Source organism: Burkholderia sp. HI2500 (assembly GCF_002223055.1).
Lineage (GTDB): Bacteria > Pseudomonadota > Gammaproteobacteria > Burkholderiales > Burkholderiaceae > Burkholderia.
On sequence record NZ_NKFL01000007.1, the window covers coordinates 169,767 to 283,733 of the forward strand.

The 113,967-nt window shown below is 66.4% G+C and carries 102 protein-coding genes and 1 pseudogene (2 of these 103 running past the window's edge); 65 read left to right on the plus strand and 38 right to left on the minus strand.

Annotated elements, in window-relative coordinates:
- A protein-coding gene (locus CFB45_RS33090) for an IlvD/Edd family dehydratase (RefSeq protein ID WP_089429355.1) crosses the window boundary here: on the minus strand, nt 1–87 show its 5' end (the start). 1,695 nt of this gene lie to the left of the window's left edge; 87 of the gene's 1,782 nt are visible here — the first part of the coding sequence; it begins with the start codon at nt 85–87; its stop codon lies beyond the left edge, outside the window.
- A gap of 383 nt (nt 88–470) precedes the next feature.
- On the opposite strand from CFB45_RS33090, the gene CFB45_RS33095 reads away from it, so the two are divergent.
- From CFB45_RS33095 to CFB45_RS33135, 9 genes are all read left to right on the plus strand, one after another.
- Entirely contained in the window at nt 471–1,097 is a 627-nt protein-coding gene (locus CFB45_RS33095) for a GrpB family protein (RefSeq protein WP_089429356.1), read from the plus strand.
- 345 nt (nt 1,098–1,442) lie between these two features.
- Nucleotides 1,443–2,693, plus strand: a complete 1,251-nt coding sequence (locus tag CFB45_RS33100; RefSeq protein WP_089429357.1) for a DUF1835 domain-containing protein — start codon at nt 1,443–1,445, stop codon at nt 2,691–2,693.
- Nucleotides 2,694–3,011: 318 nt separating this feature from the next.
- Nucleotides 3,012–3,335: an ArsR/SmtB family transcription factor gene (locus CFB45_RS33105; RefSeq protein WP_089429358.1), complete on the plus strand. Its 324-nt coding sequence runs from the start codon at nt 3,012–3,014 to the stop codon at nt 3,333–3,335.
- On the plus strand, nt 3,332–3,760 hold the full coding sequence (locus tag CFB45_RS33110; RefSeq protein ID WP_089429359.1) for an SRPBCC family protein: 429 nt from the start codon (nt 3,332–3,334) through the stop codon (nt 3,758–3,760). The genes CFB45_RS33105 and CFB45_RS33110 overlap by 4 nt, the downstream gene beginning before the upstream one ends.
- 127 nt (nt 3,761–3,887) lie before the next feature.
- Complete coding sequence (locus CFB45_RS33115; protein ID WP_089429360.1) at nt 3,888–4,472, plus strand: flavodoxin family protein; 585 nt, start codon at nt 3,888–3,890, stop codon at nt 4,470–4,472.
- 268 nt (nt 4,473–4,740) lie between these two features.
- Nucleotides 4,741–5,178: an acetyltransferase gene (locus CFB45_RS33120; protein ID WP_089430089.1), complete on the plus strand. Its 438-nt coding sequence runs from the start codon at nt 4,741–4,743 to the stop codon at nt 5,176–5,178.
- 40 nt (nt 5,179–5,218) lie between these two features.
- Nucleotides 5,219–6,331, plus strand: a complete 1,113-nt coding sequence (asd, locus tag CFB45_RS33125) for an aspartate-semialdehyde dehydrogenase (protein WP_217481516.1) — start codon at nt 5,219–5,221, stop codon at nt 6,329–6,331.
- Between the two features lie 154 nt (nt 6,332–6,485).
- Nucleotides 6,486–6,980 (plus strand): DUF2938 family protein, encoded by a 495-nt coding sequence (locus CFB45_RS33130; RefSeq protein ID WP_089429362.1) that lies wholly within the window; start codon nt 6,486–6,488, stop codon nt 6,978–6,980.
- Nucleotides 6,981–7,119: 139 nt separating this feature from the next.
- Nucleotides 7,120–7,449: a hypothetical protein gene (locus CFB45_RS33135; RefSeq protein WP_089429363.1), complete on the plus strand. Its 330-nt coding sequence runs from the start codon at nt 7,120–7,122 to the stop codon at nt 7,447–7,449.
- 85 nt (nt 7,450–7,534) lie between these two features.
- Here the strand turns inward: CFB45_RS33135 and CFB45_RS33140 are convergent, their stop codons facing one another.
- Entirely contained in the window at nt 7,535–8,458 is a 924-nt protein-coding gene (locus tag CFB45_RS33140) for a LysR family transcriptional regulator (protein ID WP_089429364.1), read from the minus strand.
- A 131-nt stretch (nt 8,459–8,589) separates the two neighbouring features.
- Here CFB45_RS33140 and CFB45_RS33145 point away from each other — a divergent pair, with 131 nt between their 5' ends.
- Nucleotides 8,590–9,555, plus strand: coding sequence for a DMT family transporter (locus tag CFB45_RS33145; protein WP_089429365.1), 966 nt, complete (start codon nt 8,590–8,592; stop codon nt 9,553–9,555).
- A gap of 227 nt (nt 9,556–9,782) precedes the next feature.
- On the opposite strand, the gene CFB45_RS33150 is transcribed toward CFB45_RS33145, so the two are convergent.
- From CFB45_RS33150 to CFB45_RS33170, 5 genes are all read right to left on the minus strand, one after another.
- Complete coding sequence (locus CFB45_RS33150) at nt 9,783–11,255, minus strand: NAD-dependent succinate-semialdehyde dehydrogenase (protein ID WP_089429366.1); 1,473 nt, start codon at nt 11,253–11,255, stop codon at nt 9,783–9,785.
- Nucleotides 11,256–11,364: 109 nt separating this feature from the next.
- The gene (locus tag CFB45_RS33155) at nt 11,365–11,856 is read right to left on the minus strand and encodes an Lrp/AsnC family transcriptional regulator (protein ID WP_006749694.1); all 492 of its coding nucleotides are present in this window, start codon (nt 11,854–11,856) and stop codon (nt 11,365–11,367) included.
- 91 nt (nt 11,857–11,947) lie between these two features.
- On the minus strand, nt 11,948–13,348 hold the full coding sequence (locus tag CFB45_RS33160) for an aspartate aminotransferase family protein (protein WP_089429367.1): 1,401 nt from the start codon (nt 13,346–13,348) through the stop codon (nt 11,948–11,950).
- Nucleotides 13,349–13,509: 161 nt separating this feature from the next.
- Nucleotides 13,510–14,436 (minus strand): 2-hydroxyacid dehydrogenase, encoded by a 927-nt coding sequence (locus CFB45_RS33165; RefSeq protein ID WP_089429368.1) that lies wholly within the window; start codon nt 14,434–14,436, stop codon nt 13,510–13,512.
- 12 nt (nt 14,437–14,448) lie between these two features.
- Complete coding sequence (locus tag CFB45_RS33170) at nt 14,449–15,309, minus strand: GNAT family N-acetyltransferase (RefSeq protein WP_089429369.1); 861 nt, start codon at nt 15,307–15,309, stop codon at nt 14,449–14,451.
- Between the two features lie 471 nt (nt 15,310–15,780).
- Here CFB45_RS33170 and CFB45_RS33180 point away from each other — a divergent pair, with 471 nt between their 5' ends.
- The 13 genes from CFB45_RS33180 to CFB45_RS33240 all read left to right on the plus strand — a co-directional run bounded on the left by CFB45_RS33180 (nt 15,781) and on the right by CFB45_RS33240 (nt 31,709).
- Entirely contained in the window at nt 15,781–16,449 is a 669-nt protein-coding gene (locus CFB45_RS33180) for a haloacid dehalogenase type II (protein WP_089429371.1), read from the plus strand.
- Nucleotides 16,450–16,998: 549 nt separating this feature from the next.
- Nucleotides 16,999–18,582, plus strand: a complete 1,584-nt coding sequence (locus tag CFB45_RS33185) for an ABC transporter substrate-binding protein (protein WP_089429372.1) — start codon at nt 16,999–17,001, stop codon at nt 18,580–18,582.
- Between the two features lie 79 nt (nt 18,583–18,661).
- Complete coding sequence (locus tag CFB45_RS33190; RefSeq protein ID WP_089429373.1) at nt 18,662–19,615, plus strand: ABC transporter permease; 954 nt, start codon at nt 18,662–18,664, stop codon at nt 19,613–19,615.
- A 30-nt stretch (nt 19,616–19,645) separates the two neighbouring features.
- Nucleotides 19,646–20,602, plus strand: a complete 957-nt coding sequence (locus tag CFB45_RS33195) for an ABC transporter permease (RefSeq protein ID WP_089429374.1) — start codon at nt 19,646–19,648, stop codon at nt 20,600–20,602.
- The gene (locus CFB45_RS33200) at nt 20,602–22,491 is read left to right on the plus strand and encodes an ABC transporter ATP-binding protein (protein ID WP_089429375.1); all 1,890 of its coding nucleotides are present in this window, start codon (nt 20,602–20,604) and stop codon (nt 22,489–22,491) included. The genes CFB45_RS33195 and CFB45_RS33200 overlap by 1 nt, the downstream gene beginning before the upstream one ends.
- A 200-nt stretch (nt 22,492–22,691) precedes the next feature.
- Nucleotides 22,692–23,969, plus strand: coding sequence for an NAD(P)/FAD-dependent oxidoreductase (locus CFB45_RS33205; RefSeq protein ID WP_089430090.1), 1,278 nt, complete (start codon nt 22,692–22,694; stop codon nt 23,967–23,969).
- 23 nt (nt 23,970–23,992) lie between these two features.
- Nucleotides 23,993–24,433 (plus strand): helix-turn-helix domain-containing protein, encoded by a 441-nt coding sequence (locus CFB45_RS33210; RefSeq protein WP_089429376.1) that lies wholly within the window; start codon nt 23,993–23,995, stop codon nt 24,431–24,433.
- A 120-nt stretch (nt 24,434–24,553) separates the two neighbouring features.
- Nucleotides 24,554–25,288, plus strand: coding sequence for a cupin domain-containing protein (locus tag CFB45_RS33215; RefSeq protein ID WP_089429377.1), 735 nt, complete (start codon nt 24,554–24,556; stop codon nt 25,286–25,288).
- A gap of 2 nt (nt 25,289–25,290) precedes the next feature.
- A complete protein-coding gene (locus tag CFB45_RS33220) occupies nt 25,291–26,616 on the plus strand; it encodes an NAD(P)/FAD-dependent oxidoreductase (protein ID WP_089429378.1) in 1,326 nt (441 codons plus the stop codon).
- Between the two features lie 133 nt (nt 26,617–26,749).
- Entirely contained in the window at nt 26,750–28,027 is a 1,278-nt protein-coding gene (locus CFB45_RS33225) for an NAD(P)/FAD-dependent oxidoreductase (protein ID WP_089429379.1), read from the plus strand.
- On the plus strand, nt 28,024–29,481 hold the full coding sequence (locus CFB45_RS33230; RefSeq protein ID WP_089429380.1) for an aldehyde dehydrogenase family protein: 1,458 nt from the start codon (nt 28,024–28,026) through the stop codon (nt 29,479–29,481). The genes CFB45_RS33225 and CFB45_RS33230 overlap by 4 nt, the downstream gene beginning before the upstream one ends.
- 74 nt (nt 29,482–29,555) lie before the next feature.
- Nucleotides 29,556–30,743 carry a M20 aminoacylase family protein gene (locus CFB45_RS33235; RefSeq protein ID WP_089430091.1) on the plus strand — a complete coding sequence of 396 codons (1,188 nt, stop codon included), beginning with the start codon at nt 29,556–29,558 and terminating at the stop codon, nt 30,741–30,743.
- 81 nt (nt 30,744–30,824) lie between these two features.
- On the plus strand, nt 30,825–31,709 hold the full coding sequence (locus tag CFB45_RS33240; protein WP_256978462.1) for a GNAT family N-acetyltransferase: 885 nt from the start codon (nt 30,825–30,827) through the stop codon (nt 31,707–31,709).
- Nucleotides 31,710–31,767: 58 nt separating this feature from the next.
- Here CFB45_RS33240 and CFB45_RS33245 read toward each other — a convergent pair whose 3' ends face one another.
- The 5 genes from CFB45_RS33245 to pdxR all read right to left on the minus strand — a co-directional run bounded on the left by CFB45_RS33245 (nt 31,768) and on the right by pdxR (nt 36,335).
- Entirely contained in the window at nt 31,768–32,172 is a 405-nt protein-coding gene (locus CFB45_RS33245; RefSeq protein WP_089429382.1) for a cupin domain-containing protein, read from the minus strand.
- A 4-nt stretch (nt 32,173–32,176) separates the two neighbouring features.
- Nucleotides 32,177–32,656: a carboxymuconolactone decarboxylase family protein gene (locus CFB45_RS33250; RefSeq protein WP_046546535.1), complete on the minus strand. Its 480-nt coding sequence runs from the start codon at nt 32,654–32,656 to the stop codon at nt 32,177–32,179.
- A gap of 199 nt (nt 32,657–32,855) precedes the next feature.
- Nucleotides 32,856–33,857, minus strand: coding sequence for a bestrophin family protein (locus CFB45_RS33255; RefSeq protein WP_089429383.1), 1,002 nt, complete (start codon nt 33,855–33,857; stop codon nt 32,856–32,858).
- Nucleotides 33,858–33,964: 107 nt separating this feature from the next.
- Nucleotides 33,965–34,465, minus strand: coding sequence for an Ohr family peroxiredoxin (locus CFB45_RS33260; RefSeq protein ID WP_089429384.1), 501 nt, complete (start codon nt 34,463–34,465; stop codon nt 33,965–33,967).
- 304 nt (nt 34,466–34,769) lie between these two features.
- Nucleotides 34,770–36,335, minus strand: coding sequence for a MocR-like pyridoxine biosynthesis transcription factor PdxR (gene pdxR / locus CFB45_RS33265; protein WP_089429385.1), 1,566 nt, complete (start codon nt 36,333–36,335; stop codon nt 34,770–34,772).
- Between the two features lie 205 nt (nt 36,336–36,540).
- Here pdxR and CFB45_RS33270 point away from each other — a divergent pair, with 205 nt between their 5' ends.
- From CFB45_RS33270 to CFB45_RS33290, 4 genes are all read left to right on the plus strand, one after another.
- Nucleotides 36,541–37,284, plus strand: a complete 744-nt coding sequence (locus tag CFB45_RS33270; protein ID WP_089429386.1) for an SDR family oxidoreductase — start codon at nt 36,541–36,543, stop codon at nt 37,282–37,284.
- A gap of 80 nt (nt 37,285–37,364) precedes the next feature.
- A complete protein-coding gene (locus CFB45_RS33275) occupies nt 37,365–38,402 on the plus strand; it encodes a LysR family transcriptional regulator (protein WP_089429387.1) in 1,038 nt (345 codons plus the stop codon).
- 477 nt (nt 38,403–38,879) lie between these two features.
- Nucleotides 38,880–39,590, plus strand: coding sequence for a lytic polysaccharide monooxygenase (locus CFB45_RS33280; RefSeq protein WP_256978463.1), 711 nt, complete (start codon nt 38,880–38,882; stop codon nt 39,588–39,590).
- A gap of 480 nt (nt 39,591–40,070) precedes the next feature.
- Nucleotides 40,071–41,249 carry a chitinase gene (locus CFB45_RS33290; RefSeq protein ID WP_256978464.1) on the plus strand — a complete coding sequence of 393 codons (1,179 nt, stop codon included), beginning with the start codon at nt 40,071–40,073 and terminating at the stop codon, nt 41,247–41,249.
- Between the two features lie 156 nt (nt 41,250–41,405).
- Here the strand turns inward: CFB45_RS33290 and CFB45_RS33295 are convergent, their stop codons facing one another.
- Nucleotides 41,406–42,407 carry a fatty acid desaturase family protein gene (locus CFB45_RS33295; protein WP_089429389.1) on the minus strand — a complete coding sequence of 334 codons (1,002 nt, stop codon included), beginning with the start codon at nt 42,405–42,407 and terminating at the stop codon, nt 41,406–41,408.
- A gap of 55 nt (nt 42,408–42,462) precedes the next feature.
- Entirely contained in the window at nt 42,463–43,266 is an 804-nt protein-coding gene (locus tag CFB45_RS33300) for a hypothetical protein (RefSeq protein ID WP_256978465.1), read from the minus strand.
- Nucleotides 43,267–44,195: 929 nt separating this feature from the next.
- On the opposite strand from CFB45_RS33300, the gene CFB45_RS33305 reads away from it, so the two are divergent.
- The 7 genes from CFB45_RS33305 (at nt 44,196) to CFB45_RS33335 (ending at nt 48,647) form a co-directional block, all read left to right on the plus strand.
- Nucleotides 44,196–45,077 carry an endo alpha-1,4 polygalactosaminidase gene (locus CFB45_RS33305; RefSeq protein WP_089429391.1) on the plus strand — a complete coding sequence of 294 codons (882 nt, stop codon included), beginning with the start codon at nt 44,196–44,198 and terminating at the stop codon, nt 45,075–45,077.
- Nucleotides 45,078–45,405: 328 nt separating this feature from the next.
- On the plus strand, nt 45,406–45,879 hold the full coding sequence (locus tag CFB45_RS33310) for a hypothetical protein (protein ID WP_089429392.1): 474 nt from the start codon (nt 45,406–45,408) through the stop codon (nt 45,877–45,879).
- Between the two features lie 143 nt (nt 45,880–46,022).
- Nucleotides 46,023–46,493 (plus strand): universal stress protein, encoded by a 471-nt coding sequence (locus tag CFB45_RS33315; protein WP_089429393.1) that lies wholly within the window; start codon nt 46,023–46,025, stop codon nt 46,491–46,493.
- Between the two features lie 65 nt (nt 46,494–46,558).
- A complete protein-coding gene (locus CFB45_RS33320; protein ID WP_089429394.1) occupies nt 46,559–46,834 on the plus strand; it encodes a DUF1488 domain-containing protein in 276 nt (91 codons plus the stop codon).
- Between the two features lie 180 nt (nt 46,835–47,014).
- The gene (locus CFB45_RS33325) at nt 47,015–47,449 is read left to right on the plus strand and encodes an Hsp20/alpha crystallin family protein (RefSeq protein WP_089429395.1); all 435 of its coding nucleotides are present in this window, start codon (nt 47,015–47,017) and stop codon (nt 47,447–47,449) included.
- A gap of 257 nt (nt 47,450–47,706) precedes the next feature.
- Nucleotides 47,707–48,357: a BON domain-containing protein gene (locus tag CFB45_RS33330; protein ID WP_039353456.1), complete on the plus strand. Its 651-nt coding sequence runs from the start codon at nt 47,707–47,709 to the stop codon at nt 48,355–48,357.
- A gap of 50 nt (nt 48,358–48,407) precedes the next feature.
- Nucleotides 48,408–48,647, plus strand: coding sequence for a hypothetical protein (locus tag CFB45_RS33335; protein WP_089429396.1), 240 nt, complete (start codon nt 48,408–48,410; stop codon nt 48,645–48,647).
- A gap of 98 nt (nt 48,648–48,745) precedes the next feature.
- Here CFB45_RS33335 and CFB45_RS33340 read toward each other — a convergent pair whose 3' ends face one another.
- From CFB45_RS33340 to CFB45_RS33355, 4 genes are read right to left on the minus strand one after another with little or no spacing between them, the layout of a single operon-like run.
- Nucleotides 48,746–50,512: a SulP family inorganic anion transporter gene (locus CFB45_RS33340; RefSeq protein WP_089429397.1), complete on the minus strand. Its 1,767-nt coding sequence runs from the start codon at nt 50,510–50,512 to the stop codon at nt 48,746–48,748.
- Nucleotides 50,509–51,543: an LOG family protein gene (locus CFB45_RS33345; RefSeq protein ID WP_089429398.1), complete on the minus strand. Its 1,035-nt coding sequence runs from the start codon at nt 51,541–51,543 to the stop codon at nt 50,509–50,511. Before CFB45_RS33345 ends, CFB45_RS33340 begins: the two co-directional genes overlap by 4 nt.
- Nucleotides 51,544–51,565: 22 nt before the next feature.
- The gene (locus CFB45_RS33350) at nt 51,566–51,901 is read right to left on the minus strand and encodes a c-type cytochrome (protein WP_089429399.1); all 336 of its coding nucleotides are present in this window, start codon (nt 51,899–51,901) and stop codon (nt 51,566–51,568) included.
- A 51-nt stretch (nt 51,902–51,952) separates the two neighbouring features.
- Nucleotides 51,953–52,954 (minus strand): Acg family FMN-binding oxidoreductase, encoded by a 1,002-nt coding sequence (locus CFB45_RS33355; RefSeq protein ID WP_089429400.1) that lies wholly within the window; start codon nt 52,952–52,954, stop codon nt 51,953–51,955.
- Nucleotides 52,955–53,128: 174 nt separating this feature from the next.
- Between CFB45_RS33355 and CFB45_RS33360 the strand changes: the two genes are divergently transcribed.
- Entirely contained in the window at nt 53,129–54,118 is a 990-nt protein-coding gene (locus CFB45_RS33360) for a zinc-dependent alcohol dehydrogenase family protein (protein WP_089429401.1), read from the plus strand.
- A 23-nt stretch (nt 54,119–54,141) separates the two neighbouring features.
- Here CFB45_RS33360 and fnr read toward each other — a convergent pair whose 3' ends face one another.
- The 3 genes from fnr to CFB45_RS33375 all read right to left on the minus strand — a co-directional run bounded on the left by fnr (nt 54,142) and on the right by CFB45_RS33375 (nt 57,895).
- Entirely contained in the window at nt 54,142–54,915 is a 774-nt protein-coding gene (gene fnr, locus CFB45_RS33365) for a fumarate/nitrate reduction transcriptional regulator Fnr (RefSeq protein ID WP_089429402.1), read from the minus strand.
- 341 nt (nt 54,916–55,256) lie between these two features.
- Nucleotides 55,257–55,904 (minus strand): response regulator, encoded by a 648-nt coding sequence (locus tag CFB45_RS33370; RefSeq protein ID WP_089429403.1) that lies wholly within the window; start codon nt 55,902–55,904, stop codon nt 55,257–55,259.
- Entirely contained in the window at nt 55,901–57,895 is a 1,995-nt protein-coding gene (locus tag CFB45_RS33375) for a PAS domain S-box protein (protein WP_089429404.1), read from the minus strand. Before CFB45_RS33375 ends, CFB45_RS33370 begins: the two co-directional genes overlap by 4 nt.
- A 248-nt stretch (nt 57,896–58,143) precedes the next feature.
- Between CFB45_RS33375 and CFB45_RS33380 the strand changes: the two genes are divergently transcribed.
- Nucleotides 58,144–58,614 (plus strand): universal stress protein, encoded by a 471-nt coding sequence (locus CFB45_RS33380; protein ID WP_089429405.1) that lies wholly within the window; start codon nt 58,144–58,146, stop codon nt 58,612–58,614.
- Between the two features lie 48 nt (nt 58,615–58,662).
- Here CFB45_RS33380 and CFB45_RS33385 read toward each other — a convergent pair whose 3' ends face one another.
- The 4 genes from CFB45_RS33385 to CFB45_RS33400 form a co-directional block, all read right to left on the minus strand.
- Nucleotides 58,663–59,496 carry a universal stress protein gene (locus CFB45_RS33385; RefSeq protein ID WP_089429406.1) on the minus strand — a complete coding sequence of 278 codons (834 nt, stop codon included), beginning with the start codon at nt 59,494–59,496 and terminating at the stop codon, nt 58,663–58,665.
- Complete coding sequence (locus CFB45_RS33390) at nt 59,493–59,996, minus strand: universal stress protein (protein WP_089429407.1); 504 nt, start codon at nt 59,994–59,996, stop codon at nt 59,493–59,495. Before CFB45_RS33390 ends, CFB45_RS33385 begins: the two co-directional genes overlap by 4 nt.
- Before the next feature lie 69 nt (nt 59,997–60,065).
- Entirely contained in the window at nt 60,066–61,265 is a 1,200-nt protein-coding gene (locus CFB45_RS33395; RefSeq protein ID WP_089429408.1) for an acetate/propionate family kinase, read from the minus strand.
- Between the two features lie 8 nt (nt 61,266–61,273).
- Nucleotides 61,274–62,113, minus strand: coding sequence for a universal stress protein (locus CFB45_RS33400; RefSeq protein ID WP_089429409.1), 840 nt, complete (start codon nt 62,111–62,113; stop codon nt 61,274–61,276).
- Between the two features lie 153 nt (nt 62,114–62,266).
- Here CFB45_RS33400 and CFB45_RS33405 point away from each other — a divergent pair, with 153 nt between their 5' ends.
- From CFB45_RS33405 to CFB45_RS33425, 5 genes and pseudogenes are all read left to right on the plus strand, one after another.
- Nucleotides 62,267–62,803, plus strand: coding sequence for a hypothetical protein (locus CFB45_RS33405; protein WP_047852880.1), 537 nt, complete (start codon nt 62,267–62,269; stop codon nt 62,801–62,803).
- Complete coding sequence (locus tag CFB45_RS33410; RefSeq protein WP_089430094.1) at nt 62,793–63,539, plus strand: beta-ketoacyl-ACP reductase; 747 nt, start codon at nt 62,793–62,795, stop codon at nt 63,537–63,539. Before CFB45_RS33405 ends, CFB45_RS33410 begins: the two co-directional genes overlap by 11 nt.
- Nucleotides 63,536–63,820: pseudogene (locus CFB45_RS33415) on the plus strand (poly-beta-hydroxybutyrate polymerase N-terminal domain-containing protein); the annotation flags it as partial. The gene CFB45_RS33410 and the pseudogene CFB45_RS33415, both read left to right, overlap by 4 nt.
- Nucleotides 63,821–63,936: 116 nt before the next feature.
- Nucleotides 63,937–64,929, plus strand: coding sequence for a bifunctional enoyl-CoA hydratase/phosphate acetyltransferase (locus CFB45_RS33420; protein ID WP_089429410.1), 993 nt, complete (start codon nt 63,937–63,939; stop codon nt 64,927–64,929).
- A 41-nt stretch (nt 64,930–64,970) separates the two neighbouring features.
- Complete coding sequence (locus tag CFB45_RS33425) at nt 64,971–66,011, plus strand: zinc-dependent alcohol dehydrogenase family protein (RefSeq protein ID WP_089429411.1); 1,041 nt, start codon at nt 64,971–64,973, stop codon at nt 66,009–66,011.
- A gap of 71 nt (nt 66,012–66,082) precedes the next feature.
- Here CFB45_RS33425 and CFB45_RS33430 read toward each other — a convergent pair whose 3' ends face one another.
- On the minus strand, nt 66,083–67,486 hold the full coding sequence (locus CFB45_RS33430; protein WP_089429412.1) for an MBL fold metallo-hydrolase RNA specificity domain-containing protein: 1,404 nt from the start codon (nt 67,484–67,486) through the stop codon (nt 66,083–66,085).
- Between the two features lie 520 nt (nt 67,487–68,006).
- Here CFB45_RS33430 and CFB45_RS33435 point away from each other — a divergent pair.
- Both CFB45_RS33435 and ftsH read left to right on the plus strand, forming a co-directional pair.
- Entirely contained in the window at nt 68,007–68,654 is a 648-nt protein-coding gene (locus CFB45_RS33435; protein WP_089429413.1) for a BON domain-containing protein, read from the plus strand.
- Nucleotides 68,655–68,697: 43 nt separating this feature from the next.
- Nucleotides 68,698–70,611: an ATP-dependent zinc metalloprotease FtsH gene (ftsH, locus tag CFB45_RS33440; RefSeq protein WP_089429414.1), complete on the plus strand. Its 1,914-nt coding sequence runs from the start codon at nt 68,698–68,700 to the stop codon at nt 70,609–70,611.
- A 30-nt stretch (nt 70,612–70,641) separates the two neighbouring features.
- Here the strand turns inward: ftsH and CFB45_RS33445 are convergent, their stop codons facing one another.
- On the minus strand, nt 70,642–72,435 hold the full coding sequence (locus CFB45_RS33445; protein WP_089429415.1) for an adenosylcobalamin-dependent ribonucleoside-diphosphate reductase: 1,794 nt from the start codon (nt 72,433–72,435) through the stop codon (nt 70,642–70,644).
- 251 nt (nt 72,436–72,686) lie between these two features.
- On the opposite strand from CFB45_RS33445, the gene CFB45_RS33450 reads away from it, so the two are divergent.
- Genes CFB45_RS33450 through CFB45_RS39850 form a run of 3 tightly spaced genes read left to right on the plus strand, consistent with a single transcriptional unit; the run spans nt 72,687 to nt 74,805 of the window.
- Nucleotides 72,687–73,649 carry a 1-phosphofructokinase family hexose kinase gene (locus CFB45_RS33450; protein WP_089429416.1) on the plus strand — a complete coding sequence of 321 codons (963 nt, stop codon included), beginning with the start codon at nt 72,687–72,689 and terminating at the stop codon, nt 73,647–73,649.
- Nucleotides 73,646–74,440: a polysaccharide deacetylase family protein gene (locus tag CFB45_RS33455; protein ID WP_089429417.1), complete on the plus strand. Its 795-nt coding sequence runs from the start codon at nt 73,646–73,648 to the stop codon at nt 74,438–74,440. The genes CFB45_RS33450 and CFB45_RS33455 overlap by 4 nt, the downstream gene beginning before the upstream one ends.
- Nucleotides 74,437–74,805: a hypothetical protein gene (locus CFB45_RS39850; protein WP_256976992.1), complete on the plus strand. Its 369-nt coding sequence runs from the start codon at nt 74,437–74,439 to the stop codon at nt 74,803–74,805. The genes CFB45_RS33455 and CFB45_RS39850 overlap by 4 nt, the downstream gene beginning before the upstream one ends.
- Here CFB45_RS39850 and CFB45_RS33465 read toward each other — a convergent pair.
- Nucleotides 74,802–75,314 carry a lecithin retinol acyltransferase family protein gene (locus tag CFB45_RS33465; RefSeq protein WP_047852861.1) on the minus strand — a complete coding sequence of 171 codons (513 nt, stop codon included), beginning with the start codon at nt 75,312–75,314 and terminating at the stop codon, nt 74,802–74,804. The genes CFB45_RS39850 and CFB45_RS33465 overlap by 4 nt on opposite strands.
- A 446-nt stretch (nt 75,315–75,760) precedes the next feature.
- Here CFB45_RS33465 and CFB45_RS33470 point away from each other — a divergent pair, with 446 nt between their 5' ends.
- From CFB45_RS33470 to hutC, 9 genes are all read left to right on the plus strand, one after another.
- Nucleotides 75,761–76,237 carry a hypothetical protein gene (locus tag CFB45_RS33470; protein WP_089430095.1) on the plus strand — a complete coding sequence of 159 codons (477 nt, stop codon included), beginning with the start codon at nt 75,761–75,763 and terminating at the stop codon, nt 76,235–76,237.
- Nucleotides 76,238–76,465: 228 nt separating this feature from the next.
- Nucleotides 76,466–77,683 (plus strand): putative glycoside hydrolase, encoded by a 1,218-nt coding sequence (locus CFB45_RS33475; protein WP_089429418.1) that lies wholly within the window; start codon nt 76,466–76,468, stop codon nt 77,681–77,683.
- Nucleotides 77,684–77,933: 250 nt separating this feature from the next.
- Nucleotides 77,934–79,067: a TIGR03364 family FAD-dependent oxidoreductase gene (locus CFB45_RS33480; protein WP_256978466.1), complete on the plus strand. Its 1,134-nt coding sequence runs from the start codon at nt 77,934–77,936 to the stop codon at nt 79,065–79,067.
- A gap of 357 nt (nt 79,068–79,424) precedes the next feature.
- Complete coding sequence (locus CFB45_RS33485) at nt 79,425–80,285, plus strand: transporter substrate-binding domain-containing protein (protein WP_039353370.1); 861 nt, start codon at nt 79,425–79,427, stop codon at nt 80,283–80,285.
- A gap of 92 nt (nt 80,286–80,377) precedes the next feature.
- Entirely contained in the window at nt 80,378–81,100 is a 723-nt protein-coding gene (locus CFB45_RS33490; protein WP_039353368.1) for an ABC transporter permease, read from the plus strand.
- A 10-nt stretch (nt 81,101–81,110) separates the two neighbouring features.
- Complete coding sequence (locus CFB45_RS33495; RefSeq protein WP_089429420.1) at nt 81,111–81,857, plus strand: ABC transporter permease; 747 nt, start codon at nt 81,111–81,113, stop codon at nt 81,855–81,857.
- A gap of 27 nt (nt 81,858–81,884) precedes the next feature.
- On the plus strand, nt 81,885–82,676 hold the full coding sequence (locus CFB45_RS33500; RefSeq protein WP_039353363.1) for an ABC transporter ATP-binding protein: 792 nt from the start codon (nt 81,885–81,887) through the stop codon (nt 82,674–82,676).
- A gap of 7 nt (nt 82,677–82,683) precedes the next feature.
- On the plus strand, nt 82,684–84,177 hold the full coding sequence (locus tag CFB45_RS33505; protein ID WP_089429421.1) for an HAL/PAL/TAL family ammonia-lyase: 1,494 nt from the start codon (nt 82,684–82,686) through the stop codon (nt 84,175–84,177).
- Between the two features lie 56 nt (nt 84,178–84,233).
- Nucleotides 84,234–84,989 carry a histidine utilization repressor gene (gene hutC, locus CFB45_RS33510; RefSeq protein ID WP_089429422.1) on the plus strand — a complete coding sequence of 252 codons (756 nt, stop codon included), beginning with the start codon at nt 84,234–84,236 and terminating at the stop codon, nt 84,987–84,989.
- 332 nt (nt 84,990–85,321) lie between these two features.
- Here hutC and CFB45_RS33515 read toward each other — a convergent pair whose 3' ends face one another.
- The 3 genes from CFB45_RS33515 to CFB45_RS33525 are packed head-to-tail and all read right to left on the minus strand — an operon-like array spanning nt 85,322 to nt 88,660.
- The gene (locus tag CFB45_RS33515; protein WP_089429423.1) at nt 85,322–86,521 is read right to left on the minus strand and encodes a hypothetical protein; all 1,200 of its coding nucleotides are present in this window, start codon (nt 86,519–86,521) and stop codon (nt 85,322–85,324) included.
- A gap of 29 nt (nt 86,522–86,550) precedes the next feature.
- A complete protein-coding gene (locus CFB45_RS33520) occupies nt 86,551–87,234 on the minus strand; it encodes a hypothetical protein (RefSeq protein WP_241025969.1) in 684 nt (227 codons plus the stop codon).
- Nucleotides 87,235–87,253: 19 nt separating this feature from the next.
- Nucleotides 87,254–88,660: a zinc ribbon domain-containing protein gene (locus CFB45_RS33525; RefSeq protein WP_089429425.1), complete on the minus strand. Its 1,407-nt coding sequence runs from the start codon at nt 88,658–88,660 to the stop codon at nt 87,254–87,256.
- Nucleotides 88,661–89,786: 1,126 nt separating this feature from the next.
- Here CFB45_RS33525 and CFB45_RS33530 point away from each other — a divergent pair.
- The 8 genes from CFB45_RS33530 to CFB45_RS33565 all read left to right on the plus strand — a co-directional run bounded on the left by CFB45_RS33530 (nt 89,787) and on the right by CFB45_RS33565 (nt 100,905).
- Nucleotides 89,787–91,280 (plus strand): NAD-dependent succinate-semialdehyde dehydrogenase, encoded by a 1,494-nt coding sequence (locus tag CFB45_RS33530; protein ID WP_089430096.1) that lies wholly within the window; start codon nt 89,787–89,789, stop codon nt 91,278–91,280.
- Between the two features lie 29 nt (nt 91,281–91,309).
- On the plus strand, nt 91,310–92,476 hold the full coding sequence (locus CFB45_RS33535) for an iron-containing alcohol dehydrogenase (protein ID WP_089429426.1): 1,167 nt from the start codon (nt 91,310–91,312) through the stop codon (nt 92,474–92,476).
- A gap of 52 nt (nt 92,477–92,528) precedes the next feature.
- A complete protein-coding gene (locus tag CFB45_RS33540) occupies nt 92,529–93,992 on the plus strand; it encodes a flavin-containing monooxygenase (protein WP_089429427.1) in 1,464 nt (487 codons plus the stop codon).
- A gap of 12 nt (nt 93,993–94,004) precedes the next feature.
- Nucleotides 94,005–94,988, plus strand: coding sequence for an alpha/beta hydrolase (locus CFB45_RS33545; protein ID WP_089429428.1), 984 nt, complete (start codon nt 94,005–94,007; stop codon nt 94,986–94,988).
- Between the two features lie 339 nt (nt 94,989–95,327).
- The gene (locus tag CFB45_RS33550) at nt 95,328–96,818 is read left to right on the plus strand and encodes a flavin-containing monooxygenase (RefSeq protein WP_089429429.1); all 1,491 of its coding nucleotides are present in this window, start codon (nt 95,328–95,330) and stop codon (nt 96,816–96,818) included.
- Nucleotides 96,819–96,850: 32 nt separating this feature from the next.
- Nucleotides 96,851–97,801: an alpha/beta hydrolase gene (locus tag CFB45_RS33555; RefSeq protein ID WP_089429430.1), complete on the plus strand. Its 951-nt coding sequence runs from the start codon at nt 96,851–96,853 to the stop codon at nt 97,799–97,801.
- 222 nt (nt 97,802–98,023) lie between these two features.
- Entirely contained in the window at nt 98,024–99,652 is a 1,629-nt protein-coding gene (locus tag CFB45_RS33560; RefSeq protein WP_089429431.1) for a GMC family oxidoreductase, read from the plus strand.
- Between the two features lie 563 nt (nt 99,653–100,215).
- Complete coding sequence (locus CFB45_RS33565) at nt 100,216–100,905, plus strand: response regulator transcription factor (protein WP_089429432.1); 690 nt, start codon at nt 100,216–100,218, stop codon at nt 100,903–100,905.
- Nucleotides 100,906–101,099: 194 nt separating this feature from the next.
- On the opposite strand, the gene CFB45_RS33570 is transcribed toward CFB45_RS33565, so the two are convergent.
- From CFB45_RS33570 to CFB45_RS33590, 5 genes are all read right to left on the minus strand, one after another.
- Entirely contained in the window at nt 101,100–102,074 is a 975-nt protein-coding gene (locus tag CFB45_RS33570) for a WD40/YVTN/BNR-like repeat-containing protein (protein ID WP_089429433.1), read from the minus strand.
- 16 nt (nt 102,075–102,090) lie between these two features.
- Entirely contained in the window at nt 102,091–104,490 is a 2,400-nt protein-coding gene (locus tag CFB45_RS33575; RefSeq protein WP_089429434.1) for an efflux RND transporter permease subunit, read from the minus strand.
- A gap of 7 nt (nt 104,491–104,497) precedes the next feature.
- Entirely contained in the window at nt 104,498–106,204 is a 1,707-nt protein-coding gene (locus CFB45_RS33580; RefSeq protein WP_089429435.1) for a DUF1302 domain-containing protein, read from the minus strand.
- A 16-nt stretch (nt 106,205–106,220) separates the two neighbouring features.
- On the minus strand, nt 106,221–107,540 hold the full coding sequence (locus CFB45_RS33585; protein WP_089430097.1) for a DUF1329 domain-containing protein: 1,320 nt from the start codon (nt 107,538–107,540) through the stop codon (nt 106,221–106,223).
- A gap of 400 nt (nt 107,541–107,940) precedes the next feature.
- Complete coding sequence (locus CFB45_RS33590; RefSeq protein WP_256978467.1) at nt 107,941–108,894, minus strand: aminotransferase class IV; 954 nt, start codon at nt 108,892–108,894, stop codon at nt 107,941–107,943.
- A 594-nt stretch (nt 108,895–109,488) separates the two neighbouring features.
- Between CFB45_RS33590 and CFB45_RS33595 the strand changes: the two genes are divergently transcribed.
- Complete coding sequence (locus CFB45_RS33595) at nt 109,489–110,949, plus strand: aldehyde dehydrogenase family protein (RefSeq protein WP_089430098.1); 1,461 nt, start codon at nt 109,489–109,491, stop codon at nt 110,947–110,949.
- 141 nt (nt 110,950–111,090) lie between these two features.
- Here CFB45_RS33595 and CFB45_RS33600 read toward each other — a convergent pair whose 3' ends face one another.
- Nucleotides 111,091–111,690, minus strand: a complete 600-nt coding sequence (locus CFB45_RS33600) for a TetR/AcrR family transcriptional regulator (protein WP_089429437.1) — start codon at nt 111,688–111,690, stop codon at nt 111,091–111,093.
- Nucleotides 111,691–112,270: 580 nt separating this feature from the next.
- On the minus strand, nt 112,271–112,900 hold the full coding sequence (locus tag CFB45_RS33605) for a TetR/AcrR family transcriptional regulator (RefSeq protein ID WP_089429438.1): 630 nt from the start codon (nt 112,898–112,900) through the stop codon (nt 112,271–112,273).
- 779 nt (nt 112,901–113,679) lie between these two features.
- On the opposite strand from CFB45_RS33605, the gene CFB45_RS33610 reads away from it, so the two are divergent.
- Nucleotides 113,680–113,967, plus strand: partial view of an NAD(P)-dependent oxidoreductase gene (locus CFB45_RS33610; protein ID WP_256978468.1) — the start only. The gene runs 570 nt beyond the window's last position; the window shows 288 of its 858 coding nt (coding positions 1–288); its start codon is at nt 113,680–113,682; its stop codon lies beyond the right edge, outside the window.

The following is a 113,967-nucleotide window of genomic DNA, read 5'->3' on the forward strand; positions in this document are numbered from 1 at the left end:
GCGCTCGACATAGAGCGCGGTCATGTCGGCATGCGCGGGATCGTCGAACCATTCCTGGCTGCGCAGGCGGCGAGGGGGCTGTGACATGGCGGGCTGTCTCCGAAGGGGCCTCGTTCATTGTTGCGCACCGGATTGGTACCGGTAACATCGAGCGGATGTTAGCACGGGGTTTTTGCAGCCTAAATGCCAATATGGTTGCAGAGTGGCGGAAATGCTTGCTGGAGCATTTCATGTTCTTTCCCTGCGGCGTTCGCCATAAAATTAGCCATCAATGATCTGGCTGGGGCGATGTTCAATATTTCACAAAAGATCTAATTGGGTTTTATCCGGTAATTGTGTTTTTTATGCTTTATGTGCAGCGTTTGTCCTCTGGGTATATCGAAAATTGTGCGGTTTTGTGTGCGGAGGGATTGTCCGGGGGTGAGTGATGCGACAATAGCCAATTCGGAAAACTGAAGAGGGTGATCGATATGGTAGGCAGCAATAGTTCGCGGCTGTTATCGGATGAGATAACTGTATTTGAGACCGGCGACCCGAATGAGAATCCGTGGGTTTGGGGCGTACCAAAGATCGAGTCGATCGAGGTAGTACCATATGATTCGAAGTGGCCGGAATTATTTCTTGCGCTGAAAGCTGACATTGAAACCGCTCTGGCGGGAAATTTTTTGAACATCGAGCATGTTGGTTCCACTGCCGTACCTGGGCTCGCCGCGAAACCAGTCATCGACATCGATTTGATAGTCGAGAATCCGCACGCGGAAGCGTTGTATGTGCCCGTGCTGGAGGCGATGGGTTATACGCTCACGGTTCGTGAACTGTCGTGGTATCAGCATCGGATGCTTCGTCTGGATTCGCCGCGCGTGAATCTGCATGTGTTTGGCCCGAATTGCCCGGAGCATGTTCGTCACATTCTCTTTCGGGACTGGCTTTGCTCACACCCTGAAGATCGACAGCACTACGCACTGACGAAAGCGCTGGCGAAAAATCGCGTTGATAATGTTCAATCTTACAACGAAAAAAAGCGTGATACCGTTGAGGAAATTTACCGAAGAATATTCGAGTTTCACGGGTTGCCGAAGTCTGATTCGACTGATTGAAATGGTATGGAGGTGAAGTTAATTGGAGGGGCTCTGATATTTGCCGGCCTCGCAACAACCTGGCAGTACCCGCGCTACAGTTTTTCTTTTCTTTTTCATCGGCCGATCAATCGCATGCCTCGCCAACGAAGTCGCCGAGCGTCCCTCGGGGCAGCTCCCCGGTCGATTCGCGCGACATCGATCGGGCGACGATGCGGCAACTTGTTTGTGCTTGTGATACAGTCAGCAGCGGCGTATCACCGCGCCTCCATTCCGCGGAAAGGGTTCACACCCAGGTCGACCGTCTCACCGCATATTCATGCGACTCCCAGCCGACAAGCGGATACGGCTGCCTTTGGAGATCGTATGCCTCAAGATCCTCGCGCCACGGCGCAAAACGGTCACATCGACCTCGTTCGGCAGCGCAAGCGTGCCAAGCAACTTCTCAAGCAGCTCCAGGCGGGAATTCCGGTTGGCGGACCAGGCGAAAATTTGCGTCGTGCGGCTTCCCCCGTGCTTGCTGACGCTCAATGGCTGATCGCTCGCGAACTGGGATTTGCCAGCTGGCCGAAACTCAAGTCTCATGCGGATGCCATCGAGTTCGCCGCACGGCATCCGGAATTTGCCGCCAATGACACGGCTGATACCCAGCACTGGCGTTGTGGCAACGACATCGCGCATGGTCTGGGCGTGGCCGGGTTTCGGGGGGAATTCCACGTGTTCGCCGATCCGTACTGCATGGGACCCGTTCCCAGGTTGGAGCCGGAAGCATTCATCGACACGCGTTGCGAATTCATCAGCCAGTGTTTCGGCATCCCGCTGGCGACGGTTCGACGGCGCGCGCTAACCGAGTATGGCGCGTTGTCGCAGCTGTCCCGGGCCAGGCACGCCGTACTGTGGTGCGAAGCGGATGCTTACGATCAGCTTTTCCTGATAGCTGTGCTTGCCAACATGACGGGACGGCCGCAATCGCTGGAGTTGGTCGAGGTCGACAGCGTGCCGGGCGTCGATCGATTCGTCGGCATGGGGCAATTGGCGCCGCAGGTGCTTGCGTGGCTTTGGCCACGCCGTCGTGAGCTGACTGACGACGTGTTCTCGCTCGCTCGCGAGGCTTGGGACGCCTATCGCGATGCGACTCCACTTGCCTGGGCCGCGCTTTGCAAAGAGGCGAGTCCCAGCCTTCCGCTGTTGGCCCCGGCACTGAAACGCCAGTTGCAGGAATTGCCATCGGTACGTGATGGCCTCGGTCTGACGGAAAGACTCGCCTTGGAGATCATTCGCGACGGTGACGGGCTTGCGTTGTCGCAGGTGTTCGCCGAGTTGAACCTGTGTCGCGATCCGCTGCCGTTCCTCGGTGACGCAATGTTCCATGCGATGATGCGCCCGCTGGCAGAAGGCGACCGTCCGCTGATCAAGATCCATGACGACCATCCCGAGCGCGAAAGGTGCATCGTTGGCCTGACGCCGCTTGGCGAGCAGGTGCTGCAAGCAAACGCGAATTGGCAGGATCATTGCGACGTACCGCGATGGGTAGGCGGCACACAGATACTGCCGCGCACCACCCACTGGGCCCTGGATGACGATTGCACACCGGTGCAACGCCGTCGATTCAGCTAACGACGGTCGGTCCGGCCGCCTGCAATCAATCGAATGATCGGTGAACTTGGCGTCAGTGGATGTCTATACGCTTTGAGTGCGATCGCTGGGCTTCCGTGCATCACAACGAGTGCATCGCACCGACCGCAACGGCGCGTTCAGCGCCGTTCGCGTCGCCCCGGAACGGCCATTCACTGTCGCATGCCGATCCCGGCATCGGGATCAACGCTCGAGAACATTGCCACTACGCCCCGATTGCCCGCTCAAACATCGGGCGGCAGGGTTGAAAATCTATAACTCTACGGTTATCATTGAGATTCATAACTTTTGAGCTATGCATTGGACCCTACTGCCAACGACCTGTTCGCCGCGTTGGGCGAACCGACCCGCCGGGCAATCTTTCAACGGCTTTCGCATGAAGGCGAGCAGACCGTCGGACGATTGACCGCGCATGCGGGCGTATCGCAGCCCGCCGTGTCCAAGCATCTGGCCGTCTTGCGACAGGCCGGGCTGGTGGAAGGGCGCCCGGAAGGACGAGAAACCTATTACCGTGCCCGACCGGAGGGACTCGCGCCCTTGGTCGACTGGATCGGTGTCTACGGCGTCTTCTGGCGGGATCGAATCGACGCGTTGTCGGACTTGCTGGACCGGATAGACACATGACGGCATCGCGAGAATCGCACAGCCTGGTCGTGGAGCGGAATCTTCGGCATCCGCCCGACAAGGTGTGGCGCGCGCTCACGCAATCGTGGTTGATCGAGGAGTGGCTGATGGCCAACGACTTTGTGCCTGAGGTCGGTCACCGCTTTACGCTGCGCGCGCAGCCGTTGCCCGGATGGTCGGGTATCACGAATTGCCAGGTCATCGCGGTGGAGCCGGAACGGCTGCTCAGCTATCGCTGGGGCGATGGCACGGAATCCGCGAGCGGTCTGAAGACGATCGTCACCTGGACCTTGACGCCACATGAGGGCGGCACCTTGCTGCACATGGAGCAGTCGGGTTTTCCGTCTCCGACGGCACTCAGCTACGTGCGCCTCGGCGCGGCCTGGCCGCGCTTTCTGGACAAACTGGATCAGCTCATCGGCTAGTTCCGGCGACTGAACATCAACGCTCTGTTTTCTTCCCGATGGGGCCTGCCTGCTGGCCGGCCCCAGGGGTAATGCTTGCCCGTCGCGAGCCATCGGCTTCGGCCGTACGTCCAAAGGAATAGCAGGTATGTCGACTGTCCGAATCGCAATCATCTATCACAGCATGTATGGCCACACTGCCAGGCAGGCTGATGCGGTGCGCGCCGGTGTAGAACGCATTCACGGCGCGGAAGCGCTTCTCTTGACCACCGAGGAGGCGTCTTCTCGCTGGGACGATCTGGCATTGGCTGACGGCATCATCTTCGGCTCGCCCACCTATATGGCCAGCGTGTCTGCAGCATTCAAGACTTTTCAGGAGGCGACCTCGAATGCGGTCCTGGCCAAAGGCGCATGGAAAGACAAGGTCGCCGCAGGGTTTACAAACTCGGGCGCTCACGCCGGCGACAAGCTTGCCACCCTGATCCAGATTGCGCTGTTTGCCGCCCAGCACGGCATGCACTGGGTCAACCTTGCACTGCCGCCCGCGAACAATTCGACGACCGGCTCGGATCAGGACTTGAACCGTCTCGGATTCTGGCTCGGTGCAGGGGCGCAATCCAACGTCGATCAGGCGGCCGATATCGCGCCACCGGAAGCGGATCTGGCGACGGCAAGCCATCTGGGGCAACGCGTGGCAGAGGTCGCCATGCAGCTGATGCGTGGGCGGGCTTGAAGGTTGTCACGTAACGGCAAGTGGTCGCGAGGACGGTCGCGGGCTACGCGATGGCGGGATCGTCGCGTTGAGCGCTGCCGTCTCCCGAACCGGCCGGTTTCGCCCCATCGTTGCGGTTGGCGTGTACGGGCGGGTTTCAGCCAATGAGTCATCCGAAATATTCATCGGGGCCTGCCACGGGCGGCCGGTCAAGGTGGCCGTGGGTTGATCGAGAGTGGAAACCTGCGTCGTACGGGTTTTGAATTATTCAACGACTGCGAATATGAAAATGAGTGAGATCAGGGTCTCTCGGCCCGAAGACGGTGCGCGCGCAGTGGAAATCTGGCGGCGTGCAGTTGATGCGACACATGATTTTTTGTCACCGGAGGATCGCCGCGCGATTGACGAGATGGTATGCGGCTTTTTGCCTCAAGTGCCGCTTTGGCTCGCCGTCGATGCCAATGATTATCCGTTGGCCTTTATGTTCATCGAACACGGGCACATGCAGGCGTTATTCGTTGATCCGGCGTGTCGAGGGACTGGCATTGGCGCGGCGCTGGTTCGCCACGGCTTGACGCTTCACCCGAACATGACGACTGACGTTAATGAACAGAACGGTCAGGCAATCGGGTTTTATGAAAACCTGGGCTTCCGGCGCATTGGCCGTTCCCCCGTCGACGATCAAGGCAGGCCGTACCCGCTGATTCATCTTGAATACCAAGGTTGAACAGGATCGACATGATTTCAATGAAGCAGGAGAAGCAATGATGAAGGTCGGATTGGTGGGATGGCGCGGCATGGTCGGTTCGATGCTGCTGAAGCGGATGCGCGACGAGGGCGATTTTTCCAGAATATCGCCGACGTATTTCAGCACGTCCGCTGCAGGGCGCACGTATCGTGACCCGCTTGGCGTCGAGCACGCTCTGCTCGACGCGAACTCGGTCGAAAGACTGGGCGAGATGGATATCGTCATCACCTGTCAGGGAGGCGACTATACGAAGGCGGTTTATCCGTTACTGCGCGCGTCGGGCTGGAGCGGCTTCTGGATCGATGCGGCGTCCGCGAAGCGGATGGATGACGACTCGATCATCGTGCTGGACCCGGTCAACCGTGAGCAGATCGAGGCCGGCATCGCCGCGGGCGTGCGCAACTATATCGGCGGCAACTGCTCGATCACGCTCTCGCTCATCGGCCTGACCGGACTGTTTCGCGCCGGACTCGTCGAATGGATGAGCATGATGACGTACCAGGCGGCGTCGGGCGCCGGCGCACAGCATGTGAAGGAACTGCTCGGCCAGATGTCGGCCGTCGCCAGACGGGTCGACGACCATCTTGCCGCACCCGCCACGCCCGTGCTCGATGTGCTGGCGAAAGCACAGGCAGCATCGCGCGCCAGCGATTACCCGATCGAAGCGTTCGGCGCGCCGCTCGCGGGCAGCATCATTCCGTGGATCGACAGCGACCTCGGCAATGGCATGAGCCGCGAGGAATGGAAGGGCGAAGTCGAGACGAACAAGATTCTCGGGCTGCCGCCGGGCACGATTAGAGTTGACGGACTCTGCGTTCGCGTCGCTGCGCTGCAGAGCCACTCGGCCGCGATCACGCTGAAGCTGAAGGAGAACGTCGAACTCGATCGTCTCGAAAGGTTGATTCGCGGGGCACACGAGTGGGTCGATTTTGTGCCGAACACCCGGGAGGAAACGATCCATCGATTATCGCCCGCCGCCGTCAGCGGATCGCTGAAGATCGGTGTGGGCAGACTGCGTCGCCTCAACGTCGAGCCGCGGATGTACAGCGTGTTGACCACGGGCGATCAATTGCTCTGGGGGGCGGCTGAACCGCTGCGACGCGTGCTGAACATGATTCTGAACGCGCAGTAGGCGTCGAGCGAGCAGGGCGTTTCAGCGATGGCGGAGCGACGTGAACTGCCATCGTTCGATCCTTCGATGATGGCTTCGTCCTGATACGTGGAACGCCTCACCCGATGCAGGTGGCGTCGACACGCCTCGTGTCTAGAATCCTGAGAGAAAAAACATGAGTGACATCATCATCGCAGGCGTCTTTATCGGTCTGATTGCCACGGCGCTGTCGGATTTGTGGGCCATATTCCTCGAAAAGGCGTTCAAGCTGCCGAACTACGGCTTTGATGTCGTGGGCCGCTGGATTGGGCACATGGCACGCGGACAATTCTTCCACAAGCCGATTTTCGCGTCGCCTCCGATTCCGGGCGAAAAAGCGATCGGCTGGATCGCACATTACGCATTGGGCGCTGCGTTTGGCTTCTTGCCGATCCTGCTTGGTGGCGGCACGGACTGGATTGCCAATCCGACGTGGGCAGTTGCAATCGCTGCAGGTCTTCTGACGCTCGCGGTGCCGTTCTTCATCGTCGTTCCTGCGTTCGGCATGGGTGTCCTGTGCTCGCGGACGCCGGATCCCTGGGCGGCACGTCGCCAGGGCGTGATCTCGCACCTGTACTACGGCATTGCGCTCTACATCGGCGCAATCTTCTTTTCGGCGGTGATGCGCTAAGGAAGGTCGAGGGTGAAGGCAGCAATCATGCCGGCATGTACTTTTCGGCCGCTTCCACGAATCGATCACGAGTCTTGAGATGAGTGTTGCTCAATAGACCCGCCAGCTTCTTTGGGGTGTTTATCCGGTAACAATTGCAATGATGCAGAACGTTGTGAAAGTCGAAGTCGCCAACGAAGTGTTCCGTATCGGCCGGACAAAAAACGACGAAGGAATGCTGGTCAAGAAATTCTTCGTGGTTGCCGAGTTGGGAAGCGGGGAGTTGTACGTCCACTTACCCGGTTTCCAAGGCTGGGAGATTCAGGTTCGTCCTGAAGCAGACGATGTCATTCTGTTCGATACTGGCGAGCTCGCACAGGAACGTGCTGAACGCGTGTGTCAGTACGTGAAAGACGATTTGGCAACCGGAAAGCCGCTGAATATGGATGTGTGGCAATTTCTCCGGATGGTGCACGACAGGAAACCCTAGGCGCCGCTGCATGACGTGCTTTACGTGAAAACAAGGCAGGGCCAGCGTTGCTCGCTGACATGCTTGGGGTTTTCGGCGTGCGGACTCAGTCGAGTGGGCAACCGGACTGCTCGACGAGCCAGTCAATTAACGCTCGAACTTTCGGCGGAAGGAGCCGATTCGGCGGATACAGGAGCCAGACTGGCCCGCTGTAGGCGCGCGGCTCGAATAGCCATTCGGGCAGGATGTGTACCAGCGTGCCGGCGCGGAGATCGTCCCCTATCGCAAACTCCGGCAGGCTTGCCACGCCCCAATCGTCCAGTGCAGCCTCACGCCGTGCACTCACATCATTCGCGATATAGCGTCCTTTGACATCGACGGTCTCTACTTGGTTACCTTGCCGGAACGTCCACCGATTGTCGTCCGGTGCATCGCCGAGAAATAGACAATCATGCTGCGCAAGATCGTCTGGAACGACGGGCATACCTCGTGCACGCAGATAGCCGGGAGAGGCGCACGGCATCCACCGTACCGTGCCGAGTTGTCTTGCGACAAGGCCTTGTGGCGGTTTCGGGGTTGGCCGCACGACGAGATCGACATGATCACGAATCGGATCCAGATCGCGGTCGTCAAATATGACCTTGACCTCTACTTCCGGGTAGGCGCGCAAGAATCCTGGAATCTTCGGGTGAATCAGGCTCTTCGCTAGCGAAATCGGCGCGCCGATGCTGACTCGGCCGCGTGGCTGCGCTGTCAGCTGGCTTGCCGCGTCGACGGCTCCGGACGCTGCCTCCATCATGTCCCTGCAGTAACGATAGATTTGCATGCCGGACTCCGTCAGCCGGATGCGTCGGGTCGAGCGTTCGAACAATCTCACGCCCAGCGCTCGTTCAAGCCGCTGCACTTGACGGCTGACTGTCGAAGGTGTCGTGCCAAGCGGCCGCGCGGCTGCCGAGAAGTTACCGGCCTCGACCACCTGGGCGAAGGCAGCGAGATCCGGCAACAACGGGAGAAGTTCGGTCGGTGTCATGGGGGTAGCAAAGGTAGGCGGGATGTCCGTTCAATTTATGCGCGAGACGCACAAAACTTGTTCGCTTCGACCGGATTATCACTGTCGGTGCACTGCCGGACAATGCGGATCTTTCGTGTGGGAGATTCGTCATGCGCTTCCGGTTCAATATATCTGCCGATCTGTTGTTGCTTGTCGTGGCTTTTATCTGGGGCACCAGCTATGCCGTGGTGAAAAGCGCATTGGTCGTCTACCCGGTGTTAGCTCTTTTGGCGTTGCGCTTCGGCATCACGTTCGTGCTGCTGTCGCCATCCCTGTGGTCGATACGCGGGTTGTCGCTTTCTCAGTGGGGCAGGATCGTCGGTGCCGGGTGCGTATTGCTCGGGATTTTCTTGGCCGAGACGTTCGGTGTGGGGATGACGACCGCCTCGAACGCTGCGTTTCTGATCAGCCTGTGCGTGGTGATGACGCCGCTGGTTGAATGGGCATGGCTCAGACGCATGCCGCGCGGTATCGAGTGGGCGGCAACCGGACTTTCCGTTCTGGGCGCCTTTCTGCTCGGAGGAGGGCGATTCCATTTCACACCGGGTGATGCGCTGGTGGTACTTGCCGCGCTGTTACGCGCGATCAACGTGTGCGCAACGAAACGCGTCATGCAGAATCAGGCCGTGTCTCCACTGGCAATGACGGCCGTGCAATCCGGCGTCGTGTCGCTTGGCTGCGCCATGCTCGCCGTGAGCGTCGCGAGGTCGCAATGGCAGCCCTTGCCTGCATTCGCCGGAAATGAAACTTTTTGGATGATCGTCGTTTACCTGGTCGTCGGCTGCACGTTGTTTGCGTTCTTTGTGCAGAACTACGCGGTCAGTCGCAGCACCCCGACACGCGTCGCGCTATTGATGGGCAGCGAGCCGGTTTTTGGTGCCGTGTTCGCATGTGCATGGCTTGGAGAACGTGTATCCGTGCTCGCATCGATCGGCGGCGGGCTGATCGTCCTCGCATCGTTGCTGGCATCGATTCACGGAAAGGATCGGCGCAACCGGGATGCCATTTCGGAAGTTGAGGAGTCGAAAACGGCTGGCCACCTGACGTACGAACGTCGAGAACGCCAAGCGCTGTGAAGCGTCAAGCGGTTGTTTCTCGACGCAGGGCGTCTCCCCATCCGCGTAGTGAGCCCGATATCAGTCAGTGGGCAGCCGATCCGCAGCGCTCGCCCGGATCGGTTTCGCAAACGATGCGGTGTTCAGGAATGGAACGCATGATATGGACCGATCGGTTCCTGTTTCAACGTGCGCTTTCCGGCCGGGCAGCGCAATGCCGTCGTCGCGGACGGCGCGCGTCCGCCGGCTCAGTCCAGCCCGCCCTGGCACAGATACTTGATCGACAGGTAATCGTCGAGCCCATAGCGTGAACCTTCGCGGCCATAGCCCGATTCCTTCACGCCGCCGAACGGCGCGGCCTCGCTTGCGAGCGCGCCTTCGTTGATCCCGACGATGCCCGTTTCGAGCCGTGCCGACACGCGCGCGATGCGCCGCACGTCCTGCGTGTAGAAATACGCGGCGAGCCCGAACGGCGTGTCGTTCGCGGCGTCGACGGCTTCGTCCTCGGTATCGAAGCGAAACAGTGCGGCGATCGGGCCGAAGGTTTCCTCGCAGGTCAGCTGCATGTCGGCGGTGGCGTCGGCGAGCACCGTCGGCGCGTAATAGTTTGCGCCGAGCTCGGTCAGGCGCTTGCCGCCCGCCAGCACGCGCGCGCCGCGTTCAACGGCATCGCCGACGTGACGCGCGATCTTGTCCACCGCGCGCGCGTTGATCATCGGGCCGATCTGCGCGGCCGGGTCGGTCGCCGGCGCGACCTTCAACGCGGCGACGCGCGCGGCGAGCTTCTGCGCGAACGCATCGTAAACGCCGGCCTGCACGTACACGCGATTCGGCGAGACGCACGTCTGCCCGCCGTTGCGGAACTTCGCCGCCATCAGCCCGTCGACCGCGGCATCGAGCTCGGCGTCGTCGAACACGATGAACGGCGCATTGCCGCCCAACTCGAGCGAAAGCTTCTTCAGCGTCGCGGCCGAATCGCGCGCGAGCAGCTTGCCGACGGCCGTCGAGCCGGTGAACGTGATCTTGCGCACGCGGCTGTCGGCGAGCCAGTCGGCGGCCGCGTCGATGCCGCGCTCGCGCGACGCCGTGATCAGGTTCAGCACGCCCGCCGGCACGCCCGCTTCCTGCGCGAGGAACGCGAGCGCGAGCGCGGTGAGCGGCGTGTCCTCCGCCGGCTTCGCGACGACCGTGCAGCCGGCCGCGAGCGCCGGTGCGATCTTGCGCGCGATCATCGCGAGCGGGAAGTTCCACGGCGTGATCGCCGCGACGACACCGATCGGCTCCTTCACCGCACTCAGCCGCTTGCCGCGCTGCTGCTGCGGAATGATGTCGCCGTACGTGCGCGTCGCTTCCTCGGCGAACCACAGCACGTACGACGCGCCGTACGCGACCTCGCCGCGCGCTTCCGCGAGCGGCTTGCCCTGTTCGCGCGACATCAGCTTCGCGAGATCGTCGGTATGCGCGACGATCGCCGCGTGCCATGCTCGCAGGATCGCCGCGCGGTCGCGAGCGGGCGTCGCGCGCCAGGCGGGCAGTGCGCGTACCGCCGCGTCGGTCGCTGCGCGTGCGTCTGCGGCGCCGCTGTCGGGTGCGTGGGCAACGGTGTCGAGCGTGGCCGGATCGGTGACGGTGAAGCGGCGGCCGTCGAGCGCATCGCGCCAGGCGCCGTCGATCAGGTTGGCGGTGCGAACGAGTTCGGTTCGGGACAGCGTAAGCGGCATGACAGGTCCTTGGATGAAGCGGTTCGGCGGCGACGGCGGCGCGGCAGGCGCGCGACTGTCCCGTACGGACAGCGAAGCTGCCGTATTCGCGGGTGCCGCGCGCGGTGCGTCAGTGACGTTCGCCGAACAGCGATTCGAGCGGGTAGTGCCGTTTGACGAACGGCGACTTGATGATCACGTAACTGAAATACTTCTCGATGCCGATGTTCTGCTCGAGCAGCCCTTCGACGATCGTCTGGTAATGGCTCACGCTGCGCGTGATGAACTTCAGCAGATAGTCGTAGCCGCCGCTCGCGAGGTGGCATTCGACGATCTCGTCGACGTTGCGGATCGCCGCGACGAAGCGGTCGAAATCCTCGCGTCGATGGTCGGCCAGCGTGACTTCGGTGAACACGACCTGCACGTCGCCGAGTTTCTCGAGCTGGATGTGCGCGCCGTAGCCGCCGATGTAGCCGGCCTTCTCGAGCCGCTTCACGCGGATCAGGCAGGGACTGGGCGACAGCCCGACCGCATCGGCCAGCTCGACGTTGGTCATGCGGCCGCGCTTCTGCAACTGGGAGAGGATGCGCAGGTCGATGCGATCCAGCTTGCTGTCCGTCATGTTCACGTGCGTCGGGAGTCGGAAAAATGGAATGTCCGGTTACTTTAGAGTCGAAAGATATCCGCCACAAGCCCGGCTTTCCCTCGGCCCGTCAGGCCGGCTGTGCGTGCGCGGCATCGAGCGCGCGTTGTACGCCCGAATCGGCCAGCACGTCGTCGAGCGTGTTGCGCACGCGTTCGAACAGCAGGTCGAACTCGCCCGCGGTGAAGCTCAGCGCCGGCGCGAAGCCGAGCACGCCGTCGCCGAACGCGCGGAACACCACGCCATTCGCGTACGCGGCGGCCGCGATCTTGTCCGGCACGTTCAGCACCGGGTCGAAGCGCGTCTTGTGCGCCTTGTCGGCGACCAGTTCGAGCGCGCCGAGCAGGCCGACCGAACGCGCGTCGCCGACGAGCGGATGCGCGCGCAGCGCGTCGAGGCCCGCGGCAAAGCGGGGCGCCATCGCCTGGCCGTTCGCGAGCAGCCCGCCTTCGTGATAGAGCTTCAGCACCTCGAGGCCGATCGCCGCGCTGACCGGATGCGCGGAATACGTATGGCCGTGGCCGACCACCGGCGAATCGGCGCGGTCGCCCGCGATCCCTTCGTAGATTTCGTCGGACATCAGCACCGCGCCCATCGGCGCATAGCCGGCCGTCAGGCCCTTCGCGACGGTCATCAGGTCCGGATCGACCTGTTCGGCCTCGCAGGCGAACAGCGGGCCCGTGCGGCCGAAGCCGGTGATCACCTCGTCGGCGACGAACAGGATGCCGAGGCGCCGGCACGCATCGCGCATCGCCTTCAGCCAGCCGGCCGGCGGCACGATCACGCCGCCGGAGCCTTGCACCGGCTCGCAGAAGAACGCGGCGACGTTGTCCGCGCCGAGTTCGGCGACCTTCGCTTCGAGCGCGGCGACCGACGCGGCGATCAGCGCCTGCGGATCGTCGCCGAGCGGATGGCGGTACGGGTAGGGCGACGGAATGTGGTGCTGATCGGCCCGCGGCAGGTCGAAATGGCGATGGAACGCCGGCAGCGCGGTGAGGCCGGCGCCGATCGACGACGAGCCGTGATAGCCGCGCTCCAGCGCGATCATGTGCTTTTTCGACGGGCGGCCGGTCGCGTTGAAATAGTGCGTGATGAAACGGATCGCGGAATCGACCGCGTCCGAGCCGCCGAGCGTGAAGTACACGCGGTTCAGCGACGGCGGCGCGAGCGCGGCGAGCCGTTCGGCGAGTTCGATTGCCGGCTGCGAGCCGAAATGGAAATAACCGGTCGCATAAGGCAGCTTCGCCAACTGGTCGGCGGCGGCCTTCACGATGCTGTCGCGGCCGTAGCCGACGTTCACGCACCACAGGCCCGAGAACGCGTCGAGCAGCGTGTGGCCCGCGGCGTCGCGCAGGAACACGCCGTCCGCGGATTCGAGCACGGTGACGCCGCGCGCCTCGTGCGCACGGTAATTGACGACGGGGTGGATCAGGTGTTGACGATCGGCTTCGATCAGCGCGGCTTGTTTCATGGGAAGGCGGGACTCTCGTCAGGTGTCAGCGGTGAGTTCATGCTAACGGGCGAGAAATCCGGATGCGTCTTCAATTTGCGGCCCGAAACGTATGCGCGCGGCGTTTGTGCGGGGCGCTTCGGCATTTTCTGCTGCGCGCCCCGTGCGGCCGGACATGGACGTCAGTAGCCGCGCGCGCGATCGACGACGCCGATCATCGGCTGGCCCGCGCGATGGCGCGCGAGGTTCGCGAGCACCGCGTCGACCGCGGTGTCGGGCCGCGTCGCGCTGGCGATGTGCGGCGTGATGCGGATGCGCGGATGGTTCCAGAACGGATGGCCGGCCGGCAGCGGTTCGGGATCCGTCACGTCGAGGATCGCGCTGTCGAGGCGGCCGCTCGCGAGCGCCGCGAGCAGCGCGGCTTCATCGAGCTGCGGGCCGCGCCCGACTTGCACGAGCGACGCGCCGGCCGGCAGCGCATCGAACACGCGTGCGCCGAGCAGTCCGCGCGTGCTGTCGGTCAGCGGCAGCAGGCAGATCAGGATGTCGGTGCGCGCCAGGAACGCGTCGAGCGCCGCGTCGCCCGCGTAGCAGTCGATGCCGTCGAGCGTGCGCGGCGTGCGGCTCCAGCCGGCGCACGGGAAACCGAAGCGCCGCAGCGTGTCGAGCACGGTCTGGCCGAGCGTGCCGAGCCCGAGCACGCCGACGCGCCGCGACGCGGCCGCGCGCACCGGTTTCTCGTGCCACACCTGCTCGCGCTGCTGCGCGGCATAGTCGAACAGGTCGCGATGGATCGTCAGCACGGCCTGCGTCACATACTCGACCATCCCTTCGACGATACCGGGCTCGATCATCCGCACGACCGGAATGTGTGCGGGCACGCGCGACAGGTCGAACTGGTCGATGCCGGCGCCGACCGAGAACACGACTTCGAGATTCGGCAACAGCGCGACCGGATCGTCCGGCGGCTGCCAGGCGGCGAGATAGCGGACGGCCGCGGCGTCGCCGAGGTCCGGCCAGATCCGGAACGGCAGATCGGGCGCCTGTTGCGCGAAGCGTGCCGCCCACTGCGCGCCGCGCACCGGGTCGGCCTTGTAGAGAAAGCTCATCGTGTGTCCCGTTCAGCCGAGCGCCTGGCTCACGATCGCGAACGCGCGCAGCGCCGGGTCGCGCGCGGGCGTCGTGCCGCGCGCCATCGCGACGACGGTATCGACGCGCGGCAGCCCGAGCCCGTCCAGCCAGTCGGACAGCCCGCTGTCGCTCGGCAGGTCGACCCGCACGAACATCCCTTCGTTCAGCGCGAGCCAGTGACTGATCAGCGCCTGCGCGCGCAGCGCATCCGGCGCGATCACCGGGCCGATCACGTGGCCCGGGCCGAAGCGGCGGAACAGCGCGAAGCCGAGCAGTTCGCCGTCGCGATCGAGCGCGATGCCGTTCGCGACGTCGAGCAGCGCGTCGGTGACCGCGCCGCGTTCGTAGCCGGCCGCGCGCGACGCGAGCGCGGCGAGGCGCGGCCCGTCGTTGGTGCCGAGCGGGCGCAGGCGCTCGCCGGGCGGCAGCGAGATCAGCGGCGGCCGGAACGCCGCGCCCTGATGCTGGTTGATCGTATCGATCGGCGCGAAGCCGAACGCCGCGTACAGCGGCTCGCGTCCCGGCATCGCATGCAGAAACACGGTGCGGGTGCCGAAGCCGTCGAGCGCGCGGGCAAGGAGCTCGCGCTCGATCCCGCCGCCCGCGCGCTCGGGCGACACGATCACCATGCCGAGCGCCGCGTGCGATTCGCCGAGGCGCCAGCCCAGCGCGGTCCCCACGACGCCGGTCTCGTCTTCGGCCACGATGCCGCCGCCGAGCTGGAGCACGAAGCGCCAGTCCTCGAGCCGGTGCGGCCATTTGACCGCCTCCGACAGCCGATGGGCGGCCGGCAGGTCGGTGTCGGCGAACGGGCGATAGGTGAGCGTGCGGGAAGGGTTGAGGTCGGACACGCCGGACTCCGGATGGGTGGAAATGACGCATTCACTCTGCCAGCGCGGGTGCGGCGCGGATAGGACGATTCGCCTGTTTTCCGCCGCTGACGGGCGCGCCCGCGAGATCGATGCAAACCCGTTCGATCGACGCGGACGAACGCGCGGATCGTGCCGGCGCGGCCGGTCAATCCCGCCACTCGTGCTGTGCGAACGCCACTACGATTCATGCACGGCGGCGCTGCCGCCTGCCGGCGGGCCGCACGGTAGGCGAGCCCGCTGCGGCAGCACGGCGGCCACCGGCCGGCCCCGCCCAGCCGCGCCGCGCCCGATCGCACCGCAGATCGTGCTGCATGCGCCGGGCAACTTGCGGCGATTGTGCGTTTTGAGCGGCGCCGAACGATGCGCGCACGACTTTTTGCCCTGATTCAATTTCGTTAAACCCAGCCCATCCCCGGCCCTGCCGGGGCTTCACACCGACAGGACCTGACCATGATCCAGTTTGAACCGAAGTACATCACCTTCGACTGCTACGGCACGCTGACCCATTTCCGGATGGCCGAGACGGCGCGCGAAATCTATGCGGACCGCCTGTCGCCGGCCACGATGGAGGCCTTCGTGCGCGCGTTCGCCGCCTATCGGCTCGACGAGGTGCTGGGCGCATGGAAGCCGTACCGTGACGTCGTCGTCAACTCGGTCCGTCGCACCTGCGCGCGGCTCGGCGTGACGTTCGACGAAGCCGAGGCCGAGCTGTTCTATCACGCGGTGCCGACCTGGGGCCCGCACCCGGACGTGCCGGCCGGGCTGTCGCGGCTGGCGTCGAAGTACAAGCTGGTGATCCTGTCGAATGCGATGGACGACCAGATCATGAGCAACGTCGACAAGCTCGGCGCGCCGTTCCATGCGGTGTTCACCGCGCAGCAGGCGCAGTCGTACAAGCCGCGCATGCAGGGCTTCGAGTACATGTTCGACAAGCTCGGCTGCAAGCCGGAGGACGTGCTGCACGTGTCGTCGAGTCTGCGCTACGACCTGATGACGGCCGAGGATCTCGGGATCAGGCACAAGGCGTTCGTGAACCGCGGCCACGAGCCGGGCACGCCGTTCTACAACTATTACGAAGTGTCGGATATTGGCCAGCTCGCGACGCAGCTTGGGCTGTAAGCAGTACGTCGGCTGCGCGGCGTGCGTCGCGCGGCCTGCTGCCGGGCGGCCGCGCGACGGGAAAACCCGCCCATGCGGCCGGCGCCGCAGCGGCGCACACGGGTGCGCGCCTTGCACCGCGCCGTCGGGCTCCACGTTTCGACGCATCGAGGCCGCGACCAATCCTCTGAACTTTCACAGGCACCTGCCGCGCGCGGTGGGCCGCCGCGCATCGGCACGCAGCCGGTATGGGGCGACATCAGTCGACATCAGCCGACATCGACCCGCACGCGCCGGCTGCGCCGATGCACCGCATGCGTGCGGGATGCGCGTCGGATCGGCGCGGCGAAACCGGCCGGAGTGCACGCAGCAAATCATGCTGCGCAGGCCACCCAAAACGGTCGATTCGTATCGTGAGGGCGGCCCGAATCGGGACAACCGGCATTTTGGCGATGCTTAAATGAATTGCATGTGAACGACGCCGCGCCCGCCACCAGCACGCGGGTGCGGCGGGATTGAACAACCACGCTGGACCCAAGACCCCACTTTCCACAGTCAGGAGCAGTTCGGATGAGCGACGATATCGACAATGGCGGCAAGGGCGGCTTCACGCGCCGCGACATGATGAAGGTCATGGCGGCGAGCGGCATGATGGCCGCCGGCGCCGGCGGACTGCTGATGACCCCCGGCGCCGCGTTCGCCGCGCCCGCGCCGAAGCGCGGCGGCAAGATCCGGGTCGCGAACGAAGCCGGCTCGACGGCCGATACGCTCGACCCCGCCAAGGGCTCGACGGGCGCGGACTATACCCGCTTCTTCATGTTCTACAGCGGCCTCACGCAGCTCGATGCGAGCCTGACGCCGCAGATGAACCTCGCCGAATCGCTGCAGACGACCGATGCGAAGACCTGGATCATCAAGCTGCGCAAGGGCGTCACGTTCCACGACGGCAAGCCGGTCGGCCCGGCCGACGTGGTGTTTTCGCTGATGCGCCACAAGAACCCGGCCACCGCGTCGAAGGTCAAGACGCTTGCCGAACAGTTCACGGATGCGAAGGCGAGCGGCCCCGACGAAGTCACGTTGACGCTCGCCAGCGCGAACGCCGATCTGCCGGTGATCCTCGCGACGCCGCAGCTCGTGATCGTCAAGGACGGCACGACCGACTTCTCGACCGGCATCGGCTGCGGCCCGTACAAGCTGAAGTCGTTCAAGCCGGGCGTGTCGACCGTCGGCGTGCGCAACGACAGCTACTTCAAGCCGGGCAAGCCGTATCTCGACGAGATCGAGCTGATCGGCATCAGCGACAGCGCCGCGCGCCTGAACGCGCTGCTGTCGGGCGACGTGCACCTGATCAACGCGATCGATCCGCGCTCGACGCAGCGGGTCTCGTCGACGCCGGGCTACGCGCTGAAGGAGACCAAGTCGGGCCTCTATACCGACCTGATCATGCGCAGCGACAACCCGATCGTCTCGAGTCCCGATTTCGTCGAAGGGATGAAGTACCTGTTCGATCGCGAGCAGCTCCGCACCGCGGTGTTCCGCGGCTACTCGGTGATCGGCAACGACCAGCCGATTCCGCCGGGGCACCGCTACTTCAACGCGTCGCTGCCGCAGCGGCCGCACGATCCGGACAAGGCGAAGTTCCTGCTGCAGAAGGCCGGTGCGCTGGGCGCCACGCTGCCGCCGATCTATGCGACGTCCGACGCGAACGGGTCGATCGAAATGGCCGTGCTGCTGCAGCAGGCCGGCCAGAAGATCGGGCTGAACCTGCAGGTCAACCGCGCGTCGCCCGACGGCTACTGGTCGAACCACTGGATGAAGCACCCGCTCACGTTCGGCAACATCAACCCGCGCTCGAGCGCCGACGTGCTGTTCACGCAGTTCTTCAAGTCGGATGCGCCGTGGAACGAGTCGGGCTGGAAGAACGCGAAGTTCGACCAGTTGTTGCTCGCCGCGCGCTCGGAAACCGACGACGCGAAGCGCAAGCAGATGTACGGCGACATGCAGGTGATCGTCGCGCAGCAGGGCCGGGTCGGCATTCCGGCGTTCATCAGCTTCCTCGACGGCTACGACAAGCGGCTCGCGGGCCTCGGCTCGATCCCCACCGGGCCGATGATGGGCTTCACGTTCGCCGAGAACGTGTGGTGGAACGCATGACGTTGTGGCTGGCCGCCGTCGCGCGGCCGGTGCGGGCCACCGCGCCGGCCACGCGCGGGCTTTTCAGGAGTGCTTCTCCATGAACCGAATTCTCATCGGGCTGATCGGCCGGCGCATCGCGGTCACCGCGCTGACGCTGCTGATCGTGTCCGCGATCATCTTCACGATCACGAACCTGCTGCCGGGCGACGCCGCGCAGGCCGCGCTCGGCCAGTCGGCGACGCCGGAGACGGTCGCCGCGCTGCGCCAGCAGTTCGGTCTCGACATGCCGGCGCACGTGCGTTACGTGCACTGGCTCACCGGCCTGTTGCACGGCGATTTCGGCCGGTCGCTGTCCGGCGACATGCCGGTGTCGGAGCTGATCGGCGGGCGCCTGCCGAAGTCGCTCACGCTGGCGGCGATCACGACCGCCGTGTCGGTGCCGATCGCGCTGCTGCTCGGGATCCTCGCGGCCGTCAAGCGCGAGTCGGTGATCGACCGCGTGATCAGCCTCGGCACGCTGTCGCTCGTCGCGACGCCGGAATTCCTGATCGCGACGGTCGCCGTGCTCGTGTTCGCGGTGAAGCTGCGCTGGCTGTCCGCGCTGTCGTACAGCGGCCCGATCGAAAGCCTGCACGATTTCCTGCGTGCGTACGCGATGCCGGTGCTGACGCTGTGCGCGGTCGTGATCGCGCAGATGGCACGCATGACGCGCGCCGCGGTGATCGAGCAATTGAGTGCGTCGTATGTCGAGATGGCCGTGCTCAAGGGCGCGAGCCCCGCACGCGTCGTGCTGCGCCATGCGTTGCCGAACGCGATCGGCCCGATCGCCAATGCGATCGCGCTGAGCCTGTCGTATCTGCTCGGCGGCGTGATCGTCGTCGAGACGATCTTCAACTATCCGGGCCTCGCGAGCCTGATGGTCGACGCCGTCAGCAACCGCGATTTCCCGTTGGTCCAGGCGTGCACGCTGATCTTCTGCGTCGCTTACCTGACGCTCGTGCTGTTCGCCGACCTGTGCTCGATCGTGTCGAACCCGCGATTGCGCACCTGAGTGTTTCGTCTTCCTTCCGAGATGCCGCCCATGCAACCGATCGAACCCGTACAACGCAGCAGCGCGCTGCCGCCCTCCGGCGACCCGCCCGTGGGGCGGGGCAGCGTGCCGCCTGCCGCGCCTGCGCCCGACCAGCCGCGCAAGCGCCGCGCCGTGCGCATCGCCTTGACCGCCGGCGGCCGCGTCGGCCTGTCGATGGCCGGCCTGATGCTGTTCGTCGCGGTGTTCGCGCCGCTGATCGCGCCGCATGACGTCGGCACGATCGTCACGCCGGACGTGTTCGCGCCGTTCAGCGCGAAGCTGCCGTTCGGCTCCGACTTTCTCGGCCGCGACATGCTGAGCCGGATCCTGTACGGCACGCGGCTGACCGTGCTGCTCGCGCTCGCCGCGGTGCTGCTCGCCGCGGTGACCGGCACGACGCTCGGGCTGCTCGCGACCGTGTCGGGCCGCGCGGTGGACGAGACGATGAGCCGGCTGCTGGACGCGCTCACGTCGATTCCGTCGAAGATGTTCGCGCTGATGTTCGTCGCCGCGTTCGGCTCGTCGCTGCCGCTGCTGGTGCTCACCGCCGCGGTCAGCTACATGCCGGGCTCGTACCGGATCGCGCGTGCGCTGGCGGTCAACATCAGCACGCTCGAATTCGTGCAGGTGGCGAAGGCGCGCGGGGAAAGCGCGCTGTACATCGCGTGCGTCGAGATGCTGCCGAACATGATCCACCCGATGCTGGCCGACACCGGGCTGCGCTTCACGTTCGTCGTGCTGCTGCTGAGCGGCCTGAGCTTTCTCGGGCTCGGCGTGCAGCCGCCGTATGCGGACCTCGGCTCGCTCGTGCGCGAGAACATCGCGAGCCTCGGCGACGGCTCGGCCGTCGCGATCATGCCCGCGGTCGCGATCGCGATCCTGACGGTGGGCGTCAACCTGTTGATCGACGGCTTGCCGCATCGCGGCCGCCGCAAGGGCGCGGCCGGCGCCGCCGGAGGACACTGATGCGACACGAATCGAACCCGCTCGTCGAGGTGCGCGGGCTGCGCGTGGTCGGCGGCCGGCCGGGCGGCGAGGAAACGACGATCGTCCACGGCGTCGACTTCGAGATCGGGCGCGGCGAGGTGCTCGCGCTGATCGGCGAATCGGGCTCCGGCAAGACGACGATCGCGCTGTCGCTGATGGGCCATGCGCGCGCCGGATGCCGGATCGCCGGCGGCTCGGTGAAGCTCGACGGCACCGACGTGTGCACGCTTTCCGCGGAGGCGCTGACCGCGCTGCGCGGCCGCAAGGTCGCGTATATCGCGCAGAGCGCGGCCGCCGCGTTCAACCCGTCGCGCACGATTCTCGACCAGGTGATCGAGAGCGCGCTGATCCACAAGACGCTGACGAAGCGCGACGCGCAGGCGAAGGCGGTCGAGCTGTTCCGCGCGCTCGCACTGCCGGAGCCGGAGACGATCGGCAAGCGCTATCCGCACCAGGTGTCGGGCGGTCAACTGCAGCGGCTGATGGCCGCGATGGCGCTGATCACCGATCCGGAGCTGGTGATCCTCGACGAGCCGACCACCGCGCTCGACGTGACCACGCAGATCGACGTGCTGCAGGCGTTCAAGAACGTGATCCGGCGCTACGGGATGAGTGCGGTGTACGTGTCGCACGACCTGGCCGTGGTCGCGCAGATGGCCGATCGCATCGTCGTGCTGAGCGACGGCGTGATCCGCGAGGCGGGCGACACCGAACAGATCCTGCATGCGCCCGCGCACCCGTACACGCAGAGCCTGATCGCGGCGGTCACGCCGAACGATGCCGAACGCGACGCGCAGGCGCTAGCACAGGAGCCGGCCGCGCCGGCGCCGCTGCTCGAGGTGCGCGGCGCGATCGCCGGCTACGGCGGCCGTACCGCGAAAGGCTGGCCCGCGAAGGTGATCCTGCACGAAGTCGACCTGCGCATCGGGCGCGGGCAGACGGTCGGCGTGATCGGCGAATCGGGCTCCGGCAAGACGACGCTCGCGAAGGTGATCGCGGGCCTCGTGCCGGCGACCGGCGGCGCGATCCTGCTCGACGGCGAGCCGCTCGCGCGCGATATCGTCAAACGGACGAAGGAGCAGCACCGCCGCGTGCAGATCGTGTTCCAGAACGCCGATACCGCGCTCAATCCGGTGCATACCGTCGAGCGCACGCTCGCGCGGCCGCTTGCGTTCTATCACGGGATCAAGGGCGCGCGTGCACGCCAGCGTGTCGCGGAGCTGCTCGAACTCGTGCGGTTGCCGCCGGCGGTCGCCTCGCGGCGTACCGGCGAGCTGTCGGGCGGGCAGAAGCAGCGCGTGAACCTTGCGCGCGCGCTCGCGGCCGAGCCCGACCTGATCCTGTGCGACGAGGTCACGTCGGCGCTCGACACCGTGGTCGGCGCCGCGATCATCGAGCTGCTGCGCGACCTGCAGGCGAAGCTCGGCGTGTCGTACGTGTTCATCACGCACGACATCGCGAAGGTGCGCGCGATCAGCGACGACATCGTCGTGCTGTATGCAGGCCGCCGCGTGGAGACGGGCAGCCGCGACGCGCTGTGCGCGCCGCCTTATCACCCGTATTCGCATCTGCTCGTGTCGTCCGCGCCGGAGCTGCGCGCGGGCTGGCTCGACGATGCGACCGAGCGTTGCCATCGGCCGCTGGTGCCGATCGGCGAGCGCGAGAACGAGGCCGAGCTGTGTCCGTTCCTGTCGCGCTGTGCGATGCGCGTGGACGGCGTGTGCAACCGCACGGCCCCGTCGTTGCGCACGCTCGGCAACGGCGCGCAGGTGCTGTGCCATCGCAGCGAGGAGGATCTCGCGCGCTTCCAGGCGGAGCCGGAGCCGGTGCCGGCAGGCGGCACGACGGTGCAGCCGGTCCGGCTGTAGTGCGCGCCGTCGTTCGTTCATCGCCCCCGCCCGCGCCGGCGCTCGACGTTGCGCATAGTGTGCTGCGGCAGGCGGGAAAAACGGCAAATGACGCGTGTGGCGCGCGCGAATACGCGGCAACTGCGCTTTTTGATGCTGATTAAATGATTCTCATTGGACGGTCGCCGATCGTCGTCGCCGGAATACGCGAGAAGAATTCGATGAAACTGGAATCGTACTGGCTGGACACCCGTCCCGCGTTTCGCGCCGGCAGCGAAGGGCCGGTCGAAGGGCGTGCGGACGTGGTCGTGATCGGCGGCGGCTTCACCGGCTTGTCGGCGGCACTCGCGCTCGCGCAGCGCGGCGTGTCGGTGGTCGTGCTCGAAGCCGCGCAGGTCGCCGGCGAAGCGTCCGGCCGTAACGGCGGCCAGTGCAATACCGGTGTCGCGCAGGATTATGCGTCGCTGGCCGCGCGCATCGGCGTCGAGCAGGCGAAAGCGTTCTACCGCGCTTACGCAAGCGCGGTGAAGAGCGTCGAGACGATCGTCGCCGACCACGCGATCGACTGCGATTTCCGGCGAGCCGGCAAGCTGAAGCTCGCCGCGAAGCCGCAGCATTTCGCGGGGCTCGAAAAGACCTTCAACGCATTGCGGCGCGACGTCGATCCGGACATCGAACTGATCGAGCCGTCACGCATCCGCGACGAAGTCGGCTCCGACGGTTTCTACGGCGGGCTCCTGCAGCGCAACGGCGCGCAGATGCACATGGGCAAGTTCGGCGTCGGGCTCGCGCAAGCGGCCGTGCGTGCCGGCGCCCGCGTGTACGAGCACGCGGCCGTCACGCAGCTCGACCGGCTGGACGGCGAGCGCCACCGGATCACCAGCGCCCGCGGCACGATCGTCGCCGACCGCGTGCTGGTCGCGACCGGCGCATCGCAGCACGGGCCGTTCGCGTGGTTCCGGCGACGCATCGCGCCGGTCGGCAGCTTCATCGTCGTGACCGAGCCGCTGCCCGACGCGCAGTTGAACCGGCTGTTTCCGCATCGACGCGCATACGTCACGTCGCGCCAGATCGGCAACTACTTCCGCGTGACGCCCGACAACCGGCTGCTGTTCGGCGGCCGCGCGCGCTTCGCGATGTCGAGCCCGCGCTCCGATGCAAAAAGCGGCGACGTCCTGCGTGCGGGCATGGCCGGCTATTTCCCGGAACTGGCGAACGTGCGGCTCGACTACTGCTGGGGCGGGCTCGTCGACATCACCGCCGACCGGCTGCCGCGCGCGGGCCAGCACGACGGCCTCTATTACTCGATGGGCTACAGCGGCCACGGCGTGCAGATGTCGGTGCACATGGGCCGCGTGATGGCCGACGTGCTGTATGGCGCGGCCGCGTCGAACCCGTGGCGCGAGCTCGAATGGCCGGCGATACCGGGCCATTTCGGGCACGCGTGGTTCTTGCCGCTCGTCGGCGCGTATTACCGGATGCAGGATTTCCTGCATTGAAGCGAGCGCCGGGAGAATTCGATATGACAGTGCAATTCATTGGCTCGGTTGGCTCGCCGCGTGGCGCGCAGCCCGTGTCGCCCGCGATCGGCGACGTGCTGCGCACGATCGATGCATCGTTCGCGCAGCCGCTGAACCTCGATACGCTCGCGGCGGTGGCCGGGCTGAGCGTGTCGCGTTTCACCGCGCGTTTTCGCAGCGAAACCGGGCTGTCGCCGCACCGGTATCTGTGTCTCGTACGGATACGGCGGGCGCAGGACCTGTTGCGCGCCGGTCTCGCGCCGTCGGTCGTCGCGACCGACGTCGGCTTCTTCGATCAGAGCCATCTGTGCCGGCATTTCCGGCGCGTGCTCGGGATCACGCCGCGCGATTACGTGGTCGCCCGAACGGGCGGCGCGCCAGTGCGAACGCCATCGACGCGCGTGCGCGCCGAACGCCGCGAAGCGTCGTGTCACGCGGCGTAAGCGCACGCATGGACGACATGCCCCGCTGAGGATGTCCGGCGCAAGCGCCGGCGAACGACGATTTCCGATATCGCGTGACCGCTTTCGAACGAATCCGTCACGCACTGCACAGGAGCAGAAATGACCGCAGTTTTCGTGTTGCACCGCGCCGACGGCGCACCGTCTTCCACCGCATTCCGCAAGCAGGCGTTCGGCGCGAGCGATCCGTTCGCGTCGCATCGCGAGATGGCGTGGGAAGGCCCCGACGCGATGGCCGCAGGGCGGATCGTTTTCGTCGGCGAACTGGACGTGGCGAGCTTTCCGCACATCGAAACCCTGGCCGTCATCCAGGGCGAGCTGACGCTCGAAGCGGCCGGGGCCGCGCCGCTGGTGGTCGGCCCGGGCCAAGGCGCCGTCATCGGCGCCGGCACCGCACTGCGCATCGTCGCGCAATCGCCGGTACTGCTGACGTTCTGCGCGGCAGCGTGCGCGCAACCGACGAAACGCGGCGTCTTCGAGCTGCGCGCCGACGCCGACTTCAAGCCGTCCGCCACGCTGCCGGCCGAGGCGCTGCTCGGCCCCGCGCCGCAATGCCGCAGCGACAACGTGTTCACCGACGACGGCGCCGGGTACTGCGCGGGCACCTGGGATTCGACGCCATATCACCGGATCGTCCGGCCGCATCGCGCGAACGAGTTCATGTTCCTGCTGGACGGCGGCGTCCGGTTCGCGGCGCCCGACGGCAGCGTGCAGTCGCTCGGTACCGGCGACGCGCTGTTCGTGCCGCGCGGCGCGTCGATCGGGTGGGAAAGCAGCGAACGCGTGGCGAAGTTCTACGTGATGCAGAACGTCAAACCTTCCACCGAACGAGACTGAGCATGTCCCCTCCGCTGCGCCATATCGAAACCTTGTCCACGCCGCCGGCCGCGGCCGATGTCGTCGTGATCGGCGGCGGCATCATCGGCGTGTTCACTGCCTACTACCTGGCCCGCCGCGGCATCTCGGTCGCGCTCGTCGAGAAGGGGCGCATCGGCGCCGAACAGTCGAGCCGCAACTGGGGCTGGTGCCGCCAGCAGAACCGCGATGCGCGCGAGTTGCCGATGGCGAGCAAGAGCATCGACCTGTGGGAACGCTTCGCGGCCGAATCCGGCGAAGACACCGGCTTTCATCGCTGCGGGCTGCTGTATCTCAGCAATGACGAGGCCGAGCTGTCCCGCTGGGCGAGCTGGGGCGAATTCGCGAAGACCGCCGGCGTGACCACCTACATGCTCGACAGCAAGCAGGCCGCCGAGCGCGGACGGGCAACCGGGCGGCAGTGGAAGGGCGGCGTGTTCTCGCCGACCGACGGCACGGCCGATCCGGGCAAGGCCGCGCCGGCCGTGGCCGCCGCGCTGATGAAGCTGGGCGGCAGCGTCCATCAGCACTGCGCGGCGCGCGGCATCGAACTCGAGGGCGGCCGGGTTGCCGGTGTCGTCACCGAGGCCGGCGTCATCAAGACCCGCACGGTCGTGATGGCCGGCGGCGCCTGGGCGTCGTCGTTCTGCCGTCAGCTCGGCATCCGGTTTCCGCAGGCGTCGATCCGTCAGTCGATCCTGAGCGTGTCGCCCGTCGACACGCCGCTGCCCGATGCGATGTACACGTCCGGCGTGTCCGTCACGCGCCGCAGCGATGGACGCTACGCATTGGCGATCAGCGGTCGCGCGCGGGTGGACCTGACGCCGCAGTTCCTGCGCTTCGCGCCGCAATTCGTGCCGATGTTCGCGAAGCGCTGGCGCAACCTGCTGCCGGGCGGCTTCGAAGGCGTGCGCGGCGGCCATGAAACGCTGAAGCGCTGGCGCCTCGACGCGCCGACGCCGATGGAGGCCGTGCGCATTCTGGATCCGAAGCCCGACATGCCGACCGTCACTGAAACGTACCGCCGCGCGGCCGAACTGTTGCCCGAGCTGCGCGAAGCGAAGATCACGCACGCGTGGGCCGGGTTCGTCGACAGCACGCCTGACGGCGTGCCGGGCATCGGCGAAGTGCCGGGCGTGCCGGGGCTGATCCTCGCGGCGGGTTTTTCCGGGCACGGCTTCGGGATCGGGCCGGGCGCCGGGCACCTGATCGCCGATCTGGCGTCCGGTGCGCAACCGTTCGTGGACCCGGCGCCGTACCGGCCCGGCCGGTTCAGCGAGTCCGCGTGGGGCAAGGTCGCGGATTTCTGATGCAACGCCGTCACGTGGATGAGAGGCCGCCTGTTTCCGACGCGCATCGAGCCGGACCGCCCGCGAGCGGCCGGAGCGGTGCGGTGAGCGTTCGCCGGCCCGGCAGTGCGGTGCGACAGCTTGGGAGTGCCTGATGCGTTTCAGTTCGTACTGGCTCGATACGTCGGAGCCATTCGTGAGCCACTCGCCCGAGTTTCCCGACGGCGGTTGCGACGTCGTGGTGGTCGGCGGCGGGATCACGGGATCGGCCGCCGCGCTGGCGCTGGCCAAGAAGGGCGCGCGCGTGATCGTCTGCGAGGCGGGCACCGTCGGGCAGGCGGCATCGGGTCGCAACGGCGGCATGTGCAACAACGGCTTCGCGCAGGATTACGCGTCGTTGTCGCAGCGCATCGGCACGGAACTGGCGAACCGGCTCTATCTGGCGTTCGACGCGGGCGTCGACACGGTCGAGCGGCTCGTCAACGAAGAGTCGATCGATTGCAATTTCGCCCGCACCGGCAAGCTGAAGCTCGCGGCGAAGCCCGAGCATTACGACAAGCTCGCGCGCAGCCACGCATTGCTCGCGGCGAGCGTGGACCCCGACACGCGCCTCGTGACGAAGGCCGAGCTGCGCGACGAGATCGGCTCGGATCGTTATCACGGCGGGCTGCTGTTCGGCAAGAGTGCGGGCATGCATGTCGGCCGTTATGTGCGCGGCCTCGCGCGCGCCGCCCAGGCGCGCGGCGCGCACATCGTCGAGCAGGCGCCGGTGCTGGGCCTGAAGCGGCAAGCGGGCGGCGCGTATGCGGTGCAAACACCGCGCGGCGAGATCCGTGCGCGTCAGGTGCTGCTCGCAAGCGGCATTTCGCACGTCGGGCCGTTCGGCTGGATTCGCCGCAGGGTCGTGCCGGTGGGCGCCTTCATCATCGTCACCGAGCCGTTGCCGCGCGAGTGGCTCGACCGCTTGCTGCCGACGCGCCGGATGGCCACCGACACGAAGAACTTCGTCAACTTCTTCCGTACGACGCCCGACGGCCGTCTGCTGTTCGGCGGGCGCGCGCGGTTCGCCACGTCGAACCCGCGCTCGGACGAAAAGAGCGGGGCGATCCTGCGGCATCAACTCGCCGCCGTGTTTCCCGAGCTGGCCCGCGTGCGCATCGACTATTGCTGGGGCGGGATGGTCGACATGACGGCCAACCGGCTGCCGCGCGCGGGCGAGCGGGACGGCGTTTACTACTCGATGGGCTATAGCGGCCACGGCACCCACATGGCCACGCTGATGGGCACGTTGATGGCCGAGATCATGGACGGACGCGCCGACCTCAACCCGTGGCAAGGTTTCGACTGGCCCGCGATTCCGGGGCATTTCGGCAAACCGTGGTTCCTGCCGTTCGTCGGCGCCTGGTATCGACTCAAGGACACTCTCCAATGAATTCCCCTGTTGTTCACCTGATGCAAGCCGGCAGGCTCGATCGCTTCTTCATCGACGGCGACTGGGTCGTGCCCGATGGCAGTGACCGGTTCGCGGTCGTCAGCCCGTCCACCGAAGACACGCTGGGCGAGATCCCGCTCGGCAGCGCACGCGACGCCGACCGCGCGGTGCAGGCTGCGCGCCGCGCGTTCGAGCGCTGGTCCGCGACGTCACCGCGGGAACGCGCCGCGTTGCTCGACCGTGTGCATGCGCTGATGCTGGAGCGTGCCGAACTGTTCGCCACGGCGCTCGCGCTGGAAATGGGCGCGCCGATCGGCTACGCCCGCGGCGCGCACGTGCCGCTCGCCGCCGAACATATCCGCGTCGCACGCGACAACCTGGCGAACTACGCGTTCGTCAGGCAACGCGGCACGACCGCGGTCGTGCGCGAGCCGATCGGCGTATGCGCGCTGATCACGCCGTGGAACTGGCCGATCTACCAGATCACCGCGAAGGTCGGGCCGGCGCTCGCGGCAGGCTGCACGGTGGTGCTGAAGCCGAGCGAGCTGTCGCCGCTCAGCGCGTTGCTGTTCGCGGAAGTGATCGCAGATGCGGGCGTGCCTGCCGGCGTATTCAATCTCGTGAGCGGCAGCGGCGACACGGTCGGCGCCGCGCTGTCGTCGCACCCGGAGGTCGACATGGTGTCGATCACCGGATCGACGCGTGCCGGCGTGCTGGTCGCGCAGGCGGCGGCGACGACCGTCAAGCGGGTCGCGCAGGAGCTGGGCGGCAAATCGCCGAATATCGTGTTGCCGGATGCGGACCTGTCGCGTGCGATCGCGCCGGGCGTGGCCGCCGCGTTCCGCAACATGGGGCAGTCGTGCAGTGCGCCAACTCGCATGATCGTGCCGCGCGCCGCGCTCGGCGCGGTCGAGGAACTGGCCGTCGCGGCGGCGCGCACGCTGGTCGTCGGGGATCCGTTCGCCGAGGCCACGACGCACGGGCCGCTGGCCAACCGTGCGCAGTTCGGGCGGGTCGCGCAGATGATCGACGCGGGCATCGACGAACGCGCGAAGCTGATCGCCGGCGGCCCCGGCCGGCCTGCGGGGCTCGAGCGCGGCTTTTACGCGCAGCCGACGATTTTCTCCGACGTGCGCACCGACATGACGATCGCGCAGCAGGAGATCTTCGGCCCGGTACTCGCGATCCTGCCTTACGACACCGTGGAAGAAGCGATCGCGATCGCGAACGACACGGTCTACGGGCTCGGCGCGCACGTGCAGGGCACCGACAAGGAACACGTACGCGCGGTGGCTGCCCGCATCCGGGCGGGGCAGGTGCATCTGAACTACCCGGCATGGGACCCTCAGGCGCCGTTCGGCGGGTACAAGCAGTCGGGCAACGGCCGCGAGTACGGAATCGAAGGGATGGAGGAGTATATGGAGATCAAGTCGATCGTCGGCTTTTACGACTGACCCGGCCGCCGCGCGCGATCGCGCCGGCGGTACAGTTGGAAGCCCGCTACTTTTCGAAGGTGCCGAAATTGGAATTGGATAACCCCGTCATTCCCGACCCGTTGCTGGAAGCGCATCACGCGCACTGGGCGAAGCTGCGCCGCGATCTGCATGCGCATCCCGAATTGCGATTCGAAGAACACCGGACGGCCGATGTCGTCGCGAGCGAGCTCGAAGCGCTCGGCTATGAGGTATCACGCGGGCTGGGCGGCACGGGCGTCGTCGCGAGCCTGCCCGGCGCGGATCCTGCACGCGGGATCGTGCTGCGCGCCGATCTGGACGCGTTGCCGATCCACGAAGCCAACGACTTCGCGCATGCGTCGTGCACGCACGGGATCATGCACGCGTGCGGCCATGACGGCCATACCGTGATGTTGCTCGGCGCCGCACGCGTGCTGAAGGAACTGCCGCAGTTGCCCGGCAGCGTCCATTTCGTGTTTCAGCCGGGCGAAGAGGGCGGCGCGGGCGCGCGCAGGATGATCGACGACGGGCTGTTCGAGCAATACCCGACGGAAGCGGTATTCGGTATGCACAACTGGCCCGGGCTGCCGGCCGGGCATTTCGGGTTGCGCACCGGGCCGATCATGGCGGCCGGCTCGCGCTTCAGAATCACGGTGACGGGCAAGGGCGCGCACGCGGCGCAGCCGCACCTGGGCATCGATCCCGTGCCGCTCGCATGCTCCATGGTGCTGCAATGTCAGACCATCGCCGCGCGGCACAAGGATCCGGTGGATCCCGCAGTCATCTCCGTCTGCATGTTCCATGCGGGCACCACGGACAACGTGATTCCGGACACTGCCGAGCTGCGCGGCACGATCCGCACGTTGTCGTCGGCGTTGCAGCAGAAGCTGCAGCGCGACGTGCGGCTCGCGTGCGAGGCGCTGGCGAGTGCCTATGGCGCGCAGGTCGACGTGGAGTTTTTCCAGTATTACCCGGCGACGGTCAACACGCCGGCCGAGACGGCGCTGTGCGAAGCGGTGATTCGCGACACGTTCGGCGACGCGCGCGTCGACCGCGACGTGCCGCCGAACATGACGTCCGAGGACTTCGGTTTCATGCTGGAGGAGCGGCCGGGCGCTTACGTGCTGATCGGCAACGCGCAGGACGGCGCGAGCGCACCGGCGCTGCACCACCCGAAATACGACTTCAACGACGAGATCATTCCGGCCGGCGTCCGCTATTGGGTCGCGTTGGCACAGCATTACTTCACGCGATCGCGATGATGCGCGACGCCGGCATTGAAGTCGGGCCGTGGCGCGCGACGACACTTTTATAAGAATTGCTTGATGAAACAGGAAAACGATATGAAGGATTCCGACACGATGCCGGCGGTTCGCTACCGGCGCTTCACCGCCGCGGACGTCCCCGCGGCCCATGCGCTTACCGTCGCGCTTCGCTGGCCGTTCAGGGCGGAAGACTGGCAGTTTTCCGCGGAGACGTCGACCGCGTTCGCGGCCGAGGAAAACGGCGTGGTGATCGGCACGGCGATGTGCTGGAAGTACGGTGCCGATCGCGCCGCGATCGGGCATGTCATCGTGTCCGACGCGCATCAGGGGCGAGGCATCGGCCGCAAGCTGATGGAGCTGCTCATCGACGAATTGGGGCCGCGCGTCACGTTCCTGCATGCGACGCCGGCCGGTCGGCCGCTGTACGAGAAGCTGGGTTTCAACGTGTGCGGCTCGCTGGGCCAGTATCAGGGGAACGTGGTGCGGCCGGCCGACGTGGTTCTGCCAGAAGGCGTGCGGCTGCGCGCCGGAACACCGGCCGACTGGCCGCGCCTCGTCGAGCTGGACGCGCGCGCGTCCGGCCTCCAACGCGATGCGTTGATGGCCGCGCTGTTCCAGCGCGGTGAAAGCGTCGTGCTCGAACGCGATGGCGAGGTGGTCGGGTTTTCGGTGCTGCGGCGCTTCGGGCGCGGCGACGTGATCGGCCCGGTGGCCGCACCGCGCGCAAGCGACGATGCGTATGCGAAGGCGCTCGTCAGCCATTGGCTGACGCAACGGGAAGGTGAGTTCGTCCGCATCGACGTACCGGACGGGACCAGTCTGCCGGACTGGCTGGCCGAACAAGGTCTGGCGCGGGTCGATACGTGTTCGAAGATGGTGCGCAACGCGCCGGCCGCAGCGCACGAAAGGCCGGCCGATCCGGCCTTCGGACAGTACGCGCTCGTCAGCCAGGCGATGTTGTAGCCCGCGGGATTGCCTCGCGCGCCCGGCCCGGCGTTGCCGGGCCCAGGCGGCGATCGCTTTACTTCACCGGGGTGAGAACCGGCGCGCCCTTGTTCTTGAGCAGCATCACGACGAATTTCGCCGGCTTCGTGCTGCTGGCGTTTCGTCCGACCGTGTGCACGTCGTCCGGTCCTTCATGGTACGTGTCGCCGGCATGGAGCGTGACCGTTTTCCCGCCGTTCAGGCCCATCACGATGCTGCCGTCGAGCACGTAGACGAAGGCGTGAGCATCGTGGCGATGCACGGGATCGACGGCCCCGGGCGGATAGTCCACGACGATCATTTCCACTTCCTTGCCCGGATACTCGGGCAACGGTTCCGTGGTCAGTTGCGTCACCGTGGCGTGCGGGGCGGCGGCGGCCGGCTGAACGGGGGCCAGGAGCGACAGCGCGAGCGGTGCAAGCGCGAGCATGAGGCGTTTCATGTCGTTACTCCAGGTTGGCCTTGTCGAGCCCGAACATCTTGTCGAACGAGCCGGGCACGACGCGGAAGGCGACGTTCAGCCGGTTCCAGCAGTTGATGGCGCCCACGAGGAAGGTGAGATCCGACAGTTCCTTCTCGGAATAGTGGCCCCGCACGCGTTCGTAGAGCTCGTCGGGCACGCCGTGCGACGGGATCTGCGTCAGCGCTTCGGTCCAGGCGAGCGCGGCGCGCTCGCGCGGCGAGAACAGCGTCGACTCGCGCCAGATCGCGACGTGATGCAGGCGCAGTTCGCGCTCGCCGTGGATCTTTGCCATCTTGGTGTGCATGTCGACGCAGAACGCGCAGCCGTTGAGCTGCGACGCGCGAATCTCGACGAGCTCGCGGATCGGCGTCTCGATCGTCGTCTTCTGAAACAGCCCGTCGAGTTCGACGAGCTTCTTGGTCAGCTCCGGCGATTGCTGGAAGTAGTTGATACGTTGCGTCATGATCGGTTCTCCTGAAATGTGGAATCGCGACTGCCGGCCCTGCATGTGGCGCCCCACGCACGGCCTGCCTGACAGCATCGTAATCGCGGGCCCCGCGGGCCAGTAGTGCCCGGCAGGTGCGCATTCTGTTGCCGCTTCGGCACCAATCCATGTCGGGGGCGCGGTCGATCTCAACCGCAGCGGGAACGCGCACGGTTCGCTACAGCGCGATGATCGTGTCGCCGCACGGCGCGCCTGCGTGTTCCCCGAGCATCGCCCTGAGATCGCGCTCGATCGTGCCGCACAGCGTCGAAATGGGCACGTCGTTCGCGCCGCCTTCGAACGGGTTCTCGGTGCTCTCGCCGACCTGGTCGAGCGAGGTGTACATCCACGACACCGCGACACTGCACGGCACCACCAGCCAGACCATGTAGCCGTGCATGAAACCGCTCACGCCGTCGTTCAGCCGGTTGAACTCGTTCAGCAAACCGAACGGCAAAGACAGGCAGAAGAAGCGGACGAACAGCGAGCTGACGGTCGCGTACTGGCGCGGATACGGGAAATTCTTGAAACGCTCCGCGCGCGACTGGAGGTCGGTGAAATCCCCGATCGTCTTGTGCAGGTCCATGTAGAAGCTCGTATCGAGGCGGCCGGCCGTGTGCAGCATCGCGAGCGTGCGGCGTTGCAGGCTCAGCACGAACGTCGCGATGGAAGCGGACGCGCACGCCTGTGCCGCTTCGGACGGTGACAGGTACGCCGGGAGCAGTTCCCGGATGTCCTGTTCCCACTCCGGCACGCGATAGAACCGGCGGTACTCCGCGTTGTAGCGCTTGTTCGTGCTTTCCCAGACGCGCGGGCGGCGCAAGTCGTAGCGCAGCGCGGTGAGCCACGCAAGGTGGCGATGGACGAGGGTTCGCGCGATCTCTTCGTCGCCGACGAAGTCCTGCACGACCTGCCCCCAGCGACGGCTTTTGCTCAGGATGCCGATCCAGATGTCCAGCGCGTCTGCGGCGCGGTTGTACGTCTGGACATTCTTGAAGCCGACGATGAACGACGTCGCGGTGCCGAGCAGCGCCACGATCGTCAGCGGGAGCGACAGCCATCTGACCGAAAAGAACGTGTACAGGACGACCGGGAAGGTCCCGAAAGCGAGGAGCTCGTAAACTTTCCAGCGCGTCCAGATCAGGAATTCCGCAAGCTTGTAGGATTTTCCGAGATGCATGTCTTTGGCCTCATCGAGGACTAGGCGTGTCGCGAAACGCGCAGCGGGGCGGCCACGCACGAGGCGACGGCGGCGAAGGTCGCCGCCGCCGCACGACGCACGTCGGGTCAGTCGACGACGGTCACGAGATTGACGGCGCCTTGCCTGGCCATCTTGGCGTACGGGCACAGGCGCTCCGCGGCGCGCACCCGCTCTTCGGCGACGCTGCGCTCGACGCCGGGCATCCGGACGCGAACCTCGAAGATCAACGCATGACCGCCGTCCATCGGATCACGGCCGAACGCAACCCGGACCTCCACGACGGTCTCAGTTGGCGCCGCGCCCGCGCGTTGCTCGAGCAGGTTCAGGGCGCCGTGAAAGCACGCGGCGTAGCCGGCGGCGAGCAGCTGTTCGGGATTGGTGCCGCCGCCCGGGCCGCCGAGTTCGGCGGGCAGGCGCAGCTCGAGGGCAAGGCTGCCGTCGTCGGAGCGAACGACGCCCGACGCGCGGCCGTGTCCCGTCTCGCCGCCGGTCACGGTGACGCTCGTCGTATAGAGCGGCTGAAACGCCTGGCCTCGATACCGGTCGAGGAGGGAAAGCGGAGGGGCCTGGAGCTTCTTGTCGTCCATGATGCGTGCTCGAGTTCAGCGCCGCTTCGATTCCCGGTCAGTCGTGTGTCGAAGCGTGGGGCGAACGGGGCGGCGCGGCCCCGGGCAGATAGCGTGCGCCAGGCACGCGTGGCGCGAACGATCGCACGACTCCTGTGCGGCGATCTTCCGGTGCGGTGCGATCCCTGGCGGGTCTCCGGGAAAAGACGCCTCCATGCTAGAGGAGCACGATCGGCCACGGTATGGCCGTCCCGGGCGATTCAATGTTTCCCTTCGGGCACCAATCGGGATCGTGACGCGACGCCAGGCCGTTGCGCGCCGCGCGTCAGCGGTCCAGGCAGGCGCGCAGCGTTCGTGCGTGACGCTGCGCTTCGTCCGCGTCGACGATGTTCGCGAACCCGATGACGAGGCCGCGCGGCGTTTGCCGCGTGTGGCTGTTCGTATACCAGATCGACAGCGGCAGGACCGCCAGGCCGGCGACGCGCGCGCGGGCAGCGACGGCGACGTCGTCGACCGGTCCGTCGGGCCCGTCGGTGAACTGCACCGCGAACTGGATGCCGCCCGCCGGCAATTCGACGATCATCCGCTCGCCGAACGCCTGCCGCAGCGCGTGCACGATCAGCATGCGGCGCTCGCCGTACAGCGCGCGCATCCGCTTCAGGTGCCGCGCGAAGTGCCCCTGCTCGATGAAGTCGGCGAGGGCCGCCTGCAGCAGGGGCGGCGAACCGGCATTCATGCTGCATGCCACGCGCTCGACCCGCTCCACCGCGCGCTCGGGCACGACCGCGTAGGCGAGCCGCAGGCCGGGATACATCGCCTTGCTGAAGGTGCTGCAATAGATCACGTGATCGCGTCGGTCAAGGCTCTTCAGCGCCGGCAGCGGGCGGCCGAGATAACGAAACTCGCTGTCGTAGTCGTCCTCGACGATCCACCCCGACGTCCTGGCGGCCCAGTCCAGCAGCGCGATGCGGCGGGACAGCGACAGCGTATGCCCGAGCGGGCTCTGATGCGACGGCGTCACCAGCGCGAAGCGGGCCTGCGGGTCCAGTTGCATGCCGCGCGCGACGTCGATCCCTTCGTCGTCCACCGGCACGGGGACGAGCTGCACGCCGGTCTCGGACAGGAAGCCGCGGGCGAGCAGATAGCCGGGATCCTCGAACCACACGCGGTCGTTCGCCCGTGCGAGGCTGCGCAGCATCAGTTCCAGCGTGGCGCGGTAGCCGCCGGTGACGAAGACCTGGTCCGGCACGCAGGTCACGCCGCGCGACAGCGTCAGATAGGTGGCGATGTGTTCGCGCAGCGGCCGGTAGCCGGCGGGATTCGGATAGCCGAGCAGCGCGCGTTCGCCGCTGCGTGCGCGCAGCGACACGAGCCGGTGCCAGACCTTGCGCGGAAACGCATCGAGCGCCGGGAGCCCGGGTTGCAGCGGGCTCGGCTCGCCGCTCAGCGCGACGGCGATCGGCTGCGGGCGCCGCGGCGGCTGGAGGTCGGCGGGCGGGGTCGAAGGGGCTGACCGGGCCAAAGGGGGCGAAGGGGCCGGCGTCGACGCCCGCGGCGGGGCCGCCGGTTCGCCGGGCCGGTTCGGCGGGGTACCGGTGCGCGGCGGCGACGCGCGGGTCAGCGAGATCGGCAAGGACGGCGAGACGAACGTGCCTGCCGCGCCGCGCATCTGCAGATAGCCCTCGTCGACCAGGATCGTATAGGCCTGTTCGACGGTGCCGCGCGCCGTGTTCAATTGCGTCGCCAGGCCGCGCAGCGCGGGTACGCGGTCGCCAGGGCGCAGGTGGCCGGCGGCGATCGCGGCCCGGAACCGCTCGCAAATCTGCAGATAGAGCGGCAACTGGTGCTGCCGGTCGATTTCAATGGTCAGCGGAAGAGTGGGCTCAGACATCACGGCCTCTCGGGTAACGCACGCAGGGACAGGATCGGATCCAGCTTGGACTAGTCCGATCGCCGATTCTTGGCACTGATGGATAGGACATGATTCTTCCACAATTGCGTCACGCGATGCGACGGACATGACCGCCACCTCCGGATCCGGCACCCGTCACGCCCGGTCGCATTGCCGTCAAATTAAATCGTCAGGAGATTGTGCGATGAAAATCGTTGTCATCGGTGGTTCGGGCCTGATCGGCTCGCGTGTCGTCACGCTGCTCGCCGAAGCGGGTCATCAGGCGCTGGCCGCCTCGCCGAGCACCGGCGTCAATACCGTCACGGGAGAGGGCCTGGCCGAAGCATTGACGGATGCGGATGTCGTGGTGGACGTCGCGAATGCGCCGTCGTGGGAGCCGCAGGCGGTACTGGACTTCTTCCGCACGGCGGCACGCAATCTCGGCAAGGCCGAAGTGGCCGCGGGCGTGCGCCATCACGTCGCGCTGTCGATCGTCGGCTGCGACCGGATGCCGGAGAACGGCTATTTCCTGGCCAAGGTCGCGCAGGAGCAGGCGATCGAAGCGGCGGGCGTGCCGTACACGATCGTGCGCGCGACGCAATTCATGGAATTCATCGGCGGCATCGCGGACTTCAGCACGCAAGACGGCACGGTCCGCATCGGCGACGGCCTGTTCCAGCCGATCGCCGCGGAAGACGTGTCGGCGCTCGTCGCGCAGATCGCGCTTGGCGGGCCGCAGAACGGCACGGTCGAGATCGCGGGCCCGGATCGCGCGCCGTTCGCGGAGATCGTCGCGCGCTACCTGAAATCGGTCGGCGATCCGCGCGCGGTGGTGACCGACCGCGAAGCCCGCTACTACGGCGGCCGCGTCGAGGAAACCTCGCTGGTGCCGCTCGGGAAGGCGCGACTCGGCCGCATCGGCCTCGACGCGTGGCTGGCGCGAGGCTGATTCGCGTTCGCACATGTGACGGTTCGCAGGCGCCCGCGGATCGCGGGCAATCGGGATGATTGGCATGGGGGCAGCGGAAAATGAATCATTCGGAACCATCGGAGTACGGCGTGCGGCGCGACCTGGCCGGTCGCGCCAATGCCCTGTCGGCGAGCTTTGGCGCGAGCTATGCGGGCATCCTGGCATTCGTTGCCGTGGCGAGCGAGGGCAGCTTCACCAAGGCCGCCGAACGGCTCGGCGTCGGGCGGCCGGCCGTGAGCCGGAACGTCCAGAAGCTCGAGGCGCAACTGAGCACGCGGTTGTTCCAGCGAACCACGCGCACGACCGAACTGACGTGCGAGGGCCGGCGCTTCTACGAGAACTGCCATCAGGGCGTGGCGCAGATCGTGGAAGCCATGAACGACATGCTCGAGTTGCGGCAGGGGCCGCCGCGCGGCCTCATTCGCATCAGCTCGGCCGTGGGCTTCGGCAGGAAGATCGTGGCGCCGCTGCTGGCCAAATTCACGGACGCGTACCCGGACATCGACATCGACCTGCTGCTCGACGACCGGCCGATCGACCTGGTGTCCGAGCGGATCGACGTGTCGTTCCGCAACGGGCGCATCGAGGATTCCAGCATCATCGCGCGCCAATTGATTCCGATGCAGATGGCACTCTGTGCGGCGCCGTCGTACGTGGCGACGCACGGGCTCCCGCAGAGCCTGGAAGATCTCGACCGGCACGCGTGCATCAATTTCAGGTTCGCGAGCGGACGCCTGTTCGAATGGGAGTTCAATGTCGACGGCCGTCCGCGGAAGTACCTGCCGACCTCGCGCCTCACGTTCAACGACGCGGACCTGGTATTGCGCGCGGTGCTGAACGGAGCGGGCATCGCACAGTTGGCGGGCTACCAGATCCGCGACCATCTCGCATCGAAGGCGCTCGTCGTCGCGCTGGCGAAGCATGTGCCGGAAGATCGCGGCCACTACATCTGCTATCTGAGCCGGCAACACCTGCCGACGCGCATCCGCATCTTCGTCGATTTCATGACCGAGCAGATTCGCGCGCTCGACCTGAACTGCATGACGCAGTTCAACCGGGATCTCACGGTTGCTTCGTCGCCGGGATTGGCGGCTTGAAGAATAAAGGGCTTGGGGGAAGCGTGCGGTCCGGCGGCTTGCATGGACATCTTCCACCGGCCACGATTTTTTCATCGATCGAAGCAACGACGAACCACGCAGGGCAAGTCGAGTGCGCAAAGCCGCCTGCCGAATGATCGATAAAGTGTTTTAATGAATTGGCGGTTTATTCAATGTCGCGCAATTAAAGCCGAGACAAAACAGGCTGAAATTAAAAACGAATCGGGCGTTTGATTAAAATTAAAAAACTATCAATGCGGGACGTTTATTTTTCAGGTTTTTGCGGATAAGGTTCGGTTCGGTGAAAGTGATTTGTCAGAAAACGCGGCGATTCATCATCGCGTGCCGCGGTTTCATCGGGTTGCCGCTTTTGCCGATCAGTGTGCGCGACGCCGTGTCGACAGGAACCCCTGCCGGGGATCCTGCGGCAGGCCCGACACGCGCATATCCGTTCCGACATCGACGTCATGAGGGCTCATGAACAAGATCATCCGCAGATACGTTGCTTCCGTGGTGCCATGCGCGTTGACCGGCGTGGCACTGCTGGTCGCGGCGGCCGGTGCTCACGCGCACGGCCGTTTGACCGAACCGCCTTCGCGTATCGTGCTGTGCACGCAAGGGCAGAATCCGAACTGTCACGTCGACGCGTGGCACGCGAACGCGATGGAGAACGGCAAGTTCTTCCCCGCGACGCAAAGCGGCCTGTCCGATCCGTTCGCGCCGGCCGACGCGAAGAATGCCGCACCGCCGCTGGACGGCGAAATCGCCGGCGCCAGCACCAATGGCCCGCTGCCGGTGCTGAACGAGCAGTCGCCGAGCCGCTGGCAGAAGATCCCGCTGCGGCCGGGCGCGTTGCAGAATTTCAAATGGGAATTCAGCGCCGTGCACAAGACGCGTCGCTGGAACTACTTCATTACACGCGCCGACTGGAACCCGTCGGAAAAGCTGACGCGCGCGCAGTTCGAGCCCACGCCGTTCTGCACGATCCAGAATCCCGGCCAGCCTTACTGGGACCCGAACGCGAACCTGGTGCCCCAGCAGCCGACCATTCACCAATGCCGGTTGCCGGTGCGTAGCGGTTACCACGTCATCCTGGCGGTCTGGGAAGTCGCGGATACGGCGATGGCGTTCTATCAGGTCGTCGATGCGACGTTCACCAACGGCGATACGACTCGCAGCCCGTTCTGATACGGCTGCGACATGGCGCGCCCGGCGATGGCCGGGGCGTCATGAATGGAAGAACGCCGCTCAGGAGCGCGGATGCGCTCGCCGACCGACCGGGCAGTGTTCAGCCCGGCTTGCCGAAGCAGCCCCATCATTGCCTCTCCGCCCACCCGCGCGACGCCGTCTTACGGCCGGATCGCATCGCCTGAATTTCGTCGATTTGAACAATCAGTCGGATGGCTGCGAGCTATCCGTTTGAATTATCGAATCGCGACAATTGCAATATGGCGATGCGATCACGTGAATATTTCGGGTTTCGATATTGATGGAAATAATCGATTCCAGGGTTGATGCCTGATAATTATGTAGTATAACAAATCGAAGTGCCGGCGCTGGATTGAAGGATCACTACATCGGCCGTCGAATTGTTTTCCGTCGTTGAGATAAAGACGGAATCAATATCGGAATTTTTCTTCAAGTGGCAATTTGTAAGGTTGATTTCTTTTGAATTCGACCTGGGCGGAGCTTTGTCAATCGAAAGGGGAAATCATGAGCCAGACCGGAATCGAGGGCATGAAAATGAAGCGCAACCAGCAAACCGGAATCGTGCGGCGATCGACCTTGAGGGGCGCGCTGGCGCTTCTGCTGGCAGGGTCGTTGTTAGGCACCGGCGCTGCGGCGGCGGGTGCCTTGGGTACATCGGGTACCGGCACGGCGCCGGCATTCGTCTATAGCCCGTACAAGGACGCGACGATTTCGATGAACTGGAATACCAACGTCATCTCGACGAACGTCACGGGTCAACTGAGCCCGGTGCTGTCGGTGCTGCCAACCGGTGTCCGTACGCTGACGCTCGCGTTCGCGACCGGTGAATGCGGCAGCGAGAACTGGGCGGGCGTCGACGGCGGCGCGATGGCGGCTGCCAATGTGCCGCTTTTCACCGCGGCCAATGTGAATTACGTGATTTCCACCGGCGGCGCGGCCGGCATGTTCACGTGCGGGACGGATGCGGGCATGGCGGCCTTCATCGATCGTTATGCATCGAGCAACCTGATCGGCATCGATTTCGATATCGAGGGCGGGCAGACGCAACAGGTGATCAACGATCTCGTCCAGCGCGTGGCCGTCGCCCAGCGGAAATATCCCGGCCTGCGCTTCAGCTTTACGCTCGCGACACTGGCGCCTTCCCAGCAGGGCGCGACCACGGCCAGCTCGTGGGGCGCCAGCGCCCCCGACAGCTTCAACATATACGGCGACTGGGTCATGCAGGCGATCCAGGCGGCCGGCCTGAAGAACTACACCATCGACCTGATGACGATGGACTACGGGTCGGCTAGCGCGGGGAACTGCGTGGTCGCGAACGGCACCTGCCAGATGGGGCAGTCGGCGATCCAGGCCGCGATGAACCTGCACGATCACTGGGGCGTACCGTACAGCCAGATCGAGCTGACGCCGATGATCGGCGGCAACGATGTGGTCGGCGAAACCTTCACGCCGGCGGACGCGGACACCGTGGCGCAGTTCGTGAAACAGAACGGTCTCGCGGGTGTCCACTTCTGGTCGTTCGACCGGGACGTCGATTGTCCGCCCGGCGCCGCATCGTCGACGTGCAATTCGATCGGCGGTGTCGGTACGCTCGGTTATACGAACCGGTTTGCCAACCGCCTGGCGCCCGGTAAATGAACGAAGCCGGGCAGGGAGGAGACCATGCGGGCCGCCCGGATGATGGCGACGACGTTTCGCATGGTCTCCGATTTCCTCGACCGGCAACCGGAGGCGCCGCTGTCGTCGCGGGCCGGGCCGCCGGCACCCGACGGATGCGCTCGCTAGGGCGGAGCGTCAGCGTCCGCCCTGGGACGACGCGCCACGCTTGTCGAAGAAGTGCCCCATCAGTTCGAGCAGCGGCCGGCGTCGCTTGGTCACGGCGAATGCCCACTCGTGGGTCTGGCGCGGCGCCTCGGCCGTCGAGACTGCATCGAGCAGCCGTTGTGCGCGAGGCAGGTCGTACCACGGCAACCAGGGGTACGCATGATGGGCGACGTGAAGGTTGAAATTCAGGACCACCCAGCGTGACCAGAGGGGAACGTTGGCGCAGCTGTGCGACACCACGTCCTGCTCCCAGAGCGGCGGGCGTGCCGCGTCGTCGGCCAGCAGCGGGATCTCGGCGTGATGCGGAAGGTTGAGCAGTTCGACGGCCATCAGCAACACGATCCACAGGATCGTCGAGAACGCGATGAGGCTGCCGAGCACGCCCGCACGATACGCCAGCGCGCCGACCGCCGCATAGCCGGCCAGGTAGAGCGCGCTGAATGCGATCTCGGTATTCGATTTCGCGCGATGCGCAGGCGTATCGCGGTGCAGGAACGGTGCGATCCAGTGGCTGAGGAAATGATTGAACGCCATCATCGGGATCCAGTGCCGCCAGATGAATTCGAGCGTACGCGCGCCGCGTTCCGTCATCACGGAAAACTTCTGGATCATCTTGCGATTCTCCGGATCCCGTGTCGGGTGCGCGGTCCACGCGTGATGGCCCAGATGCGATCTGCGCCGCGGCAGGTACGGCAATCCGATGATCCATCCGCAGAGATGGCCGATGGCCTCGTTGCACGCGCGCGAACGCGATGCGGCGTTGTGCAGTGCCTCGTGCAAGATCAGATAGAGGTGGATCAGCGCGAGCGTGGCGAGGACGAGCGCGGCGATGCGTGCGGGCCCGCCGGCGAGCCAGAGCACCCACGCAGCGGCAAGCAATGCGACATCGGCGAACCAGAGCGCGAGCGTCAGGTGTCCGGTGGGTCCGTTCGGCAATATTGCCTTGACCGAGCGCCATTCGTCTTGGGTCATGTGCTACCTCGATTAAGTGGATTGATGGGGGCGCGGCGCGTGGCCGGCGCGGATCTCAGGTGGACAGGATGCGTTGGCCGATCTCGCGGTAGGCGGCATCGAGCCCGTCGATGTGTGCGTCGAGGCCGTTCTTGCTCGCGAAGCCGTTGTCGCGCCGGGCGAGCAGCAGGCAGTCGTAGCGCGCGCCGCGGCTCCAGTGCCACGCCGGCAAATAGGCCGTGATGCGGAAGCCGGCTTCGAGCATCGCCTTGACCAGGGTCAGCTTGTCGGCGAGCACGATCGCGCCGACATAGGCCGTCGTGCCGCGCCGTTTCAGGAAACGCAGCAGGTCGGCCGTGACGTCGCGCTCGGTCATGAACGGGCCGCCTGCATGCTGGCAGAGATAGATCGCATCGGCCCGCTCGTCGACACGAAACGTGAAGTCGTCCGCGCACTCGTGCCCATGCCCCCAGAAACAGGTATCGGGATACGGTGCCGGCGTACCGGCGACACCGAGCGGCTCGAAGATCGCGCCGCGCAGAACGTCGGATTCGCGGAAGATCGGGGAAAGCGGCAGGCAATGCCTGAAGCTTGGCGAGCGGAATTTCTCGAGCGCGATGACGTGATGTTCACGCACGCCGTGCGCGCTGTCGGGTGACCCGTCGTGTCCGACCACGACGCCATCGAGATGACGCAGCAACGCCCGCAGCGCGATATCGGTGCGGGCAATCGCGAACGCCAGGTCGTGATCCGCGGCCGGCAACGTGTCGATCGCGGATTGCATCAGCGCCGACAGGACGCCCAGGTGACGATGGTGCCGGGAAATCATCGCGCGGCCGTATTCCCACGAGCGATTCTGCGCGTTGTAGCTGACGCTCATGCAACCGATCGTGGCTTGCGTCTCCTCTTCGGCGACAAACCACAGCTCCGATTTGTTCGAGACGGCGCGCCTCACGTAGCCCGCATCGAGACAGGGGTGCGACGAGTCGCCGTATTCCCGTTCGAACAGCGCGCAGATTCCCGATGTGTCCGCCACCGTTCCGCGGCGTATCCGGAGTGGCCGGTGGCGGGCGCCGTTGGGCTCGACGCGGTTCCCGCCCGCGGTGCTGCCATCAATTGAATTCATCGCCTTGCTTGCCCTGGTGATGGTGGGGGATTGCGCGAATCGAGAGGCGACCCGCGCATCGTCGGCGACGACTTTAATTATCCTTGCGTTTGATTGTCAAACAAATTCAATCGATTTATTCATTGTTGATTTCATTTGAATGATGAGGCTGATGGTTGTCGAAAAAGAGCGCGATGTCATGAAATGAATGGCTGATATCGGATTGTGTGGCGGGTCTCGGGGAGGAGGCTCGTGTCGCCGTGAAAATGGATTGAAGAGATGGAGGTGGCATCCACGAATTGCCTTCATGAATTGAATAATTCATTGGAGTGGTTGAAATGATGTAAATAAAAATATCGTGACATCGGTTCCATTTTGGGTTCTGGAAATCAAAGTCATTTTTATTTTTGCTTTTGATGCGTTAACGGTGTTCAATGCAAAAAATCCGATTTTTCCGGATGCGGTCGCCGCGCGTCGGCGGTTCTTGACCATCACGAGGTTGACGGCTTGCCGGCGCCTGCCATGCCCACAAAAATCGACAAATCGGAACAGATGGACGCAGTGTTCCCGCCTACCATCCGCACGTACCTCGCGCATTCGCGCACCACCGCAGTATCGGCAGATGCATCGCCCGCATTTCGCTGCACGTGTCTCCCTCGCACCCTCGCATCCTGACAAGCCGCCCAACAGGCAAAGGATTCGCCATGTCCGCAAGATCGTTCGCTTCATTCGTGCTGATGCTGCTGCTCGCGGCGTGCGGAGGCGACTCCGATTCGTCCGCGCCCGGCAGCGCATTCGCGGCCACTTCCGTGCGCGCCTCGCAGGCCGCCGCGTGGAAACCGCTCGTGCCCGGCACGAGCTGGCAATGGCAGATCGACGGCAACCGAATCAACGAGACGGTGCTGGACGGCGTGAACAACCCGCGCAAGATGTTCGACGTCGACATGGAGCTGACCGATGCCGGCACGATCCAGCGCCTGAAGGCGAAGGGCATCTATGTCGTCTGCTACATGGAGGTGGGCGGGCGCGAGGACACCCGTGGCGATGCCGGCAAGTTTCCGGACAGCGTGCTCGGCAACCCCGTCGAAGGGTATGAGGATCACGAACGCTGGCTGGACATCCGCCAGACCGCGATCCTGATGCCGCTGATGCTGGCGCGGCTCGACCAGGCGAAGAAAAAGGGCTGCGACGGCATCGAGCCGGACCTCGACGACAGCTATCGCCAGGAAACCGGCTTTCCGCTGACGCGTGACGATCAGTTGCGGTACAACACGGCGCTGATCGCCGCCGCGCACGATCGCGGGATGTCGATGGGCCTCAAGAACGGCTCGGGTATCGCCACCGCGATGGCGAAAGTGGCCGACTGGGCGCTCAACGAGCAATGCAACAGGTTCCACGAGTGCGGTGACTACGCGAGCTTCATCGCGCTGAACAAGGCCGTGTTCAATGTCGAGTACACGCGCCCGGACGGCATGACGCTCGCGGCTTTCTGCCCGGCGGACAACCAGGCCAATTTCGACGGCATTCTGAAACTGTCGAGCGACACGCTCTCGGCGCTGCCGCGCGCGGCTTGCCGGTTCGAGTGAGCGGCGGCGCGCGTCGCCGAGTGCGATCGCATCGGCCGCGATGACGACGCGGGCATCGCGACTGCGCGCACGGACGGGTGCGTGCGCCCAGGCATCGGTGCGGCATCGACAGCATTCCGGTTCGCGGCCCGCGTCGCCCGGGCCGGCCATTGACGCAGGTCAACCGCATTCCCCACGCAGGCCATACAGTCGAGTCGAGCGCTCGCGCGATGCCGCACGCCACTGCGCGCCGCATGCGGGATGGCGGCGGCGACGGGGCCGGATTCGCGCCGGGCGTGTTCATGCCGCCCGCTGGCGGGCGGAACGCGATGCGTTGCGGGGCAGGGTGATGAACCAACGGTTATGGGCGCTCGGCGTGCTCCTTGCATTGGCCGCGTGCGCCGGCGCGGAACGGAACGCGGCCTTCCGGTCGACGGAAACGCAGTTGTTCGCGACGCGCCAGGCCGCGGTGCTGCGGTGTTCGACGCCTGCCGAATGCGACCGCGCATGGCACTTCGCACGCGGCTACGTCGAAGCGCATTCGTCGACCCGGATCACGCGCGCCGATGCGGACACGATCGAAACGGCGGCGCCGATTCTGGCCGGAGAAGTGTATCTGTGGGCCTCCCGAACGACGTCGGGCGGCGCGTCGATGATCCGGCTCAAGGCGATGTGCAAGGGCATGTACGCCAGCGACGGCGGCCCGGGCTGGCGGTACGACGCGTGCGCGGCGAAGATCCTCGACATCGAGCGAGGCTTCCGGTCATACGGGAACCCGGCGCGTTCGTCCGACGTGCCGACGGCGCCGGTCGTGCCGCGATGATCCGGCGTCTCGCGTCCGTGCGTCTGCCGGTTTCCGCGTGATTCCGAACCGTTGACCTCCGTCAACGCCCGTTTCCGGCGAACGCCGATGATGAAAACCAGGCCGAACGCCGCCGGCGCATCGGGTCATCCAGCGAGGTCGGTATGTACACGAACATCATGGTCGCCGTGGACGGCAGCCCTTCATCGCAACGCGCGCTCGACGAGGGCTTGAAGGTGGCGCGCTCGTGCGGTGCGCGCCTGTTCGCCGTTTTCGTCGTCGACAAGTCGTTGCTGATCACTTACAGCGGGCGCCTGGACCCGGATGCATTGCTCGACGAGATCCGGCGCGACGGCGCGTCGGTCCTGCGACACGTCGAACGAACCATCGCGCATGCTGCGGTCAACGGCGAGACGGAACTCGTCGAGACCGAGCTGGGCGAGAGTGTCGCCGAACGGCTGCAGCGCTACGTCGCCGAGCGGTCGATCGATCTCGCGGTGGTCGGCACTCACGGGCGGCGCGGGGTCCGGCGGCTGTTCCTCGGCAGCGTCGCCGAACGGTTCCTGCGCGGATCGAGCTGCCCGGTCCTGCTCATGCGCGGCACCGACGCCGCACCGGCCGCGGCGGCGGCGTAGGGCCGCCATGCACGCAGCGCCGCCAGCCGGCGCCTGCCCGTGCGCAACCTGCCGAGGTGACCATCATGCAGATCTCGTTTCCTTCCGAACATCCGACGTATTGCGGCCTGGATCCGGCACTGACCTTTCCGGCGCTGGTCGAAGGCCACCGCGTGCGCTGCGCGATTACCGCGGAAGCGCTGGAGGATCACTTCCGCGCGGCGTCGCCGTGCGAGCAGGATCTCGTGGATGCGTTTGCCCGCCACCGTCCCGCGATCGAGCGCGCCGCACGCTGCCTGCTCGAGGAGATGGGCGGGCGGCCGATTCTGCTTCACAGCGGCTATTTCCGGTTCTGCACGTGAGCGCCCGCAGTCGTTGACGCGCATCAAGCGCGTGCCGATACGGGCACTTACGCTGGAATCCTGATGATCGTTCGTCCGTTGTGCGGCACACGGTGCCGCGCCAATCCGGTCTTCATCATGGCGTCGCGCGGGCGGGACGAACGCGCGGGCCGCTTGTCTATCGTTCAAGGAGTGCGAACCATGAGCAATGTCACGCGTTACGATCCGTTTTCGATCGAACCCGTCGCCGACCTGTTTCAGGGGCTGTTCAGGCCGCTGCGCGGAATGACGCTGACGGACGAGCCCGATCTGGCCTCGATGAAGATCGACGTGACGGAAAGCGACGAGGCGTACAAGGTCAACGCGGAACTGCCGGGCGTCGCCAAGGACGACATCGACGTCCAGGTGACGGGCAGCACCGTATCGATCCACGCGAAGATCGAGCGCAACCAGGAGCAGAAGGAGGGCGAACGCGTGATCCGGCGCGAGCGCTACAGCGGTGCGATCAGCCGCTCGTTCTCGCTGTCGGGCGAGATCGACGACGCGAACGCGACGGCGACTTACCAGGACGGCGTGCTGTCGCTGACGCTCCCGAAGAAGGCGCCGGTCGCGCAGAAGAAACTGGCCATCAGCTGATCGGAGAGCAGGCAGCGGGCGATGCGGGCACGCGTCGTCCGAACGGAGATACCGGCGCGCGGAGCGATCCGCGCGCCGTTTCATTGTGGCGGTCGCGCGAACGCCTGCGCATTCGATCCGGTGCCGCCGGCGCGGGAGCGCTCCGTCTGCGCGTCGGGCGGCGTCCGTTGACCTGCATCAGCGATCCCCGGCCGCGCGTGTGCAACTCTGGAGATGTGCGGCGGACTGGCGCGCCGCGGCTCACAGGAGTGCAGGCGATGAAGACCGACAAGCAGTTGAAGCAGGACGTTCAGGACGAACTGGAGTCCGACCCGGCGATCGACGCGACACGTATCGGTGTCGAGGTGGTCAACCGGATCGTGACGCTCTCGGGTCATCCGCCGAGCTATGCGGAGAAGCTGGCGATCGAGCGGGCGGCGAACCGCGTGGCCGGCGTCAAGGCGCTCGTCGTCGACATGACCGTGCATCTGCCGGACGACGACGTCCGCACCGACGAGGACATCGCGAACGCGGTGCGTTCGGTGCTGCACTGGACGGTCGGGCTGCACGACGACGCGGTGAAGGTGCAGGTCGAACACGGCTGGATCACGCTGTCCGGCAGGGTCGAATGGGCGTACCAGAGCCACCTCGCCGTGCGGGCGATCTCGCAGATGCGCAGCGTGACCGGCGTGACCGACCATATCGCGGTGCAGGGGACGATCGGTTCGGCCGACATCGGCGGCAACATCAAGCGCGCGATCATGCGCCATGCGGAGCGCGAGGCGAAGCACATCGCGATCGAGGTGCGCGACGGCACGGTGCGGCTGTCCGGCAAGGTCGGCTCGTTCTCCGAGCGCAAGGCCGTGCGCGGGGCGGCATGGTCGGCGCGCGGCGTGCGCGCCGTCGTCGACGATCTGGTCGTCGAGTAACGCCGGCAAGCGGCAACCGGATGCGCAGTGCGCGCGGAAAGGGGAATCAAATGACATTGTCAGGCGAGGTGCACGACGCGGACTGGTCGGTGGCGATCGAGACGATCGTCGCCGGAACGGGCGGCTATCGTTGCAGGATCCACGTGACGCTGGTGTCGCCGGAGGGCGCGTGCGAGCGTACGTTCGCGCACAGCCGGACCCACGGCACCGAGCGCGAAGCCGCGATCGACGGGCTGCGCGTCGGGATGACGTGGGTCGAAATGAGGAAGTCGAACACGTTCACGGTGTGAGGTCGCGGCGCCCGTGCACGTGTCGCACGGGTGCCGGCGTTTCGTTCGCCACGCGACGCAACCGGCGTCGCATCGCGTGTGCATCGACATCGACGTGCCTAGCCGTCCGACCGATCACGGGTGGCACGCGGCAGCGCCGCGCGCGGGACCGGTTCGTCGTCGCGTGCATGTCTGCGTTGCCGCCCGACATGATGCGCGACGGCGTCGGTCACGGTCGGGAAGAAACTGGCGCGACCGAACACGTCGAACAGCCCGTAGGCGCGCAGGCGATCCTTCACCGGGCCCTTCATTTCCGCGAAGTCCAGCGCGATCTTCCGTTCCCGGAGTTCCTCGCCCAGCATCACGAGCCGGTCCGCGGCGCTGATGTCGATATCGGTGACGGGCTCGGCCGCGATGACGACGCGCGCAACCGGTGGCGCGGACTTCGCGATCGCCGCGTGCAGATGCTCGCAGAAAATCTCGACGTTCGCGTAGAAGAGCGGCGCATCCCAGCGGAACAGCAGGAGCCCCGGTATCGGCACGGCGTCCGGATGCCGCGCGACGTCGTGATAGCCGCGCACGCCGGCGAGCCGGCCCAGCACCGCATCGTACGGATGCCACGCGCGCCACACGAACGACAGCAGCGACAGCGCGCTGGCGAGCAGGATGCCGGGCACGACGCCCATGCCGATCACGCCGGCGAAGCACAGCACCGAAATCAGGCATTCGCCGCGGCGCATCCGGTACAGCCGCACGACGCTGCGGACGTCCGCGATGCCGAACGCCGCGTAGATCACCACGGCGGCCAACGCCGCGCGCGGGACGAGGGTCAGCAGCGCCGGGGCGGCGGCGAGCAGGAGCGCGATGCAGGCCGCCGCGACCAGATTCGTGACCTGGCTTTGCGCACCGGCGGCAATCGCGACGGGCGTGCGCGATGCGCTGCTGCTGACCGCGCACCCGTGCATCACGCCGGCCAGCAGATTGGCGGCGCCCAGAGCGACCAGTTCCTGGTTGCGGTCCGGTGTGTCGCCCGCGCGAGTGGACAGTGCGCGCGACAGCATGCTGATGTCGGCGAACGACACCAGCGCGACGGCGATCGCGCCGGACGCAAGCGCGACCAGATCGGCGACGGAGACGGCCGGCAGATGCGGCACGGGCGCACCGGCAGGCAGGGCGCCGATCGTGGCCACGCCGTGCAGCCGCGGCACCTGCGCGATGACGGTTGCCGCCAGCACCGCGATCAAGACGCCGGGCGCACGCGGCATCATGCGTTTCATCAGAAAAATGGTGGTGAGCGTACCGATGCCGAGCGCGGTCGCGGCAATGGAAAACCGGTGTGCGTTGAGCGCCTGCACGATGCGCGGCACGCTGGCGAACACGTCGCCGCCCGATACCTGCATGCCCAGCAGTTCCGGCAACCGGCCGATCGCGAGCGCAATGGCGATGCCGTTCAGGTAGCCGTACTGGATCGGACGCGACAGCAGATCGGTGACGAAGCCGAGGCGGAGCGCGCCGAGCAGGATGCAGATCGTGCCGGCCAACAGCGCCAGCGCGCCGGCGAGCGCGATGGCGCGCTGCGGATCGTGACCGGCGAGCGGGGCGATGGCGCCGGCGATCAGCGCGGCCAGTGCCGAATCCGGGCCGAGGACGAGGATCCGGCTCGGGCCGAGCAGCGCATACGCGAGCAACGCGGCGATCGACGCATGGAGCCCCGTGATGGCGGGCAGGCCGGCCGCCTCGGCATAGCTCATGCCGACGGGCACCAGCACGGCCGACAGCGCGATGCCCGCATAGAGATCGCGCGAGAACCATGCGCGCCGGTAGTTCGCGAGCATGGTGAAGCCCGGGAACAGGTGGGCAACGCGGGCGGAAAGCGGCCGGTTCATTGCGGCTTCGGCTTCGGCTTCGGCGTCGTGCGGCGGCGCACCGGCCGCGCCGTGCGCCGCCGCGCATACCAGCCGCCGATCGCGTGCCAGATGTCCGGGGCGGATTCGCAGTACGTGAACAGGTCGAGATCGGCGCGAGCGATCATCCCTTCGTCGGCGAGGAAGGCCAGATCCACCGCGCGGCGCCAGTACGCTTCGCCGACGAGGATGACCGGCAGCGGCGGGATCTTGCGCGTCTGCAGCAGCGTCAGGACTTCGAACAGCTCGTCGAACGTGCCGTAGCCGCCGGGGAAGAATACCGCCGCCTTCGCGCGTTCGAGCAGGTGCAGCTTGCGGATCGCGAAATAGTGAAACCGGAAGCAGAGACCGGGCGTGATGTACGGATTCGGTGCCTGTTCGCGCGGCAGCTCGATGTTGAAGCCGATGCTCGGCGCGCCGCGCTCGTATGCGCCGCGATTGGCGGCCTCCATGATGCCCGGGCCGCCGCCGGTGACGATGGCGAGCCGCGCGGCGCGCGTGCACCGGTCGGCGTGGCCGACGATGCGCCCGAATTCGCGCGCGACGCGGTAATACACGCTGTGCTCGACGAGCCGGCTCGCCGCCGCGACGGCGTGACGCCGGCCCGCATCGTGCGGCCGCGCCGCGAGCAGGCGATTGGCTTCGTTCAGCCGCGCGTTCGCGACGGCCGGGGCAACGATGCGCGTGCTGCCGTAGATCACGACGGCATGGCCGATGCGTTCGTTCTGCAGGCGTTCCTCGGCCTTCCAGTAGTCGAGTTGCAGCCGGATGCCGCGCATGCCCGCGCGCTGCAGGAGGGTGGCATCGTCGTCGGCGGGCGTGCAGTCCGGACGGTTGGCGAGACGCGGCGCGCGATGCGGGATGCGCTGGACGCGGTCGTTGCCGACGATCGCATCGGGCCGTGTGCGAGCGCGTTTGCCGGGCGCGGCCGCCGACGTCAGGCCGGCTGCGGCACGGCGGCGCACTCCACCTCGCGCGGTACCGACGGGAACGCGTTTGACGACGGTCGACATGAGCGGCTGGCTGGCGGGCCGGTTACTGGCTCAGCACCCATTGCACGAGCTGGTGCGCGTCGTCGGCGGACAGCGGGCCGCCGCGATCCTCGGCGGATGGCATCGGCGTGTCGCCCCAGTGCATGCGGCCGCCGACGCGCAGCTTGCGTTCCAGTTCAGGCGCGGCGGCCGGATCGCCGCGGTAGCGCTGCGCGATGTCGTGGAACGACGGCCCGAGGAACGTCATGTCGGACGTGTGGCAGAACATGCAGTGCTGCGCATTGACGAGATCGGTCGGCTCGGGCACGGCCGTCTGCGCGGCGGCCGGGTTGGCCGCCGTGACGGTCACGCAGAAGGCGGCGCAACGCAGGAGGTTCATGATTTTTTCCTCGTCCGGATCAGAAAGGCCGCGCCGTGCCGCCGGGCGCGATCACGAAACGACTTCGTCGAGCGGGCGACGCGGCGAGTGCGGCGTATGCGGGCCGTGCCCGACACGCAATAGCAACTGCGGTTCGCCGTGCAGCCCGAGCATGTGACGCAGGTGGGCGCGCAGCTCGGTCGTCTCGATCGGCTGGTTCAGGTACGACGCCGTATAGCCTGCGCGCGTCGCGACGAGCAGGACGCGCTCCAGCGCCTGTCCGGCGGCGAGCCACGCGTCGCGATCGTCGCGCACGGTCGAGATGCATACGACCAACGGCGACGCGCCGACGAGCTGGTGATGCAGCGCGGCCAGTCCGTTACCGAGATCGAACGTCCGTACCGCCATCGTCACGACGGGCGCCGCGAAGTCCAGCAGCGTCGGCACGCCGGCCGCGAACGCCGGCATGCCGTCGACGTGGCGGCGCGGATCGATCCAGCTCGCCAGTTCGCGCCTGAAGCGCGGGTCCGCGAACTGCTCCTGATCGGCCTCTGCAACCAGCTCGGCCACCCGTGCGCGATGCGCGATCGAGTCGACGCAGGTGATCTCGGCGCCTTCCGCGACACCGGCCGCGATCAGCTCGCGCTGCAGCGTGTCCGGAACAGCCGTCGATTCGAACGGCGCACGCGTCGTGACGCGCTCCGGAATCGCATCGAACAGCGCGCCGAGCGACGCGTCGGAATAGCCGTCGTCGCACACCCGGACCAGCGCCAGCAGATCGGGATCGATGTCGGACGGGAACGTGCTGATCGTGTGGGCGAGCCCGGCGTGATCGAGCGCGACGCGCAGGTTGAGCAGGGCCGCACCGCAGCTGATGAGCAGCTCGCGATCGAACGGATCGATGACGGGCAACGCGCGCACGCGATCCGCGCAGACCGCGATCGTGGGGCCGTCGACGATGAACCGCCACGGCTGCGAGTTGTGGCTGGACGGGGCCAGCACCGCGTAGGCCAGCAGCGACCTCAGATGTGCTTCAGGGTGGGCGCTTGCGGCTAGTGGGGGAACGGATACCATTCGATCATCTCCTGGTCGCCACACGGGGGGCGTCATGTCACTTCATCGTGTCAGCAACCGTCTGTCCGCCGTTGACCCACATCAAGCGCCCGTCACCGGGCCATGCGTTCGGGGCGCGGAGCGACTAGCGTGGAGAGGTGACGCGCACGAACATGCGTGCGCGGGGAGGCGAGCATGTTTGCGATGATGTTTGACGGCACGACACAGCATCTGCGCGAGGCGCGCGTGCCGGACCCGTTGCCGGCGGCGGGCCAGTTGCTGATCGACGTACACGCATGCGGCGTATGCCGGACCGATCTCCACGTCGTTGACGGCGAGCTTGCGCATCCGAAGCTGCCGCTGATCCCGGGGCACGAGATCGTCGGCACGGTGCGTGCGCTCGGCGCGGGCGTGACGGGCTTCGTCGTGGGCGACCGCGTCGGTGTGCCGTGGCTCGGCTTGACGTGCGGCCATTGCGCGTATTGCACGACGGGCCGTGAGAATCTGTGCGACAGCCCGGGATTCACCGGCTATACGATCGACGGCGGCTATGCGGAGTGCACCGTCGCCGACCACCGGTATTGCGTGCATCTGCCGCAGCGCTACACCGATCTCGAAGCTGCGCCACTGCTGTGTGCCGGCCTGATCGGCTATCGAACCTTGCGCATGGCGGGCGATGCACGGCGCATCGGCATCTACGGCTTCGGTGCGGCAGCGCATCTCGTCGCGCAGGTCGCGCATATCGAGGGACGCAAGGTGTTTGCGCTGACGAAGCCGGGCGATACCGTGGCGCAGCAGCTGGCGCGTTCACTCGGTGCCGCGTGGGCCGGCGGCAGCGACGAAGCGCCTCCCGAGGCGCTCGACGCCACGCTCATCTTCGCGCCGGTGGGGGCACTGGTGCCGACAGCGCTTCGCGCGGTCGACAAAGGCGGGATCGTCGTATGCGGCGGCATCCACATGAGCGACATACCGGGCTTTCCGTACGCGTGGCTGTGGGGCGAGCGCCGTATCGTGTCGGTCGCCAACCTGACGCGCGCGGATGCGGTCGAATTCATGCGGGTCGCCGATACGATGCCGCTGCGGGTCGAGGCCGTGCGCTATGCGCTGACCGACGCGAACCGTGCGCTCGACGACTTGCGCTCGGGGCGTTTGTCGGGGGCGGCGGTGCTCGCCATGCGCGGCTGATGCGCCCGCCGCACACAGCGAGGTCAGATTTGCCCGAGGCCTTCCGGATCGACGATGCGGATCTGCTTGCCTTGCGCCGCGACGAGCCCCTTGTGCTGGAACTTCGACATCATCCGGCTGACGGTTTCGAGCTTCATCCCGAGATATTCGCCGATCTCGTCGCGCGTCATCCGCAGCACGAACTCGGCGGCCGAGTAGCCGCGCGCCTTGAAGCGGGTGGAAAGGTTCAGCAGGAACGCGGCCACGCGCTGTTCGGCGGTCATCGTGCCGAGCAGCAGCATCAGCGCGGATTCGCGGACGATTTCGCCGCTCATCATCTGGTACACGTGATGCTGCATCGGCCGCACTTCGCGGCACATCTGCTCGAGCTGGCCGAACGGGATGATGCAGACGGTGCTGTCCTCGAGCGCGATCGCGTCGCCGTTGTGGTGCCCGGTGTGCACGCCGCCGAGCCCGAGCGATTCGCCGACGATCTGGAAGCCGGTGATCTGCTCGTCGCCGTCGCGATGCATCACGATGGTCTTGAACGACCCGGTCCGGACCGCATAGATGCTGTTGAACGTGTCGCCTGCGCGAAACAGCGTTTCACCGCGCCGGACGTGCCGCGTCGTGCAGATCATCGCGTCGACACGCGCGAAATCGTCAGGCGAAAGGTCGGCCGGCATGCAGACGGTACGCAACGCGCACGTCGAGCAACGGGACGCGGCGCGCTTCGGCTGGTCCACCCGTTCGACGGAATGCAGCGGAATGAACGGGCGTAACGGCATGGTCGGCGAGACTTCGGCATGGCTCTGCATGATCGGCTCCAGTGCTTGGGGCGGCGGCGAATCGCTGTCGTGCAGGTTCGCGCTGGCCGTCGTATCGGCGGCCCCGGCGTCTGCCGCCTACCTGATGGGGAACCACACCGGAGGGCCAGGAGACCGGTACGCCGGTCTCGATGGTGATGCGGCCTTTGCTCCGGGAGGCACGCTTGCTTGTTTTTCTTGATACGCAGTATGGACGGCGCGCGCCGCGACGGAAATCAGCCGCAATTGAAGATGCGGTAGGACACGCGGAAGGGTTGTAGGACGTTTCCTACAGAGGCGCGGCATCCTGGCGGGGCGACGCGGGGGCGCACCGGTCGTGCGCCGGAGCCGCATCAGAGATCGTCCGGGTCGTCGAACAGCTTGTGACGCATCGCATAGCGCACGAGCGCCGTGTCGTTCGGCATCTGCATCTTATCGAGAATCCGCGTCTTGTACGTGCTGACCGTCTTGACGCTGACACAAAGCGCTTCCGCGATCTCGGAGATCGACTCGCCGGTGGTGACGCGCCGGAACACGTCGAACTCGCGATCGGACAGGCGCTGGTGCGGCAGGAGATCGGTCGGCTCGTTCAGGCTCTGCGCGAACTGCTCGGCCATCGTCAGGCTGACGTAGACGCCGCCGGCCGCGATCTTGGTCAGCGCCGCCACCAGCTCGGCGCTCGCGCTCTCCTTGGTCATGTAGCCGGACGCGCCGGCGCGGAACGCGCGCACCGCGTATTGCTGCTCGGCATGCATTGTCAGCACGAGGATATGCAATGCCGGTTTCTCGTCCTTGATCTGCTTGATGAGTTCGACGCCGTTTCGGCCCGGCATCGACAGGTCGAGCACCAGGACATTCGCGGGGGTGTCCCGCACGAGCGCGATCGTGGATGCACTGTCGCTCGCTTCGCCCGCGACTTCGAAGCCGCTCGCGCTCTGCAGGATGTGCCGCAGGCCGTCCCTGACGAGGGCGTGGTCGTCGGCGATGAGTACCCTGATCATGACAGCACATCTCCTTGCTGGATGGCATGAAGCGGTAGCGCCACGGTAATCGTGAACCCCGTTCCGGGCCGGTTGTCGATCGTCACCGTGCCGTCGAGCATGTGCGCGCGTTCACGGATGCCGATCAGCCCGAACGACGGACGATCGCGCTCGTCGTGCGTGTTTTCCGGGGCGCCGTGGCCGTTGTCCGCGATGCGCAGCACGCAGTAGCCGTCTTCCACTTTCAAGGCGAGCGTCACCTGCGTCGCATCGGCGTGGCGCGCGACATTGGTGAGCGCTTCCTGCACGATGCGGAACAGCGTCGTGGCACCGGCGCTGGTGAACGCGGTATCGACGGGGGCGATGTCCCGGTCGACCGTGATCCGGTAGCGATGCGTGAAATCATTGACCAGCCACTCGATCGCCGGGATGAGGCCCAGGTCATCGAGCATCACCGGCCGCAGATCGGCCGCAATGCGTCGAACCGACGCCACGGTCGAATCGATCAGGCGATGCATGCCGCCCAACTGCTCGCGCACGCCGGTGTGAGGGGCGACGACGCCCGCGAGCCCCAGTTCGACGGCGGAGAGATCCATCTTGAGCGCCGTGAGTTGTTGGCCGAGGTCGTCGTGCAGTTCACGCGCAATCCGCGTTTTTTCTTCCTCGCGCACATTCTGCAGGTTGGCGGACAGGTCGCGCAGTTCCTCGCGTGACTGCTTGAGGGCATTTTCCGCCCGGACGCGCTCGGTGACGTCGCGCAACATGACCGTGTACAGCTTGCCGGTGCCGTCGCGAATCTGCGAGATCGACGCCTCGATCGGAAACTCCGAACCGTCGCCGCGCAGGCCGAACAGCACGCGCTGCTGTCCCATCTGCCGCTCGGTCACGCCCGTCACGCCGAACTGTTCGACGTGCCGCGTGTGCGCGGCGCGGAAGCGCTCGGGGATGAAGCGGGCGAGCGGCGCGCCGATCGCCTCCATTGCCGAGACGCCGAACACGCGTTCCGCGGCCGGATTGAAGATCACGATCGTCTGGCCTTCATCGACGGTAATGATCGCTTCCATCGATGACCGGATGATGCCCATCATCCGGGCCTCGGTCGGCTGGCCGTCGCCGCCGGGGACGGCGCCCGACATTTGCCTGACGGCGCCCTGCCGAACGAGGGCGGCCAGTATCAGCGACAGCGCGATTCCGGCCACCATCACGGCCGTCGCGGATCCGGACGTGTCGGCGGGCGGCGCACTGTAGCGCAGCGAGAGCGGTGTGCCGCCGAACGTCAACGTATCCGTTCGCGTGAGCATGTCGCGGGCGACGGTGGCGTCGTCGCCGCTGAACCCGCCGGAATAGATGGGGGCCGCCGGGTTGTCGGCTGTGATTTTCATGTGCAGACGTTCCAGGACCGACGGATCGACAAGACGCTCCGGATCGAGCGCCGCATAAACATATCCGGTCGCGCGCGCATGCTGCGGCCCGGACGAAGCCCCGTCTTCAGCGTTCGCATAAATCGGCAGATACAGCGTCAGCGCCGTGCGGGCGATCGTCGTGTCCGCGCTGTCCTGGATCGCGTTCGCGGCCAGCGCGGTCTTGCCGGTTTCCGCCGCGCGCTGCAGCGCCCGCCGGGTCGCCTGATTGTCGTCGTCGGCGCTCGGCTCGATTCTTCCAATGCTGCGGACGGGCGACTGCAAACCGTCCAGATTGAGACTGGCGAGGTAGCGGTGCCATGCGTCGCCGGATTGAGGCATGGCCAGCGTCGATGCGAAGCCGCGTGCGCCGCGCAACACGGTAGCGGCGCCGAGGAGGCTGCGCCGGAGGTCGGCCGTCGCAAGCGTCGCCGATTGCGCGAAGCGTGCCTGGGCGGCTTCCTGCCCCCGGGTCTGTAGATGCCGGGCGCAGGCAAATGACGCAGCCAGGCCGAGCGCCAGCGTCAGCAGCGCGGCCAGGGTCGCGTATCGCGCAGGCCGAATCCTGCGCGGATCCGGCCCGGCCTTGAAGGAGGGCGCATTGACTGTCATGGCCGTTCATCCTGACGGATTTTTCCGGCGGCTGGCGGGCGGCTGGCCGGGCGCGAGGCACGAAACGCGGGGCGGGCCGAAACGGTGATGTCGCCCGAAATTGTGCGCGTTTTGTCTGCGTTCGCCAATCGAGACCGATGCGTATGCCGGTTGCCGTGCCGGCTTGACCGGCGTCAACCGGATGACGCGCGTCGGGCCCAGACTGGTGTGGCATGCCGGTCGAAACCCGACGGCACCAGGGAGGCATCATGTATGCAAGGATCTTCGCGGCACTCGACGGCAGCCGCAGTTCGCGGCTGGCGCTCGACGAGGCGATCGCGCTCGTCCGCGATTCAGGCGGCCTGATCGTCGCCGTGTGCGTGGTATCGGACGCGCCTCGACTGACGGACGTCGACAGCGGTTATATCGACCAGCGCGATCCGGCGGGGCTGGATGCGGACAGGGCCGCGATCGCGGTGGCGGACGCGGAGACCGCGTTTCGCCTGTGCGGCGTGCTCGGCACCGCGCACACGATCGACGCGTGCGGCGAGGATGTCTCGTCCGTGCTGGCGCGAGCTGCCGCGGAATGCGACGCCGACCTGATCGTGATGGGCACGCACGGACGCCGCGGCGTGCGCCGCGCGGTGCTCGGCAGCGTCGCCGAATCGCTGGTGCGCACCGCGGACCGGCCGGTGCTGGTCGTGCGTGAAGGGCAGGGCGCGTGTGCGGCCGTGTTGTGACGAAAGAGGGCAGCCGCGGGCGGCTGCCCCGTCGTCTTGCGTGCGGTGTCAGTGCGACAGCAGTACCGGTACCGTCATCGTCTCGAGGACGGTGCGCGTCGCACCGCCCAGCACGCGCTCGTGCATGCGCGCATGGCTGTACAGGCCCATGACGAGCAGATCCGCATGCAGGTCGGTTACCCGGTTCAGCAGCGTCGCGCCGACACCGACCGACCGGTCGCGCGGCGTCGTCGAGAACGATGCGCGCACGCCGTGCCGTTCGAGATACGCGGCCACGTCGACGCCCGCCGGCGTCTTGTCCGGATCGGGCTGACCGCGCACGACCGTCTCGACGTTGACGAAGCGCGCGCGCGCGAGCAGCGGCAACGCATCGGCCATCACACGGGCGGCTTCGCGCCCGCCGTCCCAGCCGATCAGGACGTTCTCGCCGATCGTCCGCACGTCGCCCGCGTAGGGCACGACGATCGCCGGACGGCCGCTGCCCATCACGAGATCCTCGACGAAATGACGCGCCACGTAGGTCATGCGATCGTCCGGGTCCTCCTGGCCGAGTATCAGCAGATCGACGTGGCGCGCGTGCAGAATGGCGGCGGCGGTCGGGTCGCCGGTTGGCGCCTGCCATTCGACGCTGCGTCCCGCGCGCTCGGCGGCCATCAGGAATCTTTCTTCGGCCTCCTTGCGCCGCTGGTCGCACAGGCGCTCGTAGACGGCCAGCTTCAGCGGCTCGTCGGGCCGCCGCAACGGTTCGAAGAGATCCTGGCAGACCACGTAGAGGCCGATCAGATGCGCATTCCAGCGTGCCGCGAGGTCGAGCGCGAGGTCGACGCGGGTCGCGCAGCGCTCGCTGTCGTCGAGGTGGACGAGCAGGGTCTTGTAGCTCATGACGGCTCCTTTTCGGTGGATGCGGCGGTGGTCTCGGCAGGTTTGCCCGACGGGCAGCCCGCCGGAATCATCAGCACCGGGCACGTGGCCAGGCGCAGCACGCGCTCGGCCACGCTGCCGAGGAAGAGGCGCTGGACCCCGCGTCGGCCGTGCGTGCCCATGATGATCAGGTCGGCCTCGAGTTCGTTGGCAAGACTGACGATCCGGTGCGGGATGTCTTCGCCTGCCGGCGCGACGTTGGAGATCTGCGGCGTGCCGGCGACGTCGCGCGCCTTCAGGCGCCGCGCCGCGTCCTCGGTGACGCGCAGCCCTTCTTCACGAAAGGCGTCGACCAGGATCGACGGGTCGTAGCCGTACATGTCGTACGCCGGCACCAGGAAATCGACGACGTAGACGGGAGTCAGTCGGGCACCCGTCTCCGACGCGATAGCCAGCGCGGCGTCGAGTGCACGGGACGACGTGTCGCTGCCGTCGAGTGCAACCAGAATGTTCGAGAACATGGCATGTCCCTTGAACGGAGGTGGATGAGATCATCATCGGCGCGTGCGCGCCAATCGCGCTGATCTGGATCAAGCGTCGCGGTTGGCGCGCAGCACCCCGACCGCGGCGCGCGAGGCGATCCACGCTTCGTTGGTCGGCTCGACGACAACCGTGACCGCGCTCGATGCGGACGACACGACCTGCGCATGGTCCGCGTTCGCGCCCACGTCGATGTCGATGCCGAGCCAGGCGAGCGCCGCGCAGATCCGCTCGCGCAACATGGCCGAGTGCTCGCCGATGCCGGCCGTGAAGACCAGCATGTCGAGGCCGCCGAGCAGCGCGACGAGCGCACCGGCTTCGCGCACGATGCGGTGGACGTAGAGTGTCAGCGCATCGCCGGCGAATGCATCACCGGCGGCTTCGCACGCCAGCAGCACGCGCGGATCGCCGGAAGCGCCCGACACGCCCTTGAGGCCCGACTCGTGATAGAGCATGTGGCCCAATGCGTCGGTGGACAGCTTGCCGGCCTCGAGCAGGTGCAGCACCACGCCGGGATCGAGGGTTCCGCAGCGCGTGCTCATCATCAGCCCGTCGAGCGCCGAGAAGCCCATCGTCGTCGCGACGCTGCGGCAGCCGCGCATCGCGCACAGGCTGGCACCGCTGCCGAGATGGGCGGCGATCACGCGGCCGTGCGCACGCGCGCCGAACCGCTCGTCGAGCGCGACGGCCAGGTATTCGTACGACAGACCATGGAACCCGTAGCGGCGCACGCCCTGGTCGAACCATGCATGCGGCAGCGGCAGCAATTGCTCGGCGCGCGGCAGTGTGTGATGAAACGCGGTATCGAACACGGCCACCTGCGGCACGTCGGGAAACGCGTCGCGCAGCGCGTCGATCGCATCGAGGCAGTGCGGTTGATGCAACGGCGCGAGCGGCGTCAGCGTGCGAAGCGCGTCGAGCACCGCGTCGTCGACGACGACCGGGTCGACGTACCGGGCACCGCCATGCACGACACGGTGTGCAATGGCGCCGAGCGCGATATGCGGCAGCTGCACGCGGATCCACATCGCGACCTGCGCGAGCACCGCGCGGTATGGATCGCCCGTGCGCAGCGGCAGCGTGCCGCCCGGGGCGGCGTCGAAGCGGATCGACACGCCGTTGCCGGTTTCGATCGCTTCACCCTCGTGCAGCGGCCGCCGCGCGGGATTCCCGTGCGGCGGATACGCGAACACCGCGAATTTCACGCTCGACGAACCGGCATTGACGACGAGCAGCGCGAGCGTACGCATCGATCGATTCAGTGCGACATCAGCACCGGGAGCGTCATCGACGCGAGCACAGTGCGCGTGGCGCCTCCCATGATCAGTTCATGCCAGCGCGGATGCCCGTACGCGCCCATGACCAGCAGGTCGGAACCCGTTTCGTAAGCGCGCGACAGCAGCGTGTCGCCGACCGACGCGCCGGTACCGGTGTCGATATCGAGCACGTTCACGTCGCGCGCATGGCGCGCCAGCATCAGCGCGGCGTCGGCGGCCGGAATGCGTGTAGTCGCCGCTTCCGAATCGCCGTCGACCACGGCGACGACCGTCGTGCGCTTCGCATGCTCGAGAAACGGGAGCGCGTCGTGCGCGGCGCGGGCGGCTTCGCGGCTGCCGTCCCAGGCGACGAAGACCCGTTCGCCGATTGACGGGAATTCACCGGTGTACGGCCAGAACAGCACCGGCCGACCGGCGGACAACACGAGGTTCTCCGGAAACTGGTCGTCGATGTAGGTTTCGGGATCGTTCGGGTCGCTCTGGCCCGCAATCACGAGGTCGGCAAGACGGGCGGCACGCGGCACGGCCACATTCGCGCGCTCGTCCGCGCGAACCCAGGTGGCCGGCACTTTGGCCCGCGCGGTTTCCGCATGGAACAGGCGCTCCAGTGCGCCGAGCCGCTCGTCGCGTTGCTCGCGGTGCGCGCGGAAATAGTCTGCGGAACCGGCCATCACGTAGAACGAATGCGGCTCCGGCGTGTAGACCGCGAACAGCCCGGTGAGATGCGCACCGAAGCGCCGGGCAAGACGCAACGCCAACTCGAGACGCGAATGCGCGCGGGCGCTCGTATCGAGGTGTACGACCAGGCTTTTGTAGCTCATCGGAATCGCTCCATCGACGGGTGATCCGCCAGTGCAATTCAGTCTACGAAGCAGGGTTTCCGCGTGCTTGACTCAGATCAACGGGTGCCGTGCGCCACGGCCGCACAGTGAAGTGGACGCCCATTCACCGACCGGATCGAAGGAGGGAAGACGATGAGCCCCCAGGCTTTGACCACACCGAACGACGCTTGCCGCGCGGGTTGCGATCTCGCGTTGCGCATGGCCGTGCTGGCTCGCGACTGGCAGCACGAATGGCACGCGCTGGCAGGGCGGCGCATCGAGCGGGACCGCGACGCGGTGCGCGGCCTGCAGCAGGCGCTGACCGCGACGAACGAGTGGACGGCGTTCGGCGAGGCGGCCCGGCATGTGATGCGCGACTACACGATCGCGACCGTCGCGATCTGGCAGGACGCCACCGAGCTGTGCATGCGCGGGCAGTTCGAGAGCGCGAGTGCGTGGCGCACGTGGCTGCGCGATTACGGCACCGGCGCGCTGTCGCGCTACCAGACCGACTGGTGGCCCGATCTCGGGCGGCTGGCCGTGGTCAACGAGGCGAGCATGCCGTGGCGCGACTGGATGGCCGCGTTCGAGCTCGGCATCACGGAAACCGTCGACGCGGGCGACGGGGCCGCGGACGTCCGGCGTCTCGATGGCCGCCATGCGGCGCAGGAGCACGATCATGCGCGCTGAGCGGGTTGCGTTCGTCACCGGCGGGATGGGCGGCCTCGGTGCCGCGATCAGCCGCCGCCTGCACGAGGCCGGCATGACGGTGGCGGTGTCGCACACCGAACGCAACGACCACGTCGCGACGTGGCTCACGCACGAGCGCGAGGCGGGCCGCACGTTTCATGCGTACGAGGTCGACGTGGCCGACTACGACTCGTGCCAGCACTGCGCGGCACGCGTGCTGGCTGAATTCGGGCGCGTCGACGTGCTCGTCAACAACGCGGGCATCACGCACGATGCCACCTTCGTGAAGATGACCAAGAGCATGTGGGATGCGGTGCTGCGCACCAATCTCGACGGCCTGTTCAACATGACGAAGCCGTTCGTGCCCGGCATGATCGACGCCGGCTTCGGACGGATCGTGAACATCGGGTCCGTGAACGGGGAGCGCGGCGCGTACGGGCAGGCGAACTACGCGGCCGCGAAAGCCGGTATCCACGGTTTCACGAAGTCGCTGGCGCTCGAACTTGCGCGGCACGGCATCACGGTCAACACGGTGGCCCCGGGCTACCTGGCCACCGCGATGCTCGAGTCGGTGCCGAAGGAAGTGCTCGACACGAAGATCCTGCCGCAGATTCCGGCCGGTCGCCTCGGCGACCCCGACGAAATCGCCGCGCTCGTCGCGTTCCTGTGTTCCGACGCGGGCGCCTTCGCAACCGGTGCGGAATTCGACATCAATGGCGGCATGTACTTGCGATGAAAGCGTCCGTCATCCGCGCGCCGCTCGTGCGCGAATCGAGGCAGCCGTCGGATCGGAACGGGCAGACGCCCGACCGGCGCCAATGCACGGCGCCCGAGGCAACACCCGCTGAAAAATGGAACCGCGCCGTGCATGCCATCGTCGCCGCGATGACCTTCGGGCTGTCGCCCGTGTCGCTGGCGCTGGCCCTGCTCGACTGGGGCGCTCACCTGGCGGTGTCGCCGGGCAAGTGCTTCGAACTCGCGACGCAGGCGTGGCTCGCGGCCGCGCCCGCGGTCGACGGATCGTGGTGGACCTGCTGGCGCGACTGGCTGCATGCGCGCTCGTCGGGTGACGTGCCGGCCCGCGCGCCGGCCGCCGGGCTCGCGGCGGCGCCGGGCGCCTACGTGCTCCAGACATGAACGGGCATCGGCATCCGGATCCGTGCGGCGGCGCGTGCCTGCCCGGCCTGCTGCCGCGCGCGGACGGCGCATGGCCCGGGCTGATCGCGCGGGCACGCAACGCAGCGCCGCTCGTCGTGGCCGTCGTGCATCCGTGCGATGCAACCAGTCTCGTCGCGCTGGCCGAACTCGCCGAGTCGCCGCTGGCGGCCGCGATCGAGCCGCTGATCGTCGCGCCGCGGGACAAGGTGCTGCGTGTCGCGCACGATGCGGGCGTCGATCTGTCGTCGTGGACGATCGAGGACGTGCCGCACAGCCATGCGGCGGCGGCCCGCGCGGTGGAACTCGCGGCGGCGGGCCGTGCCGGCGCGCTGATGAAGGGCAGCCTGCATACGGACGAGCTGATGGGCGCGGTCGTCGCGGCCGAATCGGGGCTGCGCACCGACAAGCGCATGTCCCACTGTTTCCTGATCGAGGCACCGGCGTATCCGCGTCCGTTCATCCTGACCGACGCGGCGGTGAACATCGCGCCGGACCTCGCGCAGAAGGCGGCCATCACGCAGAACGCGATCGACGTCGCGCATGCGCTGGGCGTGGCGTGCCCGCGCGTGGCCGTGCTGTGCGCGGTCGAGACCGTCAATCCGGCGATGCGCTCGACGCTCGACGCGGCGGCGCTCGCGAAGATGGACGAGCGCGGCCAGCTTACCGGCGCGATCGTCGACGGCCCGCTCGCGTTCGACAACGCGATCTCGCTGCGGGCGGCGCACGACAAGGGGATCGATTCGCCGGTCGCCGGCTGCGCCGACATCCTGGTCGTGCCCGATATCGAAGCGGGCAACCTGCTCGCGAAGCAGCTCGAATACCTGGGCGGCGCCGTCAGCGCGGGCATCGTCGTGGGCGCGCGCGTGCCGATCGTGCTGACGAGCCGCGCCGACGGCGCTGCCGTCCGGGTCGCGTCGTGCGCACTCGCGATGGTGCTGGCACAGGCGCGGCATGCGCCGCAGTCCTGATCAACGTACCCGCAACCCTTTCTTTCGATGGAGGAACCCCGATGAAAGCACTCGTCTACCACGGGCCCGGGCGCAAGGCGCTCGAGGAGCGGCCGATGCCGGAACTGCAGTCGCCCACCGACGCGCTCGTGCGCGTGACGCGCACGACGATCTGCGGCACCGATCTGCACATTCTCAAGGGAGACGTACCGACTTGCGAACCCGGCCGCATTCTCGGCCACGAAGGGGTCGGGATCGTCGAGCAGGTCGGTACCGCCGTCGATGCGCTGAAGCCGGGCGATCATGTGCTGATTTCCTGCATTTCGTCGTGCGGCCGCTGCGAATATTGCCGGCGCGGCCTGTATTCGCATTGCACGACCGGCGGCTGGATCCTCGGCAACCGGATCGACGGCACGCAGGCCGAGTACGTGCGCGTTCCGCATGCGCAGACGAGCCTCTACCGGATTCCGCCGGGCGCGGACGAGGAGGCGCTCGTGATGCTGTCGGACATCCTGCCGACCGGGTTCGAATGCGGCGTGCTGAACGGCAAGGTGCAGCCGGGCTGCTCGGTGGCGATTGTCGGCGCGGGCCCGATCGGGCTGGCGGCGCTGCTGACCGCGCAGTTCTACTCGCCCGCACAGATCATCATGATCGATCCGGACAGCAACCGGCTGGACGTGGCGCAGCGCTTCGGCGCGACCGATTGCATCGACGGCCGCACTGGCGACCCGGTGGCGGAAGTGATGAAGCTGACCGACGGGGTCGGCGTCGATTGCGCGATCGAGGCGGTCGGGATTCCGGCGACGTTCGAGATGTGCACGTCACTGGTGGCGCCGGGCGGCGTGGTCGCGAACGTCGGCGTGCACGGGGTCAAGGCCGACCTGCACCTCGAGAAGCTGTGGGATCGCAACATCTCGATCACGACCCGGCTCGTCGACACGGTCAGCACACCGATGCTGCTGAAGACCGTGCGCGCCGGGCGCCTCGATCCGAAACGCCTGATCACGCATCGGTTCTCGCTCGACGACGTCGAGCGCGCGTACGACACGTTCGGCCGCGCCGCGCAAACCCATGCGCTGAAGGTCATCATCGAAGTCGGTTGATGGCCGGGTAGCGCAGGGCGGGAACCGGCAGGCGACACCCGGTTCCCGCCACCGCACGGCGGGTCACGCCGTCAGGAGGAAAGCGCGGCCGGCGCGTGCGTGTCGCCGGATTCGACCGCATCGAGATCGACGCACTGCGCATACACCGGCACCTCGCACGGCCAGTGCAGCCGCTCCGCGATGCGCCGCCGCATCGCATCGGCCGCGGCCGGCTCGCCATGCGTGACGAAGGTCCGCACGGGCGCGCGCTGCATCGTGCCGAGCCAGCGGAGGATCTCCTCGTAGTCGGCATGCGCGGAGAGCGTCGTGATCGAATCGACCTGCGCGCGCACGCGCACGTACTCGCCGTGGATCTTCAATGTCGGCTCGTGCGCGGCCAGCGCCGCGCCGCGCGTGCCGGCCGCCTGGTAGCCGACCAGCGCGATCGTGTTGCGCGCATCGGGCGCGTAGCGGCTCAGGTGGTGCAGCACGCGGCCGCCCGTCGCCATCCCGCTGCCGGCGATGATGACCATCGGGCCATGATGGTCGGCAATCGCTTTCGACTGCTCGACCGAGCGGATCATCGTGGCCGCATGGCCGAGCGCGTTCGCGTCGGAAGGCGTCAGCCGGTGTTCGAGGATATGGTGACGATAGATCTCGGTCACGTCGGTGGCCATCGGGCTGTCGACGAATACCGGCACGCGCGCCATCCGGCCGGACGCCTTCAGCCGCGCGATGTAGTGCAGGATTTCCTGCGCGCGGCCGACCGTGAAGCACGGCATCACGACCACGCCGCCGCGCGCGAAGGTCTTGTCGAACAGCGCGGCGAGTTCGTTCTCGGGGTCCGATTCCGGATGCAGGCGGTCGCCGTACGTCGATTCGACGACCAGGTAGTCCGCATGCGCGGGCGCCAGCGGCGGCTGCATGATCGGGTCGTGATAGCGGCCGAGGTCGCCCGAGAAGGCCAGCACCTTGTGATCCCAGTGCATCACGACGCTCGCCGCGCCGAGAATGTGGCCGGCCGGCAGCAGGCGGAACGCCAGCCCGCCGCCGAGCGCCGTGCATTCGTCGAACGCGACGGGCTTCAGCAGGTGCAGCGCGTGCTGCGCATCGTCCAGCGTGTAGAGCGGTTGTGCCGGATGATGCTTCGAATAGCCGTGGCGGTTCGCGAAATCGGCTTCTTCCTCCTGCAGCCGCGCGCTGTCGCGCAGCATGATGTCGCAGAGTTCGGCCGTGGCCGCCGTGCAATACACCGGCCCGCGGAACCCTTCGCGCGCCAGCACCGGAAGATAGCCGGTATGGTCGATATGCGCGTGCGTGAGCACGACCGCGTCGAGCGTGTCGGGCGCGACCGGCAACGGGCTCCAGTTGCGCAGCCGCAGGTTCTTGGTGCCCTGGAACAGGCCGCAGTCGACCAGCACGCGCCGGTTGCCGTGCTCGACCAGGTATTTCGAGCCGGTCACGGTTTCGGTCGCACCGAGAAAAGTCAGTTTCATGGATCGCCTCACGGGAGTGGACGGAGCAGTGAGTCGATTACAGCGCGGATGCGCGCGAAGCGATTGATGGAAATCAGGGATTGCCGCATCCGTGCTCGGCTCGGCTCGGGCGAAGTTCGCCGTTCGGCCGTTGCGGCTCCGGGTTGACGTCAATCAACGTCCGGGCAGGACGGCGGCACCGCCGCGTGTCAGCCCGCGTCGCTCCGGCCGTCGAGTGCGACGATCATCAGCAGCACGGGAACGTGAGGCCGGCGGTCAGCGCGGGGAACGTCGTGCTGTCACGCGCGGGGTGTCGCGGGTTTCGCCGCGTCCGGCGTCGTGATCGTGTCGCGCTTTGCCGCGCGGTTGATTTGCATCAATGGACGCATCCGGCATTCGCGCACCCGGCGGCCACGGCCGCCGGCACGTCGTTGGTTGATCCTCGTCAAGCCACTGCCGCCGTCGTGCGCGATGCTGAAGCCGGTGAAGCCCCGTACCGATCGCGAATGTCGCGACCGGTACGGGGCGACGGGAGACCGACATGAAGTCCGATGCAGCACTCAAGCAGGATGTCGAGCAGGCGCTGTTCTGGAATCCGGCGATCGACGCGCGACGGATCGACGTCGACGTGCGCGACCGGGTCGTGACGTTGCGCGGCACGGTCGACAGCTGGGCCCAGAAGCTCGAAGCGCAGAAAACGGCGCTGCATGTCGAGGATGCGCGCGCGCTCGTGCTCGAACTGAGCGTCACACCGCCCGCGAACGCGTGCGCGGATCAGGAACTGGCGATCGCGATCACGTTCGCGCTCGGCTGGCAGGAGGCGCTGCGCGATCACAAGATCCGTGTTGAGGTCGACCACGGCTGCGTGACGCTCGACGGCGAAGTCGATCATGCATACCAGAGTCGGGCGGCGGAAAAGATGGTCAGCCGGATGATCGGCGTCGTCGGCGTCGCGAATCGCATCCGGGTGCGAACGGACAGCACGGTGCCGGACGTCGGCATCCGGATTGCCGAAGCGCTCGCGCGCCGCGCGCAGCGCGAATCCTCCGGGATCTCGATTGCCGACGACGACGGCATCGTCACGTTGACGGGCAAGGTCGCGTCGCTCGCCGAAAGGCGCGCCGCGTGCGGTGCGGCCGCGTCGGTCAGGGGCGTGCGCGAGGTCGTCGACCTGCTGACCGTTGCATGACGATGCATGAGCGGGCTCGCGCCCGCGGTGCCGGTTCGACGCCATGAAAAAATCATTCGATTACTCCGGGCTGCTGATCCCGTTCGTATTTGCCGCGCTGGTGGCGTATCAGCTGCTGATGGCCCAGCCGGCCACGACGTCGATCTCGTACAGCGACTTTCACCACCTGGTCGACGCGCGGCTCGTCGACGATCTGGACATCGGCCCGTCGTCGATTTCGGGCGTGCTGCGCATGCCGCAGGCCGGTGCGAACCTGCCGGCCTCCGACGCGGCCGCCGTGAAGAAGGCGGGCCCGCCGTGGCGCTTCACGACCAACCGGGTCGCCGACGATCGTCTCGTCGCCGAACTCACGGCCGCCGGCATCCGCTATCGCGGCGCGCCGGATTCGGGCTGGCTCGAGACGCTTGCCGGATGGATATTGCCGGTGATCGTCCTCGTGACGTTCTGGAGCTTCATGATGCGCAGGCCGGGCGGGGTCCGTGACCTGAGCGGCATGGGCAAGAGCCAGGCGCGCGTGTACGTGCAGCAGGAAACCGGCATCACGTTCGACGACATCGCCGGCATCGACGAGGCGAAGGCCGAGCTGCAGCAGATCGTCGCGTTCCTGCGCAACCCCGAACGCTACCAGCGGCTCGGCGGCAAGATCCCGAAAGGCGTGCTGATCGTCGGTGCGCCCGGCACCGGCAAGACGCTGCTCGCGCGTGCGGTGGCCGGCGAGGCGGCCGTGCCGTTCTTCACGATCAGCGGCTCGGCGTTCGTCGAGATGTTCGTCGGCGTCGGCGCGGCACGCGTGCGCGACCTGTTCGAGCAGGCAAAGCAGAAGGCGCCGTGCATCGTGTTCATCGACGAACTCGATGCGCTTGGCAAGGCGCGCGGCGTCGGCCTGATGTCCGGCAACGACGAGCGCGAGCAGACCCTCAACCAGCTGCTCGTCGAGATGGATGGCTTCCAGGCCAATTCGGGCGTGATCATCATGGCCGCGACGAACCGGCCCGAGATCCTCGATCCCGCGCTGCTGCGGCCCGGGCGCTTCGACCGCCACATCGCGATCGACCGGCCCGACCTGAACGGCCGCAAGCAGATCCTGGCCGTGCACACGAAGCGCGTGAAGCTGGCCCCGGAAGTCGACCTGGCCGAGCTGGCGCAGCGCACGCCGGGCTTCGTCGGCGCGGATCTCGCGAACGTCGTCAACGAGGCCGCGCTGCACGCGGCCGAACTCGGCAAGCCGGCGATCGGCATGGCCGACTTCGACGAGGCGATCGACCGCGCGATGACGGGCATGGAGCGCAAGAGCCGCGTGATGAACGACGAGGAAAAGCGGACCATCGCGTACCACGAGGCGGGGCACGCGCTCGTCGCGCAAAGCCGCGTGCATTGCGATCCGGTGAAGAAGGTGTCGATCATCCCGCGCGGCATCGCGGCGCTCGGCTACACGCAGCAGGTGCCGACCGAGGATCGCTACGTATTGCGCCGAAGCGAGCTGCTCGACCGGCTCGACGTGCTGCTCGGTGGCCGCGTGGCCGAGGAGATCGCGTTCGGCGACGTGTCGACCGGTGCGCAGAACGATCTGGAACGTGCGACCGCGCTGGCGCGGCACATGGTCATGCAGTACGGGATGAGCGAGAAGCTCGGTCTCGCGACGCTCGACGATGCGACGCCGCAGGGCGGTTCACCCGGCGTGTGGACGCCGGGCGACGGCCGGTGCAGCGAACACACCGCGCAGTTGATCGACGAGGAGGTGCGCGCGCTGCTCGAAGACGCGCACGTGCGGGTCGCGGCGACGCTCGGCGAGCATCGCGACGCGCTCGAACGGGTCGCGCGGTGCCTGCTGCAGCACGAATCGGTCGATCACGACACACTGGTGGCGCTCATGACGCCGCCGGACGACGGCATCGGCCCGCCCGAACCGGCGCACGCCGATGCGGAGCCGGCCACGGCCACGGACACGTCGGCCTGACCGGCTGGCGGCCACCGTCGATCAGTCCGCTCAACAGCCGATGCAGACCGCGCCGTCGCGTCGTTGCGCCGTATCGTCGGTGACGACCGATGCGAGCCGCGGATCGGGCCGAAACACGGTGATGCCCTTGAGCCGGTCGCGCCACGCCGCGAAGAACAGCGCGTCGACCTGCGCGAGCGAACACTGGCTGTCCATCGTCACGGTCTTCGAGATGCCGGCGTCGACGCAGGGTTGAAGCACCGCAAGCATCGCGACGTGATCGATCGGTGCGATCTCGCCCGCGCTGGAGAAGTAGTCCGGCAGCGCGACGCCGTCGCCATGCAGTGCGCGAAACAGCCGGTACGCATGGTTCTGCACCCGGAACGCGCGCACCTGGCCGTCCGCCGTGCGAACCATCCGGCGCTGGGTCCAGCCGACGGCCGGTTCGATGCCGTTCGAACAGTTGTCGCAGAACGCGAGACTCACGCTGCCGGCCGGCGCGAACGACAACAGATGGCTGTTGCGCAGCCCGTGCCGCTGGATCGCGTGATGCACCTTCAGCGGCAGCCGCATGCGGTAGGCGGGGCCGGTCAGGTAAGCGGCCGGATCGTACGCGGGAAACGCGCCGCGCTCGGCGGCCAGCGCGGCCGATGCGGCAAACGCATGCTCGCGCATCGTCAGCGCGATGCTGCGCGCACATGCGCGCGCCTCGACGCTGTCGTAGCGCAGCCGCAGCATCGTCAGCGCGTCGCCCAGGCCCGTCACGCCCACCCCGATGCGCCGCGTCCGATGCGCTTCGCGTGCATGGGCGGCGAGCGGCCACGCGGTCAGGTCGAGCACATCGTCGAGCAGGCGAACCTGGATGTGCACCGCGTCGGCCAGCGCCGCGAAATCGAAGCGCGGCTCGCCGTCGATGCCGAACGGATGGTGCACGAACCGCGACAGGTCGACCGGCCCCAGCACGCAGCTGCCGTAGGGCGGCAGCGGCTGCTCGCCGCACGGGTTCGTCGCGTCGATCCGTTCGTGCTCGCGCAGCGGATTCGCGTCGCGGATCGTGTCGAGGAACAGCAGCCCGGGTTCGGCACTGTCGCGTGCGGCGTTGACGATCGCCTGCCACACCTTGCGGGCGGGAACCGTCGCATGAAGGTAGCGCCCGTCCGGCCGCCGGGGCGACGCGCTGGCGGCTGCATGGCGCGGTGCGTGATGGACGAGCGCCCAGGGCAGGTCGTGCGCGACTGCTTCCATGAACGCGTCCGTGATGCCGACGGACAGGTTGAAGGTCGGCCAGCGCGCCCGCCCGTGCTTGGCCGTGACGAACGCGAGCAGGTCCGGATGATCGCAGCGCAGCACGCCCATCTGCGCGCCGCGACGCGGGCCGGTGAACGGCAACGCGCGGCACATCGCATCGAATCGGTCGATCGCCGCGCATACGCCGCGTTCGGGCGACAGGCGCCGTTCGTACGCGCCGGCGGGCGGCACCGGCGAGAAGTCGTAGCCGATTCCGCCGCCCATCAGCAGCGTGAGCCGCGCGTCGTCGAGCGCCTGCGCGAGCGCCGCATCGACGCCCTGCAGCAGCATGTCCTCCGGAACTGCGAGCGGATGGACGAAGCAGTTGACCATCGTGCCGCCCGTCGTCGCGCCGGCATTCGCCATGATGCGGCCGGCGCCGATCGCGCCGCGCTGCAGGTTCTGGAAGAACGTGCGCTCGGCCTGGGCGCGCAGAGCGGGCGGCTCGGCGAGCGACAGTGCACGGGCGACACGCTGGAAGACGGCCGCGCGCGACGTTTCGCCGGGCTGCGCATAGCGTTCGGCAAACACGGTGGTGCAAAGCGGCTGCTCGTCCATGGCGGGGCTCGGCGACGACGGATGACCTAATGTAAAGGCCTGCCCGCCCGCGTCGTTGATCGAGCGCAATCCGGTGCTGTTGCGGCATCGCTTGATGGTCGTCAATGCCGCGCGAAGGCGCGCACGTAAGGTGGTGCCAGGACTGGCCGGCGCCGGTGGCCGGCGCCAGGCATCAGGCATCAGGCACGCGCCGCGGCCGCATGTGCGCGGCGTGCAAGCCCGCGCATCACGCCCTTTACCGACTACGCGCCATGACCGAGATCGTTACCGTCACGTTGAATCCGGCCGTCGATGTCTCAACGTCGGTCGACCACATCGTCGATACGCACAAGCTGCGCTGCGCGCGGCCACGGCGGGACCCCGGCGGCGGCGGGATCAACGTCGCGCGGACCGTTCACCGGCTCGGCGGCGACTGCGTCGCGCTGTACCTGGCGGGCGGGCCGACCGGCGATGTGCTGACGCTGCTGCTCGACGCAGAACAGGTGCCGGCCGTGCGCATGCGGATCGCCGGCGAGACGCGCGAGAACGTCTGCGTGACCGAAACGGCGACGGGGCGCGAGTACCGTTTCCTGATGCCGGGGCCGTTGGTCACGGCGGCCGAGTGGCGCGCATGCGCGGCGCGCATCGCGGCCCTGCGGCCTGCGCCGCGCTATCTGGTGCTGAGCGGCAGCCTGCCGCCGGGCGCGCCCGACGACCTGTATGCGACGCTCGCGCGGACGGCCGCCGCCAACGGCACCCGCGTGGTCGTCGATGCGGCGGGCCCGGCGCTGCGCGCGGCCCTCGACGCCGGGGTGCATCTCGTGAAGCCCAGCCTCGACGAACTGAGCGCGCTGGCCGGCGAACCGCTCGACGAAGCGTCGGCATGCGGCAAGGCGGCCGAACTCGTCGCGCAAGGGCGGGCGGACATCGTTGCATTGACACTCGGCGCGCGCGGCGCGTGGGTCGTCACGCGCGAGCGCGCGCTGCGCCTGCCGGGCAGGCCCGCGACGGTGTGCAGCACGGTGGGTGCCGGCGACAGCTTCGTCGGTGGGATGGTCTGGGCGCTCGCACGCGGCGCGCCGTTCGACGATGCATGCCGCTATGCGCTGGCGGCATCGGCGGCTTCGGTCGAGCATCCCGGCACCGCGCTGTGCACGCGCGCCGACGTCGAGCGGATTCATGCGGAACTGGTTGCGCAGGCAAGCGGCGCGGCCATTGCGCGTGGTGCGGCATGAGCGTCCGCGTGATCGTCTGCCTGCTGCTGCTGCTGTCGTGCTGGCCGCGGGTATCGTTCGCCGACACGGTGACGGGCGAGCCGGTGCCGCAGCGCGTGCTGATCCTCGTCTATCATCGGTTTGCCGCGCAACGCCTGGATTCGATGACGGTGCGCACCGGGACCTTCCTTGATCAACTGCATGCGATCGACGCGAGCGGCTACCGCATCGTGCCGCTCGCCGACATCGTGCGCTGGCACGCGGGTCAGGCGAACGCGCTGCCGGCGCGGGCGGTCGCGATCACGGTGGACGATGGTCACCGCTCCGTCTACGACATGCTGCGCCCGTTGCTGGCCGCGCATCCGGTACCGGTCACGCTGTTCATCTATCCATCGGCGATCTCGAACGCGAGCTACGCGATGACATGGGATCAGCTGCGCGTGCTCGGGCAATCCGGCGGATACGATATCGAATCGCATACCTACTGGCATCCGAATTTCCGCACCGAGCACGCACGGCGGTCTGAGGAGGACTACCAACGATTCGTGTCGTTCCAGTTGAGCCATTCCCGCGAACGGCTCGAGTCGGAAACCGGTAGGCCGATCCGGCTGCTGGCCTGGCCGTTCGGCGTCCATGATGCAACGACCGATCGGCTGGCCGCCCGCGAAGGCTATGTCGCGGCGTTCACGATCGACGCACGGCCCGTTCGGCCCGCGGATCCCGCCATGGCGCTGCCGCGCTACCTGATGACGGATGCGTGCGATACGCGCTGCATGAACGGATTGCTGCAAACGGCGCGGGAGCGACCGTGATCGAATGCCGGATCTCGGGTTCGCCGCCGTCGTTCGCGGATGCCGTTTCCGTTCGGGTTCACGCCCGGCAGAACGTCGCGGGGCCGCACAATGGCTGTGAACCTGCTGTGCGAGCCGCCGACAAGGGTATCGGGATCGGCACGCGGGTACGAGAAGGAGCCACCATGCCGTGGGATGACGAACGCTATCCGCCGTCGATGCGGAACCTGCCGCCGCCGGTGCGCGGCAAGGCGATCGAGATCGCCAACGCGTTGCTGCGACGAGGGCGTGCCGAGGGCAGCGCGATCCGTATCGCGATCGCGCAGGCGAAGCGCTGGGGGCGGGTGCATGCGGCATCCGCCGACGCTGTCGAGCGACGTCGCTAGGCCCCGCACTGAACCGGGCAGGTGCCGGCGTCCGGCGTGCGTTCGAAGGCTGCCGCATGCAGCCGCGCGGCCAGCACGCAGGCAAGCAGCATGACGCCCACCGCGATGCCGTGAACCGGGTTGCGCAGGCACGACGCAACCTGGTCGCTCCTTGCAACGCCGAACAGGCACCACAGGCAGAAGTGCTCGCAGTTGTTGGTGAGCAGCCGGTAGCGGCATTCGCCAAGGCGCGAGGCCGCGCGCCGTGCCGCTTCCGTGCCGTCGTACAGGGGCCGCGTGTGCCGGACGATCGCGAGTTCGAAACCGGCGCAGAAGCCGTCGACGGAGACGATTTCAACCGGGCCGCCGCTCAGGCTGTGCGCCAGGCCCGCGTAATGGATCACGTTGCCGTCGCCGATATAGATCCCGTGATGCACGTAACCGTGGCGCCGTGTCACGAGGTGGGCGCCGACAGGAAGGTCGCGATCCGGCATGGCGTCGTCGGCTTGTGCTGCGGTCGGGTGAGTCATGGCCAGCTCCTGGATCTCGCGGCGGCTGGCTGGAAAACCGGCTTGCCGGCCGCGGAACACGTTGCGTCCTGTCACGTCTCCAGTATTGGCGGCGGACCGGGGCCCGACAATCAGCGCGGTCTGAGCTTGCTGTCCGATGTCGGGGCGTCGTGTCGGAAATTTCCGACGCGCCGTGCAATATCGGCTGACAGCCGGAACGGACAACGGCGCCGGCCAGCCGCCGCTTCAGGCCTTGTGGGGCCGCCGTACCGACCGACGGTCTCGCACCGTTGCGCCGCGCCGCTGGCCTGTCTGGTGTGCTTGACCTGCATCAACGGGAAATCGGCGTTCCGCGCGACGCTGGCTTCGTCAACGATGCGCATGCGTCACGTCGCGGCACGCCGGCCGTGACGCGCCCGAACGAACGAGCCGCATCGCCACCCGCGTGCCTGTACCGGGAGAATGAAATGCGGACTGGAATCGCCGGGTCGCTGCTGCTGTCGGCCTGTTTGCTGGCCGCTGCGTCGAACGCGCCGGCTCAAGCGCTGCCCGAGCCCGTTGAGCAGAACGGCACCGTGTACATCACGGGCGGTATCGGGGCGGAGGAGGTCGCTGCGTTTCGTGCCGCCGCGCCGCGTTACAACCTGCGGATCATGTTCGCGACGAAGGGCGGGCATTACCTGTCGGATGTCGATGTGACGTTGACGTCCGGCAAGTCGACGGTCCTCGACGCACACACGGCCGGCCCGTTCCTGTTCGCACGCGTGCCGCCGGGGCGTTACACGGTGTCGGCGCGCGACCGGGGCGTCCAGGAAGTCCGGCACGTCGTCGTGCCGGCGCGCGGCGGTATCGATGTACGGTTCCACTGGCAGAACCCGGAGCGCCGCGGCGTGATCCGGCTTTGCAGCGGTTGTCAGGGAACCGGTACGCGTGCACGGCCCTAGACGCACGCTTCGATCGATGCGGAGCGCGCGGTAGCGCGTGGCGTACCGTTGATCTGCCTCACGTGGCGTTGCGCCGGAGTCGCAACAATGTCCACGGGAATTCGCGTCGCGAGGTGTGCATTGGAGATTCGGGCAAACGTCGGTGGGGCGCGCGCCGGGCGGCAGCCGCATGAGTCGTGGCGATGCGGGTGGCGATCTGGGGCGCGGGTCGGCCGCGGGCTCGCGGGCATGCTGCTGGCACTTGCGTGTGTTGTCGGCCGGGCCGGCACTGTCGCAGTGACGGTCGTCGATGCCGGCAGCGGCCGGCCGGTGGCGGGCGCGCTCGGGTATGCGTCGGGCAGCAGCCTGATCGCGTCGGCCGCCGGCACGTTTGCCGCGCCGTCGGGCGACGCGACGCTCAGCGTGACCGCCCCCGGCTATGGACGCGCGGAGGTCGCGCTCGCCGCCGGCGAGTCGGCGCGCACGGTGCGGCTCGTCCCGTTTCGTCCCAAGGCCGTCTACCTGTCGGCTTACGGTGTCGCGGACCGCACGCTGCGCGACGCGGCGCTCGCGCTGCCGGGTCGCACGGCGGTCAACGCGTTCGTGATCGACGTGAAGGGCGATCGTGGCATGACGCCGTATCGCAGCGCCGCGCGCGAAGCGATCGGCGCAGGCGGCGAGCCGGGGCCGCGCGTCGCGGACCTGCCGGCGCTGATCCGCGCATTCCATGCGCGCGGGCTGTACCTGATCGCGCGCCTCGTCGTATTCAAGGACGATCCGCTTGCGGCCGCGCATCCCGACTGGGCGGTGCGCGACGCGGCCGGCGGAATCTGGCGCGATCGCGAACACCTGCGCTGGATCGACCCGACCGTGCGCGCCGCGTGGGAACACAACTTCGACGTGGCAGAGGAGGCCGCGCGGATGGGTTTCGACGAGATCCAGTTCGACTACCTGCGCTTTCCCGACGCGAGCGGCCTGCGGTTCGGCGAGCCCAACACCGAGGCGAACCGCGTGGCCGCGATCACCGGATTCCTGGAAGGCGCGCGTGCACGGCTGCGGCCCTACAACCTCTACCTGTCGGCCGACATCTTCGGCTACGTGTGCTGGAATGCCGACGACACGCAGATCGGGCAGCGGCTCGGCGCACTGGGCGGGCTGGTCGACTACATTTCGCCGATGCTGTATCCGTCGGGTTTCACGTGGGGCCTCCCGGGCTGCCGCAAGCCGACCGATCACCCGGGCGAGATCGTCGGGCGCTCGCTCGCCGAGGCGATGCGCCGCACCGGGCTCGACCGCGTGCGCTTCCGGCCCTGGCTGCAGGCGTTTCGCGACTATGCGTTCGACCGGCGCGCATTCGACGCGGCGGAAATCCGTGCTCAGGTGGACGCCGCCGACGCGGCCGGCACGGACGGATGGATGCTGTGGAATCCGCGCAATCGCTACGATCCCGCTGCGCTGCCGCGCTGACCGGCGAAGCGGGATACGCCACGTGTCGAAATGGCAAAATCTGCCAATTTATGCAGTTCCGTGGCTTTTCATTCGAATGTCATCTCGCGTCGAGATAGTGCGGGATCGTGCGCCAGTCCCGGGAACGAACGACGCGAGCCGGCCCGTTCGCCTCGCCGCCGGGAAACCGTCCATGGGACGCGGCAAACAGCAACCGTTACGCCCGCCCTGAAGGCGGCGCGTGTCATCTCGACAGAAGGAACGTGCAATCGTGAACGCCATCGCAGCGGCAGACGCTTATGACGTGATCATCGTCGGCGCCGGCATCGTCGGCCTCGCCCATGCCTATACGGCGGCCCGCAAGGGGCTGCGTGTCTGCGTGATCGAACGCGATGCCGCATGCGTGGGCGCGTCGATCCGCAATTTCGGCTTCGTCACCGTCACCGGGCAGCACGCCGGACACAGCTGGCGGCGTGCGCGGGCGAGCCGCGAGGTCTGGGCGGACGTCGCGCCGCAAGCCGGCATCGACGTGCTTCACAAGGGCCTCCACCTGATTGCGCGCCGCCCCGAGGCGATGCGCCTGATCGATGCGTTCATGCAGACCGGCATGGCCGACGGTTGCCGGGTCATGACGCCCGGTGAAGCGGCGGCAGTGGCGCCGGAGTTGCGGCTCGACGGTGCGCAGGGCGTGCTGCACAGCCCGCATGAACTGCGCATCGAGCCGCGTACGGCGATCCCGTTGCTGGCGTCCTGGCTGGCGGAACGTTTCGACGTGGCGTTTCGCTACGGCGAGATGGTGCACGAGGTGCGCACGCCGACCGTGCGTACGTCGCGCGGCGTGTTGCACGCGGAGCGCGTGATCGTCTGCGGCAATGCGGACAGCCGTCACTTGGTCGGCGACTGGTTCGCGCGGCACGCGGTGCGGCTGTGCCAGTTACAGATGCTGCGCGTGCGGCCGCGTCGCTCGCTGGCGCTGCGCGCCGCGGTGATGAGCGACCTGAGCCTGCTGCGTTACGCGGGTTTCGCGGCGCTGCCCGCCGCCGACGCATTGCGCACGCGCCTGAAAGCGGAGGAACCCGTGTGCCTCGGTTACGGCATCCACCTGATCGCGGTGCAGAGCGCCGACGGCAGTCTCGTGGTGGGCGATTCGCATGAATATGGCGCCGCACCGCTGCCGTTCGCGACGCAGGAGATCGATGCGCAGATCCTGCGCCTGCTGCACGAGACGCTCGATGCGCCGGAACTGGACATCGTCGAACGCTGGACCGGCAGCTATCCGTCGGCAGCCGATGCCGATTGCGTGATCGAGGCGCCGGATGACGGCACGCGCGTCGTCGTCGTGACGAGCGGCGCCGGGATGAGCACGGGCTTCGGGATCGCACAGGACGTGTTTGCCGCGTGGTGAGGACGGGGCCTGCGCGTCGCGCAGTCGCCAGTTCGCGGGAGGCGTGCGAGCGATGCGCCTGCCGGCATGACGGCACGATTCGCCGGCTGTTTTAGTGTGTTTAGCGAAACATTCGAATCACGAATTTGTCTAGTCATCCTGATCGAAAGATCAGATGAAATGCACCATGTTCGTGCCGGGAATCACCACCGCGAGGCACGTCAGAGCCCCGGAATTAGGGGATTTCCCGCGTTTTCCCGGTTTTTTTTGATCAACGCTTGTCGCTCGTTTTTTCTTCTTGCATGCTTGTATAGACAAATTCCTGAGGCCGCTTGCATGACCGAAGGGATGACGATCTTCAACACAAGGAGAAATCTCGTGAACGGCAAGCGCATCAAGTGGGCAGTCAGGACGATCGGCATCATCGCAGCGGCAGCGGCCACGCTTTCCGCGCCGGTGCAGGCGAAGGAATGGAAGACGGTGACGGTGGCGCTCGAGGGCGGCTACGCGCCGTGGAACCTCACACTGCCGGGCGGCAAGCTCGGCGGCTTCGAGCCCGAACTGCTCGCCAACGTGTGCGAGCGGATCAAGGTGCAGTGCAACATGGTCGCGCAGGACTGGGACGGGATGATCCCGGGGCTGCAGGCCGGCAAGTTCGATGTCCTGATGGATGCGATCTCGATCACGCCGGAGCGCGAGAAGATCCTGCTGTTCTCGCGTCCTTATGCCGCGACGCCCGCGACGTTCGCCGTCACCGATACGAAGATCTTGCCGAAGGCGGCGCCGGGCGCGCCGATCGTCAAGCTGTCGGGCGACGCGAATGCCGACAAATCGACCGTCGACGCGCTGCGCAAGCAGCTGAAGGGCAAGACGATCGGCATCCAGTCGGGCACCGTCTACACGAAGTTCATCAACGACAGCTTCAAGGACATCGCGTCGATCCGCGTGTACAAGACCTCGCCCGAGCGCGATCTCGACCTCGTCGCCGGCCGCATCGACGCGTCGTTCGACGATGTCACGTACTACGCGGCGAACAACACGAAGAAGGACACCGCATCGATCGTGCTCGCGGGGCCGAAGCTCGGCGGACCGATCTGGGGGCCGGGCGAAGGGCTCGCGTTCCGCAAGCAGGATGCCGACCTGAAGACGAAGTTCGATACGGCGATCGGCGCCGCGCTCGCGGACGGCACCGTGAAGAAGCTCGCCGACAAGTGGTTCAAGACCGACGTCACCCCGTAAGCGCACGTCCGGCCGCCGCCGCGCAAGCGGCATGAGCTGAGCGCGGCGGCGCGCATCCTGCCGATCCTATCAACGCTTGCCGGGAGGCACGCATGGCGATCCTTGAAATGCTGGGCTTCGGAACCGAAGGCTGGGGCGGTGTGCTGCTGCTCGCCGCGCTGATGACGGTCGCGCTGACGCTTGCCGCGCTCGCGGTCGGCGCCGTGATCGGCGCGGGCATCGCGGCCGCGAAGCTGTCGCGCTATCGCAGCGCCCGCCTGCTCGGCGACCTGTACACGACGGTGTTTCGCGGCGTGCCCGAACTGCTCGTCATCTACCTGTTCTATTTCGGCGGCTCGACGCTCGTCACGGCCGTGGGCCAGTGGTTCGGTGCGGAAGGCTTCATCGGCGTGCCGCCGTTCGTGATCGGCGCGCTCGCGGTGGGGATGATTTCCGGTGCGTACCAGGCCGAGGTGTATCGCGCGGCCGTGCTCGCGGTATCGAAGGGCGAGCTCGAAGCGGCGCGCTCGATCGGCATGCCGCGCAGCATGGTGCTGCGGCGCATCCTGATTCCGCAGGTCCTGCGCTTCGCGTTGCCCGGCATCGGCAACGTGTGGCAGCTGAGCCTGAAGGATTCGGCGCTGATCTCGGTCACCGGGCTCGCCGAGCTGCTGCGCACGAGCCAGATCGCGGCGAATTCGACCCATCAGTATTTCGTGTTCTTCGTCGCGGGCGGTGCGCTCTACCTGGTCATGACGGGGCTGTCGAACCGCGTGTTCAACCGCGCTGAAGCGATCGTCGGCCGGTCGTTCCGCCGCAACTTCGCACGCAACTGACGGAGCGCCCATGTCACTCGATTTCGACTTCCTGTTCGACACGCTGCGCCAGCTGCTCGCGGCGGTACCGACCACGCTCGGCCTGTTCTTCGCGTCGCTCGTGCTCGGCGGCCTGCTGTCGCTCGTGATCGTCACGATGCGCGTGTCGCCGCGCTGGCTGCCGAACCGCTTCGCGCGTGCCTACATCCTGGTGTTTCGTGGCTCGCCGCTGCTGATCCAGATGTTTCTCGTGTACTACGGGCTCGGCCAGTTCGGCGTGATCCGCGAGAGCTTCATGTGGCCGCTGCTGCGCGAGCCGTACGTGTGCGCGGTGCTGTCGCTCGCGCTGTGTACGGCCGGCTACACGGCCGAGATCCTGCGCGGCGGGCTGATGGCCGTGCCGGTCGGGCAGATCGAGGCCGGCTATTCGATCGGCCTGTCGGGCTTCGCGCTGCTGCGCCGCGTGATCGGCCCGATCGCGCTGCGCCAGTGCCTGCCCGCGTATTCGACCGAAGCCGTGCTGCTGGTCAAGTCGACCGCGCTCGCCAGCCTCGTGACCGTGTGGGAGGTGACGGGCGTCGCGCAGCAGATCATCCAGCAAACCTACCGGACGACCGAGGTGTTCGTGTGTGCGGCCCTCATCTACCTGGGCCTGAACTTCATCATCGTCCGCCTGCTCGGCGCGCTCGAATGGCGGCTGTCGGGCCACCTGCGCGCGCCGAAGCCGTCCGGCGCACCCGCGGCCGACGCACGCAATGCGCGACGTGTCGCATCCTGACCGCGTCCTTCCTTCCAGGAGAAATCGATGAATACCGCTGCTCCCGTCGCCCTGTCGGTCAGGAACATCCACAAGTCGTTCGGCGATCACCACGTGCTGAAGGGCATTTCGCTCGACGCGCACGAAGGCGACGTCATCTCGATCCTCGGTGCGAGCGGCTCGGGCAAGAGCACCTTCCTGCGCTGCCTGAACCTGCTCGAAACGCCCGACGACGGCTCGGTCGCGCTCGCCGGCGAGGAACTGAAGATGAAGCGCGCGCGCGACGGCAAGCTGCATCCGGGCGACCGGCGCCAGGTCGACCGCATTCGCTCGCAGCTCGGGATGGTGTTCCAGAACTTCAACCTGTGGTCGCACATGACCGTGCTCGACAATCTCGTCGAAGGGCCGCTGCGCGTGCAGAAGCGCAGTCGCGCGGAAGCGGTCGAGGAAGCCGAGGCGCTGCTCGCGCGCGTCGGCCTCGCGGACAAGCGCGGCTACTATCCGGCCCATCTGTCGGGCGGCCAGCAGCAGCGGGTCGCGATCGCGCGGGCGCTCGCGATGCATCCGAAGGTGATGCTGTTCGACGAACCGACGTCGGCGCTCGATCCTGAGCTGGTCGGCGAGGTGCTGCGCGTGATGCGCTCGCTCGCGGAGGAAGGGCGCACGATGCTGGTCGTCACGCACGAGATGGGTTTCGCGCGGCACGTGTCGAATCGCGTGATGTTCCTGCATCAGGGCGAGGTCGATGCGGACGGGACGCCTGGCGAACTGTTCGGCGGCCAGTGCTCCGAACGCTTCCGCCAGTTCGTGTCGAGCCATCATGACCGTGCCGCGAACTGAGGCCGCCATGACCGTATTCCGTTCGGCCCGGCCGCTCGACTGGCGGCAGATCGCGGCGGTGGCGGCCGGCGCGCCGCTCGCGTTGACCGACGACGCGCGCGGGCGTGTCGTCGCGGCGCGCGAACTCGTCGACGCAATCGTCGCGCGCGGCATTCGCGCATATGGCGTCAACACGGGCGTCGGTGCGCTATGCGACGTGATCGTGTCGCCCGCGCAGCAGGGCACGCTGTCGCGCAACATCCTGATGAGCCACGCGGTCGGCGTCGGCGCGCCGCTCGGGGCGGCGGAAACGCGCGCGATCATCGCGGCCGCGATCAACAATTACGCGCACGGGCATTCCGGCGTGCGGGCCGACATCGTCGACCAGCTGGTCGCCCTGCTCGAGCACGATTGCTTGCCGGAAGTGCCGGCGCACGGGTCGGTCGGCTACCTGACCCACATGGCGCACGTCGCGCTCGTCTGTATCGGGCACGGCCACGCGCGTCATCGCGGCGAACGCGTGCGTGGCGACGAAGCGTTGCGCCGCATCGGCCGCGAGCCGCTGGCGCTCGGCGCCAAGGAGGGGCTGAGCCTCGTCAACGGCACGCCGTGCGTGACGGGGCTCGCCGCGCTCGCGCTCGCGCGCGCCGAGCGGTTGCTCGACTGGGCCGACTGGATCGCGGCGACGAGCTTCGAGAATCTCGGCGGCCAGCTCGCCGCGTTCGATCCGGCGTCGCTGGCGCTGCGCATTTCGCCCGGCATCGGGCACGTCGGCGCGCGTTTGCGTGCGATGCTCGCCGACAGCGCGATGCTCGCCGCGGCGAACGGGCGACATACGCAGGACCCGCTCAGCCTGCGCACGATTCCGCACGTGCACGGCGCGGCGCGCGACGTGCTGGCGGTCACGGCGGAAGTCGTCGACCGCGAGCTCGCGTCCGTGACCGACAATCCGATCGTCGCGGGCACCCGGGACGCGCCGGCCGTCCATTCGCAGGCGCATGCGGTCGGCGCGGGCATCGCGCTCGCGATGGACAGCCTTGCGGCCGCGATGGCGCAGGTCGCGGCGATTGCCGAGCGGCGGCTCGACCGGCTCGTCAATCCGCTCGTGAGCGGGCTGCCGGCATTTCTCGCGGCGCCGGGCGGCACGTGTTCCGGGTTCATGATCGCCCAGTACACCGCGGTCGCGCTGGTGGCGCAGAACCAGCGGCTCGCCGCGCCCGCGAGCCTCGACGGCGGCATCACGTCGGGCCTGCAGGAAGATCACCTGTGCCATGCGACGCCGGCCGCGCTGAAGGCGCTCGACATCATCGAGAACACCACGCGCGTGCTCGCGATCGAGTTGCTGGCCGCCGCGCAGGCGTACGATTTGCAGGAGAACGAAGCGTCGCGGGCGGCGCCGACCGACGCGCTGTGGCGTTACGTGCGCGACCGCGTGCCGGCATATCACGACGACCGGCCGCTCGCGGACGACATCGCGAGCGCGGCCGCCATCGTCGCGGGCGTACCGCCGTCGCTGGCGTGACGCAGCGGCGGGGCGACGGTCGGCAGGTCATCCCATCTTCATTCGATCGAGGGCGCATGAACGAAGCGGAACGATATACGGCGGCCCGGCCGGGGGCCGTACCGGGCGACGACGTGCCGGCACGCGCGCTGCCGGCCTACCAGCAGATCAAGCGCTACGTGGTCGAGCGGATCGCGAACGGGGACTGGAAGCCCGGTGGCGCGATTCCGACCGAAGCCGAACTGGTCAAGGAGTTCGGCGTGGCGCGGATGACGGTATCGCGTGCGCTGCGCGAGCTGACCGCCGAGCGTGTGCTGACCCGCATCCAGGGGGCGGGCACCTTCGTCGAGCGCCGTCATTATGAATCGACGGTGCTCGAGATCCGCAACATCGCGGACGAGATCGCCGAGCGCGGCCACCGGCACAGTGCACGCGTGCTGATGATCGAAAGCAGCGACGATCCCGAAGCGATCGAGGCGCTCGGACTTCGCACGGGGCCGGTGTTTCATTCGCGCATCGTGCATTGCGAGGAGGGCGAGCCGATCCAGTTCGAGGATCGCTACGTCAATCCGGCGCTGTTTCCCGACTATCTCGAGCAGGATTTCACGGTCGAGACCCCGAACCACTACATGGTGCGGCTCGCGCCGATCCAGCGCGCGGAATTCCGCATCTACGCGCAGAAGCCCGATGCGCAGGTGCGCCGGCACCTCGTGATGGAAATCGGCGAACCGTGTCTGCTGCTGCGGCGGCGCACGTGGGTCGGCGGGCAGGTCGCGACGTCGGTGCAGCTGTGGCATCCGGCGTCACGGTTTCATCTGGCGGGGCGGGTGTAGGCAGGGTCGTGCGCTGCGGCGTTCGCTGTCGCTGTCGCTGTCGCTGTCGCGAAGGTGAGCGTCGGGTCAGGCTGCCGGCTTGCCGTTGCGCAAGCAACGTGCGGCGGGCGCTCAGGCCGCTTGCGCGGGCCGGTTGACCGGGTACGCGAGCGCGGGATGTTCGCGCAGCGTCGCGCTTTCGTCATCGCGCCGGTAGACGCGACGTGTTGCGCGAACCGATCGACCGCGTTCAGGAAACCGGCCGCCGATACGTGCCGGTTGTTTGCCCGAACCCCGCGACCCGCGGCGATACCTGGCCGCGGGCCGCGCTTTGATGCGCGGTCACGCTGTCGTCAAGCGTGACGGCGCGCGCCGCATTCGCCGCAGAACAGGTCGTCGGCGGCCATCGGCTTGTGGCACTGCGCACAGGCCGTGGCCTCGCCCGCGGCGGCCGATTTCGGATCCGACGCCGGCAGCGAAGCCGTCTCCGCTGCGCTCGCCGTGCTGGCGGCATGCGAGTCGCGTGCTTTGGCAAGGTGATCGGCGGCGCGTTCGCGTGCCTGTTCGGCGTGGCGTTTCGCGTCCGCGACGTGCTGGCTCAGCTTCTCTTCCGTTGCGGAGAAATCGACGCCGCTGACCGTCTGCAGATAGATGAGGCACGTGCCGTTGACGAACGTCAGGAACGGAATCACGAGACCGATCGCGAACAGCAGGCCGTTGCCGAAGCCGTACGCGCCCAGGTAGGCCATGCTGCGGTAGTCGAATCCGCCTCCCGCCGCCTCCGCGCCAAGGCCGTAGGCGCTGGCGTGCCGGCCGAGGCCGCCCAGGCCGCCGAGCGTGCCCATCAGGCCACCCAGCGGGCTGGTGCCGGTTGCCGCCGAGATCGACGATGCGATCGCGGCGCCGGTGCCGAGAATGCCGAACACGATGGCGGACAGCACGCCGACGAGCAGCAGCAGCCCGAACATCCGGACGATCACGCCGAGCAGCTGGCGGCGGCCGATCTGCAGCAGGCGCGCGGCGGTCTGCAGCGTCGTGTTGCCTTGCCAGATGGCGGGCGCGGCGAGCGGATAGCCGACGTACCCCATGCCGGCGAAGATCGCGCCCGCGGCGATCGCCGCGACCGGATACGCGATCGCGTACAGCAGCGGGCCGACGCCCGGGAGCTTGCAGACCAGGAACACGATCAGCAACGCGAGCAGCAGCAGGATCCAGCCGACCACCAGCAGTACGCCGATGCCGACGAGGCGGTGGACGCTGAACGTGGCCTGCAGCAGCGCGTCGACGAATCCGACCGATTCACCCTGTGCATCGCGCATCAGCACGATGCCGACCGCGGAATAGCCGATCAGCGAGATCGCGAGCGTCGCGATGACGAACAGCAGGCCGAGCACGGGGCTGTGGCCGAGTACCTGGATCGTGAGCATGGCCATCAGCATGCTGGCGACGAGCGCGAACGCGCACATCGCGAGTGCGCGCCAGTTCGTGACGGCCTCGGCGGCACGCAGCAGGCCGAACTTTCCCGACACCGGGGCTTGATCGAGCGTTGACATCGTTGAATCTCCTTGCAGGGGCGGGCCGGTCAGTGTGCGGCGGGGGCGTCGAGCAGCGCGACGACGGTGACGCCGTCGACCTGCGCGAGCTGGATGCTGGATTGCCGGGTCGAGCCGGGCTTGCCGTTCAGGTAGACCTGGCTTTTCAGCGTGTACGTGCCTTGCGGCGCACCCGACGGCAGTTTCAGCGTGAAGCTGTTGTCGAATTCGCCGCTGCCCGGCGTCGCGTTGACGATCTTCTCGCCGCGCTTGAACTGCTCGCCCGACGGCGCGTAGACGGTCACGACTTCCTTGACTTCCTGGACAGGCTCGTTCGTGCCGGATACCGCGCGAATCTGCGAGGCCAGCTTGATCGGCTCGCCGGTCTTGACCGCGGAGCGCGGCGTGACAACCGTGGTGTAGGCGTCGATCTTCGCGTACGGCGGCAGGTTGTTGCGGTTGTTCGCGCGGTAATCGCGATCGACTTCGGCCGCCGTCTTCGTCTGCCGCGTCGCCACTTCGATCACGGCGCACGCGGCAAGCCCGGCCACCGCGCCGCCGATCGCGCCCTTGGTGCCGCCGATCAGCGCACCGACCAGCGCGCCGCCGGCGCCGAGCGCGGTGCAGCGCAGCACCGATTCGGACGAGATCCCGCCGGTGCCGTTCTGGGTGGCGCAGCCGCTGGCGAGCAAGGTGACCGCGCAGGCCGCGGCGAGGGTTTTCTGGATTGTCATGTCGGTTTTCTCCGGCGCTTCATTCAAGTGTGCTGTTGTTGCGCAGTGCATCCATCTGCCGCGCCTTCGCCTTGGCGATCAACGTCTTCGCCGGACGGTTGCCCGGCTCGATCGCCAGGACGCTTTCCGCTGTCGCGATCGCCTTGTCGTACTGGCCGCGCGACAGGTCGCCCTGCGCGCGTTTCAGCAGGCCGTCGACGGCGGGCGCGGCAGGGTTGGCCGCCGTGGACGGGCGGGCCGGCGGTGTCGGGTGCGGCTTGTTGCGCGGTGCCTCTGCAACGGTGGCGGGGGCGGTTGGGGTGGGCGTGTCGTCCTGCAGTTTCGCGAAGGGCGACGGCGGCTGCGCGTTCGCGGCTGCGGGCGGCGCGTTCGACGCCGGCGGCGTCGCGGGCACCGGAGCCGTCGTGACATTCGTGACGACGGCCGGGCCCGACGCGGGCGCGGTCATGGCTGCGGCGGCCGTATCGGTCGGCGCGGACGCCGGTGCGTCGGGCGGTGTCGTCACAACAGCCGCGCCGGTGGTGGCGGAACCGGGTCCCGCGATGTCCGATGCGGCGTTGGTCGTGAACGCAGGAACCGTGGATGCGGCGACCGGTTCGGGCGTTGCAGGTGCGCTCGCCTGGCGGCCGTGCCACCAGAACGCGCCACCCGCGCAGGCGATGGCGACCGCGACGCCGGCTGCGACGATCTTGAGTCTTGCCGACGTAGCGTCGTTCGTCGTCGGGGGCTGCGGTATCGGCGGGGGCACCACACCGGAATGCGGACGCATGGGTTCGGCCGACGCCGACGTTACATCGGCATCCGGTACGTCGTGAGGCTTGGCCGCCGCATCGACCCCGTCTGTTTCGCCGTCGGCGAGTGCCGCCGCGGTATGCGCCGATACGCCCGCAGGCGCGGATTGCGCATCCGTGACGACAGGCGAGGCTTGCGACGAAGCGACCGTATCGCCCCGCTGGTCTGCCGCTGCGATGGGCGTGGCAGTGGTCGCGGCGTCGTGCGATGGCAGCGGTGCGTTCGCACGACCCGATACCGGATCGGCGGTATTCGCGACGCGCGAGAGGTCGTTCCCTGCAGTGTTCGCCGCCATCGATTCGCCGCTGATGTCCGCTTGCGTATCTTGCGCGTCGACGGTGCCGGATGCAGATTCGCGAGCGGATTCCACGGCCACGTGTGCGGATTGCAGTGCGGGCTCGGCCGGCGGCGCGGGCACCTCCACCTCCATCTCGATCGCACCGGCGTCATTGACCGATGCGACGGGTGTCCCGCACTTGTTGCAGAAACGCTGGTTCGGCATCAGCGCGGCGTGGCAGTTCCGGCACGGTGCGCTGGCCGCTTCGGTCCGGATGGCCGCAACCGGGGTTCCGCATTGCTTGCAGAACTTGAGACCGCCGGGCAGATCGGTTGCGCAGTGGGTACACGCAGTCATAATTCAGTAATCCTCTTCTTTTGATCGATCGACGTGACGACGCCGTGCGGGCATGCGCACGTTTGTCCGAATCGCGGGATGGCGGCGTACCGGCCGCGTGCTACGAAGGCGAGCGACGCGGAACGGGCCGTTCAGCGCGGGATATCAGTCGGAATGGGGTCGGCCGCGCGGGAAGTGCCGGCGTAGAGAAGAAGAGATCCGGCCGACGTGAACTGGCACGGACGGCCCAACGGATCCGGATGCCCCGGTATTGAATGGCGAGTTCAAGCTTTCCCCGTATCAGTCGCCGGATCGAATCCGGCTGACTGTTTTCATTATTTCGATTGATAATACAAATGGTCTTCTGCAGCGGATATTACACTGAAATTACGAGGTTTTGCCATCCGGAAGGCGCGTGACGGAGCGCGTTTTCACGTGCGAACCTGAGCGGACGCACCGTGCGCGCCATCACCGGCACTGTGTGTATTTATCACCGTGCCGCTGCTTGCCTTGGCACACATCGGTCTCACCAGCCCACCCTGTCACCCGATCGCGGCAGACGCCATGCCACACGCCGCCATTTCTTGAACCATCGTTTCGGCGCTTGTACGGCAACTGCGGCGTTCCCTTCCATGAACTGACTCAGTGGTCCGTCGAACTGCTGCCCGGGCCGGATAAATGTCCGCCTGCCTTTCAACTTTCATAGCAGGCGGCATCGCCTTCGCGCGGAACGTCGCCGAGCGCATCCGCCGGGTTCGCCTCGGCGCCACAGGTCCCGGGCGATCCGCTTGTCCGGCTGTCACAACCTTGCGCGGCAGTCTTCCGACGAGCCGCCGACAGCCCGTGGAACTACTGAGTTGCCGCCGAAAATGCTTTATGGTCAAATGACCATGTCAATTGATCTACATGCCTGTTTCATCCCCAATTGGAAGTCACCGCTCGATCGTGGACTTCCTCGGCGTGGGCAACGTTTTGCGAAGACTTCCGTGTGGCGGAGCCATCGGCCCCCCCCAATACCGGACGTCAGGCGAAATCCCGGGTGATGGAGCAGGCGTTCGCGCAGGGATGCCTGAGCGTTTTTGCGTGTCGGCGCGAAAGCGCCCGGATGGAAAAACAAGAATTTCTGGAGACGGTGCTAGTGAACGAAATGCACAGCAGGACGAACCAAGCGATTGACCCTTCGGCGCTACGCGCCCAACTGCGAGATGGCGCGCTGCTGGAGACGCGAGCGTGGCTTGCGTCGGGATGGGCGGAGGGCACGGACGGCCGCTCGTTTCCCGTCACGAATCCGGCCACGGGTGACATCCTGGCCCGCGTGGCCAGCCTCGGCGCCGCGGAGGTCGAGCAAGCCATTGCCGCGTCGGCGCTTGCCCAACAAGCCTGGCAGAAGCGGACCAGCCACGAGCGCGCGAAGCTCCTGCGCGCCTGGTACGACCTGATCGTGGCGAATGCCGACGATCTCGCACTGATCATGACGTCGGAGCAGGGCAAGCCGCTGGCGGAAGCCCGCGGCGAAATCATGTATGCGGCTTCTTTCGTGGAGTGGTTCGCCGAAGAAGCGAAGCGAGTCTACGGCGACGTCATTCCGCACCCGCAAGGCGACAAGCGCATCGTCGTCATTCGTCAGCCGATCGGCGTGTGTGCCGCGATCACGCCGTGGAATTTTCCTGCCGCGATGATCACGCGCAAGGTCGCGCCGGCACTGGCCGCAGGCTGCTCCATCATCGTGCGCCCCGCGGACCTGACGCCGCTCACGGCGCTTGCGCTTGCCGTCCTGGCTGAGCGCGCGGGCATTCCGGCCGGTGTCCTTCAAGTGGTGTGCGGCCCGTCGCGCGAGATCGGCGCGGTGCTCACGGCCAGCCCGGTCGTGCGCAAGCTTTCGTTCACCGGCTCGACCGAAGTCGGCCGCGTGCTCATGAGCCAGTCGTCCGCGACGATCAAGCGACTCTCTCTCGAACTCGGCGGCAACGCACCTTTCATCGTGTTCGACGACGCGGATCTCGACGCCGCGGTTGAAGGTGCGATGGCGTCGAAGTACCGGAATAGCGGCCAGACCTGTGTATGCGCCAATCGCTTTCTCGTCCAGGCCGGCATTCATGACCGCTTCGTCGACGCACTCACCCGGCGAGTCCAGGCGCTCAAGGTAGGAAACGGCGTCGAACCGGGGGTGCAGCAGGGGCCGCTGATCCAGCAGTCCGCCTGCGACCACCTGAATCAGCTGATCGACGATGCCGTGAGCAAGGGCGCACGAATCGTCACGGGCGGGAAAGGCCATCCGCTTGGGGGCACGTTTTTCGAGCCGACCGTCATTGCCGGTTCGACGCCGGCCATGCGCGTCGCGCGCGAGGAGCTCTTCGGGCCCGTTGGCCCGGTGTTCCGCTTCGAGGATGAAGCGGAAGCGATCGCGATGGCCAACGACACCGAGTACGGGCTCGCCGCCTATCTCTATACACGCGACCACGGCCGCATCTGGCGTGTGGGCGAGGCACTCGAGTACGGCATGGTCGGCCTGAATACCGGCGTGATTTCCAACGAGGTCGCGCCGTTCGGCGGGGTCAAGCAGTCGGGCCTGGGCCGCGAGGGTTCCCGTTACGGCATCGAGGAATACCTGGAAATCAAGTACCTGTGCACCCAGGTCTAACGGCCAACGTCCGCATCAAGGAAACGTCAATGGAAATGCTCCCGCAGTCGATGCTCTTCGAAACTGTTCCGTCCATTCTCCAGGAATGGGGTTGTGCGCGCCGCCTGGGTCAGGTGATGGCGGCATGGACGGAGCGTCGCCATGTCCTGATCGTGACCGATGCAGGGCTGCACAAGGCCGGTGTGCTGGAACCGGCGAAAGCGTCGCTGGCGGCCGAGGGATTCCGCGTGGCGGTGTTTGACGAGGTCGTGGCCGACCCGCCGGAGAACGTGGTGTTGCGCTGCGTCGAGTTTGCACGCAGTGCCGAGGCGGACGTCGTGATTGGCCTGGGCGGCGGCTCGTCGATGGACATCGCAAAACTGGCCGCCGTGCTCACCGTGTCGCGGCAATCCATCGCGGAAATGTACGGAATCGGCAACGTTCAGGGCGCGCGCCTGCCGTTGGTGCAGATCCCGACGACGGCGGGTACTGGGTCGGAAGTCACCAACATTTCCATCGTTTCGGTTAACGAAACAACCAAGATGGGCATCGTTGCACGCCAGCTGTATGCCGACAAGGTGATCCTGGACGCCGAGCTGACGGTCGGTCTGCCACGCAGCCATACCGCAGCGACGGGCATCGACGCGATGGTTCACGCCATCGAGGCCTACACCAGCAAGCACAAGAAGAATGCCCTCTCCGACGCGCTCGCGCGTGAGGCGCTGCGATTGCTGGTGAGCAACCTGATCCCGGCTTGCGAAAACGGCGCGGACCGGCGCGCCCGCGAGGCCATGCTGCTGGGCGCCACGCTGGCGGGGCAAGCCTTCGCCAATGCCCCGGTGGCCGCGGTCCATGCACTGGCGTATCCGCTGGGGGGCCATTTCCATATCCCGCATGGCTTGTCCAACGCGTTGATGCTGGCGCCCGTGCTGCGTTTCAACGCCGAAGCGGCCGCTTCGCACTATTCGGAACTCGGAGACGTGGTAGGCGCGGGTGGAACGGGCGACGCCACGGCGCGCACGGCGGCGTTCATCGCGTTCCTGGAAGACCTGATGGACCGCTCCGGCGCGCCGCGACGACTGCGCGACGTGGGGGTCACGCAAGCGAGCCTGCCGACCCTCGCGGCCGATGCGATGAAGCAGCAGCGCTTGCTGTTGAACAATCCGGTCGTCGTCACGGAGTCGGACGCATTGCGTCTGTACGAACAGGCCTACTGAACCGACGCCGGCCAATCCGCAGTCGCCGTAACGTAAATAGAGAGAATGCACCGTGAACAATGTAGAAAGGATTGAGCACCACGAGATCGTTATCCTGGGTGCAGGCTTCGGAGGCCTCGGCATGGCCGCCCGCATGAAAATCGCAGGCATCGACGACTTCGTCGTGCTGGAGAAGCGTCCCGACCTCGGTGGTGTGTGGCTGGACAATTCGTATCCCGGCGCGGCATGCGATACCGAATCGCACCTGTACTGCTACAGCTTCCATCCGCATTTGCGCGTGAGCGCGATGTATGCCGGCCGCAACGAGCTGCTGCACTATCTGAAATCGCTTGCCACGCGGTTCGACCTCGAGGAACACCTGCGATTCAACCTCGAGATTCGCAGTGCAGAATGGGATGCAGAGGCAAGCCTCTGGCGGTTTGCACTGAGTGACGGCTCCCGGATGACCGCACGATTCTTCGTGCCGGCATGGGGGCAACTGAACCGGCCGATGATCCCCGCGGTTCGCGGCCTCGCGGATTTCAACGGCGAGTATTTCCACTCCGCCGAGTGGCGGCACGACGTGGACCTGAGCGGCAAGCGGGTGGCAAGCATCGGCAACGCGGCCAGCGCCGTGCAGTATGTGCCGCTCATCGCGCCGAAGGTCGATCACCTGACGGTATTCCAGCGAAGCGCGAACTGGATCATGCCGCGCAACCAGATCGTCTTCTCGGCGGAGCAGCTCGATGCCTACGAGCGCGAGCCCCATCTGTTCGAAGAAAGCCGGAAATCGCTGCACGCTTTCCGCGAGTCCGGGTTCGAGCGGACCCGGATGGGGTCCAACGCGCAGCAGGAAGGCAAGAGTCTCGCGTTGGCGCACCTTCATCGCCAGGTGCCCGACCCGGTACTGCGCGAGAAGCTGACGCCGGACTATGAATACGCGTGCAAACGGATTCTGCGATCGGACGACTACTACCCGGCGCTCATGCGCGACAACGTCGCGCTGGAGACGGCGGGGGTGGAATCGTTCGTCGACGAGGGCATCGTGACCCGGGACGGCCGCCTGCTTCCGTTCGACGTGGTCGTGTTCGGAACCGGATTCGAGAGTCAGGCTTTCCAGGGCAGCCTGCAGGTGCGCGGCACGGACCGCACGTTGGCCCAGGCGTGGGAAGACGGCCCGGAAGCGTATCTGGGCATGACCGTGCCGGGCTTTCCGAACATGTTCATGTTGTATGGGCCGAATACGAACCTGAACCACAACTCCATCGTATCGATGCTCGAGATCCAGCAGAACTACATCATCGACGCGATCGGCGGCATGGCTTCGGCCGGCGTGAAGGCCGTCGACGTCGATCGGGCCGTGTTCGACGAATACAACGACAAGCTGCAATCGGCGATGGCCGGCTCGGCGTTTTCGGCGGGCTGCTCGAGCTGGTACAAGAACGCGCAAGGCAAGGTGATCAACAACTGGCCGGGCACGGTGGACGAATACCGCGCCGTGACGCAATGGGATCAAAGCGTGTTCGCTGCGATCTGAGCGGAGAGGCACATGACATCGGTGCACTGGTTGCCGCTGACCGAGGTGGCTGACGATGCGCGGGACGCCGTTCGGGCGTTCCGCGAACTGGGCGGGCGACACTACGGCAGCTTTTCCGTCGACCAGTCGCGCGTGAACTTCGTGCGGGCCTGCGAATTGAACGGCCTCGCCGCCGACGAAGCGGTTGCCCACGACGATATCGACGTTCCCGTCGCGGACGGCAGCATTCGGGTACGGCTCTATCGTCCGCCCGGCGGCGAGCGCGTCGAGGACAAACCGCTGGTCGTCTTCATTCACGGCGGCGGGTGGGTGATCGGCAGCGTGGATACGCATGACGGCATCTGCCGTCATCTCGCGCGGCACGGCGGGTGTGCTGTCGCGTCGGTGGAGTACCGGCTGGCGCCGGAGCACCGATGGCCGGTTCCGCTCGACGATTGCGAGCGGGCATTGGACTACCTGGCGGCCAACGCTTCTGCGCTCGCCATCGATGCGTCCCGGGTGATCCTGGCGGGCGACAGCGCCGGCGGCAATATGGCGACCCTCATCGCCAATGCGGCATCGGCGGCGGGACCCGCGATCATCGGGCAGGTCCTGTTCTATCCCGTGACGGACCTGACGGCGTCACTTCCGTCCTACCAGCGCATTCAAGGCGGATTTCCGCTGGTCGCCGAGTCGATGCGCTGGTTCCGGGAACACTATGTGCCGGCCGGCACGCCATTCGATCTTCCACGCCTGTCCCCGCTGCTGCATGCGGAGGGCCGGCGGCAGCCGCCGATGTTCATTGCCACGGTGGGGCTGGATCCGCTGTGTGACGAAGGCATTGCCTACGCGTCATGCGCGGCCCGCGCGGGGAGCACGGTCGAGCATCTCCATCTACCCGGGCATCATCACGGCATCATCACTGCGGCCCGCACGATCCCGGCAGCGAGATACCTGCTGGATCGCGCTGCTTCCTTTGTCCGGCGGCTTGCCGAAACCGACGGCTTCGAGGTTTGACGCGTCGATCGCCGCGCGGGCCGGCGCATTCCACCGTCGCGACCGATCGGGTAATGGAAACTCCTGATTCAAATTGTCCCTCGACTGCATAGACTGGGAACCGTGGAACTTGGTCAATTGATCATGTTCGGGGTGACCGGTCAAACCGGAAGGCACACCTCGATGACCCGCGTGCATGTCCGGCCGGGTGCAGGGCGGGTTGTCGCGTGCGGGTTTGAAGCGTTGTCGCCGGCATGCGCGTGCGAGCGTCTTTTTTCTTCGTAGTCACATGACCAAGTCTAATGATCTAGTCGTGCGGCGTTACGGATATTTTCAATAACGGGTCATCGGAGGGATCTCATGACTAAGAATCAAGCAGATTCGGGTTTGCCTGAGCACGTAGAGGTACTAATCATCGGGGCGGGGATCTCGGGGCTCGATGCCGCTTGTCATCTTCGCATGAACTTGCCGGACCGCTCGTTCGCGATCCTGGAAGCCATGGATGGATTTGGCGGGACTTGGTGGACCCATCGCTACCCCGGCGCGCGTTCCGACAGCGACCTGTACACGTACGCATTCGGATTCCGCCCGTGGCAGGGCCGCTCGATCGCCACGGCGGAGGAGATCCACAGCTATCTGGGCGATGTCATCAAGGAATACGACCTCGGCTCGAAGATCCACTACGGGCATCGTGTTCAAACGGTGAGCTGGTCGAGCGAGCAGAAGCGCTGGACGGTCGAGGTGTCGCGCAAGGATACGGGCGAACACTTCTCGATCACCACGGACTTCCTGTGGCTGGGGGCGGGGTACTACGACCATCGCAAGGGCTTTACGCCGAAGTGGAACGGGTTCGACCGCTACAAGGGAACGGTCGTGCATCCGCAGCACTGGCCGGAAGACCTCGACTATGCCGGCAAGCGGGTGGTCGTGATCGGCTCGGGCGCGACCGCCGCGACGCTGATCCCGGCGATGGCCGGCACCGCGGCGCATGTGACGATGCTGCAACGGTCGCCGACGTTCTTCACGGCGGTTCCCTGGACCCACCAGCTGGACGCGACGCTTCGCGAACTGAGCCTGCCCGAGGAGTGGCGCTCCGAGATTCTGCGGCGTGCGCACCTGAAGCAGACGTTCGACCTGATCAACCTGTCCGCAGCGAACCCGGACGCCGTTCGCGACTGGCTGATCAACGAGACCCGGCAACAGCTGCCGGAAGGGTTCGACGTCGACAAGCACTTCAATCCCAGCTATCGCCCGTGGCAGCAGCGCGTGGCGGCGGTGCCGGAGGGCGACCTCTTCACGGCCATCCGGGACGGCAAGGCGTCCGTCGTGACGGACACCATCGAGTCGTTCGACGAAAGCGGCATCGTGCTGGCGTCGGGCGAGCACCTGCAGGCGGACATCGTCGTGACGGCGACGGGCTTCGACATGAGCGCGTTCGGCCAGATCGCGTTCCACCTCGACGGAGAACCGGTCGACATGACCAAGCGGGTCTCGTATCGGGGAATGATGATCGAGGGTATCCCGAACATGGCGTTCATCTACGGCTACTACCGGTCGAGCTGGACGTTGCGCGCCGATCTCGTCTGCGAATTTACCTGCCGCGTCCTCGCGCATATGGAGAAGGTGGGGGCGAAGACGGTGGAGCCGTGCCTGCGCGCCGAAGACGCCGACATGCAGCGGCTGCCGTGGACCGACCCGAACAACTTCAATGCCGGGTACGTGATGCGCTCGCAACACCAGATGCACTTGCGTGGCGATCGCATGCCGTGGCAGCACCACTTCGAGTACGAGGAGGAGCGCCAGACCATTCCGGAATTGAGCCCGGATGCCGAAGTCCTCGTGTATCGCTGATCTCCGCGCAACGTTCGAATAAAGGTGATGTTATGGCACTCGATTTGCACCTCGCTGGTTTTCTCGAATCCCTTGCCGGGTCCGGCGCGAAGCCGCTGCCGCAGTCCAGCCCGGAAGAGGCTCGCGGATTGATGCAGCATCTGGCGCGCGCCGTTCGCGCACCGGAGGCCGTGGTCGACATTCACGGCGTGGAAGACCTGACCGTTCCCGGCGCGACCGGATCGCTGCGGGCGCGGCTGTATCGTCCGACCCACGAGCGCAATCTGCCGACGGTCGTCTATCTCCATGGCGGCGGGTTCGTCATCGGCGACCTGGATACCCACGACAACATTTGCCGGGAGCTGGCGCGTGGCGCCAACGCGGTCGTCGTCTCGGTGGATTACCGGCTCGCGCCGGAGCATCCGTATCCGGCCGCGGCGGACGATGCGATTGCCGCCACCCAATGGGTGATCGCGAACGCGGGTGAGCTGGGCGGCAGCGACGTCGTGGCGGTGGCCGGAGACAGCGCCGGCGGCAATCTGGCCGCGGTCGTGACCCAGCAACTGCACGCCGACGGCATTGCGCTGTCCGCCCAGTTCCTGATCTACCCCGCGGTCGCGCAGGATCGCGCCGGCTTTCCTTCCTTCAAGGAAAACGGCGCAGGCTACTTTCTCGACCTCGAGACGATCGCCTGGTTCGAGCGGCATTACGTGCCCGACGGGACCAACCGGGAGGATCCGCGACTGGCGCCGATCCGTGCGAGGGACCTTGCCGGGTTGCCGCCCGCGGTCATCCTGACCGCCGAATTCGATCCGCTGCGCGACGAGGGCGAGGCCTATGGCCGCTTGCTCCACGCGAGCGGCGTCAAGGTCGACACGATCCGGTGCGACGGCATGATTCACGGGTTCTTCGACATGGGAGCGATTTCCCCGGGCGCCCAGGCGTGGATCGAGAAGGGCATCGCGAGCTTTCGAAAGTTACTCGGCGCCGCGCGGCACCATTGAAACGTTGGCGGAAGCGACCTGATTTCGCTTTTCGTCATTTCGTGGCCGCACGCGGTTCGATGGATGACCTCCAACGGTGCCGAGGCGGCCACGCAGTGCTGATGCATGACGGCATGAAGCCGATTGCGCGACGGCTCGCTGAGGCCGCGACGCGCGTGGCGGAATCGATGCATCAGGTAGTTGCTTGTGAAGCGTTCAGGCATCTATCCAGGACACAGACCCGTGAAGAACTCATTCGATTATCTTGTTGTAGGCGGCGGCTCGGCAGGCAGCGTGCTGGCTTCGCGTTTGACCGAAGATCCCGATGTGACGCTGTGCCTCTTCGAAGCCGGCGGCACGGGCGATGGATGGCCCGTCACCGTGCCGGCCGCCCTGGTGCTGATGATCCCGTCCAAACTGAACAACTGGGCGTTCGAGACGGTGCCGCAGAAGGGGCTGCAGGGGCGACGCGGCTACCAGCCGCGTGGCAAGGCGCTGGGCGGATCGTCCGCGATCAATGCGATGGTGTACACGCGCGGCCATCATGCCGACTACGACGACTGGGCCGCGCTCGGCAACGAAGGCTGGGGCTGGAACGACGTCTTCCCGTATTTCAAGCGAAGCGAGCACAACGAGCGGCTTGGCAATGAATGGCACGGGCGCGGCGGCCCGCTGTGGGTCAGCGACCTGCGGACGAACAATCCATTCCAGGCGCGTTGGCTGGACGCCGCACGAGAGTGCGGCCTGCCCGTCACGGACGATTTCAACGGTGCGGAGCAGGAAGGGGTCGGCATTTACCAGGTGACCCAGAAGAATGGCGAGCGCTGGAGTGCGGCACGTGCCTATCTTTTTCCGCACCTGAAGACGCGCGGCAACCTGACGGTGGAGACGGGCGCGCAGGTCAGGCGCATCGTGTTCGACGGCAAGCGGGCCGTTGGCGTCGAAGTCACGCGTGGCGGGAATGTCGAGACGGTCTGGGCGAAGAAGGAGGTGATCCTGTCCGCGGGCGCGCTTCAATCGCCGCAGTTGCTGATGTTGTCCGGCGTCGGGCCGAAGGACGAACTCGAGCGTCACGGGATCCAGGTCGTCGCCGATCTCCCGGGCGTGGGTGAGAACCTGCAGGATCATCCGGACTTCGTCGTCAGCTACAAGACGAACAGCCTGGATGCACTCGGCGTATCGGTACGCGGCGCGATCAAGACGCTGGGCGACATCCGGCAATACCGGAACTCGCGGACCGGCACCCTGACCACCAACTTCGCCGAGGGCGGCGCGTTCCTGAAGACGCGTCCCGATCTGGATCGACCGGACGTTCAGATGCACTTCGTCGTCGGGCCCGTCAGCGATCACGGCAGGAAGGTACGGCTCGGACATGGTCTTTCCTGTCACGTGTGCCTGCTGAGGCCGAAAAGTCGTGGGTCGGTCAAGCTGCGAAGCGCCGATCCGCTCGATGCGCCGTTGATCGACCCGGCATTCCTCGAGCACGACGATGATCTCGAGGTCCTGGTCGAGGGCTACAAGCTGACCCGGCGCTTGATGGCGGCGCCGGCGATGGCCCGGTTCGTGACGGAGGACCTGTTCGCGTCCCGGTCGCGATCGGACGACGACATTCGTGCGTTGCTGCGCGAGCGGACCGACACCGTGTACCACCCGGTCGGAACGTGTCGCATGGGGAACGACGCGCTCGCCGTCGTCGATTCCCAGTTGCGCGTACGGGGAACGGAAGGCTTGCGCGTGGTGGATGCGTCGATCATGCCGACGCTGGTGGGCGCGAACACGAACGCGCCGACGATCATGATCGGTGAGAAAGCCTCGGACCTGATCCGGAGGATCTCCCGATTCCCGTCCGCGGTGCCGGAAACCGCGGTTTGAGGGCCTTCTCTCGTGCCGACGCTCGTCGGCACGAAGGCCTCAGCCGCACGTGGACGTCGCGAGCATGATGTGTGCGGCGACGTCTACCACCCGAAGGCAAGGGCTCGCCGGCCGGTTGCGGCAAGACTGGACGTTGCCCGGGGGCATCGCGCGCTCGAGTAGTGAGGTCTGCTGACGGAGCCAGCCGCCGATCATGAACGCATCCTTGCGCTTTGAAGGGCAACGCGAGCACGAGGAAAGAGAGGTCGCCCCTCGACGCGCCGATGCCGGGTGGCGACCTGTGTGCGTCAGCAACCGGAGAAAGACCGGAGCCTGCTTCGCGGCGACGAGCCGCTGCAACCAGCGAACCCGTCAGCCGATCGACCTTGCGCGGCGTCCGGCCCGGTCCGGGTGCGGGAAATGTTCTTCACCGGCCTCCATCCCGATGGCTTCGGCGTGTGTCATGCCGAACGCCGTCTTCAATTCGACGAGCGATGCCCGTGAACGGGGCCCCCTTTGCAGCGCCTGAACGCTGTCCGGAAGGTGGCCGCGTGCACGAAAGGCAACGACCCGGATATTCAAACATGCACTCGCTCATACTCATCGCGGATGACGCACCGGAAATGTCGTCGACGCTCGATACCTGCCTGACGCGCAACGGCTTTCGAACATTCCAGACCCACCCCTCCCAGACCGTGCTGGCCACGCAACTGAACCTGAAGCCGGATCTGGTCATTCTCGACGTCCGTGAACTGCGTGCGGACACCCTGGACATGCTCGCCAGGCTTCGACGGCAAAGCGGTGCCCCCATCGTCGTCATGACGGCGTGTGACCGGGACGGGGAGCAGTTGCGCGCACTGCAAGCCGGCGCCGACGACTACATCGTCAGGCCGCTCAACCCGGACGTGGTCGTCGCGCGATTGCTCGCGATTCTTCGCCGCTCCGGTGCGCTCGCGCCTGAACGTCGCCTCCGGGTGGGTGCGCTCGAAGTCGATACGGAAAGCTACATGGCGTGCGTGAGAACGTCCTCCGGTGAAACGCCGGTTTCGGTGACACTCGTCGAATTTCGCCTGCTGGCTCACATGGCCAGGCTGCCGAATCGCGCATTTACGCGCGTCGAATTGCTCGATGCGTGCATGGCGGACGTCAGCGCATCCACGCGCACCGTCGACAGCCACATGAGCCGGTTACGGAGAAAGCTGGCGGCCGCAGGGGCGTCGGGCATCGTGGAAAGCGTGCACGGCGTCGGCTATCGACTGCGAAAATCCGGTTGACGGGGGAGGGTGTCGCGCGTGGCGTGACACGGCGGCTCGTCCGTGAGCCGCTTCCTCTTCGGGTGATCCGTGCCACCAAGGCGGGAGAACTTGCTCGTCGTTTGGCCCGCCTTCCATCCGAGGTCAGGCAGGCGTCGCCACAGCGGGCCGCGATTCACGATCGCGGCCCGCTGCGCGCATCAGACATCCGGCAGTTACTGCGCGATGACCCCGTCGCGAGAAAAGATCAACCACTTGTCGCCCGTCGAGGGAAGCGCCGCGGTGTACGTCGTCCCGGTCTGGGTGCGCAGGCGCTGGAACGTCTTGCCGTCATCGGTACTTTGAGCCTGCAGCCCGTCGACCCCGACCGCCAATACCGTGGCGCCTCGGGACGCAAGCGCGGTAATGGAGTTCCGGGTGTCGAGCGTCGCGCGTGACCAGGTATGGCCGTTGTCCTCGCTTCGCATCAGCGTGCCGCGCAGCCCGCCGACCAGCAGCACCCCGTTGGGCAGCGCCACGCCGCACCAGAACGACCCCTTGTAACCGGTCTCCACGCTTTCCCACGTGTTGCCCTTGTCGCGGGAAATCAGGAGCTGCCCCTTCTCGGCGGTGGCAAAGATCTCGCCGTTGCCGTTCGAAAAGAGGCCGAACAGATTCAGGTCCGACTTCTTGCCGTTCGGGAGCACGGCTTCCTTTTTGGTCCAGGTCTTGCCGCCGTCATCGGTGACGAGGATGAGCGACCAGAGTCCGACGGCCACGCCGTGGTTGGCGTCGATGAAGTGCACGCCGAACAGCGGGCGATCCTCGCTCGTCACGAGACGTTGAACCTCCCACGTCTCGCCGCCGTCGGTGGTCTTCAGGATCGCGCCCCAGTGGCCGACCGCCCACCCTGTCCTGGCGTCGATGAAACTGACGGACGTCAGCGTCGAGCTCACGGGCACGGACTTGGCCTGGCGGTACGTCGCACCGCGGTTGTCGGACAGCAGGACGATGCCGTTCGCGCCGACACTCACGACCCGCTGGCCGGCCCAGGTCGCATCGAGCACGGGGGACTGGGTCGCGATGCTGGACTGGACGGCCGGAACGGGCCGGAGTTCCGGTGCGGCTACGGCGCCTGGCACGCTGCCCAGCAGCGCGCCAAAGACGACGGCGCCGGCCATCAGGGAGAGAACCTTGCGATACAGGGTCATGGAATCCTCTTCTTCTTCAATGGGCGAGCAGGCCGGGGGCACGGGCGGGCTTGCGCCGCGGGAAGATGCGCTCGAGCCAGACGGCGAAGGCGGGCAGAACCGTCATGGCCATGACCATGTTGACGATGAACATGAACGCCAGGAGCTTGCCCATGTCCGCCTGGAACTTGAGCTCGGAGAACGACCAGGTGGCGACGCCGATCGCGAGCGTGATCGCCGTGAAGATGGTGGCCGTCCCGATCTCGAGGATCGATTGTTCGAGCGCCTTGACGATGCCGACGCCGTTGGCGAGATGCAGCTGCAGCCGGTTGTAGATATAGAACGCATAGTCGACGCCGATGCCCACCGCCAGCACCATCACGGGCAACGTGGCGACGGTCAGGCCGATCTGCAGCTCCTTCATGAACCAATACCCGATGAACGTGCCGATCGTCAGCGGCAGGCAGCAGGCGAGGACCGCGCGCAGGTCACGGTACGTGACGAGGACGAGCAGGACGATGGTCGTATAGACGTAGAGCATCATCGGCAATTCGCTGCGCTCGATTTCGTCGTTGACCGCGGCCAGCACGCCGGCGTTGCCGGACGCGAGCCGGATCTTCACGCCCGGCAGCTTGTTCGTGTCGCGGAAATGCTTCACGGCGTTGATCACCTGGGTGATCGTGGTCGCCTTGTGGTCGGCCAGATAGATGTTCACCGCGGTCATGCTGCAGTCCTTGCGCATGACGCCGGGCGTGCGGGCCACCTCGCCGGCCAGCGATGAATAGTTATCCGGATCGATGGGGATCGCGGACATCTTCGGATTGCCTTCGTTGTATCCCTCGCTGTATTGCCGCAGCAACGACGAGAACGAAACGACCGACAACACGCCGGGGACGGCACGCATCGACCAGACGAAGCGATCCTGGTACGCGCCGACCTCCACGTTGTTGCAGGACTGGGGCGGCGCTTCGAAGACGATCGAAATCCAGTCGAGGCCGACGTCGTAGCTCGACGCAATCGAAACCGAATCCTGGTTGAACCGGGCGTCGGCACGCAGCTCGGGCGCGCCGGCTTGCAGCGTGCCGACCACGCGGTCCCGGCTTTCCCAGGCCGCCACGGCGAACACCACGACGGCGGCCAGCAGGACGATCGCCGCATTGCGCGGAACGGCGACTTTGGCGAGCACGCGGAGCACGCGGCCACGACGAACGGCATGCAGCTCCGCATTCTTTGCATAATTGCCGTCGACCTTGAGCAACGACGCGGCCAGCGGCAGCATCACCAGGTTCGTGACGATCTTGTACGCCACGCCGAGCGAAGCGGTGATCGCGAGCTCGCGCACCATCGGGATCGGAATCAGGATCAGCGTGACGAAGGAAACGAACGCGGTCACCAGCGCGAGTGTGCCGGGAATCAGCAGCCCGCTGAAGCTGGATCGAGCGGCTTGCTCCACCGACTTCCCGTGGGAGATCTCGCGCACGATGAAATTGATCTGCTGGACGCCGTGTGAAACGCCGATCGCGAACACCAGGAACGGAACCAGCACGCCCAGCGGGTCGAGCCCGTAGCCGAGCAGATGCAGCGTGCCGAACTGCCAGACGAGCGAGACGAGCGAGCAGGTCAGCGGCAGGATCGTCAGGCGAACGGAGCGGCAGTACCAGTAGACGGCCAACGCGGTCAGGAGTAGGGCGATCGCGCAGAACTTCAGGACGGACGACGCGCCGTTTGCAATGTCACCGATCTGCTTCGCGAAACCGATGATCTGGATTTCATAGTTCGCATCCTCGAACTTGGCGCGCAATTGCGATTCGAGCGCCTTGTCGAATGCCACGTAGTCGACCCGCTCACCTTTGGCATCCAGCTCGTTGAGATCGGCGGTGACCATGGCGCTGCTCTGGTCGCGCGACACCAGGCTGCCGACGAAGCCGCCCTGGGCGGTCGAGCGCGAAATGGCGCCGACCGTGTTGCCGTCGAGCTGATCGGGCGTCACGGTGCCGGGAATGAGCGGGTCCGCGCGGAATCCGTCCTCGGTGATCTCGTTGACGAATGAATTCGGTGTCCAGAGGGACTGGACGCTGCTGCGAGACACGTTCGGCAGGAAGGTGACCGCCTGGGTGACTTCATACAGGCGCTTCAACGCCGCCGGCGTCCAGATGCTGCCCTTGCGGGCCTTGACGACGACGATCAAGCGGTTGGCGCCGAGCAGGTCACCGCGATACTCGTTGAACGTCTGCGTGTATTCGTGGCCCAGCGGCAGCTGCTTCTCGAACCCGGCATCCATGCGCAGCTTGACGGCGAAGCAGGCCATGACGACCGTGAACAGCACCAGGAGCCCCAGCACGAGACGCCTGTGACCGAACAGCGTATTTTCCAGCGAATGAAGAATTCTAAGCAGCTTGCCGGGTCGGGCTGCGTCGGAAACAGGCGGTTGATTCATATTGACCTCAGAAATTGCGAGATGCGACGATTGCCACGAAGTCCCTGTCACGTAGCGGGTTGGCCAGCGGGTTGGTCGGGCCCATGAAGCGGGTGTAGTTCAAGCCGACCTGCCAGTTCGCCGGGTTCTGTATGAAGTTCACATACAGGTTCATGGCCGTCACGCCGCGCATGAACTGGGCATTCACGTTCGGCGTATTGCCGAACAGGCCGTACCGGACGAAGATCCCCGGGTTGACCTGCCACCCGGGAATGACGGTGCCGTCGTAAACCCAGTTGAAATCGACGTCGATCCCGCCGGAGTATTTCGTTCCCTGGGCACTACCCGGCGTGTTGAGTGCGCCGGTCGCGAACAAGTCGTTGAATTCGTTCCCCCACAGAAGCGCGCCAGGCGAAATCGGCGATCCGCCGTAGCTCTTGTGAAGCCCCGGATAAGCGATGATCACCGTCTCGGTCGTCAGCGTGGCGGTCTGGGCGCCGAGCAGCTTCAGGAACGCTGCGGAATTGCCCGGCTGCAGCGAGTAGAGGGTCGTCAGGTGCCACTGGAAGCGCTTCTCGTCGACCCAGCAGTTCCCCCCTTGCGCGACGCATCTGCTGGCCGGATTCAGCGGAACGGCATCTCGCGGCCGGTACGAGAGTTCGGTGCCGATTGCCCAGTCGCCCACCGGGAAGTTGGCGCTGACGCCGATCATGTGGCGGTCTTCCGGAAACCGGAACACCGTCCCGCCCGTCGAACTCAGCGAGACTTGCGGGAACTTGTCGTGGTACGCGATCGTGTAGAAGCCGAGATTCAGGTCGGTTCCCGCCGGCTGGTAGCGAATGGAAAAACCATACTGCCCGCCGTTCTTCGGATGGATGGTCGAGACGCCGTACGTGTTGTTGCCGGGACCGACGATCTGGTTCGACCAATAGCTGCCCACCGGCGGCAGGTAATTCTGGTTCCAGTTGCTCTGGTAGTACCCTTCGACGTTCACGCCGTGCCCGACGCCGGACGCGACACTCACGATCGGCGCGGGCAGGATGATCTCCTTGACCTGCGCGCCGGGCTGGGACGCGCGATTCACGTCGATCGCGTTCGTCGCATTGACCCCGCCGACTTCCCAGATGCTTTCGCCCCAGCTGACGACCTGGTTACCCACGCGGACGCGGGCAATCTGGTCGCCGACGTTGAACTGCTTGCTGACCCACAGGTCGAGCAGGCGCGGCTTGAAGCGGATGTTCTTCTCGGCATCGGACGGGAGCCCGCCGCTCAGGTTGGGCGACGGGTTGTAGAACAGGTCCTGTCCGCTGGTTGCGCCTGTCGTGCGGGTGCCGGAGTAGTCGTACTGCCAGGTGCCCCGCGCCATGAACGTGAGCCCTTGCGACGGCATCTTCAGGACCAGCTCGTGGTTGCCCTTGAGATAGCTCGTGAACGGATCGCCCTTGCCGTAGTTGATGTCGCCCTGATCGGAGAGGCCGCTCAACTGACCGAGCCGGCCGCCACCCGTCTGCGCACCGGTGGCCACGTTGTAGGTCGGCGACACGAGATTGCTGCTCGGCGACGCGGTGCGAATGCCGACGCCCGCCGATATCGTCGAATCGAAACTGCCTTCGACGTTGCCGATCGTGAACGTGAAGGCGTGCGCGCTGCCGCACCCGACGGCGACAAGCGCCGCGATCGCCGCGCGCACGAGCACCACGCTGGAGCGGGGCTGTAAGGAGGAGGTGGTAGCCATTTTGTCTCGGCCCCTGTCAACGCTCGCTCAACGCACGGAGATTATCGGCGTTGTAGAAGCTCGGCTTGTAGTGTTGGTCCGCCGACGAGTCGACCGACCACTTCGCGTCCCGTCCGGCCGCGAGCATCGAACCGTCCACGAGATACCGGCCGTCGACGAGGTTGTATTGCGCGAATGCGAGCGTGTCGCAGCTGCCCGTTTCGTACACCGGAATGATGTAGCCCTCGCGGACCTTCGAGATGTTGCCCTGCGCGTCGTAGTCCACCGCGCCGAGGTAGCTCCAGCTGTCTTCGTCGACGTAGAAGAGGCGCTTGGGCGCGGTATGGCGCATCCCCTGCTTGACCGTGGCTTCCACGACCCACACGCGATGGAGTTCGTAGCGACGCTTCGCCGGGTTCACGAAGTCGGGGCCGTAGGCGTCTTCAAATTTGTCCGAGAAGTCGTACATGCCGAGGTCGTTGTACGTCACGACCATTTCCTTCTTGCCGAGCAGCTTCCACGAGAATCGGTCCGTCTGTCCGGAGAAGACCAGCGCTTCATCCATGTTGTACTGGTTGTCGAAGCCGATTTGCGGCGCATCGTATGCATACGACGGCATGCGGCGGGTGCGGCGCTGCCCCGGGAAGTAGTAGAAGACTTCCGTCGGCTTGCCGGCGTAGGTCGTAAAGATCGCGGCCTGGCCGGCAATCGCCGCCGGGGATTTGTACGCGTAGTAGGCGTTGCCTTCGACCTGGTTGACCTTCGCGAACGTCGTGCCGGCCTTGTCACCCCACGGCTGATAGATCCACGCGTCGGACACGTTCTTGATCCAGTCGGACGCGCCCTTGCGCGGGGAGACGACGGTGATGATGTCGCGCATCTCGACGCCGGCGCCGCGGTAGTGCAGCTTCGCGTTCCACATCACTTCCGCGCCGGTCTTGGGTGCAGGGAACGGGTAGCCGGGCAGGTGGGCATCGGTGAGTTCCGATCCGTCGGCCGACATCTTGGCGAAGCCCGCGTTGTTCTTCGTGTTCTCCGCGACGAAATCGGGGACGCCGCACGTGCGCCGGGACGGATAGACCGGCATCGTGAAGCCCTTCAGGTTCTTCAGCAGCGCAATCTGGCCCGGGTTGAGCTTGTCCGCGTACTTGTCGACGTTGCTGGCGTCGATCGTGTACAGCGGCTTGTCGGACTTGTATTTGAAGAAATCCGCGCGGCGCTTGCCGTAGCTCCAGCCCGCCCCGACGTTGCCCACGGGGGTCCAGGCGGGAATGCCGCCCGCGGTGCCGGCGATTTCGGCGCCCGACGGCGTATGTGAGGCATCCGTCCCTTCCGCAAGCGCACCGGTCAAGGACATCGCGACGGCGGAAGCGATGACGGACAATTTCGCTGCCGATCGGATGAGCGAAGCGGATTTCTTGAAAGAATGAGTCTTGACCACGGCTATCTCCTTGACCTTGACCAGGTAACGTGCGCCCGCCAAAGGGTTGTGCATGGGTGAAAACGGATGAAGGCACCGATAGTCCTGTCCGTTTATTAGCTATGCGAAATGAATTGGGGTGTGTTCGTGCTTGGTTTTACTGAATCACCGAACTCCAGGTCATCGCTATAACGTCGAAGTTCGGATCGACCGGCGCCTGGGTGGGGCGCCGGACGGTTTGTCAATGCACGCAGCTATTGGGCGCCCACCGGGGCCGGATGCGGCTCGTTAGACCGGGCCGGCTCCGTACGCGCGCCGCTTCTGAGTGACTTCCGGCTTACGCCGGGACCGACGAGAAGTACTCAGCCGGCTGGGCGTGCCATCCTGCCCAGCGCTTTTCCCAGTAGAGGTTGTGAATCTTCTCGGAGATCGGGCCGGGGCCGTTGTGTTTGCCAAGCGGTTGGTCGTCCACTGCGCTGACGGGCATGATCCCGCCCGCCGACGACGACGTGAATGCTTCGTCAGCCTCGCGCAGCTGGGTCGCGGTGTACGTGCCGATGTTCACCTTGATGCCGAGCTCGGCGGCGATATCGAAGACGCTCTGGCGCGTGATGCCCAGCAGGCAGCCTTCAGCGGGCGTGTAGAGCTCCCCGTTCTTGACGAAGAAGACGTTCGCACCGGCTGCTTCGGTGAGGTTGTCGTGTTCGTCGACGAGCACCGCCCAGTCCTTCTCCTGCGTCATGGCTTCGAAGAGCGCGAGCTTCATGTCCATCCAGTGGAAGTTCTTCGCCGTGGGGTCGACTGCCTTCGCGGAAATGCGGTTGTACCGCTTGCTGATCAGCAGGTTCGAGCCGCGCGTGCGGACCTCGTCGTCAGCCTGGAAGAAGAACGGCACAGCGAAGGCGAACATCGCGTTCTTCATTGCGCTGCGGTCGCGGCGGTCGACGCTCAGCGGGCCGCGGGTGACGCACCACCAGACGTACGCGTCCTTCAGGCCGGCGTTGCGCACGAGCGTGTGAAGAATTTCGCGGACCTGGTCGCGATTGAACGGATTCTCGAGGAAGAACTTCGCCGACGACTCTTCCATGCGCGCGAGGTGATCGTCGAGCCGGAAGAAGTTGCCTCGCGAGACGGTGACGACATCGTAGGCCGCGTCGGCGTGGAGGAACCCGGCGTCGACGAGCGGGACGGTCGCTTCCGTGATGGGAACGTACTTGCCGTCACAGAAGGCGCTGCCATCTTCATAGCGGGGTTCATGCGGAGCGCGAGCATGCAGCGGATTCTCGTGCATGATCTGCTGGACTTGAATGATTGCCATGGTAATTACCTTTCGCTCCCGAGGGAGAGTTGTCGTTCGATGTTGACGTCAAAAGCGACCGGATCGCGGTGCGCTTCCTTGCGGATTGCTTACTTCCTGGCTATCCGCCGTGAAGTCTGCCATATGACTTGATCAAGTGACCGTGTAGTGGAAAGTATTGCTCGAAAAATTCCTTGTCGATGAAGGTTAACCCTCTGTGATGCCTGCCTCGATACGCGAGCGGCGAGCAGACTCGTGCTTGCCGGCCGGTGATCGTCGAACGTCCGTTCCGGCAGACCACACCGATCCGCCTGAGTCACGAGGCTTCGGTGTGTTGCGAGCGTCGCGTAAAGCCGCCTCGTGATTTCGTCTCCCTCATCATCCGGTCACCCGCGCTGCAAATCTTTCGCAGCAGCATGACGGTTCGTTCCCTGAAGCGTCTTACTTTGGCTTGCCGGCGGCAATACTGATTATTACCGAGTCATGTGACTTGGCCAAATGATCAAAAAAGACGTTAGTATGGATCTTCCCGGGCGATCCAGAAGGCTGACGACTCGCCCTCGATACCAAATGACATGGAGCGAGCAGATGCCGATTTTCGAAGCAGACCATCTCCGCAAGGCGTTCATCGGCGGCCGTTGGGTGGAGCCGGTGAACGGTGGCGTGGAGCACGACATCATCAATCCGGCGACGGGCGAAGTCTCCGGCGTGTTGCTGTTTTCTGACGAAGCCGATGTGAACCTGGCCGCGCAGGCGGCGCGCGACGCGTTCGCGGCGTTCTCGAACACACCGCTCGTCGAGCGGCTCGCGATGCTCGAGCGCGTGATCGGTGCCTACACCGAGCGGCTGCAGGACATGGCGGACGCCATCACGCTCGAGATGGGTGCGCCGATGGACGCCATTTCTCGCCCGCTTCAGGCGGCACTGGGGCTCTGGCACCTTCATACGACGCTGGAAGTGGCGAAGCAGTATCCGTTCGAACGCACCCAGGGCACGTCGCGGATCGTGAAGGAGCCGGTGGGGGTGTGCGGGTTGATCACGCCATGGAACTGGCCGATGAACCAGGTCATGTGCAAGGTCGCGCCGGCGCTGGTGGCGGGTTGCACGATCGTGTTGAAGCCCAGTCAGAATGCGCCGTACTCGGCCATCGTGCTCGCCGAGATCATCGAGAAGGCCGGCGTCCCTCCCGGCGTATTCAATCTCGTGCAGGGCTCCGGGCAGCGCCTGGGCAGGGCCATCGCGTCCAGCCCGCTCTTTGACATGGTGTCGCTGACGGGTTCGACGAGCGCCGGCGTGGAAGTCGCTCAGGCCGCTGCGACGACGATCAAGCGGGTGACGCTCGAGCTAGGCGGAAAGTCGGCGAACATCATTCTGGACAGCGAAAACTTTCAGCAGGGTGTCACGCATGGCGTGCTCCAGATGATGGCCAACTCCGGCCAGACGTGCACCGCGCCTTCGCGCATGCTGGTGCCGGCGCATCGGCTCGAGGAGGCAGAGCAGATCGCAGTGGCCGCATGCGGGCAGGTCGTCGTCGGCGATCCGCGCGATCCCGGTACGACCATGGGGCCGATGGCGAACCAACGCCAGCATCGCAAGGTGCAGGAGATGATCCAGACGGGCATCGACGAGGGCGCGGTGCTGCTGTCGGGTGGGCTCGGCAATCCCCCGGGGCTTGAGCGAGGCTACTACGTCAAGCCGACGGTCTTCAGCCGCGTGAACAATCGCATGACGATTGCAACCGAGGAGATTTTCGGCCCCGTCCTGGTGATCATCCCCTATCGGGATGAATCGGACGCGGTCGCCATTGCCAACGACTCACCGTACGGACTGTCCGGCTACGTCTATGGCGACTCGATCGAACAGGCGGAGCGCGTCGCCAGACAGTTGCGGACCGGGATGGTGCATTTGAACGGCGCGCCCGTCGACATCGCGGCGCCGTTCGGGGGGTACAAGCAGTCCGGTAACGGACGAGAGTGGGGCTACGCCGGCATCGAGGAGTTCCTGGAGACGAAGTCGATGATCGGCGCGACGCCGGGCGCCGTCAGCTAGCAGGAATCGACGACGGGCGTCCGGCGGTATGCGGACGTCCGTCTACGGAAAGGTGCAGGATCGAAGCCGGTCACGACGCATCGTGCGGACGGGCTGGGTCGGGTTGCCGGCGATGGGCGCAATGTCACGCCGCGTCGACGCTCAAGCCTGCACCGTCGAGCTCGAGAGGGAGGTGGCAAACGCCTCCAACGCTGAACTTACACTATCCAGGTTCGCCCTGAGCTCGCGGATATTCGTGTCGCCTTGCCAACTGTTCAGCAATCCATCGATCAGGATGATGCTCATTCTGGCGACGGATTCAATCGCGTCATGGCTGACTTGTGGCGCGCACTTGCCGAGGTAAGCGATCGTTCGCTCGATGGTCTCGACATAGGTTTTCAACGCAAAATCGGGGCGATGACGCTCTGCCCACTGGATCAGTTCAGACTGTGCCCGGGCGTACGACGGATGCTGCACGAGCCATTCGACATTCTTGCGCAGTTGCCATCCGGCGAGTTCGCCGAAAGAATGAAATTCCCTGTCAGCGGGGGCATTCGCCGCGAGCAGATCGAACAGGGATTCGTAAACCGCGTCGAACAGATCGTCCTTGGTATGGAATACATAATGCAGCGATGCCAGTGGGCAGCATGCGGCTTCGGCGATTCGCCGCGTGGTGGCTCCAGCGACGCCGTGCGCGGCGATGACTTCAACGGCAGCGTCAACAAAATCCTGTCGCCGCAACGCAGCGCGAACTCTTGTCATTGGTAAACTCCGGTACCCGAAAATCCTCTTCCGTTCACGTCATACACAGGTGTAGTGTTTATCCGTGATACATGGTCAAGTGACCATAACGATCGTGAATTATGTCGGCTTCTTGAAAGTTTGTCCATGAATGGGCCGGGCCACGGGTGCCCTGAATGTTCAGTTCGCTTGTTTCAGCTGATTCCGGAAAATCTGATCGATTGACTTGATCATTTGATCGGTCAACGTTAAGCAGACAAAGATGCGCTGTCGATGGAGGTAAACCCGTGAGCGCGAGCACTGCAACGCAAGACCGACGGCGGCCTGCCGGGAGCATCAGATTTTCGGGCGAATGGAAGCAGGGTGCTTGGCCGCGGCCGATGTGGATTCTCGGCGGCGCCGGTGACTTCACGCCGCACGTGTCGCGGTCGGACGCGAGCAACGGTTGCTGAAAGCACCTTCGGGCAGAGCGTGCGCGCAGGGCGGCGCATGGGCGAAATTGCAAACGTCATGCGCCGCGAGCCGAGCGGTCAATTGAAGCGGCGACGCTACCGCTGTGAGGGCACCGGGGGAGCCAGTGCATCGCGCAGGTGGCAGCGGCTTAGTGCTTCCGTACCGACTTGCGAGGGGGCTTGGCGGCAGGGCGGGCGTCCGACAGTGTCGTCGCGTAGGCGGCCAGCATCTTGCTGGCGTGGTCGACATCGGCAGCCAGACGTTTCGAATCTTCCTGGGCAAACCACGAGAAGAGCAAACCGTCGATCAGGACGATGGTCAGCCGCGCGATGGCGTCCAGCACCTTGGCATCTGCACGCGGCTCGGCGGTCGCCAGATTGGCCCGGGCACCTTCCTGGGAGATGCGAAGCGCGCCAGTGGCCATGTCGGGCTGATGTCTGAGCGCCCACGTATACAACTCCGACTGGGTCTTCGCGTATGTCGGGTTGGCTTCGAACCAGGTCATGACGGAGCGCAGGTTGAACTCTGCCAGATCCGACAGGGTGCCGTGCTCCGGAGGCTCGGGGCTATCCGAGCGGATCAAGTCGATCAGGGACTCGTAGACGGCGAACAGCAGCTCGTCCTTTGAGTGAAACACGTAGTGCAGGGACGCCAGTGGGCATCCTGCAGCCTCGGCGATGCGACGGGTCGTGGCACCCTTCACACCGTGCTCTGCAATCACCGCGACAGTCGCCGCGACGAGGTCCTGGCGGCGGACTTCAGCCCGTACTCGCTGCATAGGCCAGCGCTCCGTTTTATGTCTTCGTCCAAAGGCGCTACCCGTGCAGGGTAGTCGAATCCTCGGATATTAGCATGACGATGGGCGGCATTTCGCAAGCAACACAAGGCATTGTCCCGCACGGATATTGCGCCGCCATGGCGTCGTGAGACGTGCCGTTCGCAGGTACGTGCAGGGCATGGTGATGGCGTCGATGTGCCGCGGCGCCGGACGAACCTCGCGGCGGCGATGCGACTCGGCGGCAGGCTCGCTGAACCAGAAGACGGACTCGCACATCGTGGATCGGCCCGGACATCAAGCGGTGCTCCGCTCGTCGAGCGGCGCTTGCGTTCCTGCTTCGATGAGGCTGTCGTAGAGAGGCGCAGGTACGGTGACCGTCGCACGTGCACGATAAGGCGGCCCGTGCGTGTCGTGGAAGGGACGCCATTGCGTTGGCTCGTACGGTGCCTTCATGACGAGGCTAATGGAAACTCCGTATTCCCAATGTCCTGTCGAAGCATAAGACTCGTGCCTGTAGATTCGTGGTCATTTGATCAAGTCAAGTTGTCTGCACCGCTATCGTGACGCCGAGCATCACTTGGTGCGGCGAATTCCCCGCGCCGGGGCATGCGAATCACCACCGTGCGCGTTAGCCGCCCTTCACGAAGGGCGAACACCCGGATCAGATTGGCATACGGCTTGCTTGATAGTCATGTGACCAAGTCTAATGATTCGTGTGGTTGACTTGAACGAAGGATGTTTCTCGGTAGTGTGGTCAACGACAACGATAGGGAATACGAATGAGCAACGTGATTGCTGTCCTGGGCCTGGGGGTGATGGGGTCCGCCATTGCCGCCACCCTGATTGACAATGGTGCGGAAGTCGTCGTCTGGAACAGGAAGGCTGAAAAGGCGCAACGTCTGCGCGAACTGGGCGCCCGGGTTGCCGAGCGCGCCACCACCGCCCTTGATGAGGCGGACGTCATCGTCGTCGTGACGGCAACGCCGGTTGACCTCGCGGCGGACTTCGAGGCGCTGGGCGAGCGCCTGAAAGGGAAAACGGTGGTCAATCTGGCCACGGGGCGCCCG

Coding starts and splice junctions, on each gene's coding strand:
- CFB45_RS33095 (WP_089429356.1), top strand. CDS start 471: ATGGTAGGCAGCAATAGTTCGCGGCTGTTATCGGATGAGATAACTGTA.
- CFB45_RS33100 (WP_089429357.1), top strand. CDS start 1,443: ATGCCTCAAGATCCTCGCGCCACGGCGCAAAACGGTCACATCGACCTC.
- CFB45_RS33110 (WP_089429359.1), top strand. CDS start 3,332: ATGACGGCATCGCGAGAATCGCACAGCCTGGTCGTGGAGCGGAATCTT.
- CFB45_RS33115 (WP_089429360.1), top strand. CDS start 3,888: ATGTCGACTGTCCGAATCGCAATCATCTATCACAGCATGTATGGCCAC.
- CFB45_RS33120 (WP_089430089.1), top strand. CDS start 4,741: ATGAGTGAGATCAGGGTCTCTCGGCCCGAAGACGGTGCGCGCGCAGTG.
- asd (WP_217481516.1), top strand. CDS start 5,219: ATGAAGGTCGGATTGGTGGGATGGCGCGGCATGGTCGGTTCGATGCTG.
- CFB45_RS33130 (WP_089429362.1), top strand. CDS start 6,486: ATGAGTGACATCATCATCGCAGGCGTCTTTATCGGTCTGATTGCCACG.
- CFB45_RS33135 (WP_089429363.1), top strand. CDS start 7,120: ATGATGCAGAACGTTGTGAAAGTCGAAGTCGCCAACGAAGTGTTCCGT.
- CFB45_RS33140 (WP_089429364.1), bottom strand. CDS start 8,458: ATGACACCGACCGAACTTCTCCCGTTGTTGCCGGATCTCGCTGCCTTC.
- CFB45_RS33145 (WP_089429365.1), top strand. CDS start 8,590: ATGCGCTTCCGGTTCAATATATCTGCCGATCTGTTGTTGCTTGTCGTG.
- CFB45_RS33150 (WP_089429366.1), bottom strand. CDS start 11,255: ATGCCGCTTACGCTGTCCCGAACCGAACTCGTTCGCACCGCCAACCTG.
- CFB45_RS33155 (WP_006749694.1), bottom strand. CDS start 11,856: ATGACGGACAGCAAGCTGGATCGCATCGACCTGCGCATCCTCTCCCAG.
- CFB45_RS33160 (WP_089429367.1), bottom strand. CDS start 13,348: ATGAAACAAGCCGCGCTGATCGAAGCCGATCGTCAACACCTGATCCAC.
- CFB45_RS33165 (WP_089429368.1), bottom strand. CDS start 14,436: ATGAGCTTTCTCTACAAGGCCGACCCGGTGCGCGGCGCGCAGTGGGCG.
- CFB45_RS33180 (WP_089429371.1), top strand. CDS start 15,781: ATGATCCAGTTTGAACCGAAGTACATCACCTTCGACTGCTACGGCACG.
- CFB45_RS33185 (WP_089429372.1), top strand. CDS start 16,999: ATGAGCGACGATATCGACAATGGCGGCAAGGGCGGCTTCACGCGCCGC.
- CFB45_RS33190 (WP_089429373.1), top strand. CDS start 18,662: ATGAACCGAATTCTCATCGGGCTGATCGGCCGGCGCATCGCGGTCACC.
- CFB45_RS33195 (WP_089429374.1), top strand. CDS start 19,646: ATGCAACCGATCGAACCCGTACAACGCAGCAGCGCGCTGCCGCCCTCC.
- CFB45_RS33200 (WP_089429375.1), top strand. CDS start 20,602: ATGCGACACGAATCGAACCCGCTCGTCGAGGTGCGCGGGCTGCGCGTG.
- CFB45_RS33205 (WP_089430090.1), top strand. CDS start 22,692: ATGAAACTGGAATCGTACTGGCTGGACACCCGTCCCGCGTTTCGCGCC.
- CFB45_RS33210 (WP_089429376.1), top strand. CDS start 23,993: ATGACAGTGCAATTCATTGGCTCGGTTGGCTCGCCGCGTGGCGCGCAG.
- CFB45_RS33215 (WP_089429377.1), top strand. CDS start 24,554: ATGACCGCAGTTTTCGTGTTGCACCGCGCCGACGGCGCACCGTCTTCC.
- CFB45_RS33220 (WP_089429378.1), top strand. CDS start 25,291: ATGTCCCCTCCGCTGCGCCATATCGAAACCTTGTCCACGCCGCCGGCC.
- CFB45_RS33225 (WP_089429379.1), top strand. CDS start 26,750: ATGCGTTTCAGTTCGTACTGGCTCGATACGTCGGAGCCATTCGTGAGC.
- CFB45_RS33230 (WP_089429380.1), top strand. CDS start 28,024: ATGAATTCCCCTGTTGTTCACCTGATGCAAGCCGGCAGGCTCGATCGC.
- CFB45_RS33240 (WP_256978462.1), top strand. CDS start 30,825: ATGAAGGATTCCGACACGATGCCGGCGGTTCGCTACCGGCGCTTCACC.
- CFB45_RS33245 (WP_089429382.1), bottom strand. CDS start 32,172: ATGAAACGCCTCATGCTCGCGCTTGCACCGCTCGCGCTGTCGCTCCTG.
- CFB45_RS33250 (WP_046546535.1), bottom strand. CDS start 32,656: ATGACGCAACGTATCAACTACTTCCAGCAATCGCCGGAGCTGACCAAG.
- CFB45_RS33255 (WP_089429383.1), bottom strand. CDS start 33,857: ATGCATCTCGGAAAATCCTACAAGCTTGCGGAATTCCTGATCTGGACG.
- CFB45_RS33260 (WP_089429384.1), bottom strand. CDS start 34,465: ATGGACGACAAGAAGCTCCAGGCCCCTCCGCTTTCCCTCCTCGACCGG.
- pdxR (WP_089429385.1), bottom strand. CDS start 36,335: ATGTCTGAGCCCACTCTTCCGCTGACCATTGAAATCGACCGGCAGCAC.
- CFB45_RS33270 (WP_089429386.1), top strand. CDS start 36,541: ATGAAAATCGTTGTCATCGGTGGTTCGGGCCTGATCGGCTCGCGTGTC.
- CFB45_RS33275 (WP_089429387.1), top strand. CDS start 37,365: ATGAATCATTCGGAACCATCGGAGTACGGCGTGCGGCGCGACCTGGCC.
- CFB45_RS33280 (WP_256978463.1), top strand. CDS start 38,880: ATGAACAAGATCATCCGCAGATACGTTGCTTCCGTGGTGCCATGCGCG.
- CFB45_RS33295 (WP_089429389.1), bottom strand. CDS start 42,407: ATGACCCAAGACGAATGGCGCTCGGTCAAGGCAATATTGCCGAACGGA.
- CFB45_RS33300 (WP_256978465.1), bottom strand. CDS start 43,266: ATGAGCGTCAGCTACAACGCGCAGAATCGCTCGTGGGAATACGGCCGC.
- CFB45_RS33305 (WP_089429391.1), top strand. CDS start 44,196: ATGTCCGCAAGATCGTTCGCTTCATTCGTGCTGATGCTGCTGCTCGCG.
- CFB45_RS33310 (WP_089429392.1), top strand. CDS start 45,406: ATGAACCAACGGTTATGGGCGCTCGGCGTGCTCCTTGCATTGGCCGCG.
- CFB45_RS33315 (WP_089429393.1), top strand. CDS start 46,023: ATGTACACGAACATCATGGTCGCCGTGGACGGCAGCCCTTCATCGCAA.
- CFB45_RS33320 (WP_089429394.1), top strand. CDS start 46,559: ATGCAGATCTCGTTTCCTTCCGAACATCCGACGTATTGCGGCCTGGAT.
- CFB45_RS33325 (WP_089429395.1), top strand. CDS start 47,015: ATGAGCAATGTCACGCGTTACGATCCGTTTTCGATCGAACCCGTCGCC.
- CFB45_RS33330 (WP_039353456.1), top strand. CDS start 47,707: ATGAAGACCGACAAGCAGTTGAAGCAGGACGTTCAGGACGAACTGGAG.
- CFB45_RS33335 (WP_089429396.1), top strand. CDS start 48,408: ATGACATTGTCAGGCGAGGTGCACGACGCGGACTGGTCGGTGGCGATC.
- CFB45_RS33340 (WP_089429397.1), bottom strand. CDS start 50,512: ATGAACCGGCCGCTTTCCGCCCGCGTTGCCCACCTGTTCCCGGGCTTC.
- CFB45_RS33345 (WP_089429398.1), bottom strand. CDS start 51,543: ATGTCGACCGTCGTCAAACGCGTTCCCGTCGGTACCGCGCGAGGTGGA.
- CFB45_RS33350 (WP_089429399.1), bottom strand. CDS start 51,901: ATGAACCTCCTGCGTTGCGCCGCCTTCTGCGTGACCGTCACGGCGGCC.
- CFB45_RS33355 (WP_089429400.1), bottom strand. CDS start 52,954: ATGGTATCCGTTCCCCCACTAGCCGCAAGCGCCCACCCTGAAGCACAT.
- CFB45_RS33360 (WP_089429401.1), top strand. CDS start 53,129: ATGTTTGCGATGATGTTTGACGGCACGACACAGCATCTGCGCGAGGCG.
- fnr (WP_089429402.1), bottom strand. CDS start 54,915: ATGCAGAGCCATGCCGAAGTCTCGCCGACCATGCCGTTACGCCCGTTC.
- CFB45_RS33370 (WP_089429403.1), bottom strand. CDS start 55,904: ATGATCAGGGTACTCATCGCCGACGACCACGCCCTCGTCAGGGACGGC.
- CFB45_RS33375 (WP_089429404.1), bottom strand. CDS start 57,895: ATGACAGTCAATGCGCCCTCCTTCAAGGCCGGGCCGGATCCGCGCAGG.
- CFB45_RS33380 (WP_089429405.1), top strand. CDS start 58,144: ATGTATGCAAGGATCTTCGCGGCACTCGACGGCAGCCGCAGTTCGCGG.
- CFB45_RS33385 (WP_089429406.1), bottom strand. CDS start 59,496: ATGAGCTACAAGACCCTGCTCGTCCACCTCGACGACAGCGAGCGCTGC.
- CFB45_RS33390 (WP_089429407.1), bottom strand. CDS start 59,996: ATGTTCTCGAACATTCTGGTTGCACTCGACGGCAGCGACACGTCGTCC.
- CFB45_RS33395 (WP_089429408.1), bottom strand. CDS start 61,265: ATGCGTACGCTCGCGCTGCTCGTCGTCAATGCCGGTTCGTCGAGCGTG.
- CFB45_RS33400 (WP_089429409.1), bottom strand. CDS start 62,113: ATGAGCTACAAAAGCCTGGTCGTACACCTCGATACGAGCGCCCGCGCG.
- CFB45_RS33405 (WP_047852880.1), top strand. CDS start 62,267: ATGAGCCCCCAGGCTTTGACCACACCGAACGACGCTTGCCGCGCGGGT.
- CFB45_RS33410 (WP_089430094.1), top strand. CDS start 62,793: ATGCGCGCTGAGCGGGTTGCGTTCGTCACCGGCGGGATGGGCGGCCTC.
- CFB45_RS33420 (WP_089429410.1), top strand. CDS start 63,937: ATGAACGGGCATCGGCATCCGGATCCGTGCGGCGGCGCGTGCCTGCCC.
- CFB45_RS33425 (WP_089429411.1), top strand. CDS start 64,971: ATGAAAGCACTCGTCTACCACGGGCCCGGGCGCAAGGCGCTCGAGGAG.
- CFB45_RS33430 (WP_089429412.1), bottom strand. CDS start 67,486: ATGAAACTGACTTTTCTCGGTGCGACCGAAACCGTGACCGGCTCGAAA.
- CFB45_RS33435 (WP_089429413.1), top strand. CDS start 68,007: ATGAAGTCCGATGCAGCACTCAAGCAGGATGTCGAGCAGGCGCTGTTC.
- ftsH (WP_089429414.1), top strand. CDS start 68,698: ATGAAAAAATCATTCGATTACTCCGGGCTGCTGATCCCGTTCGTATTT.
- CFB45_RS33445 (WP_089429415.1), bottom strand. CDS start 72,435: ATGGACGAGCAGCCGCTTTGCACCACCGTGTTTGCCGAACGCTATGCG.
- CFB45_RS33450 (WP_089429416.1), top strand. CDS start 72,687: ATGACCGAGATCGTTACCGTCACGTTGAATCCGGCCGTCGATGTCTCA.
- CFB45_RS33455 (WP_089429417.1), top strand. CDS start 73,646: ATGAGCGTCCGCGTGATCGTCTGCCTGCTGCTGCTGCTGTCGTGCTGG.
- CFB45_RS33465 (WP_047852861.1), bottom strand. CDS start 75,314: ATGACTCACCCGACCGCAGCACAAGCCGACGACGCCATGCCGGATCGC.
- CFB45_RS33470 (WP_089430095.1), top strand. CDS start 75,761: ATGCGGACTGGAATCGCCGGGTCGCTGCTGCTGTCGGCCTGTTTGCTG.
- CFB45_RS33475 (WP_089429418.1), top strand. CDS start 76,466: ATGCTGCTGGCACTTGCGTGTGTTGTCGGCCGGGCCGGCACTGTCGCA.
- CFB45_RS33490 (WP_039353368.1), top strand. CDS start 80,378: ATGGCGATCCTTGAAATGCTGGGCTTCGGAACCGAAGGCTGGGGCGGT.
- CFB45_RS33495 (WP_089429420.1), top strand. CDS start 81,111: ATGTCACTCGATTTCGACTTCCTGTTCGACACGCTGCGCCAGCTGCTC.
- CFB45_RS33500 (WP_039353363.1), top strand. CDS start 81,885: ATGAATACCGCTGCTCCCGTCGCCCTGTCGGTCAGGAACATCCACAAG.
- CFB45_RS33505 (WP_089429421.1), top strand. CDS start 82,684: ATGACCGTATTCCGTTCGGCCCGGCCGCTCGACTGGCGGCAGATCGCG.
- hutC (WP_089429422.1), top strand. CDS start 84,234: ATGAACGAAGCGGAACGATATACGGCGGCCCGGCCGGGGGCCGTACCG.
- CFB45_RS33515 (WP_089429423.1), bottom strand. CDS start 86,521: ATGTCAACGCTCGATCAAGCCCCGGTGTCGGGAAAGTTCGGCCTGCTG.
- CFB45_RS33520 (WP_241025969.1), bottom strand. CDS start 87,234: ATGACAATCCAGAAAACCCTCGCCGCGGCCTGCGCGGTCACCTTGCTC.
- CFB45_RS33525 (WP_089429425.1), bottom strand. CDS start 88,660: ATGACTGCGTGTACCCACTGCGCAACCGATCTGCCCGGCGGTCTCAAG.
- CFB45_RS33530 (WP_089430096.1), top strand. CDS start 89,787: ATGCACAGCAGGACGAACCAAGCGATTGACCCTTCGGCGCTACGCGCC.
- CFB45_RS33535 (WP_089429426.1), top strand. CDS start 91,310: ATGGAAATGCTCCCGCAGTCGATGCTCTTCGAAACTGTTCCGTCCATT.
- CFB45_RS33545 (WP_089429428.1), top strand. CDS start 94,005: ATGACATCGGTGCACTGGTTGCCGCTGACCGAGGTGGCTGACGATGCG.
- CFB45_RS33550 (WP_089429429.1), top strand. CDS start 95,328: ATGACTAAGAATCAAGCAGATTCGGGTTTGCCTGAGCACGTAGAGGTA.
- CFB45_RS33555 (WP_089429430.1), top strand. CDS start 96,851: ATGGCACTCGATTTGCACCTCGCTGGTTTTCTCGAATCCCTTGCCGGG.
- CFB45_RS33565 (WP_089429432.1), top strand. CDS start 100,216: ATGCACTCGCTCATACTCATCGCGGATGACGCACCGGAAATGTCGTCG.
- CFB45_RS33570 (WP_089429433.1), bottom strand. CDS start 102,074: ATGACCCTGTATCGCAAGGTTCTCTCCCTGATGGCCGGCGCCGTCGTC.
- CFB45_RS33575 (WP_089429434.1), bottom strand. CDS start 104,490: ATGAATCAACCGCCTGTTTCCGACGCAGCCCGACCCGGCAAGCTGCTT.
- CFB45_RS33580 (WP_089429435.1), bottom strand. CDS start 106,204: ATGGCTACCACCTCCTCCTTACAGCCCCGCTCCAGCGTGGTGCTCGTG.
- CFB45_RS33585 (WP_089430097.1), bottom strand. CDS start 107,540: ATGTCCTTGACCGGTGCGCTTGCGGAAGGGACGGATGCCTCACATACG.
- CFB45_RS33590 (WP_256978467.1), bottom strand. CDS start 108,894: ATGCACGAGAATCCGCTGCATGCTCGCGCTCCGCATGAACCCCGCTAT.
- CFB45_RS33595 (WP_089430098.1), top strand. CDS start 109,489: ATGCCGATTTTCGAAGCAGACCATCTCCGCAAGGCGTTCATCGGCGGC.
- CFB45_RS33600 (WP_089429437.1), bottom strand. CDS start 111,690: ATGACAAGAGTTCGCGCTGCGTTGCGGCGACAGGATTTTGTTGACGCT.
- CFB45_RS33605 (WP_089429438.1), bottom strand. CDS start 112,900: ATGCAGCGAGTACGGGCTGAAGTCCGCCGCCAGGACCTCGTCGCGGCG.